We start from the raw sequence: 115343 nt of genomic DNA, 5'->3' as shown, positions 1-115343 counted from the left end.
CAATAAGGTGTTTTCACTATTCCTTGTCATGATTATATGTTTTTAATACCTGTAAATTGTATGGTCAGGTAGGTTTATAATTTATTTCTATGCCTCAAAATTATGACTAATAATCTATGATTAGAATGACCTGTATCAGTCTGTAAAAAAATAAAAAAGGATTCCAAATAATCAGATTGATATAGGTCATTTCGTATAGGTATTTGTACTATTATTTTAGCAATAGAATAGGCTATATCATTGCCAAGATTATAATATACATGAACTCTAAAGTAGAAGAATTAAAAGAAAAGCGCGTTTTATTAAAAGCTTTTCCTACAATTAAACAAATTGATAATGCTATAAAGCATATTTGCCAACTAAAGATTGATGGTATTCAAATTTCTGTATTAGGCAAACTAGAAGACGTTAATTTAGAGACCAATTTTGCAAATTATTGGACTGAATTAAAAACATATTGTAATGATGAATTACGACTAACTTCAAACTTTGGTGTAGTATCAACCCCTAAAATAGGGGCTGTTTTTATTGCAGGATTTTTGGCTCCTATGTTTTTACAAGAAATTAATGGAAAAAAAATAGGAGCAATGACTACAGGTCTTTATGGCATTTTAAGAGGTATAGGAGTCGCTGAAGAAAGTGTTATAGAGTACAAGAAATCAATAAAAGAAGGTAATTACTTACTTATAATTAGAGGAAATAAAAATGAATTACCTGTCGTGGAAGCTAATTTATAGCAATCTGCTTTATTAGGCAATTTTACGGTGTAATCTTTAATATCTATATAAAATTTTTTTCGCATTTATATTTGTTGCACACTCAAAGGTTTGTTTAATTATATTATTAATATTTAAAGTGTTTGCAATAGGTTTTAAGTTGGTTTTGTTGATGAGACCATATACTTCAAGTAAATCATCAACAACTATATTCTTTTGAGACTGATCTAGGTCAGTCACTTTAATATAAAGCATTTGTAAATTTGGGAAATAAAATTTTTCGAAATGGACAATTTAAAATATTATGAAAGTAAAAAGGAATTTGATGTATTTGTGGCAAGTACTTTTTCCGATTTAAAGAAGTACAAACAAGAAAACAAACAAGCAGATTTTAATAGCTTATTATTAACAGATTTATATGAAGTAAAACACTACATTATTAAAAGATTAAGTACCGCCTTAACCAAAGGAAATTTACCTCAAGGAAAATATAAAGCGGATGATTTTATTAATCGATTATTTATAGAAGTTTATGACCATATTGATGAGGTTGAAAGTGAGAAACAATTATATCCTTGGTTATTTAAAAAAGCCAATGACTTATTAGATGATAAAATTGACGAAGAAGAGTTTGATGATTTCTTTCTTAAAAATATTGATACTTACACGCAATCTGAGTGGGATGAAATGGAAGAAAAATTTAGTACAGATGGTGGTGGAGATTTATTGATGATTGAAGAATTAGATGATATGTCTTACAACCATAATGACTATACATTAAACCATGTATTTATAGAAGATGACGAAAAAGATTGGATTGAAAAGATTGACAGAGATTTAAGTGCTAAAGACATTGAAAATCAAATTGCATTAGTACTACATCATTTACCTTTAGAAATACGAACCGTTTTTCAATTGTCTACTTTTAAACACTTAGAGTTGTTTGAAATAGCTCAAATAAGAAACATAACTACAGAAGAGGTGAAATTACATTTAACTACTGCAAAAAAAGCACTTAAACTTAGTTTTATCAATAGATATCCTTTAAAATAAAAAATAGTTTTGTACGATGAACTACAAGGATTATTATAAAATATTAGGCTGTACTAAGAATACACATTTTTTTAAACGATTTTAAATTCTTTAAAAAAATTGTGTTTAATTATATAAAAATTTTAAAAAAGTAAAAATCTATTCATATAGATTTATTTGCAGAATGATATGGTTCTTGTAAAAAGGAATTGGTTAGAGTTATAACACCGCAGATATAAAATTAAAGTTACATAATAATTTAGAAACTACATACTATGGAATTATTATTATATTCTAGGAAATACAATGAAGCTGATGCTATTCATAATTTTAAGGATTTTTATAACAGTTTACAGATGACGCATTTGGCAAGTGATTTACTGGATAAAGGGCTGTCTCCAAAACAAATTTTAGAAGCAGTGGTTCTGGCTATAAAAATTGCAAATGCATCAGGTATTGAAACAAATGCTCATTTTATGCCTATTTTTAGTGGAATAAACCAAAGCATTGTACAAGATTGTAAACTCTCTCACCTGGGCTACGGTTTGGTACTTATGAATGCAAATGCAAACCTGCCTATTGTTGGTGAATTTCAAGTAGCTATTTTAAATACTTATCTAAATAACAGGACGATGTGAAAAGATGAAGTTTAATAGTTTATGATATCTAATTCATTTATTACTATCTACAGACCAGATGCTAAATATGATGCATTTTCTGCAGCTTTTTTCTAGGCAATAGAATTGTATTATGCCATTTAGTTTCACTAAACTTTTTGTTGTATCAATTATAATTGTGTTAGCTTTAAGATCTGTTACACTGACTCCTTGAACTTACAAATTATTTTATTTTTTTAAGATTTAATTGTTTTCTAAATTCATGTTATAAGTGCAAAATGAATATTAAAAACTATTTTAAAAAATTTGGATTTTTAAAAGCTGGGTTAGGATATTTATAAAACCCTTCACCAGTAGAAACACCCAATTTATTTTTATCGATATAGTGCTCTTTTAAGTAGGCTACGGTTTTTATTTTTAAAGGATCTTTAGTTTTGTTGGCTGCTATTTTATCAATATTATAGGCTGTTGTAATGCCAACAATGTCTAGAATAGCAAAAGGACCTAATGGAGCACCAGTTGCTTTCATCCAAGTTTTATCTATTGTTTCTGGCTTAGCAACTTCATTTACTAATAAAGCAGTTGCTGCATTTATTAATGGTACTAATAGTGAATTTAAAATATAACCAGGTTGCTCTTTATATAAAGGCAAAGGCAACATACCAATTGCTTTGGCAAAGTCAATAATATCATTAAAAATTTGGGGGTTGGTAGTCGCATGCCCCATAATTTCTGCTGTATTATGAATCCATACCGTATTGGCAAAATGTAAAGCTAAAAACTTAGAAGGTCTTCCGGTAGATTCTGCAAATTGACTAGGTAATAGTGTTGAAGAATTTGTTACAAAAACTGTTTTTTCTGGGGCTACTTTTGCTAGAGTTTTATAGAAATTTATTTTTATTGTAGGATTTTCTGGAACCGCTTCAATGAGTAAATCTGCATCTTTTACAGCTTCTGCTAAATTTGAAGTGTATTTTAAGTTTCGATGTGTTTTATCAATTTGTCGCTGCGTTGCTTTTAAGTCTTTTTTATAGGCTTCACCCAAATTGTTGAATTTGTTTTTTGCTTTCTCCAAATTTTCATCTGTGATGTCATAAACAGTTACACAAAATCCGTGAAATGCAGTTTGAAATGCAATTTGATAACCCAAAACTCCGCTTCCTGCTACAGTTATATTTTTATAGTTCATTTTTATATTTTTTTTGTTGATTTTTCACACAAACTTCTTCCTGATAAACTGAAGTATTCCATTCTAAATTTAAAACGGATTTTTTAGCAAGGTATGTATCACTAAAGTTGTCTTTAATTTTAACCATTAACAGTAACTATAAAAAACAGAGATTAAGAGATATCTAAAATTACTTAATCTCTGTTTTTTTTAAATTTCCAATTAAAAAAAACATCCTTTTTTCTAATCTTTTAAAGAACCAATTCGTTTTTTTGTTTTAATGCGTAGTTATCTTTTAAAGTCATTGTACTATCAAAATCATAGATATTTAGGACTCCTGTTTGTACTTCTACTTTTGAAATTTCTGAAGCAGGAATATTTAAAATTTGAGTCATTAATGCTCTAATAGAGTTTCCGTGAGCAGAAACAAGTACGGTATTCCCCTTTACTAATTCTGGTACAATAGCTTCAAAATAATATTCAACGGCTCTTTGTTTGGTGTCTTTTAAAGATTCCGTTAGTGGTAAATTAGAAGTATTGACTTTTTTGTATTTCGGGTCTAATTTTGGACATCTATCGTCATCTAATGATAATGCAGGTGCGGAAGCGCTATAGCCTCGTCTTACCTTCCAAAATAGGTCTTCGCCAACTTCTTTTCTTACTTCGTCCTTATTTCTTCCTTGCCAAGCACCATAATTTCGTTCATTTAGTTTCCAACTTTTAATGAAATCTATTTGCGTTAAATTAGCCGTTTCCAGAATAATTGAAGCAGTTTTAATAGCTCTTTTTAAATAAGATGAAAAGCAAATGTCTATAGCGATGTTTTTGTCTCTAATAAGTTCGCCTGCTATTTTTGCTTCTTCAATACCTTGATCTGCAAGGTCTATATCTGTCCATCCTGTAAATATGTTTTCTATATTCCAGATGCTTTTTCCGTGTCTTACTAGAATTAATTTTCCCATTATTACTTCATTTATAGATTGTTTCAATCTTTATTATCAATTCACAATACCTTTGCTTAGAGTATTCTGTAATTGATATAATTTTTCTTCTTATCTTTTTTACTTTTTTATTATTCTTTGTTTAGAAAATGTGTAATGGTTTACACCCTCAAAATTAGTTTGTAAAATTTGTGTGCATAATGATTTAAGTCAGTATGAAGAAAAAATGTTGCATTTATTTTAATAAATAAGAGATTAGAAAATAGTTAAAAATAAAAAGAAGAATCATAGGTTCTTTTTTGATCAACAACACTTTTATTAGTATCTATTTTAAAAAAGGACAACCCAATAATTCTTTTTAGGTTTTTACATATATTCTTCAAGAAATCTAAAAAAACCTTTTTTAAGTTGGGTGTAAATATGTCTTTGATTTTCCATTTTATTTCTAAACTCAACATGTTTTTTAGCTAATTGAGTATCTAAGGCATCTTTATTTGTCTTGCTTTGTGCTGCAATACGTGTTTCATGTTCTTCAATAATTTCTTGTAAATCTTCTATGACAGCTTCGTGAAGAACAAATTCATTTTGAAAATGTTCTAGTTTTGCAAGTACATCTTTATCTGTCCAACGAGATACGAGTTCACTTAATCTTCTGTTAAAAGATTTTAATTCATCTTCCCAAAAAGCAAGTTCTCGTTTCCAATTTATATGCTCAAAATGCATGTTTTCGTTATATAAAATTTTAGTTTTCATAATGTTGTTGTTTTAAAATTCTAGATTTCAAAGGTTGCATTTTAGTCAGAAATTCAAAATGATACAGGTCATTTTAAAGGTTTATTTAATTATTTTCTAGTGTTACAGTCTAAAATAATGAAAAACTAGTAGATTTAGAGCTTATTAGTTAAGCCCGTTTAGTGTATTTGCTAGACCAAGAAGGCTTTCACCATCTAGGTTTTATCCGAATAGCGTATCATAATGATTCGTTATGCATGTATTCCATATAATGCTATTTATTACGATTTATTGTTTAGCAATTGTTTCTATTTAAAGAATAGAATTTGGGCACGAATTATGCTATAGAGCTAGCTGTTCATTATAATTTAAATCTTAATAATATCCGTAGGTGTTTCAACCAAAATAGTAATATCGCCACGTATTGCTATAGGCTGTTTCATAATTTCGGGATTGTGTTGTATCATTTTAATCCAGTCGTCTGTAGTTAAATTATGATGCTTAAAACGTGAGGTGTAAGCAGGGTGTTCTTGATTAACCAAGTCCGCTACTTCTAAATGCAATCTATCTGCAAGTTCTACAATTTGAGTACCAGTAAGTTTGGTTTTTAAAATATCTATCTCTAGAATCTCTAATCCTTCTGCTTTAGCATAAACTAATGTTTGTTTTGCTCTAACAGATTTTGAACTATAGAATATGGTAATTTGTCTGTTTGATGTAGCTATTTCTCCCATGATATTAAATATTATTTTTTATTTTCTCTTCTTCTAAATAATGTTTTAATATTTGTTTCAAACTTTCTAAATAATCTTGCATCACTGTTTTATCCATGTAAGGATGTTTGCTTACAGGTAAAGTGATAGGGTTTTCATCTAAAGAACGATATAATTCTGGGTAATTCGTTTCAATATTAGTAGTTAGTTCTGTAATTTCCTGTAATATGTTCTGTGAATTTTTCATAATAAATATGTATTTTATGTGAACGTTTTACTCATCTTTCAAAACACCAATAGAATGTAATTTAGCAACTTTTCGATTAAGGAAATAGCCAAAACGAACACAGGTAATGTAGATAAGTCAAAGCCAATAAGGATAGAATATGTAACTGTTTTTATGCCAATTTATCGCGTTCGTTCTGTAATCTATCTTTTAAATCACTAAAAAAATATGCTACACATATTGGATTAAATCTTAAAATAATAAAAAAAGATACAGAGGATCTAACCATCAAGTTGTGCTAATAAAATATCAATATAATGCTACTTATATTTTATACAAATTTAGGGTTACCCTCTTTTTTGTAAAATGATGCAGGTCATTGTGTACGTTTTTAAATGGAAATAATTTTAAAATTCATAATAAAACGGCATCATTAAAAAAGGTGTTTTTTTAATAGTTTTAATATACAAACCCTTAATAAATACGATGCGTAGTTATTCACTATTTACAATAGTTTTACTGTGTCTTACCATTTTAATGGTAGATGTATTTGCCTTTTATTGGTTGCAATCTTTAACAAGTCTTATTGCTTCTTCAGCATTGGTTCTAACAGTAGATATTGCGTTTTGGGTATTTACAGTTGGGCTTATATCTGCCATATTAATACTAAAAGTAAGATTGAATGACATTAATCCGAAGAAAAAACAAATATGGGTATCTTCATTATATGGTTTAACGGTTTCCTCATTTATACCAAAACTTATTTTTGTAATTATAATAACAATTCTTTATACTACTAATGCTGTGTTTTCAGAAAAAGAATCCTTTTTAATAATTCCTATTGTTGGGTTATTTTCGGGGTTTTTGCCTTTTTTTATTATCATTTTTGGCATATTCAAAACAGTGTATCGATTTAAAACCTACAGGTTGAAGATAAAATTAGATTTGTTGCCAGAATCTTTTAATGGATTAAAAATTGTACAAATTTCAGACCTTCATTTGGGTAGTTTTAATTATCGTTACAGTATTTTAGATAGGGCTATTTGTATTATTAATAAATTAGAACCAGATTTAATAGTCTTTACCGGAGATTTGGTAAATAATTATGCTTGGGAATTGCGAGGTTGGGAAGCTGTTTTTAGTAGGCTAAAAGCCAATATAGGAAAGTTTGCTGTATTAGGAAACCATGATTATGGTGATTATAGCAGCTGGAAATCTGATGAAGTAAAACAAAAAAATTTTGAAGAGATAAAAGAATTTTATAAAAAAATAGGATTCAAGTTACTGCTTAACAAAGCTGAACTTATTTTTAAAGATTGTGAAGAAATAGCTGTTGTAGGTGTCGAAAATTGGGGTAACCCACCATTTAAACAATATGGAAATTTAAAACAAGCGCTGCATGATGTTTCTCATGTTCCCTTTAAAATACTGCTCTCTCATGATCCATCTCATTGGAGCGAAGAAGTTTTAGAGAAAACTGATGTTGCCTTAACCCTTTCTGGGCACACGCATGGTATGCAAGCAGGAATAAATTTAGGAGGTAGAAAGTGGAGTCCTAGCCAATATAAATTTAAACATTGGGCCGGATTGTATAAAAACAAAAAGCAGTACCTATATGTAAATCGTGGGTTAGGTTGGCTTGGTTTTCCGGGTAGAATAGGCATGAGGCCAGAAATTACGCTTATAGAGTTAGAACAACTTGTTTAATCTTTAAATTACTGTTCGTAAAATTTAAAGTTTCAGTAATTCAAAGTTCTTCAGAAATCAGTTAAGTCTTCTTAAGAATAAGATCGTTTCAGTAACTACCAATGATTTCTTTTTGGTATCAAAAATACCTTTAGAGAATATTTAAAATAGTGAATAATTTTATCAATTTGATGTTTAAAATATACGTCTAAATGTTTTAAATTATTTTTAGATGAGGGCGAAGTTTTTTATGAGTTTGATATTAAAACCTTGAATAGTTTTGAGAAGTAAAACTATTACGTACGTTGTTCTGTTACAGGTTTAATTAGTGACAATTATACCGTTGTTTTTATCAACCTTTATAAAGAAGTATAACTATAAAGAATCTAATTTAAAAGGGTGAAGTTAGGAGACTTATCTAGTGGTATCTTAATATAGAAAGATGCTTAAAAAAAAGAAGCATTTTATTTCTAACTCATTATAAATTCATTATTCAATTAAAATAAAAAAACTTTAGTATTTTTATGGCTTTATTAAACTTCTATATGCCAATGTTAAAAAAATATTGTTTCGCATTTTTGCTAACATTTTTTAGTACAATTAACTTTTTTTCTCAGGAAAATGAAATTGAGTATGCAAATAAAATTACTATTTCTGATGGTTTGGCACATAATGGAGTAACCTCTGTTTTAAAAGATAGTAATGGTTTTTTATGGATTGGTACCTACGGAGGCATCAATAAATATGATGGTTATAAATTAGTAACTTTTAAAAATACTATAGATAAAGATATTCTTACAAGTAACAGAATACGAGCTATTGCAGAAGATAGTAAAAAAAACTTATGGATTGGTACAGACCAAGGAATTACAATCTATAAGTATTCTCAAGAGAAATTTAAAAAACTATATTCTAATAAACTTGCAGGTAAAGATAACAACGGGCCAATTATAAGAAAGGTTTTTATAAATAAAAAGAACGATAAGGTATACTGTTTAACCGAGGGTAATGGGGTTTTTCTATTCGATGAAAATTATAAGTTTATAAATCAGTTTGTTCCATTAATGAAGGAATCTAACCATTTAAAATTTTATGATGTTTTAGAATTAAATAATGGAAATTTAGTTTTTGCTACTTCAAGTGGATTGTACTTATTTAACGTAGAAAATAATAGTTTTCAAAAATTATTATCATCAACAATAAACAGTGCTAATGCAATTATTAGAATCACCGATTCTCAATTATTAGTAAGTCTTGAAAACGGAATAGCTGTAGTAAATTATAATCAAAAAAGTAATCAATTTAATTTAGAAAATACCATACTTAAAGAGAATCAGTTTAATAGTTTAAGAATAGATGATAATGGAGATTTATGGTTAGGGACTCTAAATAAAGGAATCATAAAAATTAATGATGTAAAAGCGGTAATTGGCAGTAAAGATATCAATCATCTTAAAAAACATTATTTTAATGATAATACAGATAGACTTAGAATAAGTAGTATTATTTCTTCTTCAAATAATATTTGGGTTGGTACTTTTAATAAAGGTTTGTATGAATTCGATATTAAAGAAAACCCTTTTAAGAAGTATAATAAAGGGATGAATTATAAGTATGGTATTACTTCTAATTTTGTTACAAATATTTCTAGTTTAGATAGTATAAGAGCTTATGTTTCTGCTACTTTTGGTGGTATAGGGTTGTTTAATTCCGTTACTGGGAAATTTGAATCTTTGCCTTTTCATATACCTGAAAAACAATTTTTAAATGTTTCATCTGTTTTTGTTGATTCAAGAAAAGATACATGGTTAAAAATTACTGGGATTGGTTTTTTTAGAGTGAAAAAAGGAGAAAAAAAACTAGAAAAAATAGAGAATGACGTTTTAAGTAATACTCTAAATGATTCTTTTAGATCTTATTCAGAAGATAAATTTGGTAATATTTGGATTGGCACCTCTCTAGATGTTTTTAAAATAGCGCTTAATAAGTCTAGCGGTATTAAAAGTATAGAATCTCTTAACTCCAATCCTTTTTTTAATGCTAAAAAAATTGCATTAGCAAGATATGTATATTCAGATTATTTGAAAAATTATATTTGGATTGGCGCAGATTCTGATGGGTTGTTTAGAATAGAAAATAAAGAAAACACTCCTTTAAATAAGTTGAATATAAGCCAGTTTGTAAAAGATAAAAAGAATAAAAAATCTTTATCGAGCAATTTTGTTACTTCAATAGTAAGATTACCAAATAAAGAATTGTGGGTTGGTACAGAAAGTGGAGGTATCTGTAAAATTGAAGAAAAAGAAGGCGGTTTAGAATTTTTTCCATTCACAGAAAAAGAAGGACTCTCAAATAATGTAGTAAAAAGTATACAATATGATAATGATAATAGTTTATGGGTTTCTACAAATATTGGGTTAAATAAGTTCGATCTAAAAAGTAAAGTTTTTAGGAAATTTAATTTAGCAGATGGTTTACCCTTTGAAGACTTTTGGTTTTCTTCAGGTAAACTAGATAACGGAATGCTCTTTTTTTCTGGATTAGATGGTTTTTGCTATTTTAATCCTACTCAAATAAATGCTAAAGAAGAGCTTCCTAAAGTTTGGCTAGAAAATTTTAAATTATTTAACCAAAAAATTAATCCAGGAGATACAATTAGTAATCAAGTAATTCTAAGTAAAAAACTGTCGGATTTAAACACAATAGAACTAAATCATAACCAAAATGTTTTTTCTTTTGATATTGTAAGTTTACATTTTTCTAATCCTAAAAATCATTCATTAAGGTATAAATTATATCCAATTAATAAAGATTGGGTAGAAACTTCTTCAAATAATAACACTATAAATTATAGTGGTTTACAACCAGGAGAGTATGAGTTAAGTTATATGGCATCTAACTCATTAAATGAATGGACAGCTCCTAAAAAACTTAAAATTGTAATAGTTCCTCCTTTTTGGGAAACTAACACGGCCTATTTTATATATGTATTGTTAATTATAATAATACTCTATTTTATAATCTTTATTATAACTAAAATTCAATCTTTAAATCATAATGTTGCCATAGAAAAATTAGAAAAAGACAATGTTAAAGAATTAAACGAATCTAAATTGCGATTTTTTTCTAACATTTCTCATGAAATTAAAACGCCAATCACACTTATTTCTGGGCCTGTAGATGTCTTATTAGATAGGTATAAGAATAATCTTGATGTTTCCGAAAAGTTAGGTTTGGTGAAACGTCAAACAAAAAAAATTAAACAATTAGTAGATCAAGTTCATGATTTTAGAAGGGCTGAAGCTAATTTGTTAAAAATGAATTATTCGAGATTTAATTTTAATATCTTTTTACAAGAATTAGCCAATGATTTTATGTTTTTAGCAAATAAAGACCAAAAGAATTTTGAGCTAATTGCAAAAAATAAAAATATTATTGTTTCGGGAGATAAAAATAAAATAGAAAAAATTTGCAATAACTTAATTAATAATGCTTTTAAATATACCAAGGCAGGAGATGCTATTAAGATTGAATTTAGTTGTAATGAGAAAGACTTAATTGTTTCTGTATCAGATACAGGTATGGGAATAGATGAGGTAGATTTAGAACATGTTTTCGAAAGATTTTATCAGTCGGAATCTACACAAAAAGAACATATTGCAGGGTCTGGTATTGGTTTAGCTTTTTCAAAAAAATTAGTAGAAATGCATTATGGCTACATTAGTGCAACGAGCACGGTAAATGAAGGAACTACCATAAATTTTCAGTTACCAATTGTAAAACAACAAGTGGAAGAAGATGAAGTTTTAGATAAAAAAACAGTAGCACTACCAAAAGAAAAAGAAATAATAATAGACAAACAAATTCTAGATGAAGCAAATTTAACAAACGTAAATGTAAGTGCAGATTTTACGGAATCTTTAGTTTTTTACGCAGAAGATAATTTAGAAATGAGAACGTATGTTACGGGTATTTTGTCTAAATATTTTACTGTTAAGGCTTTTAGAGACGGACAAGAATGTTTAGATGCATTAGAAAATAATTGGCCAGATATTGTAATTAGTGATGTGCAAATGCCTAATGTAAACGGTTTAGATTTATGCATAAGTATTAAATCTGATTTAAAAACAAGTCATATACCAGTTATTTTATTAACAGCCTTAACAGATATAGAAGATCATGTTAGAGGTCTTAGAGATGGTGCAGATGCATATATAAAGAAACCTTTTAATGTACAACGTTTAATAACAAATATAGAAGCATTACTTAATAATAGAAAGCAATTAAGAGAAAGATATCAAGTTGGTATTCCGTTAACAAAAGAAAACAACAAGAATAATAGAAACGATAATGCTTTTTTAGAAAAGTTGTATAGTATAATGGAAGAGAATCTAGACAACCAAGATTTTGACATTAATACACTTGCTAAAGAATTGTATTTGAATAGAACACATTTCTATCAAAAAGTAAAAGTATTAACCAATCAAACTCCATTTGAGCTCATAAAAATGTATCGTTTAAAAAAGGCAGCACAATTTTTAGTACATCAAAAATTATCTGTAAATGAAGTGTTTTTAATGACAGGTTTTAAAAGTAGGACGCATTTTACCAAAATTTTTAAAGAAAAATACAACGTCTCTCCAAGTAAATATGCTGCGGAGAATGAAAATAAACTTTCTTAATAAATAATAAATTTAGTTATTTTAAAGTGTTGCCAATTAGTTGGTAACACTTTTTTTGTGCTTCTTTTAGATTTTACTGAAAACAACATTTTTTTTATTTTAAGAGACATAAGAACTTTATATGTTTAGTTACTTTGAGGACTAACAAATTAAATTCAGTTTATTATGATGAAAAAATTACTAAAAAAAGGTTTATTATTAACTTTTGCGTTATGTGCTTTTGCTGCAAATGCTCAGAAATATACATTTAGTTCAGGTTTAGAAGGATGGGATTTAGCTTATGGAGCAGCAGGTAGTAATTCTGGAACAGTAACTCATTCTGCTACTGAGGGGTTAAATGGAGATGGAGCTTTAGTACTTGCAAGAGAGAGTAATAATTCTAACTTTGGTCTAAATCCAGCAGGGATAGCTGCAAGTACAAAAAAGTTTATTAGAGTAAGATTTAAAAATGCAACTAAAGCTACACAATTTAGAATTCAAGGTGCTCAAGCAGCAGATAACTCTGACCCAAAAATTACAAGTACAATATTTAATATTACCGCTAATTCAACAGAGTATGTAACAATGTATTTAGACATGAGTACAGTTATTGGTTGGGATAATACAGTGGATAACTTAGATATTTTAATTAAAGCAAATTATGAATCTGGAGAAGGTAGTTTTTATTTAGATGAAATAGAGTTTTTAGATTCAGCACCAGATAATACGTATTCAGAGTTTATTTTAAACCCAAGTTTTGAAGGACCTACAGGAACTTCTCATTTAACAGGAGATAAAGATTTTGCAGTTAGAGATCTAACTTCTACACATAAGCATGATGGTGATCTAAGTTTTAGAACCACATATACCGCAGATGCAGAATCTACTCTTTGGGCATTTAGTAGTTATGAAAAAACATATACAAGTAAATTTCCCGTAGATTCAGATATTCAAGTAAAAATGTGGGTTAAATCTAGTAGAACAAGTGTTATCTCTATGTCTACAAGAGTGAAACTTACAAACGGAGGCGTAGATATAACTACAAAACCAATTGCAACAGTAACAACAACAAATACTTCTGGAGATTGGGAAGAATTAACTTTTAATTTAAAAAATGAAGAAGAATTCGACGGAATTACATTATGGTTTTCTTTAAATTATATGGATGGAGAAGCTACAAATTTAGTAAATGGAGATGTTGTGTATATAGATCAAATGACAGCTAGTATATCAGCAGCCACTGCAGGTGTAAAAGATAATTTATTAGAAGGTACAGCTGCATACCCAAATCCTGTTTCAGATATATTAAATGTAAAAAGTCCGATTGGAAGTAAAGTAAGTTTGTTTAATATTTTAGGAGCCAAAGTAAGATCGGCAATTAATAATTCAGACAAATTAGAACTATCTGTGTCAGATTTACCAAGAGGAGTTTATTTGCTAAAAATTAACTCAGAGAACAAATTAAAAGTAAGTAAGGTAATTCTTAAATAATTTTTTAATTATTAAGAGATAAAATAGGCCTCATATCTACTAAGAAGTTTGAGGTTTATTTTATATATGACCTATTAGAATACATTATAATTTTATTAATTTCTTTAAAAATGTTTATTACTCAATTATACAATTTTTGAGGTTGTTTATTAGGGGTTATTTTTACTTAAAAGGTAATAAAGAATATAATTAAGGTAATTTAGATTAATAATAAGGTAAGTTTTTAGAATTAAAAACAAAACTTCATGTTTAGTTTTACAACAATTAACAATTAAATCAAATTTAACAATTATGAAAAAAAGAATACTTAAGAAGTCATTCGTTTTACTTGCTATCTTAGGATTAGCTAGTTTTAATATGAATGGGCAAGAAACATTTAGCGGTGGTTTAAATGGTTGGAGCGTTGCGTATGGTAATGCTACACTAGTTAGTCATAACGCAACTGAAGGAGTTACAGGAGACGGTGCACTTGTGCTTACAAGAGCTAATAATAATTCTAATTTTGGTTTAAATCCTGCTGGTATAGATGCAGATACTAACAAGCGTATTAGAATCGTTTACAAAAATGAAACCTTTGGAACATCTTTTCGTGTTCAAGGAAGTCAAGATACTGGTAATGAAGTTCCTTTAAGATTGAGTCAAATTTCTTTCCCTATAGCTGCTGGTTCTGCTGGTAATGGTACTTGGCAAACAGCTATTATTGATATGTCTGATGCAACTAATTGGTCTGGAACAGTAGAAAACTTAGATATTTTAGTTAGAGCAAATTACGGAGCTACAGAAGGTTCTATTTATATAGATGAAATAGAATTTCTACCTGCAGCTGCTCCTGTTGTAACAATAGCATCTCATCCTGGTGTAAGTGGTGTAGATGATGGTTCTGTAATGAATTGGGAAGACACCACAACGTGGATTGATGGAGTTGTGCCTACAGCTTTAAACAACGTAATTATAAACGGTAAAGTAGTAGTTAATTCAGATGTAACTGTTGCAGACCTTACTTTAGTGGCTTCAGATAGTGGAACTCCTGGTGCTGACGCTCTTGTTGGTAGTCCGGTTTCTTTAAATGTAAAACCAGGAAGCTCTTTAACAGTAGATGGTGCTGCTATAACTAAGAATAATGTGTTTGCAGTTTCTAATGCTACTACTTCAGGGAGTTTAATTTTTAATGGAACTATTTCTGGACAGATACTATATTATAAATATGTTAATGCAACACCAAATAACGATTTAATTGCGTTTCCAACTGAAGAAAACGTTGGAAATGATGGTTCGTTTGATGGTTTTATGGATAATAGTGAAAATGATGCGAAGATATATAAGAACCCGGGAGATGATTCAGTAAGATTGTTTGGGCCTTTTGATAATGCTATTTCTGGAGGTAAGTTCGTAAATTATGATTCAGATATTCCTGGAGACCTAACAACAGCAGTATTGGCAGCTAAAGGATATAGAATTGCACGCGTTTCTGGAGGTACTCTTAGATTTAAGAAAAACTCTTTTAGTAATACTTCACCTTTAACAATTCCTCTTACAGATGAATCTGGTACAAATTCAACTTCTGGTGAGTGGAATTTAGTAGGTAATTCTTACCCAGCTTATATAAACTTTACATCTTTCTTTAACAGTAATAGTGGTCAGTTTGATGGCACAGGTGCTGTTTACGGTTATAATGGAGATGGTACATTTACAGAATATAACTTAGCAGCAAAACCAGTAGATGATAAAATTGCACCATTACAAGGTTTCTTTGTAAAGGTAAAAGCAGGTGGAGGTACATTAACATTAAATCCGGCTTGGAGAGAATCTGGTACGCAAGACGATTTTATTGCTGCAAAAACAGCTTCAAATAAAGCTTTGGCTAAAATAAATTTAAGTGATGGAACTAAAACGTATTCAACTAGAGTATATTTTATGGATAACACAACAAAAGGATTAGATAGGGGGTATGATGCTGGTGCCTTCTATGCGCAATCAAAAGGTCTTTTTACGCATTTTGTTGAAGGAAGTAATGCAGATGCTTTAGCAATACAAGCGTTACCTTATTTAGGTATGAATGACATATCTATTCCTTTAGAAATTAAAGCAACTGCAGGTACTAAATTGGTGTTAAGTATAGATGCTGTTAGTTCAACATTACCAAGTAATATTAATCTGTATCTAGAAGATTCTGTAAACAATACACTAACGTTATTAAACACTAGTGACTTTAAAATTACTGCAGATTCAGATTTAAAAGGTGTTGGTCGTTTTTACTTAAGATCTTCTGCATCTGTATTGTCTACAGAAACAGTTTCTTTAAATAAATTAGAAATATATACTGTTGATAAAGCTTTATCTATAAACGGTAGTTTACAAAATAATGCTAAAGTATCTGTTTTTGATATTCAAGGAAGAATGGTTATTACAAAAAAATTAGATGTAAGTATTACTTCTAATAGCCTTAATGTATCTAGTTTGAATACAGGGATATATGTAGTTAAGGTTTATAATGGGAAACAAACAGAAACTAAAAAAGTAATTATTAAATAATTGTTTAGAGCAACTGATTAACCTTTAAAATATATAAAATGAAAGAAACAAAACTAAATAAAGATAATATTACTCGTAAAGAAGCTCTTAGTAAAATAGGTAATTACGGTAAATATGCAGCTTTAACAGCATTAGGTACCTATATGATTTTAAATCCACAGAAAGCACAAGCTCAGTCACCTCCAAGTGATGTTAATCCTGCAGGTGGTTTCTAAGAGAAAGAAATATTGCTTATTATTTAAAAACCGTTACATATTTATGTAGCGGTTTTTATGCTTTAAAACCTTCATTTTACGTTCGCATACGTTAAATATATCTACAGATACAATTATACAAGTTTAAATCACTTACTTTATAGTAAGTTTAAAACTTACTATAAATGAATCAAAATATAAAAAAATATTTATTGGTGGTTACTGTGTTGTTCATCAGTTTTAACTGTTCCTCAAATAAAGTTCCTACAACTAAAAATAATAAAGCAATAGTAAATATAGAAACCGATTTCACCATTTTAAAAGTAAGAACAGCTATTGATAATGGAAGTTCTTATATTGTAGCAAGTAGTTACGAAGGTACTTTAATTGGTGTGTCTTACACCGGAAAAACACTTTGGAAAAACACGTTATCTGGTTATATGAATCATGATATTTGGATACGTGATTTAGATAATGATGGTACAGATGAAATATTAGCAGCAAATGCAGATGGTACTGTGTATTGTTTAGATTCAAAAGGACAATTATTGTGGAAGTTTAAAAAGAACAGTGCACCAATGTATGCCGTTACTGCCATTAAAAAAGACAATAACATGTATGTAGTTGCTGGTGGTTTAGATAAAAGTATCTATTATTTAGATACAAAAGGGAAACTTATAAAAGAGATTAAATCAGAAACATACTCCATCGAAAAATCAAGAAAAAGTAAGGGAGAGAGAGTTCCAGAAAAAAGTGAAAGTGCTGCTAATTTTATCAGAACTATTCAGAATAAAGATAACACAGAAACATTGGTGGTTTTAGGTACAAATAATCACATGAATGTTGTGGGAACTTTATACTTTTTTAAACCTTTAGAAGATTTACCTTTTAAGAAAACGCCTATTAAAGCAGGTAAAAATATAAAAGGTAAATTAAGAATTAGACCTATTGGAGATTTTAGAGTGGTTGACATCAATAATGATGGAAACAAAGAAATTATTTTAGGAGCCTCTGCACATGCTAATGATTTGTTAGTATCTACCTATAGTATTTTAAAAGATGAATTTAGTTTTAATAGGATAAAAAAAGTATCCTTTGGGTATGATATTGCGCATTCTGAAATTATTAAACAAAACGGAGAAAACACGTATCTAACAAGAGTAGGGAATCAAATACATTTATATAAAGCCAATTCTTTAGAAAAAGATGTAGAAAGATTGGTTGGTAAATATGCGTATAATGATTTATGGAAAGATCCTAAAACGAATAAAATAATTTTAGCAAGTGCACAAAGTGGAGGTAGCGAAATTCATATTATTGATACAAGTGTTAAAAGCTGGAAAAAAGAGTTCGAGAATTTAGAACCGAATGGAAAAATAGCTTCAATTTTAAAGAACACAAAGGCAATTAGAGAAGATTTAAAAAATTACACAAAACCTAGTTTTGAAAATAAATCGCAACGTGTTTATTTTATGACGGAAAAGGTGCCAAATAATTTATTAGGTTTAAAAAATAAGATTTCAAATAACTACGATTCTCCAATATTTTTGAATTCTATGTATTTAAGAAATGTAGAAAAATGGGATAGATCTAAAGTGACCAACGAGAAATATAAAAAATCTAGAGATAGAAGAAAAAAATATACTTTAACACAAAAGGAGTCTATAGATTTAATTACGAAAGGGTATGAAGGTGAACCAGGTATTGCTTATTGGGCAGGTCATGGTAACGATCCTTATATGTTTCAATTAGGTACTACAGAAGCTATTATTGATAAAGCAAATGGAAAAAAGACGGTTTTAATTTATCCGGAGATGGAGGATCATTCAGAAAATTTAACTTTTTTGGTAAATGATTTAGCGTATCCTTTAGCCGAATATGCAAAAGGTAAAAATACCACCATATTTTTAAGGTCTAAACATGTTTCTTGGTTGGGTAGTAATTATCAAAAACCTTGGGCAAGGTTAATGTCGGGCGAATTTGCAGATGTTTTTGTGCCTTCTATGGAAGAAACTACAGACAAATCTATGGAACTTAGTTTGGCAGGTAGAACGGGAATGTGGGCAAGTGGCGCGGTAAATTCTTGGGGAACACGCTCTGTTCCAGATAACACTTCTTTTGATAGAGCAAGACAATTAGGCTACCAAAGATTGCCAAATCATTTTTTAAGAATGTTAATTTTTCATACCTCAAACGGAGCGCAATTCATCAATAACTTTGCCGTAGATCAAGATTATTTAAGTGTCTATTGGGAGTTGATTGCAAAAGGAGCTTTGTATGTGCCAAAGAGAAACGAGATTTTAAGTTTTTCTCCGGTTCATGTAAGTATGAAAGCACCCGATCATCATTTTTTAGATGATGGATCTAACGTAAAATGGAATGTTTTTTATGATGAAGAATTTGAGAAAAACAATCCTTTTGTGATGAGTAGATTAAATGGTTCTTGGCCAGCTGCTCCGGTTACAGATTGGGATTTTTCTAGATATGCAGCAGGTGTAAAAGAAAGAAGATTAAATTTCTTGGCTCCTTACCAAAATGGATTGGTGATGATTACACCTCCACAAAATGGTGTTTTTGCAGATAAAAATGCACCAAGAGGTAAGTTGGTAGATCATTTACATCCATTGTATAAAAATATCATGAAAGAATATATTACGGATGGACGTAATTATTATTCAGCAGACGGAAAACAAACTTTTAAAGCAGATGAATACTACAAAGTAATAGAAAAAGACATAAAGGAAAGTGCTAAAAAGTTACCAATAACTGTTGGTGGTGATGTGGCTTGGGTAGTTGCACAAGTTTCTCCAAAACACCTAAGATTAACAATTTTAGATAACGGATATATCAATCCAGAACAAAGTACAGCAATTGTGAATTTTAATCACATCAAAATAAAAAAGTTGACAGATGTTTTGAGTAAAGAAGAATTTAAGGTAGAAAATTCACAGACAAAAATAAATATTCCTCTAGGTAGTTTTCGATTTATAGATGTAGAGTTAATTGAAGCGTTGTAGAAAGAAATTATTGACAGATACAAGAAATGTATCAGCAAAAACAAAGAGAACAGTAATCCTTAAGAACTTTACATAAGCATAATGGAGTACTCAAAAGAAGAGGGTTTGTTTTTTTAAATGATGATAATTATACCAGGTTGTGCAATACTCTTTGTGGTTATAAACAGATAACGATGCTAATTTTTATACGTTGTAGGAGGAACTTTAACAATACCTTTGGGTAATTTTTCTTTTGGTTGTGTTAAAATAGAGTTAGCAAAATTACCTTCAGAAATATACCTTGTGAAGGTTTTGGCAGGTGATGAATTTCTGATAAAAAATAATAATTAACTAAAATAGTTGTGTTTCTGCAAGGCTTCTAAAATCTTGTTAGTTAATGCAAAGAACATAAATTAACAAGGTTAAAAAAGAGAAACCTTTAAGATTTTAAATTATCTAAAATAAATTTAATATTCATATAAAAATGAAATCATACCTACCAAAATTACTATTTGTAATGATTGCAATAACCATTGTTGGTTGTTCAGACAAACAAAAAGAAGTAGCTCAGGTTACAAAGAGCAACCAACCAAACATTATTTTATTTGTTGCCGATGATCATGGAACAGATGCCATTGGTGCGTATGGAAATCCAGTGATTAAAACACCCAATTTAGATCAATTAGCAGCAGAAGGCGTAAAGTTTACAAACGCCTATTGTACTAGTGCAAGTTGTGCCGCAAGTAGATCTGTAATTTTATCAGGAAAATTTGGTCACGCAACAGGTTCTTATGGGCATGTGCACGATTACCATCATTTTAGTACCTATGATACGGAAACCTCTTTGCCAATCATTATGGAAAAAGCAGGTTATGAAACTGCAAGAATTGGTAAATACCACGTAGCTCCAGAAAAAGTGTATCACTTTAACCAGGTTTTAGAAGCAGATCCTAGAAATACCGTTGAAATGGCAGATGCCTGTGCAGATGTATTAAAATCTGACAAACCATTTTTCTTATATTTCTGTACAGATGATCCTCACAGAGGATATCCTTTTGAACCAGAACAATGGGATACGCCTAATAGTTTTGGAAATAAAAAAGAAGGCTATAAAGATGTAGAAACTGTAATTTATAATCCAAAAGATGTTCTAGTACCATCTTTTTTACCAGACACAAAACAAACAAGAGAAGAAATTGCGCAGTATTACCAAAGTATTTCTAGAATAGATCAAGGTTTCGGAAAATTGATGAAAATGTTACAAGCTACCGGTAAAGCAGACAATACCATTGTAATTTATATTTCTGATAACGGAATGGCTTTTCCAGGAGCAAAAACAACAGTTTATGAGCCAGGTATTAAGTTACCATGTATTATTAAAGATCCATTAAAAAATATAAAAGGGGCAACAAACAATGCCATGATTTCTTGGGTAGATTTAACGCCGACTATTTTAGATATGGCAAAAATTGATTACAAGAAAGAAGATTTTCATGGTAAGTCATTCAATTCAATTTTAGAAAAAACAAATCCAAAAGGTTGGGATGAAGTGTATGCATCGCACACATTTCATGAAATAACCATGTATTACCCAATGAGAGTGGTAAGAAATAAAAATTACAAATTAATTTGGAATATTGCTTGGCGATTAGAATATCCTTTCGCGTCTGATTTATGGGCATCTTCTACTTGGCAAAGTATTTACAGAAATGATATTGAAAACTTTGGACCAAGAAAAGTACAAGATTTTCTTTTTAGACCCGAGTTTGAATTGTACGATTTAGAGAAAGACCCAGATGAGTTAAATAATTTAGCAACAAATAAGGAATTCGAAAAAACGTTAGAATCGATGAAAATTAAGTTGAAAAAATTTCAGAAAGATACTTCAGATCCATGGATGATTATGTGGGGACATGATGCATCGTTACAAGGTACTGGAGTTAATTTATAAAATAAATACATGAAAAATACAATATTAAAAAGCATTACCATTTTAATTTTTATAATTACAATTGGTTGTAACGCTACAGAAATTATCAATATAAAACATGCCGAAGGAGATATGACTTTGGTAGTAAGAGAAGCCATTGAAGGAGCAAAAACCAAAGACATAAAATTAGTATTTGAAAAAGGAAATTACTTTTTTAAAACCGATTATGCCGTTGGTAAATTCATGTATATTACAAACCACGGAAATGGTTTTAAAAAAATAATTTTCAATTTTGAAGGATTTAATTCTGTAGAAATAGAAGGTAATAATTCAGAATTTATTTTTAGAGGTCAGACTTTACCATTTGTTTTTGATGGATTACATAAAGTTGATGTTAAAAATGTAACGATCGATTGGGACATTCCTTTTTCTTTTCAAGGTGATGTTACAGCAGTAAATGAAAAAGAACAATGGTATGAGTTAAAGCCATATACTAAAGGATTCTCTTGGAAACTTAGTAAAGGTAGAATTGAATTTCCAGGAATTAATCATTTTAACTTTACTTCTTTAGGGAGCTCTTTACCACATAATAAAGAAACAAAAGCGGTAGATTATGGCGCTTGGGACGCAAGCTTAGAGTCTAATTTTGTAGAAAAAAGACCGAATGGAATTTTACGTTTCTATAACAAAAATTTAAAACATTATCCAAGAGTGGGTTCCGTTTTACAATCTAAAGGAGATAAAAAAAATAATAGATATGCACCCGCTTTTTTAACCAAAAATTCTAAAGATATAAAGTTTAACAATGTTATTATTCATCATGCTTTAGGTATGGGGTTTTTGTTTGAAAGATCTGAAGATATTGAAATTTTAAATTCAGGAATTTATGTTAGAGAAGGCTCTGATAGAGTAATGTCTATTGTTGCAGATGCAACACATTTTGCAAACTGTAAAGGAGATATTTTAATAGAAGGTTGCCGTTTAGAAGGGATGTATGATGATGGTACAAATGTACATGGAACTTATGTTGCCGTGGATAAAATTTTAGACAAAAAGACAATTAGAATCGCTCTAAAACACGACCAACAAATGGGCTTTGAGTTTGCAGGAGTTAATGATGTAGTTTGGTTTATAAAACAACCAAATCCGCAAAGAGCAGAAACAAACACGGTAACTTCCGTAAAAGTACTTAATGATTATTTTACAGATTTAACTTTTAAAAGTGAAATTCCTACAGATTTAAAAGTAGGAGATATTTTAGAAAATAAAACGTGGAATCCTACATTTACAATGAGAAACAATGTAATTAGAGATCACCGAGCTAGAAATATCATCATTAAAACACCTAAAAAGATTGTTATTGAAGACAATGAATTATCATCAATGATGTCTTCTATTATGTTAAGAGGAGAAACTTTTTATTGGTTTGAGTCTGGTAATGTAGAAGAAGTAATTATTAGAAATAATAGATTTATAGATTGTGCTTATGCAGGTACGGAACATGCTATTTTAAAAGTGTCTCCAAGATTAGGGAAAACTTTTGATAGCACAATGACCTATGATAGAAATATCACTTTCGAGAACAATATAATTGAAACCTTTGGCAACAGAATCATTTGGGCAGATAGAGTAGATGGGTTAACAATTAAAGGAAATACCATTAAACAAACAACAACTTTTAAACCACAATTTCCGGATGCATATATGTTCGATTTAATGAATTGTAAGAACGTAGAAATTTCTAACAATTCTTATTTAGGAACCAATAAGAATATTTTAAAAGCGGATGAAGTTTCTAAAAAAGATTTAAAATTTAGTAATAATATAGGATTAAATAACTAAGTATGAAAATTATTCATTTTTTTGGATTATTATTTTTGTCAGTTGCCACTCTACAAGGACAAGATTTAGAAAAAGAAGCTATTTATAAAATTAAAACTTTAGAAGCATTAGTAAAAAAAGCGTCTAAAAAAGATATTGATGTTTTAAAGGAAAAAACAACCATTAGAACCGCAGAAGTCTTTTTAAAGTTCGCCAATTGGGATGAAAAGAATTTAGATAAAAACACCAAGCTTTTTAAATTGGTTCCTTCTTTTAAAAAGGAAGCATTAAAAATGGCAACGGGTTTAGCAGCATTCGAAAGAAGTGACATCAATTTAATGTTAGATAAATCGATTGCAGAAATTACCTCTTTAATTGAAGGTAAAACCTTTAGAAAAGCAAGTCCAAATGTAGATTGGACAAAAGTAAAAAGAGAAGAAGATCATTTGTCTTTTAAGAATCGACCTGTATTTTTAGCAGATTATACTTGGAAACCAGAGACGAAAGAGCTGACCGAATTTCATGGAGATTTAGATGGCTTTTTTCTAACGCCAACTTATGTTACTAAAGAAGATGGAACCATTAATAAAAGAATTTCGACGGATTTAAAAGAGAAGTCTAATGGCTCTTTAGGTTTTATTTTTATGAATCATAAAAGTGTACCTAAATGGGCTGAAGAAAAATATGGGCCTAATTTTTCTATGAGAGAAGATACCTATACAGGGTATGATATAGATAATCCTGGGGCTAGAGAATTACAAGCAAAATTAATAGGGAATGTTGTGCCAGAAATGGCAGGAAAAGAGTATTCTCAATTAGGATACATGTTATGTAATGAACCTCACTTTTTTACGTATACAGATGCTACCAAGAAAAAATTACCTTGGGCTTCTGGTGGTGTTTCACACTTTACGATTGAGAAATTTAAAGTTTGGTTATCAAAAAAACATCAAACTATTGCAAAGTTAAACAGTGTTTGGAATTCTAATTTTAAAGATTTTAATGCTGTTAAAATAGCAATCCCTATTGATATCAGTTTAAAAGGAACCCCAATTTGGTATGATTGGACAGCCTTTAATATGGACCGAGTTACAGATTGGTATACTTTCTTAAAAACAGAAGTAACTAAGTATGATGCAGACGCTAAAGTGCATTTAAAAATTATGCCTAGCCTTTGGACAGATAACAAAAGAGTACATGGCATTGATTTAGAAGCATTGACCGATTTAAGCGGTATTATTGGTAATGATTCTGGTGCAGCCCACAAATATACTTGGGGAAAACCTCATAAATGGGAAGAAGATTACGCTTTTGAATGGAGAGAATTGTGTATGGGATATGATTTTATGAAATCTGTAAGTCCTAATAAAATAAATTTTAATTCAGAATTACATTATTTATCAACCGTAAAATCTCGTGATTTATATTTAGACCCAAGTTATGCCAGAGCAACGTTTTGGTTGGCACATACTTTTGGGTTAGATGCAAGTCAGATTTGGTATTGGCCAAGAAATGCTGATGGTTCTATTTCTAAAAAAGCAATTAATAATAAAGGTTATGCAGGTACAAATACACAGCAGCCAAGAGTTACTAATGAAGTTGCTATGACTTTAATTGATTTGAATTCTTATTCAGAAGAAATTTTAGCTTTTCAAAGACAAAGAAAACCGGTTCGTATTTTCTATTCTAAAACATCTGCAATCAATAAAAAAGAACACATGGACGATCTTTATCGTTTGTATGAAAGTTTAAATTTTGAAGGAATTCCTTTAGGGTTTGTAACAGAAAATATCATCAAAAAACAAAACAATAAAAATTGGGATGTTATTACTGTTTACAATACTCCTTTTGTTACCAATGATGAATTAAAAGCATTGCAAACGTATTTAAATAATGGAGGAACTGTAATTCTTGATGACAAGAGTTTAGTGAAAAATGAATACGGAAAGAAACTGAATACATTAACGGAAGGAAAAGGAACTATTATTAAATTGAATTCCGTTGCCAAAATTAAAAACAACGTTTTATCAATCTTAAAAGAAAAAAATCTACTTTCTGATATCGCTATTGAAGAAACAAATTCAGTAAGTAAAAAAGGATGTACCTGGAAAGTAATTAAAAATGAAAAAGGCAATAATGTGTTGTCTGTTGTAAATGTTGGGAAGTCGGATGCTTCTTTAAAGATCTCGTTAAATGGAAGTGAAAATATTATTTGTAAAGATTTAATAAAAGGAATTTCAGTTTCAGCAACACCTACCTTAAAACCAAATGAGGTTTATTTTGTAGAAATAATTGCTAAAAAATAAGTATCAGAAAAGTGAACTCCTGCAAGGTTTTTTTTGACTTTGTTAGTGTTTATGAATACGAAAAAATCGAAAAAAAGAAATTGTAATATGGTAATACCTACAAGGTTTTTGAAACCTTGCAGGAAAAAAGATAAAAGGAACTTAAAAAATAACAATCCCTCAGGGTTTTTAAATCCTTGTAGGAAAGGATAAATAATTTTATGAAAACATCTAAATACTTATTAGTAGTAGTAATAACAGTATTTTTTTCTTGCAAATCGGCCTTAATATCTCAAGAAAAAAAGGAAGTACAAGTAGTGCTATTAGCAGGACAATCTAACATGGCAGGGGCTGCAAATTATGATGATTTAGATGCTTCTATTCAAAAGAGGATAGAAAAAGTAGCAGATAGAGTTTTTATCAGTCAGTCTAATACAGCACAAACACCTTTATCGTATTATAAAAATAAGCCGAGTAAAAAGTACGGTTTTACAAAACGTTTTGGTCCGGAGTTGTTAATAGGATTAACCTTGGCAGAAAAATATCCGAATAAAGAATTTTTGTTGATAAAACATGCCAAAGGAGGTACCGCTTTATATGGCGCTTGGAACCCAGAATGGACGATTGAAAAGGCAAGAGAAATTGAAAAAGGAGCCAAAAAACAAAGTTGGAATTTAGTACAACAACACATCGATTTAATTAACCAAAATTTAAACATTTTAAAAGATAAAGGAAAGTCTTATAAAGTTATAGGGATGGCTTGGATGCAAGGAGAAAATGATGCTACTTTAGAAAAAGCAGCAACTACTTATGCCGCGACTTTAGAAAAGTTAATAACGAAGTACAGAACTACTTTTAAAGTGAAAGACATGCCTTTGGTTTTCGGACAAATAAACTCTAGATATGGTGTTAAAAACGGAGCAAAAACGGTAAGGACCCAGATGGAAAAAGTTTCATCAGAAGTAAAAAATGTGCATTTAGTAAAAACAAGTACAGATACAAGTTGGTCTGATTTTCCTAAAAATTCAGATAATGTGCATTATAATGCAGAAGGTCAATTAAGATTAGGAACAAAATTTGCAAACGAATTAATAAAGATGATAAACTAATAGTATGAAAAAAATATTTTTAAGTTTTATTGTTTTTCTATTGATTTCTAGCACCGTTTTTTCGCAAGAAGAAATTCAGGTTGTATTGTTAGCAGGACAATCTAATATGGCAGGTAGAGGAATTACTGAAGAGCTAGATGCCGCTTTTATAAAAAGAATCCACGATGTTTCTGATAGAGTTTTTATAACCACCTCTGATGTAGAAAAAAGTAAACCGATTCCATTATCTACTTTAAAGAAAAGTTTTGGTCCAGAATTAATGGTAGGATTAACATTAGCAGAAGCAAACCCAAAGCAACATTATTTATTGATTAAAAAAGCAGTTGGAGGTACCTCTTTATATGGTGCTTGGAATACCGAGTGGACATTAGAAAAAGCAATGCTTGCAGAGCGAGGTAAAGTCAGGCAAAGCTTGCAATTATACAAGCAACATATAAAAAATATTAAAAGAACCCTTAATGATGTAAAGAAACAGGGCGAAAAATATAAAATTTTAGGTGTTTTATGGATGCAGGGAGAAAGTGATACGAATAAAGAAATTACAGCAACAAATTATCAAAGCAATCTTAAAAAATTAATAGCAGGTTATAGAAAAGAAGTACAAATAAATGACTTGCCTTTTGTAATAGGACAAGTAAATGTATTGCCAAGAAAATATAAAGAGGGTCCTGCACAAGTAAGAACTGCAATGTTAAATGTTGCCAATTCTGATGATAACATTGCTATTATTAAAACATCAACAGATGCTTCTTGGTTAGATTACCCGAAGCATTCAGACAATTTACATTACAATACAGTAGGGCAAAAAAGATTAGGAACGGCCTTTGCTAAAGAATTAATACAACTAATAAATAAATAACAAAATGAAAAAACAGTATTCTTATCTCGCATTTAGAATCTTATGTATTCTTATGTTAACAGCTACTTTCACTGCTTGCAGTCAAAAAGAGAAACCAACAAAACAAACAATAAAAAAACCGAATATTTTATGGGTGGTCGCGGAAGATTTATCCCCATTTATGGGCGTTTATGGAGATTCTATTAATAAAGGACACACACCAGTAATTGATAAATTAGCAGCGGAAGGTGTTTTGTTTAAAAGAGCGTATGCAACTGCACCCGTTTGTTCTGCAAGTAGATCTGCTTTTATAACAGGTGTTTATCAAACTACAACAGGTACACATAATCATAGGTCAAATAGATTTACAGAAAATGAGATTGTACCAGATAATCTTAAAATTAAATTGCCAGAAGGCATGAAAACCATTCCTGAATTGATGAAGGAAGCGGGGTATTTTACCTTTAATAGTGGTAAAGATGATTATAATTTTGATTATGATAGAAGAGCGATGTATGATACAGGTACCAAAGAAAATTACAAAGCAGGAATGAATGGATGGCAAGGAAATTTTGCTATTAATTACAAAACTGTAAAAGAGTATGTTTGGAACGCTAGAAAAGATAAAAATCAGCCTTGGTTTGGACAAGTAGAAATTATGGGTGGTAAAAGAGATTACAAATATGTAAGAGAAGGCGAAAAACTAGAAACTTATGACGTACCGATGCCTACTTATTTTCCAGATATAAAATCGCAAAGAGAAGCTTGGACGCAGCATTATAATGCCAATAGAGGATCTGACGTTACGTTAGAAAAAATTATAAAACAATTAAAAGCAGATGGTGAATATGAAAATACTATTATATTTTTCTTTTCAGACCATGGTAGTAATGCATCTTTAAGACACAAGCAATTTTGTTATGAGGGTGGTTTGTTAGTTCCTTTAATTATCAAAGGAAATAACCCTGCTTTAAAAGCTGGAACGGTAAGAAATGATTTGGTTTCTTTATTAGATGTTTCTGCAACTACATTAGCTTTAGGAGATGCTAAAATGCCATCTTATTTAGTAGGGCAAGATTTGTTTTCTAAAAAATATAAAGAAAAAGAATATGTAATAGGTGCAAGAGATAGATGCGATTATACGATTGATAGAATTAGAAGTGTCGTTTCTGAAGATTACAGATATATTCGTAATTATTTTCCGAATAGACCAATGTTACAAGCTAGTTATAGAGATAATAAAAAGATTGTAACCGATTTAAGAGAATTACATGAAGCAGGAAAATTAACCCCTTATCAAGATAAATTTTGGTTTGGAGTTCGCCCTACAGAAGAATTATATGATTTGAAAAAAGATCCAGATCAAATGAATAATTTAGCTTTAGACCCTACTTTTTCTAAAGTACTAAAAGAGCATAGAGATGTTTTAGAAAATTGGATAAAAGAAACTGGAGATAAAGGTCAGTTTCCTGAATCTGCAGCACAATTAAAAGCAACGTATGATATGTGGAAAGACAGACCAAGATTTAAAAATGCAAAAATAAATCCAGAATACGATCAATTTAAAAAATAGTTTTTTGAGAGAATAAGCTTTAAAAAGAAGTATTTAAAAGCGCAAAGGTTGCAAGGAAATTCTAGAGTAATTCTACAATTTTTTTGAAAACCTTTGCGTTTTTGTTGTTAAATGAAGTTTTAGCGACCATTAAATACATTTTATGAACTAATACATACAAGTTTTTTAATGTTTTTTGGTTTCTTCGTTAAAAATTAAATAATACACGTATGAAATTTAAGAACATAAAAAATGTATGTATTGTGGCTTTATTGCTAATTGCATTTTCAACTTTTAGCCAAGAAAATAAATCGAAGCCAAATGTATTATTCATTATGGTAGATGATTTAAATGATTGGGTTGGCGCATTTGGTGGAAATCCACAAACTAAAACACCAAATATAGATGCCTTAGCAAATAAGAGTACTATTTTTAAGAATGCATATTGTTCTGCACCTTTATGTAACCCATCAAGAACAAGTATCATGTCTGGGTACAGACCCTCTACAACAGGTGTGTATGGTAATTCAGAGCATTTTAGAGATGTAAAAGGTTTTGAAAATACGGTTACAATTCCTCAGTATTTTGAAAAATATGGATATAAAACTGCAGCAGCAGGAAAAATATTTCACAGTCCAAGAGGAAATGCTAAAAAACCAAAACCAGGAAGTGATCCAGGATCTTTTCAACAAGAAAGAAAAGGAGGTTTAGGAGGAACGTACCCAGAAGATAAAGACAAACACTCGCATGGTTTAGAGTTGAAAAAATACGGAGTTAAAGGTTCTTTCTTACGTTCTTTTGATTGGTTTCCTGTAGATGTAACTTTAGAAAATAATAACGATTATAAATCAGCAGATTATGCATCGAAATTTTTACAAGAAAAGCATGACAAACCCTTCTTTTTAGCTTGTGGAATTTTTAGACCACACTTACCTTGGTTTGCTCCAAAACAGTTTTTTGATATGTATAAATTAGAAGACATAAAACTACCAGTTACCTTAAAAAATGATTTAGATGATGTTGGTAGGATGGGACAAAATATGGCAAAAAGAGGCGTTCATAAATCTGTTGTAGAACATGGTAAATGGAAAGAAGCTGTAAGAGCTTATATGGCAAATATTTCTTTTGCGGATGCTTGTGTAGGTCATTTATTAGACGGGTTAAAAGAGAGTACATACGCAAAAAACACCATTATAGTTTTAATGGGAGATCATGGTTGGCATTTAGGAGAAAAAGAACATTGGTCTAAAAATGTTTTGTGGGAACGTTCTGCAAAAACACCTTTGTTAATCTTTGATCCAAGAGGTGACGGTAAACCTAAAGTAAGTACTTCTTTAATTTCTCTTTTAGATGTGTATCCAACGTTAGTTGAAATGGCAAACTTACCAGAAAATAAAGAGTTAGAAGGAAAAAGTATTTATGATATCGTAAAAAATCCAACAAAGGAAACGAAAGAATATGTATTGACTTCTAAAGACAAGGGACTACATTCTTTAAGAAGTAATGAGTACAGATATACGGTGTATCCTGATGGTTTTGAAGAATTGTATGACCATAGAATAGACCCGAATGAGTGGACAAATATTGCTAAAAGCCCTTCTAATAAGGAAGTTTTAAAGACGTTTAGAAAAGAGTTAAAAAGTATCCTAAAATAAAAGATTTACAATACCCATTAAGAATGAAAAAACAATTTTCCAATATTAGTTTTTTAGTAGCAATAGCTCTCTTTTTTGTTTCTTGTAGTACCTCTAAAAAAGAGGTTTCTAAAGTAACCAAAAAGCCAAATATTATTTTTGTTTTGGTGGATGATATGGGCTACGCAGATGTTGGTTTTAATGGTTCTACTTATTTTGAAACACCAAACATAGATGCGTTGGCAAAAGAAAGTTTGGTATTAGATAATGCCTATATGTATCCTACTTGTTCACCGTCTAGAACCGCAATTTTTACAGGAAAACAATCTTTTAGAACAGGTGTTTATACGGTGCCTGTTTTAGAAAAAGGAGACGATCAAGAAAATATTTTTTCGAGATGGACAGTTGGTAGAGAGCATCCTATATATGCAGAACCTTTGGCAAAAGCGGGGTATAAATCTATCCATTTAGGAAAATGGCATATTGTTGGTCCTTATCCGCAAGAAGAACTGGCAATGGAATATCCATTAAAAGAAAAATTAAAACAACCAGATGCAGGAGATTATTCTTGGGTTTCGAATCATAAAACAATAGAAGTTCAACAATATTATCCTGAAAAAAGAGGTTTCTTAAAAAATGTAGGAGGAAGTTTTAGAGGAGATCCAGCTTATGAAAAAGGAGGTTATAAAAGTGAGGCTGGTGGTTATTGGGCTCCGTTTAGCAATCCTTTTATCAAGAAAAAATCAACAGATAATTGGTTAACAGATCGTTTAACAGATGATGCAATCGAGTTTATGGGAGCACATAAAGAAGGGCCTTTTTTAATCAACTTAAATTTTTATGCGGTTCATAGACCTATAAAATATAGAAGTAAAGAATTGTATCAAAAATACTTTAACAAACCAGGTGATACTATTACAGGGCAAGGTTTGCATGATAAGAAAAAAAAGCATGAATATTTTGCAAGTTATGCCACTATGGTAGAGTCTGTAGACGATAATATAAAACGTATTGTAGACTATTTAGATGCGAATAATTTAAGAGAAAACACTATTATCATTTTTACATCAGACAACGGGTTTCATAGTATGGCAAGTGCCAATGATTTAATGCGTGGTGCAAAAGGATATATTTATGAAGGCGGAATTAAAGTGCCAATGTTTATCAATTGGCCAAATAAAGTTACACCTAGAAGAAGTGAGGTTGCTGTAAGTGGATTAGATGTTTTTCCAACTTTAATGAACTTAGCAAATGTTACTGATTTTAAAGGTACTTTAGATGGAAATTCTATGACTGATTTATTTCTTAAAGATGATAAAAAATTATCGGAAAGACCTTTGTTTTGGCATTTAGCAAGTCGTTATAAACACGGAACCTGTTCTGTAATTAGAAAAGGAGATTATAAGTTAATTCAGTTTTTGGCGGATGGTAAATTGGAGTTGTACAACTTAAAAGTAGATCCTAAAGAATCAAAAAACTTATCAACTATCGAATTAAAAACCACTCAGAATTTATTAAAAGAATTGGTTTCTTGGAGAAAAGAGAATAAAGTTCCGTTACCTCCAAATTCAATTCTTAAATTTTAAATAAAAAAGGAAAACGCGAGAAGAATAGTAAAACTCTTCTTACAGCTATTTTTATGTAAAATAGAATGCATTTGATTTTTATAAATTCACTATCAAAATTTATTTATAATGAAAAGAAGAGATTTTTTTAAAAAAGGAACAAAAGGTGTTTTAGCAGCGAGTTTATTTCCAATAATGGGAGATATTTCTGCGCAAACTTCTAATAGTAAAAACGGTTTGTTTAAGGAAGAAGAAACATTAAGGAAAACTTTAAAAAAAGATCCAATTCGAAAAAAAATAGTAAATGTAGATGTTGCTGTAATTGGAGGTGGAATGTCTGGTATTTCTGCGGCAGTCTCAGCAGCTAGAAATGGGGCAAAAGTAGTTTTAGTACAAGACAGACCTGTTTTAGGAGGAAATGCTTCTAGTGAAATGAGAGTTACAGTAAATGGGGTTCAAAGTTTATTGAATAAACACAAAATAGAAAGAGAAACGGGTATTGTAGAAGAACTTCTAATTGAAAACTGGCATTATAATCCGCAAGAATCTTATCCTGTTTGGGATCATGTTTTATATAATTATGTAGTTCGTGAAAAAAATCTAACATTATTGTTAAATACAACTGCGTTGGATGTAAATATGGATGGTAACAATATTAAATCTGTAGTTTGTCGACAATTAACAACAGAAACAGATTTTACAATAAATGCTCCTATTTTTTGTGATTGTTCTGGTGATGGTTTTGTAGCGGCAACAGCAGGAGCAGAATTTAGACAAGGAAGAGAAGGAAAAGCAGAATTTAATGAACAATATGCACCAGATGAACCAGATGGTTGGGTTATGGGAGATTGTTTTATGATGATTACAAAAGACATGGGAAGGCCAGTTCCTTTTTATGCACCAGAATATACAATTCCTTTCGATGCAGAAAAAGCATTTAAAGACAAGCATAGAAAAGTAAAACAATTAAAAGAAGGTTTTTGGTGGGTAGAATTAAGTAGCGATGTAGACATTATTGGCGAAAGAGATGAAATTCGTCATAAATTAATGGCACATTTTTACGGGGTTTGGGATCATATAAAAAATTCTGATGATTTCCCGGAAGCAGCCAATATTGCTTTAGATTGGGTAGGTTCTATTCCTGGTAGGAGAGAATCTAGAAGATTTATGGGAGATTATATTCTATCTGAGCCTGATATGTTAGGACTTCGTCATTTTGATGATGCCATTGCATTTGGTGGTTGGTCTTTAGATGAACATTGCCCTGGAGGAATTGAAAATTTAGAGGAACCTGCAAGTTATTTTCACTCAAGATTTAAAGATGTATACCAAGTTCCTTTTAGAAGTTTATATTCTAGAAATATTGATAACTTATTATTTGCTGGTAGAAACGTGAGTGTAACGCACATTGCACTTTCATCAACCAGAATTATTGGTACCTGCTCAATGATGGGACAAGCGGCAGGAACAGCAGCAGCAATGTGTGTTAAAAAAGGGGTGTCGCCAAGAAAATTATATCAAAATTATATAAATGATTTACAGGAGCAATTGTTAAGAGATGATTCTTATTTTCCTAATAGACCTGCAAAAGATCTAAATGATAAAGCAAGAACGGCAAGTTTAATTTTTGCTTCTTCAACAAGTTCTGGTGATGTAAAAAATTTAACAGATGGCGTTGGTAGAGATGAAGTTGATAAAATTCATCACTGGCAATCAGATGGTTTAAACGCAGACTTACAATTAGAATGGAACAAACCTCAAAGATTTACTAGTGTAGAAATGAAATTTGATACAAATCTGCAACGTAAAATTAATTTTCATAAAAATCCTAATAAGTATAGTGAACAATTACTGGTCGTTCCACCAGAATTGGTAAAAGATTTTACAGTAGAAGCAAGAATACAAGGAAGCTGGAAGGAAGTTGGTAAAAAAGAGTACAATATTACACGTTTGGTAAAAATTAATTTTGATGAAATAGCAGCAACTGCTATCCGTTTAAAATTGAAAAATACACACGGTAAGGAAAATATTAGAATGTACGAAGTACGTTGTTACTAAATTTTAAACGCAGAGGCGCAAAGGTTTCGAAAAATTCGCAAAGAATAAGGGCTTAAATCTTTGCGCACTTTGCGAAAACTTATTTTAAACTTTGCGGTTAAAACCATTAAACCAAAGAAAAACTATTAAGTCAAATACAGATACTTTATAAATGAAAATAAATTCACTTCTTACTTTAGTAGTAAGCTTTTTAGTTTCCATTCAATTATTCGCTTTTCAGTCTAATAATTTCTCAACAAAAACCAATAATATAAGAAATTCTGTTGTTGGAGAAATCAATAATGAGTCAATCCTTTTTGTATCTGAATTAAGCAAAAGTATCGCCGCTTATACTTTAGACGGAAAAGAATTGTGGCAATATAAAATAGATCAACCTTCAGTAATTTTTGAAATTCTTGCAGAAGACATCAATAATGATGGCAATGATGATATATTAGCAGTTGCTGGTAACGGAATTGTGTATTGCATTGATAGTAAAGGTTCTTTACTTTGGCAATTTACTCCAGATCATAAAGTACGTTTATCGGAAATTGCAGTGGTGAAAAATGAAGGTAAAATTCAAATTTTTGCTGGTGGAAATGATTATCTGTTGTATGAGTTAGATACAAACGGAAAACAAGTTGCATCAACCAAAATAGAAGGAGTTGTTAGAAAAATTGAGTCAGGTGTTTTTACCAATTCAGGGAAAGAATCACTTTTTGTAATGACCTATAGTAACGATAAATTTCGCTGGGATTTTATGGGGATTTTAGATGCAGATACAAAAGAAGTTGTAAAACAACTTAGCCCTAAAAAGAAAGAGGTAAAATCGCTTACGAAAGTAATGATTACAGATATTTCTATAGCAGATATTAACAATGATAAAAAAGATGATATATTATTTTTTGGAGATGCTAGCTTTAAACCTTTCTTTTCTGCTTTAGATGCAGATTTTAATGTTTTAGCACAATATGTTGGAAATCAAAAACAAGCGCAACGTTATGCGCATTCTCAAGGAAGCTTCTTACCAAGTAGAAACGAAATTATGTTTCAGCATGGAGGAATTTTAATTGTGCTAGATACTAAAGGAAAAGTAATACATATAGCAGGAGAAAGATATGGTAAAGGAGTTTATAGTGATTTTGTTTATGAACCTAAATCAAATCAATTAATTGCGGCAGGAACTGTAGATGGCGGTAATAATGTAGATTTTTATTATTTATCAAAAAATAGTTGGAGCAAAACTTCATACAAAAAGCAAGGTAGAATGCTTGAAGTAGAAAAAAACTTAGAAACATTATATGCGCAAGTTTTAGAGTATAAAACGCCAAATTATCAGAAAAAATCTGACAAAAGTTGGGTAATGATAACCAAAAATGGTGAAGATTCTAAGATTAAAAAATTACATGGAAATGATATAAAATTTGTCATACAAAAATCACCAAAAGAATCTACAGATAGAACCTATTTGGTTAACAAAATTGGTAAATCTGCATTAAAAAAAGACAAACGAGGTAAATATAAAGATTCTAGAGAGCAAATAGTTCAAATGGCAAGGGATTACGAAGCGGAAGGGCAACCTTTTACTTTTTGGGCAGGTCATGGAAACGACCCTTTTTATATTCAAATAGAAACTTTAGAGCAAGTTTTAGAAGTTGCCCCAACAACTTGTTACGGTTTTGTGTATGCAGAAATGGCTAATGTAGAGGATCCTAGAGTACAACTTTACGTGAAAGAATATTTACCAAGACTGGCAAAGGCGATTCGTAAAAATAACAGAGCAAAATTATATTTTAGATATAAAAACATGTTTTGGGCAGCAACATCACATTTACCGCTTTGGAAAGAGATGTTCTATTCTGGAAAGTATAGCGATATTTTAGCACCGGCCTCAGAAGATACTAGTAATAGAATTCAAGATTTAAATTTAGCGGGTAGAATAGGTATGAGAAATGGAGGTTATGTAAATGATTTTGCCATGCGCTTAATTGATGACAATCCAACAAGTTGGAGACCACTTTCTCCTGGAGGACAAAATTCTGTGTCTCCGTATTTAAGACAAGGCGTTATGATGGCTGCTTATGGCGCACGTTACGGAATCGTTTCTACTTCTGGTTTTGTAGAAGATCCAGGTCTTAATATCCTATTTGCTTTGATGAAATCTGGCGTGTTACCAATTGTAGAAAAAGAAGATATTTTGTCTATTGGCTCTTGGCATTTAATAAAAGACATAGATGCTGAATTGGTGCATACGGTAGATAATCATCATGATATAAAACAATACAAAAAAGACGATGACAATGCTGTTTTTTCTGTAGCACAAATGCATTGGGCAGGCACCAATATTCCTGAAACTGATTTTTCTAAAATAGCTTTAGGGGTAAATTATAGATGGTTAAATTATATGCCAGAAACTCCTTTTGGAATGGTACCAGTTGCGCCCATAGAATTTAAAAATGAGTTATTGAAAAAGAAGATTCCTTTTAGTATTAGTAATGGTAAAAAAGGGTTTTTTAAGGATCAATTTGTATCAGCAAAAGAATATGCTTCAGAATTGAAAAGCATTGTAGAAACGGGGGCAAAAGATTTACCAATTTTGGTAAAAGGAGCTGCTTGGTCTGCAATTAAAATTGATGAAAATCATACAAGAATTATTTTATTAGATCAAGGGTATATAGAACCACAAGACAGAGAAGTAACGATTACTTTTCAAAATAGGAATCCGAATTTTGTAGAAGATATTTTAAGTAAAGAAAATTTAAAAATTTCCAAAAACCAAATCAACTTAAAAGTGCCAGCAGGTTCTTTACGATTTATTGATGTAACTTATTAATGATGAAAACAGTAAAGTATCTTTAAAATTTTTTTTAACCAAAGCAACACTTAAATTTAAAATTTAGTAAAAAATGAAGCATAAAAATCTATTACTTGTATCCTTGATATTTGCAATCTCATTTATGAGCTGTAAAGGTCAAAAAACAGTTACAAATCAAGAAAAAAAAGAAGTTGTTTTAAACACAACTCAAAAACCAAATTTAATTATCATTCATACCGATGAACATAATTTTAGAACTATAAGTGCATATCAAAAATTACTGCCAGAAGCACAAGCTTTTGTTTGGGGAAAAGGGAATAATTCTAAAACCCCAAATATCGATAAACTGGCAGAAGAAGGAGCTATTGCAACGAGCTATTATTGTGCTTCGCCAGTTTGCACACCATCTCGCGCTTCTTTAATGACAGGTTTACATCCTGGATCTACGGGAGCCCCAAAAAACGGAATGCATATTCGAGAAGATATACCAACATTTGCTACCATTTTAAGAGACCAAGGTTATGCAACTTCTTATGTGGGTAAGTGGCATTTAGCAGGTGAAGAAAAATATGTTTTTGGCATTAAATATAAAGCAGGTTTTGATGATAATCGCTATATGATGAAAGGTGGTCATGCGCCTTATTTTAGTTTAACAAAAGATGGTGCTGTAATAACGGGTATTAATGAAAAAGTTGCCGCTAAATTACCAAAAGATGAAGTGATTCATTTAACAGATTTTTTTACAAATAAGGCCTTAGAAATTTTAGAACGTGATAAAAATAAACCTTTTGCATTAATGCTTTCTATTCCAGATCCGCATACGCCAGATTACGCAAAGCCTCCATACAACACTATGTATGAAGATTTAAAAATTGAAGCACCAAAAACTATGGATGCAAAATATACTGCTATAAAACCTAAATGGGCAAAAGATCAAAAAAACAATGAAGCTGCTGGAAAAAAATCATTTAAAAATGAAAAAAATGCGTTAAAACAGTATTTTGGAATGGTGAGTCATATTGATGATTCTGTAGGTAGAATTCTTCAGTTTTTAGAAGACAATAATCTTACAGAAAATACCATTGTAATCTTTACTTCAGATCATGGAGATATGTTTTTTGAACACAACAGACGTAACAAAGGGGTGCCTTATGAAGGTTCAGCAAGAATTCCGTTTTTAATTCGTTATCCAAAGAAAATACCTTCAGGCAAAGTGATCAATACCGCCTATACAAATGTAGATTTTACACCCACTATTTTAAGTTTGATGAATGTTAAAACAGCTGCAAAATTTCAAGGTTTAGATACTTCAGACGATTTTACAAACAATAAAAAAGAAGTAAATAGTGATAGAATTACCTATTTCGCCAAGTCTGGCGGATGGTGGGCTTCTGCAGTAAGTGATAGATATAAATTGGTCATCGATAAAAAAGAAAAACCATATTTATTCGATTTACAAAAAGATCCAGATGAGTTGATTAACTTTTACTACGATGCAGCATATGCAGGCATTGCAAAAATGATGCAAACAGAATTATTTAAGCAAATGAAGATGTATGATGAACCTGGTTTAAAGTTAAATCAGAAATATATTACGGAGTAATTAATTTTTTTAAGGTAAAATAGAGTAGGATTTGGATAAGATGTTTTTTAGCATTTAGACAAATCCTATTTATATTTATAGCATTACCAGTTTATTTTAAATTACAGGTTGTAAAGGCACAAAGACAAAAGTTTTTGTTATTATATTTGACTTTACCATTCAGTATTAATACTAATTTTTATGATGTATTTAAAGAATTCTATTGTTTTCTTATTGCTATTATTTTCTCAAATATCTTTTTCTCAAAATGATTGGGAAAACGAATTGATGTTTGAGCAAAACAAATTAAGAGCACGTGTGCCAAGTTATTCCTATACTAATCATGCAGATGCTTTAGAGGGAAATAGAGACAAATCTAGAACACAATCATTAAACGGAACCTGGAAATTTAACTATGTAGGGAAATCTAAAGACAGACCTACAGATTTTATCAAGAATGATTTTAATGGAGAAAATTGGAGTGATATTCCTGTGCCATCTAGTTGGGAATTACAAGGGTTTGGACAACCAATTTATACCAATATTATTTATCCTTTTACTCCGGATATAAAAAATGGAGGAAAAAGAAATTTCGGATATATGGGGCCTCATCCGCCACAATTTCCATTTATAGAAAAGTATAGAGACAATCCGGTTGGAAGTTATTATAGAGATTTTACAGTTCCAAAAGACTGGAAAGATCAATCTGTAATTTTACATTTTGGCGGCGTTTCGTCTGCATTTTATGTTTGGGTAAATGGTAAAAAAGTTGGGTACAGCCAAGGAAGTAGATTGGCAGCAGAATTCGATATTACTAAATATCTAGTTGAAGGAAAAAATAAAGTTGCCGTTCAGGTTTTTAGATGGAGTGACGGTAGTTATTTAGAAGACCAAGACATGTGGCGTTTAAGCGGAATTCACAGAGAGGTTTTATTAATGGCGCAACCAAAAGTTTCTTTAAATGACTTTTTTATTCGAACAAAGTTCGATGATACGTTAGAAGATGCCAAGATAGAAGTTCGTCCGCATGTATGGATGAAAGGAGATGAAGACAACTTAAAAGGTTGGACCATTTCTGCAGATTTATACGATGCTAATAATAAAAAGGTTTTACCAAAACCGATGTCTTGTGCTATTGAAGATGTCTTTTTTGAAAGATGGCCACAAAGAGACATTACAAAATTTGCATTTTTAGAAGCTAATATTAAAAGTCCACAAAAATGGTCTGTAGAAAATCCGTATTTGTACACGGTTGTTTTTGATGTAAAAGATGCATCAGGAAAAATTGTAGAATCTCGCAGTCAGAAAATTGGATTTAGACAAGTTGGTTTTAGTGCAGAAAACGAGTTACTTATCAACGGAAAACCGGTAAAAATAAAAGGTGTTAATCGTCATGATCATCATCCTGTTAGAGGAAAAGCATTAACCAGACAAGATTTAGAAGACGATGTAAAACTGTTAAAAAAATTCAATTTTAATGCCGTAAGAACTTCACATTATCCGAATGATCCATATTTCTATGATTTATGTGATAAATACGGAATTTATGTAATGGATGAAGCAAATATAGAAACCCATCATTTAGGAAGTTATGCGCCACAACAACCAAGTTTGGCAATTCCTATGTTAAGTAGAATTATGAGAATGGTGGATAGAGATAAAAATCATGCCTCTATAATTTCTTGGTCTATGGGAAATGAATCTGGAACAGGACCTGCTTTTGCGGCTGCTGCAGGTTGGATAAAAGATTACGATCCTTCACGTTTTATTCATTATGAAGGAGCGCAAGGAGATCCCACGAACCCTGCGTATAAAGAAGGAGAAGAAGGACAAAAAGTGTTTAGAGGACCTGCGCATGCAAACCCTACAGATCCAAAATATGTAGATGTTTTAAGTAGAATGTATCCAGAGATTTATCAGCTAAAAGCAATGTCTGAAAGTAAATATATAAACAGACCTATTATTATGTGTGAATATGCGCATGCCATGGGGAACTCCATTGGTGGATTGGGTGAATATTGGGATTTAATCAACTCGAAAAAGAATTTAATTGGAGGTTTTATTTGGGATATGATAGACCAAGGAATAGAAAAAACAGCTGATAATGGTGAAAAATTTTATGCCTATGGAGGTGATTTTGACGATTATCCGAATGCTGGAAACTTCTGTATTAACGGTGTTTTCTCTTCAGATAGAAAACCACATCCACATGCGTGGGAAGTAAAATATATTCAGCAACCCTTTAATTTTACTGCAATTGATGTAGCAAAAGGAAGTATTTTAGCAATTAATCATTTAAATGTTACTAATTTAAATAACTACGATGTAAAATGGATGTTGTCTGAAAACGGAAAAGAAATTCAATCTGGAATTTTACAAGATATTGATGTAAAACCAAGTTCATCATCAAAAATAAATATTCCATTTAAAGAGGTGAATTTTAAAGATGAAAATGAATATTGGTTAAAAATGTCTGTACAAGAAAAAGGAACTACCTTTTGGGCTACAAAAGGCTATGAAGTAGCGAATGAACAACTTTTAATCAAAGAAAAAACAGCCATTAAGACGTATCAGTCAGCATCAAAAGCAGCATTACAAGTTGTAGAAAATACTGCTGAAATTACTGTTTCAGGAAAAAAATATGCTGCAAAAGTATCAACAGAAACAGGCGCACTAATTTCATTTATCAAAAATGGAAAAGAGCAAATCTCTTCACCTTTAAAACCTAACTTTTTTAGACCACCAATAGACAACGATTTACGAGGTGCAAGTAGTAAAGATTTTAGAAAATCTAGAGGTTATTGGGAGTTTTTAAATGATAAATTAGAAATTAAATCTGTAAAAGTAATTGCAGAAAAGACCAATGAAGTTTCCGTTTTGGTGGAGAAATCATATAAAGACGAAGTAAAATTAAATATCAATTATCACTTTTTAAGTGATGGAAGAATTGTTGTGAAAATGGATTTAGATGCCAATAAAAACTTACCTGGTTTGGTGAAATTTGGTGTTACTTTAGGCATTCCGAATAGGTACAAAACCACCACTTTTTACGGAAAAGGACCTTGGGAAAATTACATAGATAGAAAACGAGGTACAGAAGTAGATGAATACATCTTTAAAACGGACGATTTATTTACAAATTATGTTTTTCCGCAAGAAAACGGAAACCGCTCTGATGTAAGATGGTTACAGCTTTCGGAAAACAGAAAGAATAGTTTAAAAATTGAAGGTGCATCAACATTCGGATTTTCAATTTGGCCATATTCGCCAGAAAATATTCAAAATGCAAAACATCCTTATGATTTAAAAAAACAAGGGTTTTATACTTTGAATTTGCACTTAATTCAAATGAGTGTAAATGGAACGCTGTCAGAAACATTGCCTAAATTTGTAATTCCATCAGGAAAATATGAGTTTGAGTTTATTTTGAATGCGAAAAATTAAAATGATGAAAAAATTATCTATTGTGTTTCTTTTCTTATTGGTATCAACAAACCTTGTTTCTCAATGGAAATATTCCAATGCAAAGAATATAAAAGATGATGTAGTTATAACTTATGATGTTGTTTATGATCGAGTTTTATCAGAAAAACAAAAAAAACTTTCTTATTTTAAAAAAGAAATCATTGTTATTTTTAATAAAGATAAATTATTAGAAAAACGTTATTCTAATAGTAAAAATTATGATTTTTCAACTTTATTAGATTATGATAAAGAACTTACTTATTCACTTGCACGTAGTTATACGACTAAAACAGGTATTATAAATAAGTTTAAAAACCCTGTAAAAGACGTCATTCTTCAAGAAGAGGAAATAGAAAATATTATAGGTATTCCTTGTCAAGTTTATGAGACAAAAATAAAAGGAGAGATTAGAAAAGTATACACAACCAAAAAGTTTGGGTTAAGATATATTAAACAGTTCAATGCACAGGGTTTTCTATTAAAATACACTGCAAATGATAAATATTTAGGACCTTATACGGTTACTGCTAAAAAAATATACTACACTAAATTGCCCGCAAAAACTTATAGTTTAGAAGGTTATACTATTAGAACTACAGAAGAACAGAAGCAATATGTAATTGATGCTAAAAAACATAGTAATGAAAGAAAAGAACAAGCGTTAGAGCGTTTAGGAGAGTTATCACCAAAGTATTCTGTGAGAAGTATTCAAGGAAATAAATTTAAAAGTAAAGACTTAATAGGAAAAGTAGTTGTGTTAAATTTTTGGTTTACAACGTGTCCGCCTTGTAAAAAGGAACTTCCACATTTAAATAAATTAAAAGAGAAATTTAAGGGAAAAGACGTTGTTTTTATAGCAATAGCTTTAGACGATGAATATAAAATAGATACGTTTTTAAAACGGAATCCTTTTAATTATGATATTGTAGAAGATGGGCGTTGGATTGCTGAAAAATTTGATGTAAAGGCATATCCATCCAACATAATTATTGATAAAAAAGGAAATTATCAGTTTTACAAAATAGGTTATAAATCAAACATAACAGAAGCGATGTCGTATACGATTGAAAAATACTTAAAAGATTAATTTTTTCAATATTTTTAAACCTATAAATACAATCTTTATACTCATAAATACAGTATAAATGCACATTGTGCTTAGGTTTACAGTAAGAAATTAAAATTTTATATTTATGAAAAACTTTTTTACTTTTATGTTAGTGCTAATTTTAGGATGTACTTCTTATGCACAAGAGCAAACCATAAATGTTGCAGATTATGGTATTAAGCCAGGGAAAGATGTTACGCTAGAAATTTATCAACTAATAAATTCTTTGAAAGGAAAGAAGGATATCACTTTGTTTTTTCCAAAAGGGCAATATGAGTTTTATCCAGAGAATGCTTTTGAAACTTATAGAGCAGTTACAAACCATGATAATAGTTTAAAGAAAATAGCTTTTCCAATTTTTAATTTCTATAATTTTACTTTAGATGGAAATGAATCTACGTTTATGTTTCACGGTAAAATTGTTCCAATAACTGTAGAAAGTTCTAGAAATACTGCATTAAAAAACTTTACAATAGACTGGGAGAAATCTTTTGTAAATGAATTAAGAGTAACTGAAAATAACAAAGAAGATAATTCTTTTATTGTTGATGTTGCAAATGAAAAATTTGGTTTCGAAGTTAAGAATAACCAAATATTATTTAATCATTACGATTGGCAAGATGAAATAGGACAAAATATTGCGTTTGATTCTAAGACGAAATCTCCTATTTGGCATACGAAAGATTATTACTTAAAACCAAAATCTTCTAAAACAGCAAAAATTGTTAAAATTGATAATAAGACTGCAAAGTTTACAAATTACACAAAAGTATCACCACCTGTAGGTACTGTTTTTGCAACGTACGGACAAAGTCCTGGAGAAAATAGATTTGTGCCTGCAATTCATTTATCAAACTCAAATGATAATGTTTTAAATAATATAACTGTATTAGCAGCAGGAGGAATGGCTTTAATAGCAGAAAGATGTGAAAATATTTCTTTAGACAAATTTGTAGTGACTTCTAGAGCAGATAGAACATTTTCTACAAGAGCAGATGCAACACATTTTTTAGGTTGTAAAGGAACTATAAAAGTAGAAAACTGTTTATTAGAACACATGTTAGATGATGGTATAAATGTACATGGAGCTTATGTAAAAGTAGAAAAATACATGGGTAACAATACTTTTTTATGCGAAACGAGCCATGTGCAACAATGGGGATTTATTTTCGGTGAAAAAGGAGATGAGGTAATGATTATGTCTAGAGAAACGATTCTACCAATTTTTAAAACTGAAATTAAAAAAGTAAAGGTTTTAAATGAAAGAAGAATGTTAATTACTGTTGCAGAAGTGCCTGCAACATTACCAGAAGGAAAACTTTCTTTAGAAAATCTTACTTGGTATCCGGATGTATACATGAATAAAAATGTAATTAGAGAAAATAGAGCCAGAAGTGCACTTATTACTACAAAAGGAAAAGTGGTGATTGAAAATAATTATTTTTCATCTCAAATGCATGGTATTTTAATTGAAGGAGATAATAATAAATGGTACGAATCTGGTGGTGTACAAGATATTACTATTAGAAACAATATATTTAATACCATTGGTTATGGAAATGGTGAGTCTTATCCATTATTAGCGTCCCCTTTATTTACAAAAGACCAAAGAATAGGGGCTAAAAAGTTTCATAGAAATATAGATTTTAGTAACAATATTATTAAAAGTTTTAATGGCCACTTAGTGGATGCTTTTTCTGTAAAAGGATTAAAAATTACTGGAAATATTATAGAGTTGAGTACTGATTATCCTACGGTATCTACTTTACCTGCAATACATTTAGATTATTGTGAAGATGTGTTAATTGAAAAAAATCAATTTAAAAATTTTAATTTTCCTATTAAGATAGAGGTGAAAGAAAATGCTACTTCTGTAAAAATAAAACGAAATAAAGGAGTAAAATAATTATAAAATTTAATTTATGAAAATCCAAAAAAACAGTTTTTTATCTTGGTGTTGCGTTTTTTTTATAAGTTTTTTATGTGCACAAAACCCAATTGATAGAGCGTTGCCTGCAGATAGTTATTTTTACAACCCTACAATAAATACTGCAAACCAGAAGAGTTTTCCTAACGGATCTAGTTCAACCGCAGCTTTACAGACTATGATAAATAATTTATCTAATGCTGGCGGAGGAGTTTTAACTATAAATGCGGGAACTTATACTTTAAATCAAATTCATATAAAAACAGGTGTTCATATTCGCGTTCATCCAGATGTAGTTTTTAAAACAACACCAATGAGTTCTTTATTTAGAGTTGGTTATGATAACAATTTTGAGAAGGTTACAAATTGGAGTTTTCAAAGTACAAATGGAGAGAAATTTACATTTGATTTTTCTGATATGCAACCAAATGATGATATAAGAGCATTTCAGTTGGGAAATACTGCTAATTTTAAATTAGCAGATTTTTTAGTTTTAGATAATTATACAAAATTTAACGCTGTTTCTTCGGGTGCAGTTGGTGCTACAAGTGCGCCGGCATTATTTTCTTCTTTTGGTATTATAGAAAATTTAGATATAAAGAAAGCACACTATGGTTATGGTTTAATTCAATGTCAGGTTGGGCAAGATATACTGTATAGAAATTTATCTGGCGAAGGAGGAGTCACCCTAAGATTTGAGTCTGGTTTTAGTGGTTTAGCAGATAGATATGTTACAGATAAAACGCCAATTATAAATAATATGTATGGTAGAAATATATCCTGTACAAATGGTGCACATGCAGTAATGTTGTCTCCACATACCATAACACAAGGTATGGTAGATGTTAGAGATATTACAGGAATTAGCTGTGAAGCGGCAGTGTCTATTAATTATGGTTTTTTGTCTTCGGATAAAGGACAAGTTGCACCAGACCATAGTTCAGGTACTTTTTCTGAAGCATCTGTAATTGCAAATGTTTCTGCAACTTATGGTGTAAATGCTCAGGTAAGAGCGGCACGTTTAAGGCACATTCCTTGTGCATTAAGAAACTACATCAGTTCAGGTAAAAATTTAGACGACGAATCTTATCAAGCGCCAGCTTTAGCACCTGTGTATTATTTGGCTTTAGAAGAGTATGTTTCTAAAGGGAGTCCGGCAGGAAGGTATAAAATTGTTTTAGAAAATGTAACGCATACTGGTTTTTCTGCAGAAGTTAGAGCAGATGGTTTAATTACCGATGGAGGAGAAAATGATTTTGAAGGTTGTGATATTGATGGAGATCCTATTTGGATTAATGGCGATGATAAAAACACCTCAAACCCATTGCAAACATCTACTGTAGCGGAAACTTTAAATATAAATGAATTTATTGATGGTGAAAATATTGTTATTTATCAACAAGAAAATTCAAGAATTTTAAATGTTAAAAGTAATTTTAGTGGAAGTATTCAGGTTTTTAATTTATTAGGACAATTGGTAAAAGAAGTACCTGTATTTAAGAACAACACTACAATTGATGCAACTGAGATGACTGAAAATATGTACATCATTCGTATAGAATCTGACAAAAAAAGAATCACGAAAAAAATAATAATTAAATAATTTTATAATGTATAAATTCAAAAATTCAAGTAGTTTATTCTTATTGTTTCTTGTTATGACTGCAGCTTTTTCCTGTAAAAATAAAGAGACAAAAAATGATACTGTAAAAGCAGCAACAGTATCTAAAAAGCCAAACATCGTGTTATTATTTGTTGATGATTGGGGATGGGCAGATGTTGGTTTCAGAAATTCTCTTTTCGAAACGCCAAACATCGATCAATTAAAAAAAGAAAGTTTAAATTTTAACAGAGCATACATTCCTACGCCTACTTGTAGCCCAAGTAGAGCGTCTATTTTAACAGGTAAAGAAGCGGTTCGTATGGAGATGGTTAGACATATTTCTGGAAATCCAGATAAAGAAAAATATAGTTATTGGCCAAAAGATCCGGTTCAAATGCCTTCTATTAATTATTTACCTTTAGAAGAAGTTACCTATGCAGAAAGGTTAAAAGAGTATGGTTATTACAATGCTTTTATAGGAAAATGGCATTTAGGACATCCTGCAAACTATCCAGGAAAACAAGGTTTTGATGAGGTGTATGCAACCACAAATGCTGGGCATCCAAAAAATTATTATTTTCCATTTTTTAAAGCAGAAGAAGACCCAAAAGGATTTTTAAAATCAGGTGTAAAAAAAGGCGACTATTTAACTGAGGTATTAACCAATCATGCAACAGAATTTATTAAAAATTACGATAAAAAAGATCCTTTTATGTTGTCATTTTGGTACTACACCGTTCATGGGCCTTCTATTGGTAGAAAAGATTTAATAAAAAAATACGAAGCCAAAGGAATGGAAGGTAGATATGCACAACATGGAGCCATGGTTGAGGTGTTAGACAATTCTGTAGGGCAAGTTAGAAAAGCATTAAAAGAGAAAGGAATTGCAGACAATACTATTATTATTTTAATTTCCGATCAAGGTGGTGCGTATTCTAATGCTCCTTTAAGTGGTGGTAAAAAAGGCGGTAATACTTTAGGTGAAGGTGGTTCTAGGGTTTTATTAACCATAGATTACCCAGGAGTTACAAAACCAGGAACGGAAACATCGATTCCTGTGCAATCTATAGATTTATACCCAACGATACTTGAAATTGCTTCTGGTAAAAAATGTGAAGATAATTGGATTCAAGGAGTAAGTTTAATGCCTATTTTAAAAGGAAAAACAATTGCAAAAAGACAATTGTATTTCTTTAGAAGTTATGAAGATCAATATGCGTCTGTAATAGATGGCGACTGGAAATTGGTGAAATATCACTCGGGAAAATTCCAATTATTTAATGTTACTAAAGATATTAGTGAACAAAATGATTTAATAGGAACTGGATTAGAAATTGAGCAAACTTTAAAAACAAATCTTTTAAACTGGGAGAAGGAAGCAGTGCCTACTTACTAGGATCAATTTTCTCTTATTAACAATATAAAAAAGGTAGTAATTTTAGTTTACTGCCTTTTTTTATTTTGGAACTTTCTTTGTTTCGTATGATTTAAAGAGGTTTTTAACGGAATTAACAAAAATTTATACCGAAATATTTTAATGTATTAAGTTGCTTTAAATCAGTTGTTTATTTGCTGTTTTTAGGTATATTTACTAAGAGACACATTTAATTTACTAAAATCTACAAAGAAACATAACAAAAACATCAACTTTAGGGTAGCCAAAAATGGCTACAAACGAATTCAAAAAAAAACAGATTTAATAATGAAAACAGTATAGATTTAAAATACCCAAACCCCAAACTTAATTTAAATATTAACGAATAAAAATCAACCCATGAAATTAAACTATTTATTAAAAAACAAAATATTAGCGTATAGCCTACTAAGCTTATTTGCAATATTGTTCTGTAGTTTTGATGCAAATGCACAAAAAATTACAGTTAAAGGAGTTATTACAGACCAATTTGGCACTCCTTTGCCAGGTGTAAGTATCTTAGAAAAAGGGTCAACAAACGGTATAACTACAAATTTTGATGGAGTTTATGCTATTTCCGTATCTGATAAAAGTTCTATTTTAACTTTTTCATATATAGGATATGCTACAAAAGAAGTTGTAGTAAATAACCAAACCAAAATAAATGTTGCTTTAGAAGAAGAGGTTGGTCAGTTAGATGAGATTGTTTTGGTAGGGTACGGTACTGTAAAAAAATCTGATGTAACAGGTTCTGTATCTTCTGTAAGCGCTAAAGAACTAACTCAAACTCAAACAACTTCTATTGCTCAAGCCATTCAAGGTAGAGCACCAGGAGTTTCAGTTACAAAAAGTTCTGGTCAACCAGGAGCTACACCAACGGTAAGAATTAGAGGTGTTGGTACGGTTAATAATGCAGATCCTTTGTATATAGTAGATGGGGTGCCAATTAATGATATTAGTAATATTAATATGGACGATGCTGAATCGATTCAAGTATTAAAAGATGCTTCTGCTACGGCAATTTATGGTTCTAGAGGTGCTAATGGAGTGGTGTTAGTTACCACAAAAGTAGGGAGTAAAAATAGATCTACTATTTCTTACAAAACCTATTCAGGTATTGAAAATAGAATTGATAATCTGGATGTAATGAATGCAGAGCAATGGGCAACTCTTTATAACGAAGGAAAAGTAAATGATGGAGCTACTCCAGAAGCTGCTTTTTCAGATCCATCATCATTAGAATCTTATAATTGGAAAGATGCTGTTTACAGAACAGGTACTATTGTAAGTCATCAATTATCTTTATCTGGTGGAGGAGAAAAAACATCTTATTATGTTTCTTTTGGTAAATTAAACCAAAAAGGAATTGTAACCAATACATCTTTTGATAGAACAAACTTTAGAGTAAATAGTACGTATCAAATAAAACCTAAAATTAAAGTGGGTCAAAATATACAGTATTCAAAATCAACCTCTAATTCTGTGGCTTCTTTTGGAGGTAATTCTAATAATAAAACAGCTTTTATTGGTTTTGTTGTAGACCCAGTTTCTCCAATATACAATACAGATGGTTCACCTGCAAGACCTCTATATTCTACAGAGATTAGAAACCCCGTGGGTTTAACACTGTATGAACAAACGCCTTTAACAAAAGAAAGTTTTTTAGGAAATGTTTTTGTTGAGGCTGATCTTATGAAAGGTTTAAAATTTAAATCTAATTATGGTTTAGAAGTTAATAATAGAAAGAGGGATAACTTTCAATCGGAATACTTCATCTCGGCAGAACAAAATAGACCAGAAAATATTTATAGTTTATTAAGATCAGAGAATAGAGTTAGCGTTTGGTCTAATACCTTAAGTTATAGCACTACAATTAAAGAAAAACATAGTATTAATGCCTTGTTAGGACATGAAACACAACAACTAGATTATAATAATGTTTTAGCCAGTAGAAGTGCTATTCCACAGGGAGTAGAGAACCCTACCTTGGGTTCAGGAGCTATAGATTCATCTACAAATTCTGGTACTATTTCTAGCTCATCATTATTGTCTTATTTTGGTAGACTAAATTATAATTATGATGATCGATATTTATTTACAGGTACTTACAGGATTGATGGTTCTTCTAGATTTGGAGATAATAACAGATTTGCTCAATTTCCGTCTTTAGCCTTAGCATGGAATATTCATAAAGAAAAGTTTTATAATATTGATGTAATTAATCAATTTAAATTCCGTGTTGGTTGGGGAGAAACAGGAAACCAAAACATACCTAATTCTGCAATATTTAGTACTTTAAGTACTAGTGAAAATTATTTATTAGGTAAAGATGAGTTAACGGTAGTTGGTTTAGCGCCATTAAGCCCTGGTAATCCAGATTTAAAATGGGAAACAACAACTACTTCAAACGTAGGTTTAGATTTAGGTTTGTTAAATAATGCACTTACATTTACTGCAGATTATTTTATAAAAACAACTTCTAATATGTTATTGGAATCTCCAATTTTACAGACTTCTGGTTACGAATCACCTCCAACAATAAATGCAGGAGAGATTGAAAATAAAGGACTAGAATTCTCATTAAATTATAAGAAAAGAATGAATGATTTTTTCTTTAGTGTGGGAGGTAATATTGCTTTTATAGACAATACAGTGCTTAGTTTAGCTACAAAAGGGAGTGTTATTAGTACAGGTGTTACTGGTAACGGTTATACAGGTATTAGTAGAACTGAGGCAGGTAAACCTATCGCTTCTTTTTACGGTTTAGAAGCAATTGGAATTTTTCAAAATCAAGATGAAATAGATAATAATGCTAGTTTAAATGGAAATAAACCTGGAGATGTTAGGTACAAGGATTTAAATGACGATGGTTCAATTAACGATGATGATAGAACTTTTATAGGTTCTCCATTACCAGATTTTACTTACGGAATTAATCTTGATATGACGTATAAACAATTTGACATGACCATGTTTTTTCAAGGAGTACAAGGAAATAAAATTTTTAATGCTACCTCATATTTATTAGACGGAAAGTTAGATTCTAATCTAAACACTGCATATTTAGGACGATGGACTGGGGAAGGTACTACTAATTCTATACCTAGAGCTACATTTGATGGGTTTGCTAATAATAGCAAGCAGTCTAGTAGATTTGTTGAAGATGGATCTTACTTAAGACTTAAAAATGTGCAAATAGGGTATAATTTTTCAAAAGACGTTTTAAGTAAAACGTTTATTTCAAAAGCTAGAATTTATGTAGCCGGTCAAAATTTATTTACCATAACAGACTATAGTGGATTAGATCCAGAACTTGGTGTAGATGAAACTCAAAACGATGGTAGTAGAACATCTTTAGATATAGGAATTGACAGAGGTAGATACCCTTCTACAAGATCATTTTCTTTAGGACTAGATATTAACTTTTAAAAAGCATTCATTATGAAATTATATAATAATATTAAGACATATATAAAGTACAGTTTACTATTTTTAGTAGTTGCAATGGTTTCTTGTTCAGAGAACTTAGATTCTAAATCTTTTGGAGAGCCCGTTTTAGAAGATTTTTATACCAATCCAGTCCAAGCAGAGCAAGCTTTAGTGGCGACATATTCTTCTTTAAGAGAGTTGTACGGTACTAATTTTTGGGCAGTAATGGGTACCGATATGGTTTTTGGAGAAATAGGTACAGATGACTTTATTAAAGGAGGACGTACTGCAGAAAATAATGCGCCATTATTTGAAAGAGACAAATGGGCAATTTCTACATCAAACCCTATAATGGCTCAATTATGGAAAGTGAGTTACAAAGGTATTTTATATGCTAATTTGGTGATTGAAAATGTGCCAAATATTACTTTTGATGATACCGAAAGAAAAAAGGAAATTTTAGCAGAAGCTCATTTTTTACGTGCTTTTTATTACTTAAAATTAGTAAATTCTTTTGGTGGAGTACCAATTATTGATAAACCTCTAAAACTAGGAGAATTCAATGTGCCAAGAGCCACAAAAGAGGATACATACATTTTTATAGAAGATGATTTAAAAATTGCAATTGCAGATTTACCTTCAAGATTAGATAGAGGTGTTAATTATACTGGGCGTGCAGATAAAGGAGCTGCTTTAGGAATGATGATGAGAGTGTCTCTATACCAAAATAAAATGAGCCAAGTAGAAACGTATGGAAATCAACTATTTGCTTTAGGTTTTGAATTAACACCAGATTATTCTACTATTTTTGAACCAGAAGGAGAGTGGAATTCTGGTTCTCTTTTTGAAATTAGCTTTCTTTCAGATGCAACTGCATCAGGTAGTGGAATACCGCAGCGTGTAAGTCCAAATAGTAATAAAGGAGGTGGTTTTGTGCAAGCAAGAGATGGTTTAAGAAATGAGTATGAGGCAAACGACCCTAGATTAGATGCTACCTTGTATTTTAGTGATGCTAGTTACGGTACCGATTGGTATGTAAGAAAGTACGCTTGGTATCCTTATACTAAATATAAAATACCAACAACAGCTAGAGCTAAAAATAGCTCTAATAATGTTCGTATTGTTAGACTTGCAGATGCGTATTTAATGTATGCAGAAGCTATTTATAGTACAAACCCATCAGAGGCAATTAAGTATGTTAACAAAGTTAGAGCTAGAGCTAGAGGAGCAGCATTACCTTCTGTACTTCCAGATTTAGCATCTACACTAACAGGACAACCTTTATTAGAGGCTATTTATCATGAAAGACGTGTAGAGTTGGCTGGAGAAGGTTTTCGTTTTTACGATTTAGTAAGAAGCGGAAGAGCAGGAACTTTATTAAGCCCTTATGGATTTGTAGAAGGCAAGCATGAGTTAATGCCAATACCTTTAGATCAAATAACCTTATCCGAAGGAGTTTTGGTACAAAATAATTATTAATTGAAAAATAGATTTCTTATCTGTTATTTTAAAATAAGGTTTTAGTCAGATTCCATATTTTTTTATAATAATAAAGAGAAATAACAATAGTAAAACCCCAAAACTTAATTTGAATATAAACGAATAAAAATCAACCCATGAATTTAAAATTTTTATTAAAAAACAAGATACTAGCATATAGTTTTTTAAGCTTATTTGCTATGTTGTTCTGTAATTTTGATGCCAATGCACAAAAAATAACAGTTAAAGGACTCGTAATGGACAGTGCAGATAATTCTCCAATACCCGGAGCTTCTGTTCTGGTAAAAGGAACTTCTAGAGGAACAACTACAGATTTTGATGGTAATTATAGTATTAGCGCAGAAATAGGAGAAACGTTGGTGTTTTCATACTTAGGTATGGATAAAAGAAATGTTAAAGTATTAAAGCCAAAACACAATGTTAAAATGACTTCTAATTCAGAGGAGTTAGAAGAGATTGTAGTGATTGGTTATGGAGCTGTTAAAAAGAAAGAATTAACAGGTTCTGTTGCTAGAGTAAAAGCAGAAGCAATAGAAAGTTTTGTAACACCAGATTTAGGTTCTGCACTTCAAGGGCAAATAGCTGGGGTAAATATAACTTCAAACTCAGGAGCACCTGGAGAATCATCTAGTATACAAATTAGAGGGATTACTTCATTAAGTGGAGGAAACACACCTTTATTTGTTGTAGATGGTATTCCACAATCTGGCGATCCTGGTTTAAGTACTAATGAAATTGAATCCATAGATATTTTAAAAGATGCAGCATCTACAGCTGTATATGGAACAAGAGGAGCTGCGGGTGTTATTTTAATAACTACAAAACAAGGTAAAGCAGGTGTTTCTAAAGTTTCATTTAATTACAGTTCTGGAGTTCAGGTTTTAGGTGATGGTATTTCATTAATGAATACAGAAGAGCAATTCTTTTATGAGACACAAAAGAAATTAAATTTCCCTGCCGCTAATTTTAATCCAGGGCCTAGTAAATCTGAATGGTTAAATAATGATACAGATTTTAACTCGCTAATTTTAAATAATGCAGCAGAAAGTAAATCGTATAGTTTAAACCTTTCTGGAGGCTCAAAAGGGTTTTCTTATAACGTTGTTGGAGGATTACTTGATATTGACGGAGCATTAATCAATTCTGGATTTAAAAGATACAATGGGCGTGCATCAGCCGCTTATACTTCAGATAATTGGAAAATTAATTCAAGTATTGCTTTTACAATTGAAGACAGAAATGTAACAAGTAATAATTTAATTACCACTACTATGCGTTACAAACCTTGGTTTCCAGAAGTAGAGACAGGTGCTACAACTTTCTATTCAGAAGAAGGGTCTAGTGGTGTAACAACACCAATAAACAACTATGCAACTGCAGCTTTAAGAAAAGACCGAAGAAAAACAGATAAAATTAATAGTAGTTTAAGTCTTACAAGAAAATTAACTGAAGACCTTAATTTTATTACAAGGTTAGGAGCTAATGTTACTAATTATGGGCAAAATACATTTAGTCCAAAATTTGAGTTAATAGATCTTGAGACTGGAAGTGTAACCGTAGACCCTAACTTAAGTGGTGTTTCTGCACAATCTTCTAGACAAACGCTATTAAGTTGGGATGGAAGTTTTAATTATAAGAAAAAATTTGGACACCACACTATATCTGCTTTAGCTTCAGTGGCATCAGAAAAAAGAACCTACGAAGTTTTTACCGCTCAAAAACTAGGAGTAGCAGATAACTCTGTAGAAGTTTTAGATGGTGCTCAGTTGTTTCCAGAAGCTATTTCTGGAGGTAACAATTATACAGGAACTACACTGAGTCTTATAGGACGATTACAATACAACTATAAAGGAAAATATTTAGTATCTGCATTAGTAAGACGAGATGGTTCTAGTCAATTTGGTAGCTCTAATAGATGGGCAAATTTCCCATCTGTATCAGCAGCATGGAATGTTTCTAGTGAAAATTTTTGGAAACCAATAAAGGGTACTGTTAATAATCTAAAATTAAGATTAAGTAGAGGTACTGTAGGTAATGATAATTTTGATAGATATTCTTTTCAATCAGGTATTTCCCAATTACGAGATTATATTTTTGATGAAGATGATAACAGTGTTACTTTTGGTTCTGCGGTTGTCGCTTATGCTAATCAGGATGTACAGTGGGAAACCTCAATATCTAAAAACATTGGTATAGATTTAGGGTTCTTTAAAAATAAATTAACTGTAACCGCAGATTACTACGTTACTAATAAAGAAGATATGCTTTTTAGTGTAACGTTACCTGGTTCTGCGGGTGTTGTAAGCTATAGCGACTCAGATGAAGTAGTTTTAAATATTGGTAATATGACCAATAAAGGATTGGAAATTGCTGCAAATTATAAATATAATATTGGAGAGAATAATTTGACTTTTTCTGGAACTTTTACAAGAAATAGAAATGAAGTTACTAAAATGGCTCCTGGAGTAACTAGAGTTAATAATGGTTCTGGTTATCTTTTACAATCTCCAGTAACTGTATTAGAAATTGGTAGAGAAGTTGGTGCTTTTTATTTACATGAAACTCAAGGTACAATTAAAAATGATGAAGAATTAGCGGCTTATAGATTATTAGTTCCTTCTGCAGAATTAGGAGATTTAAAATATACAGATCAATTAACTGTAGATACAAATAATGATGGTGTTGCAGATAAAGGAGATGGTGTTATAACAGATGCAGATAGGGTGTATTCTGGAAGCGGATTACCAGATTTTGAATATGGTTTTAATTTTGGATGGAGATATAAAGGCTTTGATTTTGGTATGAATTGGTACGGAACTGTTGGTGCCGAATTAATGAATGGTAATAAAGCAGATGCTTACGGAAGAGGGAGACATACTGATTTAATAAATATGTGGACTCCAGATAATTCAACTTCTAACATTCCTTTTCATAGAGATAGAGCTTTATTACATCCCAATTATAATGGAAATACAGATCTTTGGTTAGAAGATGGAGATTATTTAAGGCTAAAATTAGTTACTTTAGGATATACTTTTCCAAAAGAGCTATCTGAAAAAATGGGATTAAATAGTTTAAGAGTATTCTTATCTGGGCAAAATCTATTAACGATTACAGATTATACAGGTTTTGATCCAGAAGTTAATGGAGGAAATGTGGTAAGAAGAGGGCTTGATGTATCAAGATATCCTGTTGCAGCACTATATTCTTTAGGTGTAAAAGTTGATTTTTAATTCTAAAAACATTTATATTATGAAAAATTATTTAAACTATTTTATAGCGATTCTCATGATGACTGTTTCATTACAATCATGCGATAGCGAATCATATCTTACAGAAAACAACCCCAATGAAATATCAACAGACGTTTATTGGTCTACATTAACAGAATCAGAATCTAACCTAACTTCTGTATATGCAGCCATGTTAGACAGTTATGTTCTTAATACAACATACGATTTTTTTCGTACTGATATTGCGCACCCAGGGCAAAGAACAAACCCAACAGGTGCTTATCTAAATTGGTATCAAAACAGGTTATTTACAGACAATAATGTAGTTGGTAATACTTGGGATGCAAAATACCGTGTTATATGGCGTGCTAACCAAGTAATAGAAGGATTAAATGGAATGACTGCAGAATTAAAAGCAAAACAAGCTTGGACAGAACAAATGGCGCAAGCACGTTTTTTTAGAGGTTTAATGCATTTTTATTTACACTCAACTTTCAACGAAGGAAAAATTGTAATTAGAGATAAGGTTCCTGTTACTTTCGAAGATTTTAATAAACCATTATCTACCTCAGAAGAAGTAGTTACTTTTTTTAGAGAAGATTTAGAATATGCTTATGCTAATTTACCAGCTCAGTTTTCTAAAAAAACAAGAGTAGATGCAGGTACCGCTGCAACTATTTTAGGAACAAGTTATTTGTACCAAGGAAAATATGCAGAAGCAAAAGTATATTTTAATGATGTAATTACAAATGCAGATTATGGTTATGCATTAGTACAAGATGTTAATTTAATTCACACGTCAGCAGGAGATTATAATTCAGAATCCATTTTTGAAATTAATTATTCCGATGTTTTACAAATAGAAGATGATCGTTTTGATGAAGAAAGTTTTCAAAACAGATTGGCTAGATTCTGTGCTCCAACAGCTAAAAATGTAGAAACGGGTGCAACTATGGGAGGACAAGGAATCATCTTACCATCAGCTTGGTTAACCTATGGTTTATCTAATGAACCTATGGATATGACAGACACACGTAATATAGGTAGAACAATTCCATTAAGAGCGGCTCAAAGTATTGCCGTTGTTAATGATGAAGTGTCAAATTATTATGGATTTACAGCTCCACAAGTAAATGCATTTGCTAAAACACGGTTTTCTTATTTTAAAAAATATACAAATCATGATGTTGGACAAACTGAGGTTGAGACAGCAAATGATTCTTGGAGATCAGGTAGAAATATTATCGTAAATCGTTTATCTGGTGTTTACTTAATGCAAGCAGAATGTATGGCAAATACAGGAGATTTACCAGGGGCTATTGATTTAATTAATCAAATACGTAAACGTTGGGGATTGGTACAACTAGATATTAATGCAAGTTTAATAGACGGTACACCTTATACACAAACATCTCTTATGGAACATCTTATGTATAAAGAATATCCTTATGAATTAGGACTCGAAGGTTTCTCTACAAGATTAATAGATTTAAGAAGATGGGGAGTTGCTCAAGAAAGGTTTACAGATGTTAGTACTCAAATGTTTCATTTAGAAGATTATACGTATACTAAAACAAATGGTAAAACATCAAATAGAAAAGCAAGTTTACTAACTCCCGGACCCGGAAAGAGTGAATTTGTAGAATATGTAGATGCAGCCACAACATGGTCTAGCGCAACTGCAGGTTGGTTACCATTACCACAAAGTGAGATTTTAAATAATCAAAACGTTAATTAAAAACATAGAAAATATGAAAAAAATAATTTTTAGAACAATATTATTGTTAACGTTAACAATGATTGTAAGTTGTAATGATAATGAAGATTTAGACTCTTTTGAAGGGCTAACCAACTTTACTTGGTGGGTTTCACCTCCAACAATCGACTTTAATATTCCTGAGAAAACAATAGACCTAAATAAATATCTAGTTTTTAAAGATTTATCAAAAGGATATACTTCTCATAAATGGGAAATTAAATCTGGAGGAAAATTTATAAGTACCAATTTTGTAGAATCTGATACTATTTATACCGATAATTTAATTCCAGACGCTGGTACTATTTCAGAAGAATCATTAGTTGCAGTTGTGTTTCCAGAGGTTGGTATACATGAAATTCTATTAAGAAATACGTATAAAGACTCTGTTATTGGTTCTGTTAAAATGGATAATGAATGGGTGGCTGAGCAAGTATTTACTATTACAGTAGAAGAATAACTTAATTATAGTTTAAAAAACCACCTTAATTATGGTGGTTTTTTTAACTTTGGATATCAATAGAATTAAATCTAAAAATAGAATAATGAAAATAGTTAAATTAAAATTTTTATTAGTTTTTACGCTAGTTTTTGCAATTAGTTGTAAAAATAAACAGGAAAAGAAAGTAGCGAAAGAATCTGAAAAGAAACCAAATATTGTGGTTATTTATTTAGATGATTTAGGTTATGGAGATATTAGTGCATACGGAGCAACAGAATTACAAACTCCAAATATAGATGCCTTAGCTGCTGGCGGAATTAAATTTACAAACGGTTATGCTTCTTCTGCAACTTGTACTCCAAGTAGATATGCTTTATTAACAGGTACGTATCCTTGGCGTAATAAAGATGCAAAAATTTTACCAGGAACGGCACCTTTGTTAATTACTACTACACAACAGACGTTACCAAAAGTGCTAAGGAAACAAGGTTACCAAACAGCAATTGTAGGTAAATGGCATTTAGGTTTAGGAACTGGTCATGTAAACTGGAACGAAAGAATTACACCCGGACCAAACGAAGTTGGTTTTGATCAATCTTACATTTTTGCAGCAACTCAAGATAGAGTTCCAACAGTTTATATAGATAATGGTACCGTTGTAGGTTTAGAAAAAAATGACCCTATAGAAGTAGATTATAAGAATAATTTTAAGGGAGAACCTACTGCATTAACAAACCCAGAGATGACTACTATGAAATGGCATCACGGTCATAACAACAGTATTGTAAACGGAATTCCAAGAATTGGATATATGAAAGGTGGAGATAAGGCTAAGTGGAGTGATATTGATATTGCTGATAATTTCTTAGCGAGAGCTCAAAATTATGTAAAAACACATAAGGAAAAACCTTTCTTTTTGTATTACGCAATGAATGAGCCACACGTACCAAGAACTCCGCATCCTAGATTTGTAGGTAAATCTGGTATGGGACCAAGAGGTGATGTTATTTTAGAAGCAGATTATATGATTGGAGAATTCATGAAAACTTTAAAAGAAGAAGGAATTTTAGAGAACACATTAATCGTTTTTTCTAGTGATAATGGCCCGGTTTTAAATGATGGTTATTATGATGATGCTGTAGAGAAATTAGGTAAACATGATCCTAAAGGTGGATTAAGAGGAGGTAAATACAGTATTTTTGAAGCAGGAACAAGAGTCCCTTTTATTACATATTGGAAAGGAACCATTAAACCGGCAGTTTCAGATGCCATTGTTTGTCAAATGGATTTATTATCATCTTTAGCAACCTTAACAGGTACTACGGATACAACTACTGATAGTAAAGATATTTTAAATACGTTGTTAGGTAAATCTGATAAAGGTAGAGGTGATTTGATTTTAGAAGCTACAGGTAAAACGGCTCTAAGAAGTGGAGATTGGGTATATATACCAGCGTATAAAGGAAAAAATTTAAGAGAAAAAGTAGGCATTGAAGTAGGTAATTTTCCTTATGAACAATTATATAATGTAAAAGAAGATAAAGGAGAACAAAATAATTTAGCAAAATCTAATCCAGAAAAATTAACAGAAATGAAAGCTATTTTTGGTAAGTTAAGAGGCATAGATTATACAAAAGGAGTAAAAGAAGTTGAGTTTAGATAATTTAATAATTTTCTAGAACTATTTATTGTAAAAGTTTTTATTAATAACAATTGAAAAGGCATTTAGTATCTCTTAGAGTTGTTAAATGCCTTTTCTTTTTTAAATATATAAATGAAAAAACACCAATTAAATGTTTTAAATTATGAAGATTAAATTAATTTTATGGGTTGCACTTGTTTCTGCAATTGTAATTTCTTGTGCACAAGAAAAAACAAAAAAGGTTATAGGCAAACAGAAACAACCAAACATCATCTATATTTTAGCAGATGATATGGGGATTGGAGACATTGGTCCTTACGGGCAAACAAAAATTCATACGCCAAACCTAGATGCATTAGCTGCAAGAGGTATGACGTTTACGCAACATTATAGTGGTGCGGCAGTTTGTGCTCCATCTCGTTCTACTTTAATGACGGGTCAACATACAGGGCATACGCCAATTAGAGGGAATAAACAGTTGGTAGAAGATAAAGATGGTCAGGTGCCATTACCAAAAAATTCGGTAACTATTGCAGAAATTTTAAAAGACGCAGGTTATACAACAGGTATGTTTGGTAAATGGGGGCTAGGTTTTGATGAAGGAGATCCAAACAATCAAGGTTTTGATGAGTTTTATGGTTATAATGATCAAAAATTGGCACATCGTTATTATCCACCATATTTAAATCATAATCAAGAATTAGACTCTTTAGAAGGGAACGATTGGACACATAAAGTTACGTATTCTCCAGATAAAATTAGAGACCACAGACTTCAGTTTTTAGAAGATAATAAAGACAAACCATTTTTTGCATATATTCCTTTAGTATTGCCACATGTAGAACTTATTTCTCCAAACGATTCTATTTTTAAAATGTACGATGGTAAATTTAAAGAAACACCTTATACCGAAGACAATAAATATACCTCAGATTATGGGCCAAATATAGTAACTTATGAATATTCACCTTGTGATAAACCAAAAGCAACCTATGCTTCTATGGTAACAAGAATAGATGCGTATGTTGGTGAAATTATAGCAAAAGTAGAAGAGTTAGGTCTTACAGATAACACTATTATTATGTTTACAAGTGATAATGGACCTTCTCCTGAAGGAGGAACTAGCCCGGACTTTTTTGATAGTAATAGTAAGTTTAGAGGTTATAAAAGAGATTTGTATGAAGGCGGAATTAGAGCCCCATTTATAGCTGTTTGGCCACATAAAATTGCAGAAGGAAGCGTAACCGATCACGTTTCTGCTTTTTGGGATGTGTTGCCAACTTTAACGGAAATAACAAATACAAAAAATCCTAAAAATATTGATGGTATTTCTTTTTTACCAACACTATTAAACAAAGATGTTCAGAAAACACATGATCATTTATATTGGGAGTTTAATATTAAAGGAGGAAGAAAAGCAGTGAGAAAAGGAAATTGGAAAGGCGTTTGGAATAAGATGAACTTGAAAGGCGATAAGAAAGGTGCTTTTGAATTATATGATTTATCTAAAGATGTTTCTGAAACTACAGATATTGCAAGTTTACACCCAGAAATTGTAGCAGAATTAAAAGGATTAATGTTAAGTTCAAGAACTACATCAAAATATTTTCCTTTTAATTAAACCTTTAGGTATTCAAGTAGTCTAAAAAATATGTTTTCAACCAAAATAAATTTTAAAATAGGAGCATTGTTAATGTTCCTATTTTGTTTTTCAATAAGTATTCAGGGTCAATCATCAGGTATAAAAGGTGTAATTACAGATGAAACAAATGTTCCTTTAGAAATGGTGTCTGTAGCACTATTAAGCCCTAAAGACAACACCTTTTTAAGTTATACAACAACAGATGAAAAAGGAATGTTTTTACTAAATGATATTCCACAAGACACCATTGTTTTACAATTAGATTTATTGGGTTTTAAAACGTTTTCTAAAAAACTGATTTACAACAAAGAGTTAATCGATTTAAAAACCATTGTTTTAAAAGAAGACATCGGTCAATTAGATGAGATTGTTATTACGGCGGTTGTTCCTGTTCAAATTAAAAAAGACACGGTTAGTTTTAATGCAGATTCTTTTAAAGTTAATTTTGATGACAATATTGAAGGTTTATTAAATAAGCTTCCTGGTATTGAATTAGAAGAAGGAAAAATTGTAGCGCAAGGAACTACTGTTACTAAAATTTTTGTAGATGGAAAAGAATTTTTTGGTGGAGATCCATCCATCGTTTTAAAAAATATTTCTGCAGATGCAATTGCTAAAATCGAAGTAATCGATAAAAATAGTGATGAAGCAGAGCTTACAGGAGTTAATGATGGAAACAAAGAAGTTGTTATTAATTTCACCCTAAAAAAGTCGAAAAAAAATAGAGGTTTTGGTAAAGTTGCAGCCGGTTTAGGTTTAGATAATAGATATTTTAGTAATCTGAATTACAATCAATTTAATTCAAAATCTCAATTATCTGTTATTGGTAAGTTTAATAATATTAATGTTACAGGTTCTAATATTCAGGGGTTTTTACAAAATGCAGACGGAATTGCAGATGATTCAGATGATGACTCCGAAGATGATTTTATAAAGCCTCAAAAGAGTTTAAGTGGGTTTTTAAAAACAGGTGTTGCAGGTATCAATTATGGAAAAGAAATAAAGAAAAAAGAATCTTTTAATGTAGATTATTTTTATAACCTTTCAGAAAACAGAGGTATATCTAATACAAATAGAGTGTTTTTTTCTAATAAAAATAACTTTAATTATAAATCTGATAATAATTATTTTAACACTTCAGATAATCATAACTTAAATTTTAATTATGAGAATAAATCTAGTAAAACGAGTAGTTTAAGAATTAAGGGACGGTTTTATGCAGACAATAGAAAATCAGATTTAACTAGAGAGGGTTTGTATTTAGATACAAGTGATGTTTTGGTAACGACAAATACTAACATTTCCTCAAATTCGAATTTAAAGAAATTTGGAAATATAAATTTAAACTATTATCACAAATTACCAAAAGAAGGAAGAAGCTTTAGTACAAATTTTAATGCCGTTATTAATAACAGTCAAAAGAACAATAATCAGAATACTTTTATCGAAAGAAACCTTAATAAAACTAACCCTTCTACTACAAATTTTGAAATTTTAAGAGATGAAGATATCAATTCTGCCAATATTCTTGTAAGAATTAAGTATACAGAACCTCTTGGAGGAAATCACTATTTTAATACAGAAGCATCTTCGGAAATACTAACAGGTACAGAAAATACAAATCAAAATAGAAAAACCATTAAAACCACAACGGTAGAAGATTTTATAAACTATAATTATAAGTATTCAGAAAATAGTTTTAAAACTAAGTTTTCTCACAGTTATAATAAGCCTACCTTAAATGTGTCTTCGGGGTTAGAGTTCCAGACCTTAAATAGAAGTTTTGGAGAGGTTGATAAATTTCAATTTAAAAGAGAAGAACTCTATTTAAACCCGTATTTATTTTTTCAATACAAACCTAATAGAGGTCAGAAATTTAGATTTACCTATAGAAAATATGTAAAAGCACCAAGAGCAAATCAAACAAATCCTTTTTATAATGATATAAATCCGTATGCAATTTCTACAGGAAATCCTGATTTAAAAACAGAAAAAACAAATTCTTTTTTATTGTTGGCCAATGTGTACGATTTTAACTCATCTGTAAGTTTTAATGGTAAGTTGCAATATTTAAGTGCTACAGATGCTATTATTAGAAATGTAACCATAGATGACGATTATATTAGAACAGTAAGTTATCAAAATAGTGGTAAAAAAACACGTTTTAATGCGTTAGCAAATCTTACAAAGAAAGTTAATAGTTTAGGGTTGCGACTTAGCCTTAAAAGTAAATACTCTTACAATGCGGCAAATTCAATAGTAAACTACGAATTAAATAACGTAGCTTCTAAAGATTATTTAACAAGTTTATTAATTCAGAATAATAGTAAAAGGAAAGTAGATTTAAAAGCAGGGGCAACCTATATTTTAAATAACACCAGTTTTTCTATTGAGAAAGACTTAGATAGAAAGTTTACCACGCAAAAGTATTTTGGAATGGTAGATTTTGATATTTCTAAAAGACTAAACATTAATACACAATTTGATTACTTAGTATACACCGATAATAAATTTTTAATAAGACAAGAAATTCCTATTTGGAATGCTGCAATATCTTATTCTTTAAGCGCAAAGAATAATATTATTAAATTAGTTTTAATTGATCTTTTAGATAGAAATGTAGATGTTTATAGAAGAAGTACTCTAAATTATTTCGAAGAAACAAACTTGCAAAGTTTAGGTCGCTATGTGGTATTAAGTTATACTTATAAATTAAATACAGGTAACAAAAAGCCTAAGAAGCATAGAAGATAAGAGTAAAAAACTAGTTTCAATCACTTAATTTACTCTAAAATACATTTTTTGCATCTGTAAAAACATTTATTACTCTCTTTTTGTTCAAATTTACATGAAACTAAAAAGGGATTAATTAGTGTATAAATAATATGTATGAAAATATTAAGTTTTTTTTCAATTCTATTCTTAAGTTTAGCTGTATTTACAAGTTGTAATAATTCAGAAAATAAAGAAATTTATAAAGGCAAAAAACCAAACATTGTTTTCCTTTTAGCGGATGATATGGGATATGGTGAATTAGGTTCTTTCGGACAAAAAGAAATTAGAACGCCGTTTCTAGATTCTTTAGCTTCTGTAGGAAAACGTTTTACCGATTTTTATGCAGGTACTTCTGTTTGTTCGCCTTCTAGAGCTGTTTTAATGACAGGTTTACATACAGGACACGTAAATATTCGAGGAAATAAAGGAGATGTTAATGGGGTGTGGGATAGAGTTCCTTTAAAAAAGTCTGAAAAAACTATTGGAGAAATGTTACAAAGTGCAGGGTACCAAACAGCAATGATTGGTAAATGGCATTTAGGTGTGCCAGAAGATACTTCTACTTGGGCAAAAGGGCGTGGTTTTGATTATGCAGTGCAAGAACAATGGGGAAAAGATGTTAACGGAAAAGAGATTGATGAACGCGTACATTGGGTAAACAACAATCAAGATTCTATTTTTTACAATTATAATAAACACAAATGTTTAGATGAGTTTAGAACAAATTTTGCATTAGATTATTTAGATAAAAAATCTAGCGATAAACCTTTTTTCTTATACATGTCTTATAGAACACCGCATGCACATGAGTTTTTCTTAAGTAAAACAGATTTATATGCAGACAGAATAGAAGAATGGCCAGAGATTGAAAGACGTCATGCAGCAAGAATAACCATGTTAGATGCACAAATTAAAAGGTTGTTTCATAAATTAAAAGCGAGTGGCGAGTTAGAAAATACGTTAATTGTTTTTTCTAGTGATAATGGACCAACAAATGAAAATCATCATAGTTATAAATTCTTTAATAGTTCTGGAGATCTAAAAGGTTTTAAAAGAGATGTGTATGAAGGTGGAGTTAGAGTACCAATGATTAGTTATTGGAAAGGTAAAATTGCAGAAGGAACTACTACAAATCATCCAGCTACTTTTTATGATGTAATGCCAACTTTAGCCGAGGTTGCAGGTACAACATCGGCAAACAAAACAGACGGAATTTCATTTTTACCAGAGTTGTTAGGCAAAGACAATCAGCAAAAACACGATTTTTTATATTTCGAAATTCAAGAAGGAAAAGGAGTAGCAGGGTTTAAACAAGCCACTCGTTTTGGTAAATGGAAAGCAGTAAGAATGAGAGATAAATATCATACTGAATTATATAATTTATCCGTAGATTTATACGAAGAAAAAGATGTTTCTAAAGAACATCCAGAATTGGTAGAAAAAGCTAATAAAATTCTAAAAAGAGAAAGCGTAAAAAACCCACATTTTCCTTATTCTGGAGGGGTTTTTAAATAATTAAAAAATATTTTAACGTGTAATTGTTGAATTATTTAATTCCTCCTAATCAATTATACAGTTAAACTTTTAAACAATTACTCCTTAAAAACAAGTATACAAATAATAATATATGAAACCAATTAGATTAATCACCCTAACTACTTGTATTATTCTTACAATATCATCTTGTAAAAAAAATACAGAAAAAGTTGCTCAAAATGTTGTTAAAAAAGAACGTCCAAATATAATTTGGATCATGGCAGAAGATATGAGTACCGATTTAGAAACGTACGGAATGCCCAATGTAAAAACACCAAATTTAAACAAAATGGCATCAGAGGGAATCCGTTTTGATAATGCTTTTGTAACCAACCCAATTTGCTCTCCAAGTAGATCTGCCATGATGATTGGTACACATCAAGTTAAAACAAATTCGCAGAATCATAGAAGTAATAGAGATGTGCCTTTAGATACTCAATTTAAACCTTTTACAAAACTGTTAAGAGATGCTGGTTATACTACTATTTTAGGAAACCAATCTGTAATGAAAAAAGGGAGAAAAACAGATGTAAACTTTAAAAGTTCAAAAATTGGAGAATGGGATGGAAAAACCAAGTTTGGTTTGTTTGATAAATATGACACGTTTACAAAAGAAGATCAACCATTTTTTGCTCAAATTCAATTAACAGTTACACATAGAGGAGATTGGTGGAATGACGTAAGAGAAAAATCTGCACATCCTGTAGACCCAAATACGGTTACTTTGCCGCCTTATATGGCAGATGATCCTGCAATACGTTTAGATTGGGCTAAGTATTTAGACCAAATTGAATACATGGATAATGAGGTTGGAATGATCTTTAAAGAATTAGAAGATAAAGGAATGGCAGACAATACTGTTGTTATTTTTATAGGTGATAATGGGCGTTGTAACATTCGCGGAAAAGGGTATTTACAAGATACTGGTTTAAGAATTCCGTTTATTATCTATTATCCAAAACAATTTAAAGGAGGTCAGGTTAGAAAAGATGTGGTAAGTGCAACTGATATTACAGCTTCTATAGTAGATTTTGCAGGTATTGAGGTACCAAGTTATATGACTGGTCAGCCAATTTTTAATAAAAATTTCGATAGAAAATTTGCCTACGGAGCAAGAGATTTATGGGATGAGATTGAAGAAAAATCTAGAGCAGTTACTTCTGCAGAATGGGCTTATATTAGAAATGACATGCCAAATGTTCCTTATGATGCACATCAGGCGTATTTAGAGTTTTACAGACCTGCAGTGCAAGTTATGAGAAGATTATACAAAGAAGGAAAATTAAATGAAAATCAAAAACCATTTTTTGAGCCTACAAAACCAAAAGAAGAATTGTATAATTTAAAAGAAGACCCTAATGAACTTCATAATTTAGCGACCAATGTAAAATATAAAGATGTTTTAGAAAAATTACGAGCAGAAACGGTTCAGTTTGATACAGAAATGACTCCGGTAAGTAATACCTATCACCCAGTTCCTGTACCAGGGCAGCCTTTTGTAAAATGGTTTCAAAAAGAACACCCTAAAGCATATCAAGAAATGAAAGAAGGTGTAGAAGTTGGTTACAAAAAATATAGTACCGAATATAAAAAACACTTAAAAAGTAAATAAAAACTTTTCTGTAAAATTTACCAATTAACAACAAACACATGAAAATTAGTTTTAAAAATTTAATAAAATATTTCTTTTTGCTTTTTATTTCTGTTAATTTATCTTCTTGTAAAGAAGAAAATTACGAAGCAAAAATTAATTTTAATAATGGTTGGAAATTCACCAAATTAAAAGAAATAACAACTCCAGACGAAACTTTTAGTCAACCAAGTTTTGATACATCTTCTTGGAAAGATGTAAGTTTACCCCACACAACAAATATAGAACCACAAACGGTAAATGATCAATGGCAAGGAATTGCATGGTATAGAAAAAGTTTTAATGTACCTGTTAATCCATCTAAAAAGAAAGTGTTTTTAGAATTAGAAGCAGCTATGAATTTTTCTAAAATTTGGATAAACGGTTCATTGGTTTCAGAACATAATGGAGGGTATTTACCTGTAAAAGTAGATATTACCAAATTTGTAAACAAAGGAGATAATGTTGTTGCTATTAGATTAGACAATACAGATAATAAAATTACGGGTCCAAAACCTTTAAAGAGGTTAGATTTTAACATGTATGGAGGTTTGTACAGAAATGCGTGGTTATATATTTCAGAAAAAGTACATATTTCTGATGCCGTTTTAGCAAAAAAAGTAGCAGGAGGTGGCATTTTTATTACGTATCCAAAAGTATCTAAAGCTGTTTCTGAAGTAGCTGTAAAAACAAATGTTATTAATGAAGAAAAAACCGAGAAAGAAATTAAGGTTGTACAAAGTATTTTTTATGATGGAAAGTTGGTTAAAGAGCAAACATCAACCAAAAAAATAGCAGCAGCAAGTAATGTTGATATTAAGGAATTATTCTCTTTAAATGAGGCTAAATTATGGTCTCCAAAACACCCTAATTTATATCATTTAGAAACCAAAGTTTTTATTGGTGATAATGAAGTGGATGCTAAAACCACTCGTTTCGGAATTAGAGAATTTACTTTTGATAAAGAAAATCAATTGTACATCAACGGAGAAAAAACTTTTTTACGTGGTGTAAATCGTCATCAAGAATATCCTTTTGTTGGATACGCGCTGTCTGATAACGCACAATATAGAGATGCAAAAAAAATAAAAGAAGGCGGTTTTAATTATATTAGATTATCTCATTACCCACAATCACCAGCTTTTTTAGATGCTTGTGATGAATTAGGTTTGGTAGTTATTGATGCTATTATGGGGTGGCAATATTATGGTGATAATGATGCTTTTAGAGCATATTGTTACCGTTCTGCATCAGAATTAATTAGAAGAGATAGAAACAGACCATCAGTTATGGCTTGGGAGGTTTCTTTAAACGAAACGCAAATGCCTATTTTCTTTATGGAAGAATTAAATAGAATTGTACATGCAGAATATCCTGGAAAGAATGTGTATTCTTGTGGATGGATGGATGATGTGTATGATATTTATTTACAATCTCGTCAACATAGAATTTTACATCCTCATGTATTAAAAGACAAACCTTATTCGGTTTCTGAATACGGAGATTGGGAATATCATTCTAAAAATGGTGGTTTAAATCAAGATAAATTATCTAATGATTTAAGGGCAGAATTAAGCAGTCGACAACCAAGAGCTTTAGGAGAACAACGCTTATTAAACCAAACCTGTAATTTACAAGAATCTCACAATGATAATTTAAATACAGTCGCTTATTCTGATAGTTATTGGGTAATGTATGACTATAACAGAGGTTATCATAACGACATTGAATATTCTGGAATAATGGATATTTTTAGATTGCCGAAATTTGGATATTATTTTTACCAAAGTCAAAGAGATGTAGATGCTGGAAATGTATTAAAAATTGCAACTTATTGGAATGAAAAATCTCCTTTAGATGTAAAAGTATTTTCAAATGCAGCCGAAGTTCAATTATTTTTGAATGATAAATTAATTGCTGCTCAAAAACCAGATCAAAATAAAAACACCAATAAGTTAAATCATCCGCCATTTACTTTTAAAGTTCCTTCTTATGAAGCAGGAACTTTAAAAGCGGTAGGTTTTATAAACGGGAAACAAGTTTCTGAAGACATTGTTACCACAGCTAAAAAACCAACTAAATTAAAAATTTGGATAGATGAAAGTGGAAAAAAACCACAAGCAGGAGTAAATGATTTGGTGTTTTGTTACATTGCTGCCGTTGATGAAAACGGAACTATAGACCAAGATTATTCAGAAGAAATGAATGTTACTATAACCGGAGATTTAGAAATTATGAATCCGGATGTTATTAAAGCAGAAGCAGGTATTGCAACTGCACTAATTAGAATTGGTAAATCTTTAAACGGAACTGTTTCTGCAGAAGCTAAGAATTTAAAATCTGCTAATTATAATTTTTAAGAAATGTTCTTTTAGGTTTTAGTACTGATAATATCTAAAATATTTTCAATACAATTTATTAAAACATGGTATGTGTGTTCTTTCTGTTATAAAGAATACATATACCATGTTTTTTTGTAATTCAACATGAAATAAAAGAACCAGATTTCTTTTAAGGATAAATTATAATTATAAGAGGGTAATTTTAAATAAATGACTTAGGTTAATTTTATTTTTATTTGTAAAGACTAAGTTTCTATGCTTAGTTTTTATAAAAAAAATAAAAATGGTAAATAAAAACATCAAAAGATTCTTTTTTCTAAGTACACTTCTTTTACTTATATCCTGTGGTAATCTAAAAAATGCTACTAAAGGTGCTGATGTTAAAAATGAGACTAAAGTTTTCCCTTTTTCAGATCTTGATAATAAGGGGGATTGGGTTTTAAATACGGATGCTTCCGATGAGTTCGAATCAGATAAAATAGATGAAGATAAATGGTACATTGTAGGAAAGTTTAAAAACGGAAAACCTTTTTACAAACATCCAGACAACCCAAACAAAAAAGTTTGGAAAGGACGCGCGCCATCTCAGTTTTCTGGAAAAAATTATCGTTTAGAAGATGGTAAACTAATTTTAGAAACGCGTTGGGAACCAGATTTTCCATTTTCAGATGAAAAACAAAAACCTTGGGGTAAAAAAGAAGGAGAAGTTGCTCAATTCGAAAACCTAACAACAGCATGTTTTATTGGACGTAAGTTTTTTAAATACGGCTATATGGAAATTAAAAGTAAGGCAGCCGATGCAGAAATTACCAGTGCTTTTTGGGCGATAGGAAACAAAACAGAATTAGATATTTTTGAACAATTTGGAGACCATAGACAACCTAATAAAGAAGCAAATGGTAAAGATAGAGAGCTTTGGTGGTCTATACATGATTGGTCTAAAGAAGGAAAAGGAAAAAGCGTTTATACAGAGCATTTAGATTATGGTTTTAGAGTGGCAGACGATTTTCATGTATATGGAATTGAATGGAACGAAGATGGTCTTAAATTATATGTAGATGGTGTTTATAAAACTGGTGCAACTAAAGAACAAGTAGACGCGTATGCTAAAGAAAAAGGCTATCCAAATGGATGGGTTATGGATGGAGCTATTTCAATTTGGTTAGATCAAGAAACTTTTCCTTGGCATGGTGTGCCAGATAGTAAAGAAGATTTAGAATTGAATAGTCCTGAAGGTAAAAAAGAGGATGGAGTAGTAGACTATGAAATTGAGTATGTAAGAATTTGGCAAAAAAAATAAAATAAAAATAGCAGTAATTAACAATTAACATTAAATCAAATATCATGAAAAAAATCCTTTTAACATTAGTATTAGTAGTAGCATTTTCAACTACTTACGGACAAAACAAATACCAAGAAAGACAAAATAAGTACTTTGTGGAAGCAGCAGCAAAAGAATATAATTTAAATGATGCACAACAAAAAGAGCTTACAGAATTAAGAACAACTATGGTTGTAGCTTATGGAGAATCTCAAAAAGCAGCAAAAGCTGGTACAATTACCAAAGAAGAAAAGCAAGCTAAAAACGGTGAAGCGAGTAAAGCTTTTAACAGAGGCGTTATTAAATTAACAGGTAAAAATTATAAAGAATTGGCTCCGTTTTTTAAGAGAATGCGAGATGAACTTAAAAAAGTGAAATAAACATTTCTTTATTTGCATAGAAAAAGGTGTCTTCTAAAATTTAATTAATTTAGAAAACACCTTTTTTATTTTAAAAATAATTTAAATAAAATAACGTTCTTTTATCCATAATTTAAAAAATGAAAAAAACTTCAATCTTAGGGCTTATCCTTTGCTTTCTTGCCATAGCAATAAGTTGTACGGCTACACAAAGTAAAACAAAGTCTACCATTGCTAATAAGACTTCTAAAACAAAAACGATAAAAACACCAGCAAAGCCAAATATATTATTTATTCTTTGTGATGATTTAGGATACTCAGATGTTGGTTTTAATGGCTCTAAAGATATTATTACTCCGGCTTTAGATGCCTTGGCAGATAATGGTACCATTTTTACATCGGCTTATGTTGCGCACCCTTTTTGCGGTCCAAGTAGGGCTGCGTTAATGACAGGAAGATACCCTCATAAAATAGGAGCACAATTTAATTTACCACCAAATAGTGGTGAAACGATTAAAAAGGGAGTTTCATTAGAAGAAACTTTTATTAGTAAAGTATTAGATGATGCAGGTTATAATACAGGCGCTATAGGAAAATGGCATTTAGGGTCTAATCCAGAATTTCACCCAAATGTAAGAGGGTTTAATGATTTTTTTGGGTTTTTAGGAGGTGGTCATGATTATTTTCCAGAGCAATATAGAAAGGCTTACAAACAACAAGAAGCAAATGGCAGAAAACTAATTTGGGATTACTTGCACCCATTAGAACATAACGGAAAAGAATTACATGAAACCGAATATGTAACGGATGCTTTTTCTAGAGAAGCAATTCGTTTTGTTACCGATGCAGCTAAAAAGGAAGATCCTTTTTTCTTATACCTTGCTTATAATGCACCTCATACACCACTAGAAGCAAAAGAAGAAGATTTAAAACTATTTGCTCATATAAAAGATAAAAAAAGAAGAACGTATGCAGCAATGGTGTATGCGGTAGATAGAGGTGTAAAGAAAATTATAGAGACGTTAAAAGCTACGAATCAATTTGACAATACCTTAATTATTTTTATGAGTGATAATGGAGGGAAAACAACATCAGGCGCTAATAACTTTCCTTTAAAAGAGGGAAAAGGAAGTGTTTATGAAGGTGGTTTTAGAGTGCCTATGTTTATGCATTGGCCAAATGTGGTTCCAGCCGGTAAAAAATCAGACAATCCTATTGAAGCTATAGATTTTTACCCAACACTTGCAAGATTAGCAGATGCTAAAATTCCCGTCGGAAAAGAATTAGATGGTAAGAATATTTGGGATGATTTCTTATCAGGAAAAAATACACATGCAGATGAAAACATCTATGTGTTAAGACACAGAAACGGATTTAGTGATGTAGGTGTTAGAAAAAACCAATGGAAAGCTGTAAAAGCCTATAAACAGAAATGGAAGCTATTTAATATTGATCATGATATTTCTGAGGAAAATGATATAAGTAAATCTAATCCTGCAGTTTTAAAACAGATGGTTAATGAGGCTAGAAATTGGAGTAAATCTAATATTCAACCATTTTGGTGGCACGATGTAAAAACAGGTAAACATTGGAAAGAAGATGGAATGCCAAAATTTGATGTTACTTTTAAATTGGATTAAATTCTAAATTTAGTATTTCTAAAAATTATTAAAATCGCCCTAGGAATAAGTATTATTCTAGGGCGATTTTTTATGCAAATGTATGCTGTATTTTTAGTGTTCCTATATAGCCAAAGGAAGTCTCCTTTATTTTCCTTATTACAGGCCGAAATACAGTATTGGTTATATTAGATCTTTTATGTGTTAAAACAATAAAAACTTTTATAAACTAAAAGAATTGTAGGTGATAATTTAGGTAAAAAGAAGAATCGTTTTTTTAAATTAAGGGGAAATTTCACAGAAAAAACTAAACAAAAACATAACAAGTGGTTATTTTAGGTCATTGAGTGTAAAAACTTATACAATGAGTTGTATCTTGTAATAGCTTGTTTTATAGGAGGTGCCTTAAAATAACATAATTTTATATGAATTCATTAGGTAAACATATTTTGAAAAATAACTTAACAAAGGGTTTCTATATAACTACCTTGTTTGTGTTGTTAATGTTTGGTTCTTTATCTGCTCAAGAAAGCAAGGAACAATCAGTAAATAAACTTGAACAATATTCAGATAGTGATGCACAGGTTTTAGAAAATGAATATACTGCTTCTTTAAAAAAAGCAGATACTTTAGCAGCAATTCTAACGCTTCAAAAATTGGCACTACTATATGGTCATCAAGCAAGGCATAAAAAATCATATAACAAATTGTGGCAAGCCTTACTTCTTGCAGATGCTTCTAAAATGAAAATGTTAAAGGCTTTTATTTATAGAGATATTGGACGCCATTATAGTTATTACAAAAGAAAAACAAAAGCACTTAAATTTTTAAATTCTTCTTTAGATTTAAAAAAGGAGTTGGTGCAAAATAAGGAAATTAAGGATGAAGAGTTGGCGAACGCGTATTTGGCATTTGTAGCTACTTATAGAGAGTTAAATGATTTAAAATCGGCTAAGGTATATTTAGATAGTAGTGCTGTGTTTTTAAAGAATTCTACACAACTTAGAGATAAAACTTTTTATAGTTTTGAGTATGGTGTAATTTTAAATAGTGAAGGCAATTACGAAAAAGCACTAAAAGCATTTAGAGACTGTTTAAATTGGTTTTCTAAGAATTTACCGAGTTATAGGGTTTTAATTAATACGTATGTTGGAGACGTTTATAAAAATAAACAAGAGTATGCCAAGAGTGAAAATTCTTATTTAGAAGCCTTAGAATTGTCTAAAAGTTATAATGTTCACAAAGATTTTACACCATTAATATATGAAAGGTTGTCTGATTTATACCTTTTAAAAGGAAATAAGGATAAAGCATTTGCAAGTTTAAAAAGAGCCAAAGAATTAGACTATTTATATTTTGATAGTAGAAGTGCAACAAATCGGCCGCTTTTAGAAATACAAGATGAATTTTTAGAAGAGAAAAATAGACAAATAACAGCAAATAAAGAACAAAGGCTTCAACAATTAGAACAAGAAGAACAGGTGCTTTTTTTAGAGCGGATGTTACTTTTTGTTGCGGTGGTTGGTTTAATTTTATTTATCAACAATATACGGTCTAAACATAAAGCAGAAAAGAAAATACTAAGAAAGAAACGTGAGTTTGAAATTGAAAAAAATAAAGAAGTACTTGAGTTAAAAAATAAAGAGTTAGCAACTTCTGTAATTAAATTGATTGAGAAAGATGCTTTTATTGATCAGTTAAAAGAAAAGCTTTCTAATGGAAAAGGGGATATAAATAGACAAGAAGCCAAACAAATTATAAATTCTATTGCCGTAAATAATTTAGACAATTGGAGTGAGTTTGAAACAAGGTTTGTTGCTATTAATAAAAAGTTTTACACCAAATTAACAAAAAAATTTCCAGACTTAACAGCAAATGATCAAAGGCTATGTGCTTTAATTAAATTAAATTTTTCTAGTAAAGAAATAGCAAAATTATTAAACATGTCTAAAGAGAGTGTGCATACTACAAGAAGTAGGTTAAGAAAGAAATTAAAAATTTCTAGAGATGTAAATTTAAAAAATTTTATTGCAAGTATTTAAAATAAGAATGTAAATTAAAACACCAAATTATGAGATTAGTTTTAAAACAATCAGATACACTTCTAAATAAAAAGTTAAATGTTTCTAAGAGGGTTGTACCTTCTTTTGACGTTGCTTGGCATCATCATAAAGAGATTGAGTTGTTATATATTTCTCAAAGTAACGGAATTCGTTTTGTAGGTGATAATGTCTCTCCATTTTTTCCTGGAGACTTGGTTTTAGTAGGGTCTCATTTACCTCATTTATGGAGGAGTGATCCTTCTTATTATGAAATGAAAAGTAATAGAAGTGTAAAAACAATTGTAATAAAATTTACCAAAGATTTTTTAGGAAAGGATTTTTTTAAGAGAGAAGAGTTTTTTAAGTTAGAAAGATTGTTAGAAGCCTCTAAATTCGGACTCTCTTTTGATAAGGAAGTAAGTAGTCTTTTACATAAAGATTTAATGAGTTTACCAGATTTATCATCAACAGAACAACACATTGCTTTGTTGGGTGTTTTACATAAATTATCAACGGTAAAAGAGGAAAGTGTATCGGTGTTGTCTTCATCTGATATGAGGCAATCTATTACAGAAAGTTCAGAAAAAATAGATTTAGTGTTAAGGTTTATTTCAGATAATTATACCTCAAATCTAAGTTTAGAGGAAGTGTCAGGCGTAGCTTGTATGACTACAAATTCGTTCTGTAGATTTTTTAAAAAAATGACAAATAAATCTTTCACACAATTTTTAAATGAAATTAGAATTAGAAATGCTTCGCGAATTTTAATTCAAGAAAATTTATCGGTATCAGAAGTTTGTTACTTAGTAGGCTTTAATTCGATGACCTATTTTAACAAACAATTTAAACAAATTATGGGTACAACTCCCAAAACGTATAAGGTTGCTATTTATTAAAAATCAAGTTATTCTTATAATATGTGAATTCTAATTCTTTTTAGTTTTATATAGTTTACTTTCGAAAGAAAGGTGTTGGTAAAAAATATAAAATTAATTAAATTATTATATTTGTTTTGAGATGAAAAATTTGATAAAAGAAGCAAGTACCATATTTGTGAAAAAAGTAAATATAGAAATGAGGGTTGTTCCTTCTTTTAATGTGGCATGGCATTTTCATGAAGAATTTGAACTGGTGTACGTCACAAAAAGTAATGGTATGCGTTTTGTTGGAGATAGTGTTTCTCCTTTTTATCCTGGAGATTTAGTATTAGTAGGAGCTAATTTACCTCATTTATGGAGAAGTGATTCCTTTTATTATAATGAGGGAAATCCGGAGAATTCTAAACGCGTAAAAACTATCGTTACAAAATTTACCGAAGATTTTTTAGGAATTAATTTCTTTGAAGCTCCAGAATTTCAAAAAATAAATAAACTTTTAAAGGCATCTAAATATGGGCTGTTTTTTGGTGAAGAAGTAAGTATAGACTTACACGACCTTATCGTTAGTTTACCAAGTTTACCAAAAACAGAACAGTACATTAAATTGCTAGAAGTGCTCTATCAGTTATCTTTAGTTAAAGAAAAAGATAGGCTTGTTTTATCATCTTCAAATATGAGGCAATCTACCAAGGAAAGTCCAGAGAGGATAGACACTGTTTTAAGATATATTTCAGATAATTATTCTTCTAAAATGAATTTGAGTGATGTTGCAGATGTTGCCTGTATGACAACAAATTCTTTTTGTAGGTTCTTTAAGAAAACAACCAATAAATCATTTACTCAATTCTTAAACGAAATTAGAATAAGAAATGCTTCTAGAATTTTAATTCAACAAAAAATACCAATATCAGAAGTTTGTTATAGTGTTGGTTTTAATTCAATTACAAATTTTAATAAACAATTTAAACTTCTTGTGGGCTCCACTCCCAAAAAATTTAGAGAAGATATATTGTAAATTTAAGTACTTAAATTTCTCTTATTTTTAATAAAATACATATTTTACCTCTTATGAGATAGTTGTGTGTTAAAATTAGATAATTATTGTTAAAAAATTCATGTATATTTTACTTATATCAAAAAAATGTTATATTTGTTAATAATGAAGCTAGTCTTAAAAAAATCTGATACCCCTGTAAATAAAAAATTGGACATCTATACTAGAGATGTTCCTTGTTTAGATGCTGCATGGCATTATCATAAGGAATTCGAATTACTATATATTTCTCAAAGTAATGGTATTCGTTTTGTGGGAGATAGTGTAGCGCCTTTTTTTGCTGGAGATTTGGTTTTAGTTGGTTCTTATTTACCACATTTGTGGAGAAATGACCCTTCTTATTATGAAGAAGAAAGTACGCAACAAGTAAAAACGATTGTAAGCAAATTTACAGATGATTTTTTAGGGAATGATATTCTTCAAATGCCAGATTTTTATAATGTAAAAAAAATATTAGAAGAATGTAAGTTCGGGTTGTCTTTTGGGGAAAATGTAAGTAAGTTTTTACATAATGATATTATGTCTCTTCCAAGTTTATCATCAACAGAAAAACACATAAAAATTTTAAGTATTTTACATAAATTATCTTTAGTTGATAAAAAAGATAAAACAGTTCTATCATCCTCAGACATGAGGCAAACAACAACAACTGAAAGTTCTGAACGTATAGATACAGTCTTAAAATTTATATCAGATAATTACGCATCTAGTATAACTTTAGATGATATCTCTAATGTTGCCTGTATGACAACAAATTCGTTTTGTAGATTTTTTAAAAAGATGACCAATAAATCATTTACGCAATTTTTAAATGAAATTCGTATTCGTAATGCTTCAAGAATATTGGTGCAAGAAAACTTACCAGTTTCAGAAATCTGTTATATTGTTGGTTTTAATTCTATTACAAATTTTAATAAGCAGTTTAAACAGATAATGGGGGCTACTCCAAAAAAGTTTAGAGAAGCTATTTAACTATCTTTTTTTTCTTTTAACCTATTCACTTTCTAAGTTTTAAAAAAAGTTATTATTTTAATAATCCAGAAGTAACTATGATAATAAGTTGCTATTTGTGGTTAATATTAGCTTAATTCTGTGCTAAATTATCATGTAATTTTGAAGTCTAACTAAAAATTTACATGTATTTAACAAAACTACTTTTTTCTACGACATTTAAATATAGCATTACTTTCATAGTGGTCTCATTATGGAGTTTTATTATTAATGGACAAACACTTCCTTTTTCAGATCAACAAAATGCTGGTGATTGGGTTTTAAATACTGATATTTCAGATGAATTTGAAGCGGCTACAATAAACGAAGATCAATGGTTAATTCAGGGGAGAAATGGAGAGTATCAATCTAACTTTAAAGGGAGAGTGCCATCTCAGTTTTCTACAGATAACGCAATATTAGAAGACGGAAAGTTAAAAATTCTAACAAAATGGGAACCTAATTATCCGTTTATTAAAGATAATAATGGAAATCAATTAGGAGAATATAATGGAGTTGCTAAACCAATAACTACTGCTGCAGTTATTAGTAAAAAACAATTTCAATATGGATATATGGAAATTAAATCTAAAGCGGCAGCTGCAGAAGTAACAAGTGCTTTTTGGACTACAGGTCCAGGACAAGGAAAACCAGGTGGAGCGTCTGAATTAGATATGTTCGAAATGTTTGGTGGTCACAAAACAAATGACGCTTGGAAAAAAAGACTCAAGTTTAATATTATCAGTTGGGATCCAAATAATGCTATTAAACAAGCAGCAACTGCAGCAGGACAATCTGTAGGAACAACACACACAAGAAATATACAAGCAGCTAATAATACGGCAGACAATTTTCATGTGTATGGTTTTGAATGGACTGCAGATTATATAAAAGTATATATCGATGGGGTTTTGCATCCAGATGGTACCATCTTAAAATCTGTAATAACCAATAATGGAGCAGAACCAGATAGATGGGTAACAAATGTTCCTTACTGGGTTTGGTTCGATTCTGAAACTTTTCCTTGGTTAGGTTTGCCAGATGCATCAGATTTACAAACACCTTCAGAATTTCAAATTGAATACATTAGAGTTTGGCAAAAACAAGCCGGTGAAATTACAGTAACTGAAAGTTCTGATGCTATTGAAGGAAGTACCGATGGTACCTTTAAAGTTGCATTGTCTAACGGAGAAATTGCTACTCAAGATATTAACATTACGTATACAGTTGGTGGAAATGCTACTGAAGGTGCAGATTATACTTCGATACCAAGAACAGTAACCATAGCAAGCGGAACCAATTCATCTGAAATAGTTATTGATGCTAATGATGACGGAATTGATGAAGCTCCTGAAACTGTAACTATTACTTTACAGTCTTCTAGTTCTAAAACGGTAAATACAACCGAAGCAAGTATTACAATATCAGATTTTGTGGAATCTACAGTATTAACCGCAGGAGATATTGCAATATTAGGATGGAAATCTGGAACTGGTAAACTGGCATTTATGCTTTTAAAAGATATAACAGCAACCACTAAAATATCTATTTCTAATAGAACTTGGAGTAATTCATTAAATGAATTTTCTGGAGATTTTACTGTGGATGATATTTGGACATGGACCGCAGGAGCTGCTTATACTACTGGAGATATCTTTATGTTAGATTCAAACGGAGAAATGAAACAAGTTGTGGGTAATGCAGAAGTTGTTGTAGGAACAACGGCTCATGATTATACCGGAAAAGTAGCGCAAGCAAGTGATGGGGATTTTGATTTTTCTGTGAATGGTGAAGGAATCTTGATATTTCAGGCAGATCCTTTTGTATTGCCAACAAATGGAAACTCTACAGCGTGGATAACGGGTATAAATACTTCTCAAGGTTGGGGAGTTGGTGGAGGAAATTCTTATTGCGAATTACCAACTGCTTTAACAAATGGCGTAAATGCTAATAGTGTTGGAAATAAACAAGATTTTGGAGTCTATAAAGGCGCTTTATCAGGAACACCATCTCAATTAAGAGCAAGTATTAATAATACTAGTAATTGGATTTTTTCTGAAGATACAACATACAATCTATGGTCTTTTAACCAAACAGTAAGCAGTACATCTGGTGATATTGGTATCGCAGGTACTTTAAGTGTAGCAGAGCAATCTGCTTATAAATTCACTGTTTTTCCAAATCCGGTAAATGATGAACTCTCTATCAATTTTGGAGAAACACAGCATGCGTTAGAAATTGAGCTTTTTACAACCTTAGGGAAATCTGTAAAAAAGGTAAAAGAAAGTAATGTTCGTAATGCCAGCGTAGATGTTTCTAAGCTAGCATCAGGGATTTATTTTTTATCAATTAGATCAGAACAAACAAAACAAACTAAAAAAATCATTATTAAATAGAAATTATGAAGAACAATTATTTTAAAAGAGGTGTTTTACTTTTTGTATTACTTATTTCCTTAAGTAATTATGCACAAACCCAAGGAATAAAACCTAATATCATTGTAATTTTAGCAGACGATTTAGGCTATGGAGATGTTGGTTTTAATAGAGATGCAAGTTTTCCGGAAGATAGAGGAGTTATTCCAACACCAAATATAGATGCTTTAGCTAATAATGGAATTGTTTTAAAAAATGCGCATGTAGCCCATCCTTTTTGTGGGCCAAGTAGAGTTGCAATATTAACAGGTATGATGCCTCATAGAATTGGTGCACAATACAATTTACCTAACGATATTACATCAACATTAGGGGTGCCAACTAACGAAACTTATTTTTCTACAGTGTTAAAAAAAGCGAGCTATAATACAGCGGCATTTGGAAAATGGCACTTAGGTTTTCAAGATGGAAAATACCAACCATTAGACAGAGGTTTCGATTTTTTCTTTGGATTCTTAGGTGGAGGAAAAAATTACTTTGAAAGCGTTTATGAAGATGGTTTTTACAATAGATTAGGAGGCAGTAACCCTGTAACAAATGAATATCAAGATCCAATTTGGAGAGATAGAGGATATGTTGCTAGAGACGAATTTAGTAATGCTGAAAACGAGGATTACTTAACAGATTTATTAACGGATGAAGCAATTGCTTATGAAAAAAGAGTGAGTGCTTCTTCAGATCCGTATTTTATGTATTTAGCGTATAATGCGCCACATACACCATTACAAGCGCCAGAAGCAGAAATTGCTCAGTTTAAATTAGACAATCCTAATTTTGAAGACTTAATACGAAATAGCCCATATATTACAGAATCTACGCCTGTTAATAAATTAACGGATGCAGGTGAAAAGGCAGCTTTAATAGAAAAGTTTGTGCAAGCTCGTATCACGTATGCAACAATGGTAACAAATATGGATACCAATATTGGAAGGCTTATTACAGAGCTAAAAAAAGACATGAACAAATTTAACAATACGGTTATTATCTTTTTAAGTGATAATGGCGGATATACGCTTAGTAAAGGAGCTGTAAACTGGCCATTAGACCAAGGAAAAGGAAGTGTAAAAGAAGGAGGGCATAAAGTACCGATGTTTGTAAGTTGGCCAGCTAAAATTACGGGTGGAGGTCCTACGTATGATCATCAAATTAGTTCTTTAGATTTGTATCCAACGTTAGTTGGTTTAGCCGGAGAAACAATACCTGAAGGAAAAACAATTGATGGGGTAGATTTTATGGATAAAATAATTGCAGGGCAAGATGCAAGACCAGACGATGGTATATTGTTGATGAGACCTCAAAATGGGTTTCATAATGGAGGAATTGCTTATGATAAATGGAAAATAGTAAAAACTGCAAATGGTGGTAAATGGAATTTATTTGACATCTCTACAGATCCAGGTGAAACCACAAACGTAAGAAGTAGCGAGCCAAACGGAGAGCAAATTGTGCAAACTATTTTAGACAATGCAATTGCAAAAGTGGTAGATTTTAAAGATGTAAAACCAGCTTGGTATGATAATGATGGTGATGGTTCTGGTCATATACATAGTTTTCTTTGGGCTGATGGAACTTTGCCTGGATATGACAGGCTATTTGAAACTCCATTATTAAAACTAGAAGGAGAACTTAGTGAAATTACAATAGCTAAAACTACAGACGCTATAGAAGGTGGTGTTAATGGTGTATTTACAATTAGTTTACCAGAAGGCGTAAATGCTACCGAAAATATAGATATTACTTATACTGTAAGTGGAGTTGCAACTGAAGGAACAGACTATACAGCATTATCTGGTACAGCAACCATTGCTAATGGCACAAACGCTACGCAAATAATTATTGATGCTACACAAGATACGGAGAATGAAGTAAGTGAATCTGTTGTGATTACCTTAGCTTCAACATCCTTTGGTAGTGTTTTAACAACACCAGCCGAAATAACTATTTTTGATGTCATAGAATCTACGGTTTTAACAGCTGGAGATATTGCAATAGTAGGTTGGAAATCTGGAAAAGGGAAATTGGCATTTATGCTTTTAAAAGATATTAGTGCAACTACCAAATTGTCAATTTCTAATAGAACTTGGAGCAATACTGCCAATGGATTTACAGGAGATTATAGTGTAGATGATATTTTTACTTGGTCTCCTGGAGCTGCTTTTAGTATAGGTGATATATTTATATTAGATGATGATGGATTAGTTAAACATGTAACAAATAATACAGAAGAAGTTGCAGGCACAACATCTCATGATTATACAGGTAAGGTTGCAGAAACAAGTGATGGAGATTTTGATTTTTCTGTAAACGGAGAAGGAATCTTAATTTTTCAGGCAGATCCTTTTGCGCTTCCAGCGGATGCAAATTCAACTGCATGGATAACAGGGATAAATACTGCTCTAGGATGGGGTAATGGTGGTGGTAACTCTGCATGTCAATTACCAACTGCTTTAACTAATGGTGTAAATGCAAATAATGTTGGGGAAAAACATGATTTCGGAGTCTATACAGGTGCTTTATCTGGTACAGCTGCACAATTAAGAGCAAGTATTAATGATGTTAGTAATTGGTCTTTCTCTGAAGATACGGAATATAATTTATGGCGTTTTGATAAAACATCTAATAGTATTTCAGGAAACATTGGTACGGCAGGTACTTTAAGTACGTCAGATCAAATTTTTAAGAAGTTAAGTGTTTTTCCAAATCCTTCTGGAGATTATTTTTACGTAAACTATAGTGGAGTTCTAAATAAACTAGAAGTAGAAGTATATACGGCGTCAGGAAAATCAGTTAAAAAAGTAACAGAAACCAATGTCAATAATCCAAGAATAGATATTTCTAATTTAGCTTCCGGAATTTATATCTTAAAGATTAAGACGGACGAAAACTTTTTAATAAAAAAAATAATTAAATTATAAATAGTTACTTTTTTTATCTGAAAACTCGCAATTTTTATTGCGAGTTTTTTTATGAATAATTGTTACATTAATTTAAATTCATCAACATAAAATAAGTTTTCTGTGGGGGTTAATTTAATATATAATAAGGGTAAATTAGTATCATTAAGAGGTAAAAAACATAAAAATAGGGTGCATTTTTTTTGGAAATTTGAACTATGAATTAATTTATTATCAAATTCATACTATTTAATAATTCAAAAAACCCAAACAATTATGAGAAAAAAACTATTTTTTGATAATAGTTCTTATGCATCCTTAATAAAACAATTTAGGATAGTTGGACTATTACAAATTTGTTTAATTGCTTTTCCAATGTTTGCTAATGCAAGCTCTTTGGTAGCAAGTGAAAACAACGTAAATGACGTAAAGTTTCAGCAAAATATTACTGGAACAGTTTCAGACGAAAGTGGACCAATCCCAGGGGTTAGTGTTCAAGTAAAAGGAAGTAATACAGGTACGGTAACAGATTTTGATGGTAATTATTCTTTATCAGCAAAAGATGCAAATGCTATTTTAATATTTTCTTACATAGGTTACAAAACGCAAGAAGTACCTGTAAATGGTAAAGCGATGGTTAATGTAACAATGGTGGCTGATGTAGCAAATTTAGATGAGGTAGTTATTGTTGGTTATACTTCTAAAAAACGAGGAGAATTAACAGGTTCTGTAAGTACATTAAAAGCAGCAGAAATTGAAAACACTTCTAATAGAGAGGTTGCTAAATCTCTAGCGGGTAAGGTAACAGGTATTATTGTTTCAGATAGAGGAGGTTATCCTGGTTCTGATGGAGATGTTTCTCTATTAATTAGAGGACAATCTACACTTAATAATAATGCGCCTTTAATCTTAATAGATGGTGTGCAAACAGGTGTTGGAACATTTAATCAATTAGCGCCACAAGATATTGCTAATTTAAGTGTTTTAAAAGATGGAGCCGCAGCAATCTATGGTAATAGAGCAGCAAATGGTGTTATTATTGTAACTACTAAAAGAGGTACGTCTGGTAAGCCAAAAGTAAAGCTATCTACCTCTTATAGTGTTTCTTCATTTTCTGCATTTCCAGACTTAATGTCTTCAGCACAATATGCAGTTTATGAAAACGAAATTGCAGAAAGAAAAGGGCTAGCACTTCCTTATACGCAAACAGATATTGATAAGTATACGGAAGGCAATGATGCTAACTACCCAAGCACAAATTGGGCAGATTTAACATTTGCAAAATCAGCTCCAGAAACTAGAAATTCTATTTCTATTTCCGGTGGAAGTGAAAATGTAAAATACTTTGTAAGTGGAGATTTAATGAGTAGAGAAGGAATGTTTGCTTCTGGAGATTTAGATTTTAACCAAAGTCAATTGCGTTCTAATTTAGATATTAAATTAACAGATGATATAAAGTTAAGTGTAGATCTATCTGGTCGTTTTTCAGAAAACAAACAACCAGGTGTAAATGCAGGTTTTATTTACAAGCACATATATGCAAACTTACCTACAGAAGTAGGTGTTTATCCAAACGGTTTACCTGCTTGGGGAGGAGAAAATGGTGCAAATCCATTAGTAATGTCTAGCAATCAGTCTGGCTTTACAAAACAAAATAATAACGATTTAAGAGGTCGTTTTGCTATCGATTGGAAATTAGATAAAATAACAAAAGGCTTAAGCTTTAATAGTTATGTAGGGGTTAGAAAAATGAATTACGATCAGAAGTCATTTTATACTCCATGGACAATCTATAAACTAGACCAAACTAGTGGAGACTATAACCCAGAAACAGGTTTTTCTCAAGACGGGCAACAAAATATTTTAAGAGATACTTTTTGGAAGTTTGATGAAACATTAATCAATGCTACGCTTAGATACAATACAACAATTAATGATGTACATTCTATAAATGGTTTTATTGGTTACGAACAACAAACTTCAGAAACAAATAGTTTTTTTGCTCAGAGTGGTAATTTACCATCAAAAGATCTACCTTATTTATTTGCAGGAGATCCAAGTTCTCAACTTACAAACGGAACAGCAAGTGAAACAGCTTCTTTAAGTTATTTAGGTTCTTTATCTTACGATTATGATAAAAAGTACTTTTTAGATTTAACGTTACGTAGAGATGGTTCTAGTAGATTCAGTTCAGACAATAGGTTTGGTACTTTTTATAGTGTTGGAGGTTCTTGGGCTATAGGTAAAGAAAGCTTTTTAGAAAACGTTTCTTGGTTAAACGCACTTAATTTAAGAAGTAGTTATGCGGTAATGGGAAATGATAGAATAGCTGGGTTCCAGTATTTATCTCAATATTCTTATGGAGGTGATTTTAGTAACAATAATACCAATGTAAGACCAAATTATTATGCTTTTGGAGAAAATGGAGTAGTAGAAAATGGGTATAGAACCGGTGTTGCACCAAATCCTAATGTAACTTGGGAAACTGCTATTATGAAAAACTTTGCAGTAACATTTCAAATGTTTGACAGCAGATTATCTGGAGAAGTAAATTATTTTTATCAAAACAGAAAAGATATTTTAGTAGACAATGGTGGTGAAGTTCCAGAATTTACAGGAGTACAATTACCAGATGAAAATTTAGGACAAGTAGATAGTTATGGTGTAGAGGTTACTTTAGGTTGGGCAGATAAAATAGGAGAAGTAGGTTATAACCTAGGTTTTAATTTAACGCAAGCTAAAAACAAAGTTATTTATTTACCACAACCGGTAAACACTCCAGCTGCTTTAAGACAAGAAGGTATGCCAATTGGTTCTTATGTCGTAGCGCCAACAGCGGGGATTTTTAGGGATCAGGCACAAGTAGATGCAACTGCTGTTAAAAAAGCAGGAACGGTAGAAGGTGAACCAATTTATTTAGATACCAATGAAGATGGTAAAATAGATGATGGAGATTTTATAAGAATAAGTAGTTCTAACGTACCAGAAATACAATACGGTATTACGGGTGGGGTAAATTATAAAGATTTTAGCTTAAGTTTTTTATTACAAGGACAAGCGAAAGCAAAAGCATTAGTTTTTTTCGACCAAGACGGAGCTAAACCTAGTCATGTTTTTAATGACAGATGGACGCCAGATAATAGAAATTCTAGATACCCAAGAGCTTTTGGTTTAAATGATGAATACAGTAGTATTCAAAACGGACAACCAGACAATTTTATTGGAGCAGATTTGTGGTTACATGATGCTTCTTTCTTAAGATTAAAAGAAGTGGAATTAGCATATACAATAACAAAAGAAAAAGCAAAATTTGCAGATATTAGAGTATTTGCAAGAGGTTTTAACCTGTTAACAATGTTTTCAGATATTGAAAAGTTAGGTTTAGATCCAGAAGCTGCTGGGTATAATAACTTTAGAGGATCTACGTATCCTTCTTTAACGATGTACACATTTGGTTTAAATTTTACTTTTTAATATAAAAAATAGAAACAATGAAAAAAATAAAATTAATATATTTATTTGCAGCTATTGGGTTTTTCTCGATGACGAGTTGTGAAGATGTTTTAGATACAGATTCTTTAGGTTCTTACCCTAATGATTTAATTTTTAGTGACCCAACTCAATTAGAAAAGGTAGTTTATTCTGCTTATAATAGTACAAATGGATGGGCTTTAAACAAATCTATTTGGTGGGCTAGAAGATTTAATGTAGAAGTGGGGTCTTTTGAAGCGAAGTTTAATTTTAAAGATTTAGACAGGCTTAGACTTAGAGGAAATGGATGGACTGCTCTAAATCCGGGAGATTTTAATAATAAATGGAGAGATTATTTTCTTTTTATTAATGAAATTAATCAGTTTTTAGACAATGTAGATGAAAGTGAAGCCATGAAAACTGATGCAGATCAGGTAAATGTTTTAAAAGCAGAAATGAAGTTTTTAAGAGCTAATATTTATGCGAAGATGGTTAAAATGTTTGGGGGTTTACCAATTTTTGAAACTGCTTTTGGTTTAGGGTCAGAGTTTAATATTCCAAGAAACTCTTACGAAGAATGTGTTGCTTTTATAGTGAAAGAATTAGACGAGGCTGCAGCTGTTTTACCAGTTACAAGACCAGCGTCTGAATTTGGTAGAGCTACAAAATTAGCGGCATTAGCAGTTAAGTCTAGAACGTTATTATTTGCAGCTAGTAAATTACACGATCCAGCTACATTACCTAGTGGTCCTTTATATGATTACACAAAAGCAACAAAATGGAAAGATGCAGCAGATGCAGCAAAAGCTGTAATTGATTTAGTGGGTGCAAGAGATTTAATTGCTACGCCAGATGCAGCAGCATATCAAAAGCTATTTTTATCTGCAAATCAAGACATTCTTTTTGCAAGACCATACGGAGAAACTTTATATGATTTTGGTTTAGATGTTAACTCTTTACCAGATCAAACACAGTCGCCAAGTGGTTATGGTGGTTGGGCTTTATCTTCTCCTACACATAATTTTGCTTTAGAGTTTAATATGGCAGATGGTTCTAGTACAAGTGGTGCTACTTTTAATGCTGCAACGCCAAATGCAAATAGAGAAATGAGATATTATGCCGATTTAAACTACCAAGGAGCTAACTTTAGAGGAAGATCTGTAGATTATTCATTGTCAGATTCTATAGGGGTTGCACCTAATAGAGTACCGGCCTTTCCTCATGGATTGGATTCTTCAGAAGGATTAGGGAATGTTCGTCATTCTTCAAAAACGGGATACAACATTAGAAAATTTCAAGATGAGAGCCTTACGAGAGTCACAGATGTATCTGCAGGACGTCCATATATTTTATATCGTTTGGCAGAAGTGTACTTAAATTATGCAGAAGCACAAGCAGAATTAAATAATGATATAGAAGCAAAAATTTTCTTAAATAAAGTTTCTACACGAGCATTACAGCCTGAAATTACAGTAACGGGAGATGCTCTTAAAGAAGCGATAAAAAGAGAAAGACGTATAGAATTGGCTTTTGAAGGTCATAATTTTTGGGATGAAAGAAGATGGATGAATCCTGATAATTTAGGTTTCGATATTAAAGGATTAAAATGGAAAAAGGAGGTTAGTGGAGTTTTAACGCATACAGAATATACTGTTGTTACTAGACCTTGGTTTGATAAGGAATATTATTTACCAATTCCTAATCAGGAAATACAAAAAGCACCAGCATTAATTCAAAATGATGGATATTAAGACATGTTCTATTTTAATTAGAATTGTTTGAATTTGATTTGAGAAAATGCTGAAGATTAGTCTTCAGCATTTTTTATTAAACAGAAGTGTTATTTAAATTTGAAACGCTAAGGTAAAATAGGGTTAAGAGTTGGTAAATTTAAATAACAGCTTAGTTCTAAATTGTGCTTACTTTGTTTTCTAAGTAAATTATTGCGATAATAATTTATTTGGCAAACAATCAAACTTAATTATTATAACTAAATTATTATGAGTTCATATAAAAAGAATGCATTTACATACTCCATTATTGTAGCAATAGGGAGTTTTGTTTTTGGTTTAGATGCTGTATTAATATCGGGCGGTTTTAAATTCATTACGCAAGAGTTTAATTTAACAGCTTCACAAGTTGGTCTTATCGGTTCTGCTCCAGGTATTGGAGTACTAATAGCATTGCCATTAACTGCTTATTCTGCAAACAAAATAGGAAGAAAACTTACATTACAGATTATTGCTATATTTTATGTAGTCTCTGCAATTGGTTCTGCTTTAGCACCATCATTCTTAGCACTTTTTTGGTTTCGATTCTTAGGAGGCTTGGCCTTTAGTTCGGTTACGTTAGCATCAATGTACATTGGTGAGATTGCTCCAGTTGCGCAAAGAGGTAAATTAGTTTCTATGTTACAAATAAATATGGGAGTTGGTTTTACGCTAGCGTATTTAATTAACTATTGGATTTTACAACAAATGGGGTCTGATACGCAATGGGTAATTGATCTTAACCTTGCAGAAACAGGATGGCGTTGGATGTTGGGTATAGAGATAATTCCTGCAGTTATATGGTTATTATTACTTGCAATAATTCCAAAAAGTCCTGCTTGGTTAATTTACAAAGGTAGAATAGACGAAGCTAAAAAATCACTATCTAAAGTATATCCTGAAAATGAAGTTGATGGACAAATTCAACAAATGGTTGATAGTGTTGATGGTACAGAAGGTAGTAGGTCAACGATGGGGCAATTAAAAGAGATTTTTGGAAGTAAGATGAGAATCGTTTTAATTTTAGCGATGACATTGGCAATTGTACAACAATTTACAGGTATGAATGCAGTTATGATCTATGCTCCAACGATGTTTGAGCAATTAGGTTTAGGTACAGATGCCGCATTTTCTAGCACCATTTGGATTGGTGTAATTGGTTTGATTTCTACTTTAGTGTCATTAACCTTAATTGATAAATTTGGTCGTAGACCTTTAGTTATTGGAGGTTTAGTATTGATTATTATAAGTATATCTACAGTTTCTTATGGGTTTAAACAAGCTACATATACAGTAACTCCAGAGGCAATTGTTAAAATGAATAATATTCCGGAGATTGAAAAATTAAATGCGATTGTTGGAAAAGAATTTAATAGCGATATTGAATTCAAAAATTCTTTAAGTGATATTCTTGGAGTAGAATCTGCACGTGATAACTCGGGTTTAATATTTAAAGAAACTGCACACATGAATTCAATCTTAATACTATTAAGTATTTTAACTTTTATTGCAGCATTTAATTTCTCAATAGGACCAATTATGTGGGTGTTGCTTTCAGAAATTTTCCCAATTTCTAATCGAGGAGTGGCAATACCATTATTTGCATTAATTTCGAGTACCGTTAGTGCTTTGGTGCAGTTTTTATTCCCATTAGAAATGGAAATGTTTGGAGCTACCACAACTTTTATAATTTACGCAGGTATTGTACTTGTGGGCTTAATTATTTTATATAAATACCTTTTAGAAACCAAAGGACTTTCTTTAGAAGAAATTCAAACGAAGCTTCAAAGAAAATAATAAAAAAGGAAGTTAAATAACAACAATATTATAAATGAAATATCAAAAAATATATATAATCGCTTTTCTTTTAGGAACATTTACTTTTCTAAGTGTTGGATGTGAATCACCTAAGAAATCAACAGAAACAACGGTTGTAAAACAAAGTGTTCTACCTTTTTCTGATCAAGAAAATAAAGGGAATTGGGTTTTAAATGAAGAAATAAGTGATGAGTTTGAAGGAACAGAAATAGACACTACAAAGTGGTTTGTAGAAGGACAAAATGGAGATTATTATATATGGAAAGGACGAGCTCCTTCTCAATATGCGCCACACAATGTTGTCGTAGAAAACGGAAATTTAATTTTAAAAACGCAATGGGAACCAGATTATAATTTCGCTAAAGAAAGTTATGCTGATGGAGCTAATAAAGATACATACGGAATTCATGAAGGGAAACCTTTACCGGTAACAACAGCGGCAATTGTTAGTAAAAAGAGATTTTTAAACGGATATATGGAAATAAAATCGAAAGCACCACACGCAGCAATGACAGCAGCATTTTGGGCAATTGGTTTTGAACAAGAACTAGATATGTACGAGCAATTGGCAGTACCAAAAATAGCTCAAGAAGGTTCTATCGATAAGCATATGAATAGAACTGCAATTCATGATTGGAGTCCACCTTCAACGAGACCAACAAAAGCTTTTGGTTATGATGAAAACTTACCTTACGTAACTTCGGAAGGATTTCATGTCTATGGAGTAGAATGGGGAGAAGATTATTTAAATATTTATAGAGATGGTAAATTTATTCATGGTTTTACACAAGATGAATTAGGTACAGATTGGGTCTTAAATAATCCGATGGAAATATGGGTAGATTCAGAGATTTTTAAATGGTTAGGAGTTCCTCATAAAGAAGAATTACCAGCAACTTTTGAAGCTGAATATGTGAGAGTTTGGCAAAAAGAATCAGATAATTTATTGGCAAAAGACAGAGCCTTTTATGGTTTTGAAGGTCCTATTTTATTTGAAGAAAATCCAAAACCTTTAACAATGGTTCCAGAAGATGCAACTGCAAATGAGTATCAAAAATTTTGGCTTTTTAGTGAAGGTTCAGAGAAATACTTAAAAATTACAGAAGGACATTATGCAAATGGAGTAGAAGCATTACAGTTTTTTGGATATGGTAAAAATGATTCATTGAACGTAGCAAAAGTAGTCGCTAAAACACCAGAAGGTTCTTTAAAACTTCCTGCAGGAGATTATAATTTATCAATGAAAGTTTGGTTAGATCAAGGAAGGATTACAGATTCTATTCATGTTGCTTTAATGAATCCGAAAATGGAATTAACTTTTTCTGGTTTAAAAAAATTAGAAAGAAAACAATGGGTATCGGTAGCAAAGAAAGTTTCAAGAAAAGAAGCATCTGCAGTTAATGATGGAATGATCATAGAAATTAGAAAAGAAGATTTACCAGCAACAAAAGCGGCTAAATTATACATAGACGATATTGAGATTAAAAAAGTAAATTAAGAATCTGTTGTAAGGTTCAACTAATTCAATAAAAAATGAAAAAAAGTATTCTATTTATTTGTATGGCAATAGCATTGTCTAGTTGTGCGCAAAAAAAACCAAACATTGTTTTCATATTTTCTGATGATGCAGGGTATGCCGATTTTGGTTTTCAGGGAAGTAAAGTAATGAAAACGCCAAATTTAGATCAACTATCTAAAGAAGGAGCAAAATTTACAGAAGGTTATGTTACAGATGCAACGTGTGCACCTTCTAGAGCAGGGTTAATGACCGGTAAATATCAACAACGTTTTGGGTACGAAGAAATAAATGTACCTGGATACATGAGTAAAAACTCAAAGTATTTAGCAGATGATATGGGCTTGCCAGTAGATCAGGTAACCATGGCAGATTATTTAAAAAAATTAGGATATACAAGTGCTATGTATGGTAAATGGCATTTAGGTGATGCAGATCGTTTTCATCCTTTAAAAAGAGGTTTTGATGAGTTTTATGGTTTTAGAGGAGGCGATAGAAGTTATTTCGCTTATAAACAAGTTCCTAAAGGGCATTTAGACAAAAGAATGGAACGTGATTTTGGTAATTTCGAAGAACCAGAAGGATATGCTACAGATGTATTTGCAGACAAAGCAATCTCTTTTATCGAAAGAAATAAAGACAAACCTTTCTTTGTGTATTTAGCATTTAATGCGGTACATACGCCAATGGAAGCGACCCCAGAAGATTTAGCGAAATTTCCTAACTTAAACGGAAAACGTCAACAAGTAGCAGCAATGACTTTAGCTTTAGACCGTGCTTCTGGTAGAGTTTTAGAGAAGTTGAAAGAATTAGGTTTAGAGGATAACACAATTATTGTTTTTTCTAATGATAATGGAGGGCCAACAGATAAAAACGCTTCTTTAAATTTACCATTAAGTGGTACAAAATCGAATCACCTAGAAGGTGGTTTAAGAGTACCATATTTAATTAAATGGCCAGGTAAAATAAAAGCAGGTCAGGTGTACGATTACCCAGTAAGTACTTTAGATTTATTACCAACATTTTATGCTGCCGGTGGAGGAGATGTGGCAGATTTAAAAGATATAGATGGTGTTAATTTAGTTCCGTTTGTAAACGGAGAAAATAAAGCAAGACCTCACGAAGATTTATTTTGGAAAAAAGAAACACGTTCTGTATATAGACACAATGATTGGAAATTGATTCGTTTTCCGGATAGACCTGCAGAATTGTATGATATCTCTAAAGATATTGCAGAACAAAATGATTTGGCAACGAAAAATCCAGAACGATTGAGAAGTATGTATAAAAAATTGTTTCAATGGGAATTAACTTTAGAGCGCCCAATGTGGATGTTAAAAAGAAAGTTTGAAAAATATGACATTGATAGAATGGACCGTTATAGAACACCTGAATTAGTGAAAAAAGAAATGGAACATTATCAGAATAAATAACAAATTTCTAATTATTAAGAAAAAGAATAAATTAAAACCAACGAATAAATTAAATATAGAATGATACAATTTAAGAGGTATACTTTTATCGCATTATCCGGATTATTAACACTTGCTAGTGTAAGTTGTGCACAAAATAAAGCAACTGATAAAGTTAAAACAGAAATAACAACTCCAATGCCATTTTCTGATCAAGAAAATAAAGATGGTTGGGTGTTAAATGAAGAACTAAGTGATGAATTTAAGGGAACTGAAATAGATACAACAAGATGGTTTGTAGAGGGCTTAAATGATCAATATTATATTTGGAAAGGACGTGCTCCTTCTCAATTTGTTGCAAAAAATGTAATTGTAGAAGATGGTAAGTTAAAGCTAAGAACAGCTTGGGAACCAGATTATCCATTTATTAAAGAAAGCTATGGCGACGGAAATATGGGGACTTCTCAATATGGTATTTATAAAGACGGAACGCCAATGCCAGTTACCACAGCGGGTGTTTTAACGCACAAACGTTTTTTATATGGATATATGGAGGTGAAATCTAAAGTTGGTAATGCAGCAATTACAGGTGCATTTTGGGCAATTGGTCATGAGCAAGAACTAGATGTGTATGAGTTAATGGGGAATCCTAAAAATAAAGGAAACATTAGAGCAGATTCTTATTTAGCAACTGCACACGATTGGAGACCACCAGCACAAAGACCAACTAAAATATTTAATCATGATGAAAATTTAGACTTTAGAACAGCAGATGATTTTCATGTGTACGGAGCAGAATGGGGTGTAGATTATTTAAAATTATTTATTGATGGAAAATTAATTCGTCATTTTACACAAGATCAATTAGGGACTTCTTTTGTATTGAATAATCCGATGGAAATTTGGTTAGATTCAGAGATCTTCTTTTGGTTAGGGATGCCGCATAAAGAAGAGTTACCTGTAGATTTCGAAATTGAATATATGAGAGTTTGGCAAAAACCAACAGATAATTTGTTAGCTAAAGATGCTGCTTTTTATGGTTTTGAAGGGCCTATTTTGTTTGAAGAAAACGGAAGACCTTTAACCTTATTACCAGAAAGTTCTGTGCCAGATGAGTATCAGAAATTTTGGGATATCAATGAAGGTTCAGCTAAATATTTATCAATTGCTTACGGAGATTATTACCAAGGTGTAAATAGTTTAGAATTTTCTGGGTTTAGTAAAACGGAAAGTTTAGAAGTAGAAAAAGCAGTGGCTATGGCACCAGAAGGTTCATTAAAGTTAGCCGCTGGTGAGTATACAATTTCTGCAAAAGTTTGGTTAGATCAAGGAGTTATTGCAGATAAAATTCATGTTGTTTTACAAGATCCTGAGTTAGAAGTAACTTTTGGAGATCTTAGAAAACTTCCAAGACGTGAATGGATTACGGTAGAAAGTACTATTTCTAGAACAGTAGCATCCGGAGAAAAAGATGCCATTGCAATTGAAATCAGAAAAAAAGATTTACCTAAAACAAGAGCAGCAAAACTTTTGATAGACAATATTGTTATCAAGAAAAAATAATTAAAATCAATAGTAAGAAAACTTATTTTAAAAAATATATTTTATGAGTACTACTTCAAACCTTCATAAGAATGCAATTACAAACACATCAGAAAGTCCGTTTGTAAAGTTAAAGAGCATCAATTTTGGTGACTGTAAATGGAATACTGGCTTTTGGTCAGAAAAAGTAAAAACGGCAGAAGATAAGATGTTGCCTTATATGGGAGATCTTTTATGTGGAGATATTGGCCATGGTTTAAACAATTTTAAAATTGCAGCAGGTTTAAAAGAAGGAGAGCATAAAGGTTTTTACTGGCATGATGGAGATTTCTTTAAATTCATGGAAGCAAAAATGTATATCTATGCGCAAACTAAAAATGTTACTTTACTAAAAGAATTAGACGAGTATATAGATATTATTGGTCAAGCTCAAGAAGAAGATGGGTATATTCATACACATGTTCAAATTACGGAAGGTGTAGATCGTTTTGAAAACAGAAAGTATCATGAAATGTACAATTTCGGACATTTATTTATTGCTGCTTCTGTGCATTTTAGATTAACTGGGCAAAGCAACTTTTTAAATATTGCTGTTAAAATGGCAGATTTATTACATGCTTATTTTATGCCAGATACCAAGCATTACCAACGTTTTGGATTCAATCAAACCCAAATTATGGGCTTGGTAGAATTGTACAGAACTACAAGAGATAAAAAGTATTTAAAATTAGCAGAGAAATTTATCAACCGAAGAGGAACGTACGAAATTAAACACGATGATACTACAATTGGTTACCCTATTGGAGACATGGTGCAAGAAAGAACTCCTTTCAGAGAATCTGAAGAAGCGGTTGGTCACGCCGTTTTAGCCTTGTATTATTATGCAGGTGCAGCAGATGTATATGCAGAAACTGGTGAAAAAGCATTATTAACTTCTTTAGATAAATTATGGGAAAACATTACAGGCAAAAAAATGTATGTAACCGGAGCTGTTGGGCAAGCGCATTATGGAGCTTCTACTAGTTTAGACATGATTGAGGAAGGGTTTATAGATGCCTACATGATGCCAAATATGACGGCTTATAACGAAACTTGCGCAAATTTATGTAATGCAATGTTTAGTCATAGAATGATGGGGATTAATGGTGAATCTAGATATGCAGATATTATAGAATTGGTATTATATAACTCTGGTTTATCAGGAATTAGTATTGAAGGGAAAGATTATTTTTATTCGAATCCTTTAAGAATGGTAAACAATTCTAGAAATTATGATTCGCATGATGATGTAACAGAAAGTCCGGTAAGACAACCGTATTTAGAATGTTTCTGTTGTCCTCCAAACTTGGTAAGAACAATTTGTAAAACTTCTGGATGGGCGTATAACTTATCTGATAATGGTGTTTCTGTTGTTTTATTTGGTGGAAACAATTTAGAGACAAAAATGTTAGATGGTGCTCCTTTAAAATTATCTCAAGATACAGAATACCCTTGGAAAGGTTTGGTAAAAATAACTATTGATGAATGTAAAAGTGAAGCTTTTGATATTCAGGTTAGAATACCTAAATGGGCAGTTGGCAGTACTTTAAAAGTAAATGGAGAAGATGCAGGTGTTGCTGTAAATCCAGGGAATTTTGCAAACATCAATAGAACTTGGATAGCAGGAGATGTGATTGTTTTAGACATGCCAATGGAACCAACTTTTATTGAAGGTCATAATAGAATTGAAGAAGTAAGAAATCAATTAGCAGTAAAAAGAGGGCCGATTGTGTATACAATTGAAACTCCAGATTTACCAAAAGATACAGCTATTTTAGATGTGTATTTAAAAGGTGATGCTCCTTTAACAGCAGTTCATAAACCAGATTTTTTAGGTGGAGTTACGGTAATAGAAACAGAACTTTTACTAAGAGAAGGTAAAACGGATGAAATGTATCAAACAGTTACAAAACCCGTATTTAAGCCTTATAAAACGCAATTAGTGCCTTATTACGCTTGGAGTAATAGAGGGCAGGCAGAAATGACCGTGTTTATGCCTGTTGTTTGGTAAAATAACGTTCATTTAAATAAGTAAAGGAGCTTATTCATTTCAGTAAACTGAAAAGAATAAGCTCCTTTTTTTTTGTCAAAAATTATGGTAATATTGGTACATGATGAGGTATAATAAAGTAATTACTTTTCTTTTTTTATTCGGTTATTGAAGCCTGTAAACGGAATATAATTTGATTTTAAAAACCACATGAAATACAAAACTATGAGTAACATTAATTTCAGCATTAAAAATCTTTGGATACTTGGAGCAATAGCCTCTTTTATTGGTGTAAATTCTATAAATGCACAAAGCGATTCTTTTAAAGAAGTCTTTAAAGAATTTCCAAGGCAAGAAAAGAATTTAAGGAAATGGGATTCGCCTGTGGTCGCAGATTTAGACAAAGATGGGTATCCAGATTTGTTGATAAATGACCATGGTTATGCAATTCAGGTACAATGGAATAATAAAGGAAAGTTTGCAAAACCTTTTGATATCATCATGGGAGATTTACACGGAATTTCTGTGGGAGATTTTGATAAAGATGGAAATTTAGAAATAATTATGTCTCGAGGAGGAGGTTCTGGAAGTAACGCTAGAAATTCTAAAATATATAAAGTAAAAGGGAGAGAATTTATTCCGATGGCAGATTTTACAGAACCATTAGCTTTAATGCGCGGTAGAACAGTGAAATTTGTAGATTTAGATAATGATGGCGATTTAGATTTGTTAAATTTTGCGTTTCCTGATGGCGCAAAAAAAGGGGCAAGTGAAAACTATATTTATGAAAATAATGGTGCAGGAGAATTAATTTTACATTCAACTTTACCTGCAAGTAAAGTAAACGGACAAAAAACGTTGATTACAGATATTAATAATGATAACATTATTGATATTATTTTATATGGCGATAAAAACGTAATTGTATATCAAGGAAATGGTGATTTAACTTTTAAAGATGTTACTAAAAAAGTATTGTCTTACGATATTGATGAAGTAACTGCAATTGCAGAAATTGATTACGACAATGATGGTGATATGGATTTATATTTCACTAGAGGATTAGAATTTAAAAAAGGAGAATCATTTTATAATAAAGCAACGAAAGATTTAGGTTTTTATACAAAAAGGGGCGAATTAAAATTAGACGATTTTGTTTCTGGGGAAGTTTTACATATGGAAAATTTTCAGTCTCAATGGCCAAATAATGATACGTATTATATTGGTGAGGCTTCTTATGATTATGTTTTTGATGGAGAAACACATTCTGGAAAAGATATTAATTTAGTGATGAGTGATGCTTTAGGTTTTCCAGATAATCCTAATTACCAAGAGAAAAAAGGGTGGTATATTGGATATGTAGGTAATCAAAAATGGAGAATTGGTGGTTTTCTTTGGGCGCCAGCAACGGGTGTGGTGCATAACGTAAAAAACTATACAGAATCTAAACATCCAAAAGCAATCAATGATATTTTATTAGAAAACAAAGGATCTAAGTTTGTAGATGTTACTAAAAAAGCAAATGTGTTTTTAGAAGCACAAACAATGGCGGTTACTGTCGCAGATTATGACAACAATGGTTTTGATGATTTATTAGTAATTAGAAGAGGAGATTTGGTCTATGAAAACGAATCGATTTTGTATTTAAATAATGGTAAATCTGCTTTTAAAGCTAAAGAAGGACATCATATTATAACGAAAGATTTAGGAGGAATTGGAATGGCCGTAGAAAGTATCGATTATAATAAAGATGGGAAAGTAGATGTTGTAATTGGAGAAGAAAGAGGAAAATGGCATTTGTTTAAAAATGAAATGGCAGATAGTAATAAGTCATTAACTGTTGAGGTTAGAAACTCTAAAAAAGGAAATATTCCACCTTTAGGTGCTTTGGTAACAATTTCTTCTTGTGGAAATACGCAACAACAAAGAGTTGGTACTTCATCTTCTCAATATTCATTAAACCACAACACTTTTGTTCATTTTGGATTGGGAGATTGTAGCAAAAGCATTAAAGTAAAAGTGATGTATTCTAATGGTGAGGTTTTAGAACAAACCGTAAAAGCAAGCAATAAGGAGATTGTAATAGGGAAAAAATAATTTTTTTATTATATAGCAAAAGTTAAAATAAATAAGAATTCGTTAAATATCATTTTAAATTATTAGTAATTATGAAACAGATTTCAAATCAACTAAAATTATTATTCTTCGGAACTTTTATATCCATAATGGGCTGTACAGCACAAGAAGAAAGGCCTAATATTTTGTTCGTCTTGTGTGATGATCTTGGTTATAATGATGTTGGATTCAATGGATCTACAGATATTATTACACCAGAATTAGATAAATTAGCTAATGAAGGCATTACGTTTACTTCTGCTTATGTAGCACATCCTTTTTGTGGTCCGAGTAGAGCTTCTATATTAACAGGACGCTATCCTCAAGAAATGGGAACTGCTTTTAATTTGCATAGTAATTCTAGTATGAATGATGCTGACAATATGGGGATTCCTTTAAATGAAACCTATATGTCTAAAGTATTACAAGATGCTGGTTATTATACTAGTGCTTTTGGAAAATGGCATCTAGGAAGTGCTCCAAAATACCAACCTAACAAAAGGGGATTCGATAATTATTATGGATTCCTTGGAGGAGGGCATAATTATTTCCCAGAGAAATATCAGAAGGAATATCAGAAACAGTTAAAAGCAGGCAAAAAAGAAATTCGCGATTATATTCTTCCGCTAGACCATAACGGCAAAGAAGTTAAGGAAACAGAATATATTACCGATGCTTTAACTAGAGAGGCTATGAACGATATTCAATTAGCTTCCACTAAAAAAGATCCTTTCTTTATTTATTTAGCCTATAATGCGCCACATGTTCCTTTAGAAGCAAAAGCAGAAGATTTAAAGGTTTTTGCAAACATTAAAGATAAAGACAGAAGAACGTATGCGGCTATGGTGTATGCGGTAGATAGAGGAGTTGGGAAGATTGTGAAAAAGTTAAAAGAAACAAATCAGTATGACAATACGTTAATTGTGTTTTTAAGTGATAACGGTGGTAATTTTGATCACGGAGCTAATAATTATCCACTTAAAGGTTCTAAGGGTGATGCTTGGGAAGGCGGTTATAGAGTGCCAATGTTTATGCATTATCCTAAAAAATTAGGAAAAGGTTTAAAGTTTGATTTTCCTGTTTCTTCGTTAGATTTATATCCTACGTTTGTAAATTTAGCAAAAGGTAAAATTCCTAAAGACAAAATATTAGATGGTAAGGATATTATGGAAGCTGTAAAAAATAATACAGAACCGCATAAAGAAGACATGATTTACTGTTTAAGATATCGTCATGGTTATAGTGATGTTGGGGCAAGATTAGGCGATTGGAAAATTACACGAATGGGTAATGAACCTTGGAGATTAACAAATATTACTAAAGATATTGGAGAGAAGAAAAATTTAGGAGGTAGATATCCAGAACGTCTTAAAAAAATGGTGGCTGAAACTCAAAAATGGACAGAAGGTTTTGTGCAACCATTATGGTATTATTCAGCTAAGGATGAAGAATTATGGAAAGCCGGTAAAATGCCACAATACAACGAAACTTTTGAGGTAGATATGTTAACGGATTTGCCTACTAAAAAATAGACTAAATAAATAAGAGGTTGTATTTATATAGAAGTAATGAAACTGGTTAGATTTTGATGTCTCTCCAGTTTCATTTTTTTACGCAATCTGTGTCTTGCAACGTGTACGCTGCCTAAAGAAATTCCTAAAAGGTGTGCCATTTCTTTTCCCGAAAAGTTAAGTTTTATCAGAGCACAAAGCTTTCTGTCTGCTCTACTTAAATCGGGTACTTTTTCTTGTAAACGATCATAAAAACCCTTGTTAAGTTGATTAAATCTTCTATTAAAAGAATCCCATAAACTGGTAGAGCTTCTTTCGATCGTTTTTAAAATTATTTTTGATTTGTTTCCCGGATTTGCTTCTTTAATAAAATCGCTTAACTGTTTTATTACTTGTTCTTTTTCTATTAATTGAAGCGTGTTTGTGGTGAGTTCCTTATTCTTAACGTCTAATAATTCTTTAGAGTTTTGCTGCTTTTTTTCAAACTTTAAATTTTTAATTCTTTGTCTAACAATTAAGGTTAAAATAATTACTAAAAATAGGATGATAAACAGCGTAATTCTAAAATTAAGAAGGGCTTCTTTTTCTTTAGCCAATTCTAAGTTTTTAATATTTAATTGCTCTCTCTTTTTAATAAGTTCTTCTTTGTAATAGTTTTTAATGGTTAAAAAACCTTTGTTTTTTTCGTTTCTAGGGTTTAGTAAAGCGTTGCTAATGTCATTAGATTTTTTTTCATATTCATAGGCTAGTGCAAATAAATTTAGTTCTTTTAAAACTTCCGCATAGCGTGAGTATAAAAACGATTTATAAAAGGTTGTTTCTCCTAAATCGCCCTTTATTTTAGCGAATTTTTCAAAATAAAATTTGGCTTCATTAAGGTCTTTCTTTTTATGATAGATGATTGCAATTCTGCCATAAATAATTAGCAGAAACTTCTTGTCCTTGTTTTTTAATCCAGAATTTGGTGCACTATTTTCTAATTGCTGTGCTGCATTTTTTAGTAGTTTTAAGGCTTCATTTGGTGCATTATTCCACTCGCTAATGCTTGCTTTTTTTTCGTCAAGAAAAATAGAATAGATAGGAGGTAGTTTCGTTTTTTTTGAAAGAACAATACAACTATCAATATAAGATTGTAGGTTTTCTTTGTCCGCAATACGTTGATAATGTAAAACTAAATTATAATATGATTTGTAAATTTCTGATACGTCAATTTTGTGATGCTTATATAGTTTTCTATATAGTTGATGGGCTTTAATGAAATAGCTTTCAGATTCTTCATTTTGTTTATATAAATAGGTTAAAACACCTAATTCTTCATTGGCTTTTGCTATTAAAAGTGGGCTTTTATATTCTTCGGATATAAAAAGAGCTTCACCAGCAAAACTAAACGCTTCTAAGTAATTTAATTTAAATCTATTAAATCTACTTTGAGTAATAAGGGTGTTAATTAACAAAGTGCTGTCTTTTTTTATGAGCGCTTGTTTTTTTGTTTTAGTTAAAAAATTAGAAATAGAATCAAAAGGCATATTTAAAGGAATTATATGTTCTTCAAAATGAGTTTTTAATTGTTGTCCTTGTAAATACTGTAAAACACTAATGTTAAGTATAATTATAAGATAAAAACTTTTTTTTAAGTTGTTTAATGTTTTCATATACAGTATTATATATTGTTATTTTCAAATATAAAACAATTATTTATATTAAGTTGTTTTAATTAAAATAATAATGAATGTTAAGTTTTTGTAATTGATTTTTTAGCGTGATTTTTAATATGATTCCATAGTTTTGGTTAAAAATAAACTCACGAGTAATTACAAGTTTTTTAAGAATTTTTTTTACCATTTTTTTAGTAAGCTTCTTATTAAATGGTTTTGCTTAAAGTAAAAAAACAAATATTCTTCTAATTGTAGTAGATGATTTAAAAGATTATACTAGATTTTTAGGAGGACATTCACAAGTGAATATTCAAATTAAATAAAATGAAAAAACTACCTATTATCTTATTTTCTTTTTTGCTAATTATAGCGTGTAAGGAGTCTAAAGAGGCTCCGAAACAAATAGCAATTAACACAAGTAAAACAAATGTTTTAGATTTAGATAACAGTAAAGGAATTATTAATTATACCAACAGTCCGTATGTTAAATTAAAAAGTTTAAATATTGGCGATTGTGAATGGACAGATGGTTTTTGGGCCGATAAATTTAAAGTTGCGGAGGAAGTAATGGTGCCTTACATGGGGGAAGTTTTAAAAGGTGATGTTGGTCATGCTTTAAACAATTTTAAAATAGCGGCAGGACTAAAAGAAGGCAAGCATAAAGGGTTTAGTTGGCATGATGGTGATTTTTATAAATGGATGGAAGCTGCAACTTACATATATGCAATTAATAAGGATCCAAAAATTATTGAGGAGTTAGATGATTTAATTGAAATTATAGGAAAAGCACAACTAGAAAATGGGTATTTACAAACACAGATAACCACCAATAAAAATAGAAAACCATTTTCCGAAAGAAAGTATCATGAAATGTACAATAGTGGTCATTTATATATTGCTGCTTGTATTTATTATAGAGTTACTGGGAAAACTAATTTTTTAGATATCGCAATTAAAAACGCAAATAATTTATATGATGTTTTTCAACCTCAATCTGCAGAATTAGCACGTATGGGGTTTAATCAAGTCCAGATTATGGGATTGGTAGAGTTGTATAGAACCACAAAAGATAAAAAATATTTAGAGTTGGCAGAAATTTTCATCAATATGAGAGGGAAGTCGAAAGTAAAAACGCATCCATCAGTTAGATATAACAATATTGGTGATATGACACAAGAGAGAACTCCGTTAAGAGAAGAAGATGAGGCTGTTGGTCATGCTGTATTAGCCTTGTATTATTATGCAGGAGCAGCAGATGTGTATGCAGAAACTGGAGAAAAAGCTTTAATTGATGCCTTAGATAGAATTTGGGGGAATATTGTAGATAAAAAAATGTTTGTTACTGGAGCTTGCGGTCAAAAACATGATGGAGGTTCATCGAATAGAGATTTTGTACATGAAGCATTTACTATAGATTATGAAATGCACAATGCACATGCTTATAATGAAACCTGTGCAAACTTATGTAACGCCATGTTTAATTATAGAATGTTGAATATAAAAGGAGAGTCGAAGCATGCAGATGTTATGGAATTGGTTTTGTACAATAGTGCCCTTTCTGGTATCAGCTTAAAAGGAGATTCGTATTTCTATACAAATCCGCTAAGAAGAACTGCGAATCATAAAATGGGGGGTACAGATTATCCCGATAGAGTTGGATATATTCCTTGTTTTTGTTGTCCACCAAACTTAGTAAGAACCATTGCTAAATCTTCTGCTTGGGCTTATAGTTTATCAGAAAACGGAATTGCTACAAACTTATATGGAGCGAATAAATTGGATACAAAATTACGAGATGGATCTGTCGTAAAATTAAGACAAGAAACTCAATATCCTTGGGATGGAAACATAAAGATTACAATTGATGAATGCAAAAATGATGCTTTTGATGTACTATTAAGAATTCCAGATTGGGCAACTAGTTTTGAAATTTCTGTAAATGGAAAAACTCAAAATACAGCTGGAAAACCAGGGACTTTTGCAAATTTAAATAGACAGTGGAAAAAAGGAGATATCATTACTTTAAATCTTCCTATGGATATTAAATTGTTAGAAGGGAATCCATTAATAGAAGAAGTAAGAAATCAAGCAGCTATAAAAAGAGGTCCAGTTGTGTATTGCGTAGAAACGCCAGATTTACCAAAAGGAACTGATATTTTAGATGTGTATTTACCAATAAAATCAAAATTAACAGCAACTTATAAACCGGAATTATTAAATGGAGTTGCTACTATTTCAGGAAATATTAAAATTAGAAAAGATAAAAAAGAAGGAATGTACAGAACATTATCAAATCCAAAATTTGAGAATTATAATGTACAATTCGTACCTTATTTTGCCTGGTCGAATAGAGGTATTTCAGAAATGAGTGTTTGGTTGCCTTTGGCGATAGATTAAAATTATTCTGATCCTGCAAGATCTTATTTTAACCTTGTAGGTTTAGTAAATAAACTAATTTATTTTCAAATTTTATGCCTACAAGGTTTTTGAAACCATTCAGGATAAAAAAAACAACATTAATTAACAATATTAGAGCTGAGAATTAACAAAAATTCATTGATAACCAAAAAAAATATAAAATGTCTAGACTAATTTTAATACTGCTTTTGTGTCTTGGTAATGCTACTGTTTCCCAAGAGAAAACCAAATTTAACGATACACAGTTTGTAGATTTTCTTCAGAATTCCTTGAAAAAAGAGGTGGTAACTGATGCCGTTAGAAATTCTTTTTATAAAGAATCTAGAACATATTGGAAGGATCATAAATTAGATTATAATTTACATCCAGAAAAGTATAAAAAGGCGATGTCTTTGTTTCATAAGAATCAAGATAAATTTAGAAAAACTAGTAATACTATCAGCATAAAAAGGAACGATAGAATTGAAAAAGCAGTTGCTAATTTTCAGAATTTTGATGATAAGAATTCATTTCCAGAAAATTCAATTTTATTTGTTGGAAGTTCTAGTATTGCTGGTTGGAAAACGTCTATTTCATTTCCTGATTTTTCTGTTATTAACAGAGGAATTGGAGGTATGAATATGCATGAAATTATATTTCATTACAACGTACTTATAAAAAATTACAATCCTTCAATTATCGCTATTTATTGTGATATTGATATTGAGCAAGGAAAAGCGCCAGAAGAAGCTGTAGATGTGTTTAAGAAACTGGTAGAGAAGATTAAAGCTGATTTTCCTAAAACACCTATTTTACTACTTTCTATGAAACCTGTAATGGTAGATGATTTTATAGGGAAAGATATCCGTAAGAACAAAGCGATTACCAATACACAACTTTTAAATTTTAGTAAAAAAGAAAAAAATGTTCATTTTATCGATTTAGCTTCTCCGATGTTGCATGCAAATGGAACATTGAAAACTGATATTTTTATTCAGGATGGGATGCATTTAAATAAATTGGGATATGAAATCTGGAATCCAATAATGAGAAAAAAGATTTTAGAGTTAACAAATAAAGAGTAGAAGTACAAATATAAATAATCTTATAAAACATGAAACTAGTTTAATTTGTTTTGATTTTAACACTTGCTTTTGGTTGTAAATCTAAGTCAGAAATAGAAAAAGCAAATAAAAAAATGTTTTTTGAGAAAGCACCAGAAATTCGTGCTGAACTGCTTCGAAAAGCAAAAGCTGCAACTCCTCCTAGCTATACTGAAAACAATGTAACTAAACCTATTTTAAACCTAAACCTATTTCCAGAAGAGGGATTAACAGATCCTCATGTTTTGGTAGATAATAATAGAGTTTATCTTTTTGGAGGTCATGATGAAAGTTGGGAAACAGAAGATACTTGGAGAATGGATCGTTGGGAGATCCGTTCAACAAATAATTTAATTAATTAGAGAAAGGAAGGCGAAATTCTACCCATACAAACTTACATTGGCGATTTGCCAAATTGTTGGGCTGGAGATATTGTAAAAGTAGGGTTTAACTATTTTAATATTGATGTTAAATACCTAGGCAGTAGATGAGTTGTTTTAGGGAGATAAATAAATTTAAAGCTACCAGACATTGCAAATGTGTCTGGTACTGCTTCAGCTGAAAAAAATGACAACTTATCCAAGAAAAGATAATGTTAAAGGCTTTTCGCTTATAATTCCGAAATAAGAAGAAAGCAACAAAAACAAGAGTAAAAAGAAAAAGATTAAAGTGTGATTTTTCTTAATCCAAAACTAGATAGCAATCATCTATTTAAGAGTATATATTTCTTAAATCCAAATTAATGAAAAACTAGAAATTATGAATTACATTTTTAAGCACATCAGAATCCCAATAAAAGAATCAAAAAAATAATGAGACCAAAAAAAATAAGTCAATTATTATTTAACTTCAAGAATAAATAAAATTGATGTTGCCATTAGGTGGGTGAATCGTGAATTATCTAATTTAGAAGCTAAAGGATGTGCTTATTATCAAACACACTCCGGTATTTTACTTTTGTCAAGTATTTCTTTCCAAACTTTTAAAGCCAAACTTTCTGGTATATCTATATCATCAAAAGTAATTTTTTCACCTTCTTTTACCTCTTTTATAATAGTAGCATTAGCAATCAGTCCTATAGGAACATGAGACAGATTATTAACAATTTCAACAGCGGTGCCTCTTACATCAAAACTTCCGATGCCTTTTTGTATTTTATCTCCAACCTTTAAATCGCGTTTTGCAACAGCCGCTACACTAAATTTAGGTTTTTTACTATTGTTTAATAATACACCACCGCCTGTTAATACACGTTTAATTGTCTTAATTATTTCAAAATGACAAAGATGGTAGGTACGTTCTAAAACATAGTATGGCCCATCACCAAGTTTATAATATTTTAAAGAACCTTTTTGATCTTCATCATGTTCTACCATAAGAAAAACTCCTGCCGGTAATTTTGATGAAAGTAAGTAATCACTGACAGGATACCCTAGTTCTTTTGCCTTATCGGCAAGTATAGAGCCTCCTTCAAGCATATTATCATTAGAAAGTTTTACTAATCCTTCTTGTATTATTCCTGCACCTAAGCCATTGGCAACTAAAACCTGCTCAATTTCTACCTTTGTACCATCTGTAAATGATGTTACCATTTCAAGACTGAGGTTAGATTTATTTCCCCAATAGATCATATCTTTAAGTGTAGGTTTTTCATTTAAATAGCCTTTAATATTGGCATAAACCAATGGCTTGAATCCCATTTCAAGAGCCTCTTCATGAAGGATAGCTTGAACACCTGGTTGATCTCCCTCTGCTTCAGTCACTAATCCTTTATCAACAAAGTATGATCCTGTAGTTACGTGAAACTCAGAGTTCATAGTAACTACGGGTATAGAAGCTTTTAAAATCTTATCGATACTTTCAGTGGCATAAATAGCATCTCCACTACATTCAACAATTAAGTCTGAAGATTCTATGAGGTCTTCTAACGAATTTGTAAGAAAGCTATGTTGTGCAAAATCATTACGTTTACGGGCATCTGAACGTGTTAAAATACCAGAAATATCATAGTTTTTATTTTCTGCTAATAACTTTGCCAAACCACTTCCAATAAAGCCAGAACCAATAATACCTATTTTATGTTTTTTATTTAAACCAATATTTATAATTTTAAGATACTCTTTAAGAGACTCTCTCCAATAGGGTATTTGTATGTTAAAGTCTTTTTTAATTTTTTCTTTACTTAATACACTGTAATATGGACGTATTGCCGCATTAGGATATTGTTCTGCACTAATAGGATTGACTTTACATTTAATATTACTAAGTTCAAATATTGCTTTAACAAAATCATATTTAGAACAACTTCCTTCATTACTATAATTGTATATCGTTACAGATTTAGAGGGTTTTATATTTTGATTTAGTATAGTTAAGATGGTTATTGCTAGATCTCTTGCGTAAGTGGGAGTATTAAACTGATCACATACAATATCTAAAACTTTTTTGTTTTCCCCAAGCTTTAAAATTGTATTAACAAAGTTATTGCCAAAGCGATTATATAAACCGGAGGTACGTATAATGATTGAGTTTGCAGGGTTAATGCGTTTAATCTCATTTTCGCCAGCTAGTTTAGATTTGGCATATATATTTTTAGGACCAGTAGTATCTTCTTCATTAATAGGTCTAAATTTATTGTCTTCAAAAACAAAATCAGTAGAAAGGTGAATAAGTCTAATCCCTTTTTGGAATGACAATTCTGCCATATTTTTCACTGCTTCAGTATTGATTAAGTATGCAAGTTCAGGATTTTTTTCGGCATCATCAACAGCGGTATACGCTGCGCAATTGATAATAGTATCAATACTCTTAGATTCAATGTATTCTCTAAGTTCTTTTAAATTAGTGATATCTAGAGAATTTCTATTTGTAAAGTGGAAATTTGATTTAGTATAGTTACTTTCCTGTTTAGTTACAATTTCTAGTAATTCTTGGCCTAACCGCCCATCACTTCCTGTAATAAGAATGTTTTTAATTTTTCCCTCCTTCATTTTTTTCAATTTTAATTTAATAACATTTTTCTATTTCACTCACTTTAATAAATCTTACCTTAATCGACGAGGGAAACGATTAAAAAAGTATTTAAGAGATGAAGTGTTTTTTGTAAACTTAAAAATTTAGCAATATTTTTAAGTACACTTTGTTGATGTTGTGGGTAAAATATTCTAAGTATGTCAGAAGATAAATAAACATTGGGGAAATGATTATAATAGTATTTATGTTTGTACGAAGTATTTCATCTAAACATAAAAATCAGCAACTTTTTTACTTAAATTGTATTAATTCTACTAGCACATTTTTTCCAAATATAATAAAAGTTGGTTAATAATCAACTTTTTGTGAAATTAATTCAATTTTAAGAGATTTTATAGCTCTGAAAAATACCTTAAACATGCAGTTTGTAAATTAATTTAACAAATTAAATAGCATTTATATAATTGGTTAAATCTACCTCTATGATTAAGCTCATTTGTTTTTTAGGCGATGTCCTAGAATATGAACACTTCTAAAAGAAACCCCTAAAAGACGTACCATTTCTTTACCGTAAAAGTTAGGTTTTATCAACGCACAAACCTTTAAGTTGCCAGAAGTTAAATTGGGTGTTTTTCCCTGTAAACGTTTGTGAAAACCTATATTGAAAGAGGGGGAAAGGCTGTTAAAGGAGTTTCATAAACTTGTAGAACGATTATTTCCTGCTTTTAAAAGGACTTTTGTTCCAATATCTAAATTCGTTTTTAAGAAGATCCTTTAAGGTTTATATGATTTTTTTTAATTATTTGAAGTGTACTCATCGTAAGTTCTTTGTTTTTAACGATTAATAAATCTTGAGATTTTGTGTCGCTTTTTTTTGTTTTAAAGGTGTAGTTCGACTTCTAATCATAAACCCAATAAAGGTAATTGGTAGTAAGGCTATCACAAAAAATATTTAAAAACGAAAAAGCTCCGATGTTTTCTCTGATATTTCTAGGTTTTTAGCATTTAAGAAGGCTTTACCAACGGTATTAAAAGCATCTCCATATTAAAGATTTTTTCTATTGAGTGGACTTATAATAGTTAAACTTTCTAGCTCCTTAACAGTGTTTTTCTGTTTATAGAAGTGTCATCTTCTATTTTAAGAAGCGAAAAATTAATACTAAAGTTACTTTTAATAATTTGTGAAGTACTATTGTTAAGAAATGTAAATTGTTACGCCTGTAAGATAGTTAAAAATAAAAGTTAAGTTATAAATAAGGAAAATAATAAGTGTTTATGGTTTTTAAAACACTGTTAAACAAGTGTTTATTTTATTTTTTTTAGATGCTTTTTTTTATTTAAAATTAAGTTAATTATAATGATAAATACTACAATGTTAAGTTTTTGTAATCCTTTAAACTACTATTATTTCAAAAATGATATTTAAATTGCAGTACTAATTTATAATTTTATAATAATGAGAATCTATTTTTTAGCAGCTTTTAGCTTGCTCTTTTTTAGTTGCAATTCTTCACAAAAAGAATTGAATCAGAAAATTAAGAAAAGACCTAATATCCTATTTATCGGTATTGATGATTTACGTCCAGAATTGGGCTGTTACGGATCCGATATTGCTGTAAGTCCTAATTTAGATAAACTGGCTGGTGAAGGATTGTTGTTTGAAAATGCGTATTGTCAGCAATCTATTTGCGGACCATCTAGAGCTAGTTTGTTAACTGGGATTAGACCAGAAACAAGTGGTGTTTTTCATAATTACATCAAATTTAGAGACGTAAATCCAGATGTGGTTACCCTGCCGCAACTTTTTAAAAATAACGGTTATGAAACGGTGTATATGGGGAAGATTTTTCATCATGGAGATTTAGATGATGAGAAATCATGGAGCAGAAACCCAGCTTTAGATAGTATGCAAGGCATAAAAAAACCAGTAGGTTTTGCTTTAGAAAAGAACAATTTAGATCGTGTAAAAACACGAAAAGAAATGAATGCAAAATATGGAGCTGTAGCAAAATTTGGTTTGGCTTCTGGTGTTGCTTATGAATCTGCGGATGTTTCAGATAATACCTATGTAGATGGCTATAATACAGAATTAGCCATTGCAACCATGAAAGAAATGGCGGCTAAAAATGACAAACCTTTTTTCTTAGGATTAGGTTTTAATAAACCACATTTAAATTGGGTTTCACCAAAAAAGTATTGGGATTTATACGATAGAGAAAAAATAAAACTAGCTACCCAAACTGAAGGCCCAGAAAATGGAGCAACAATGGGGTTACATCCTTCTTTTGAATTACGTGTAAGAAGCGGAATTCCGAAGCAAGGACCTATTGATAAAGAATTAGCAATTACCTTAAAACATGCATATTTAGCATGTGTAAGTTATGTTGATGCTCAGATTGGTAAAATGATTGCGGCTTTAGAAAAAGAAGGCTTAAGAGAAAATACCATAATTATTGTTTGGAGTGATCATGGTTGGCATTTAGGTGATATGGGTATTTGGGGAAAAGCAACGAATTATGAAATAGCAACACGAGTTCCGTTATTAATTTGGACACCAGATATGCCAAAAGGAAGTCAAGGAAAAACCACAGATGCTTTGGTAGAATTGGTAGATATGTATCCTACGTTAGCAGAATTAGCAGGTTTAGAAATTCCAAAACATGTAGAAGGAACAAGTTTTACACCATTAATAGAAAACCCAAAAACACCTTGGAAAGAAGCTGCTTTTAGTCAGTTTCCTTCACCAGCATTAAGAGAATGGGGTGGCTTCCCAATACGACCAGCAATGAGAGAGACTTATTTTGGTCCGTTATTAAAAGAGGTTGAATCGAAAATTAAAAATCAACAAAAAGAAAAATGGGACAGAGATTTGTTTGAAAACAACTTAATGGGCTATGCCATGAGAACAGCTCAATACAGATTTATTGTTTGGAAAGACAGAGAACATAAAGATAAAGAACCTGTTTTTGTAGAGTTGTATGACCATCAAACAGATCCAACGGAAACAAAGAATATCGCTAATGAAAATCCAGCTTTAGTTGAAAAATTAATGATTCAATTTAATAAAGGTTGGCAAGGAAATATTCCAAAGAAATCTATTTAATATTTTAGAGGTGATGAAGATTTTCAAAGAAGACTAAAAATCTGCGCTAATCAGTGAAATCTGCGGGAGATATAATATTTGTATAAAAATTGTCCCTTGGATTTCATTGAATTATGCTGAAAAGCAAAAAATATATTGGTAAGAAATAATCCATAAAACAACATTAAAATGAAAAGAAGAGATTTTTTCAAAAAAGGAGCAACAGCTGCAATTGCAGTCGGCGCAATACCTATGATTGCAACGTCATGTGCAAGTACAAATGATATGGTGTATGATAGAGAAAATGATAAATGGTTTCATTTAGGAACGGGCAAAACAGGTGTAAATTCAAGAAAAAAAACAGATGGATACGATGTTGCTGTTATTGGTGGTGGAGCAGCGGGAATCTGTGCTGCAGTTGCTGCTGCAAGAAATGGTTCTAAAACGGTTTTAATTCAAGACAGACCCGTTTTAGGAGGAAATGCTTCTAGTGAAATGCGTGTGCATTTAAACGGAGTGAATAATATTAAGGGAAAAGCAGAAAGAGAAACAGGAATTATAGAAGAAATTTTATTGCACAATCGTTTTGAAAATGAGCAAGAATCTTTTCCTGTTTTCGATCATGTTTTATATGATTTTGTGGTGAGGGAGCCTAATATTACATTGATGTTAAATACCCAAGCGGTAGATGCGGTGATGGATGGAGATAAAATAAAATCTGCAATGTGTTGGCAAGCAACAACCGAAACCATGTTTACGATTAATGCGCCCATTTTTATTGATTGTTCTGGTGATGGATTGTTAGCTGCAACTTCTGGTGCAGAATACAGAACAGGTAGAGAAGGGAAAGCAGAATTTAATGAAAAATATGCACCAGATGAGCCAGATGGATGGCAAATGGGCGCAACTTTATTAATGTCTTCTAAAGATATGGGGAAACCTATGAAGTATTCTCCTCCTTCTTATGCTATTAAATACACGCATGAAGGTGCAAATAAAAGAAGAAAATTTGCTGGTTTTAGAGATGGTGTTTGGTGGATAGAAGTTGGGAGTGAAGATGATATTATTGCAGAAGCAGAAGTGAATAGACATAAATTAATGGGCTATTTACATGGTGTTTGGGATTATATTAAAAACTCGGGTAAGTTTCCTGAAGCAGAAAATTTAGCCTTAGATTGGGTAGGTTCTTTACCCGGAAGAAGAGAGTCTCGTCGTTTTGTTGGAGATTATATTCTGTCGGAAAAGGATATGACAGAACACAAGCATTTTGAAGATGCGATTGGTTTTGGGGGTTGGTCTTTAGATGAGCACAATCCTGGAGGGATAGAGAATATTTCTGAACCACCAAGTTATTTTCATTATCATTTTAAAGAAGTTTATCAGTTTCCTTTTAGAAGTTTGTATTCTAAAAATGTATCTAATTTACTATTTGCTGGTAGAAATGTGAGTCAGACGCATATTGCACTTTCATCGAGTAGAATTATGGCAACATGTGCTTTAGAAGGTCAGGCAGTTGGTACCGCAGCTACTATTTGTAATAAATACAATATAAACCCTAGAGAAGTCGCTAAGAAACATATAAAGGAATTACAAGAACAATTATTACGTGATGATGTTTTTATTCCGAAGAGAAATGCCAACGACCCAAAAGATTTGGCTAAAAAGGCAAGTACCATTTTTGGTTCATCTACTTCTTCTGGTGATGCTAAAAATTTAACAAACGGAATTTCGAGAGATATTTACGGAGAAATAAATCATTGGCAATCGGATGGACTTTCAGCAGAAATTCAAGCAGAATGGGAAGCTCCAGTTACATTATCATCCATAGAAATTAAATGCGATACCAATGTGAATCGTAATATTATGATGCGTAAAGACAGTAAAAATGACGATTTGTATGGGAATTCTGTACCTAAAGAAATGTTGAAAGCAGTAAGTTTTGAAGCAAGAGTGAATGGAAGTTGGATAGCCTTAGGTGCTATAACAGACAACAGAACGCGTTTGATTAAAATGAAGTTTAGCAGCGTAAAAACGACAGCTATTAGAGTAAAAATGACAGAAACTTATGGCGCTGAGAATGTAAAACTTTTTGAGTTGCGTTGTTATGCATAATAGACTGATAACTACTTTTGATTTACAGAAAATCACATAAATTAAAGAATATGAATCTATATTGATCTCCTAATATAGATTCATCCACATAAATGATACATTTTATAAAAATATATTTTTGGATACTCGTTCCACTTCTTTTGATAAGTGGTGCAGATATTCCTGTAGATCCCTATAAAACAATTCAACATAAAATAGAGATAACGCATCCGGGAGAAAAGGAGGCTGTAACTATTATTTTGAATCAAAATATAGATGAAAATGGACTTCCTATTTCCTATTATATGGATGTTCAATCTGTAATTTGTTTAGAAAAAGTTTGTAAAATTATTCCTGTTCGTATTTTTTGGAATGACATTGGCGAATATCAGAAATATGAGTTGGAAGAAGGAGCAACTTTAGAAAAGTATGAAGATGCTGTATTTGAATCTCAAGATTATCTAAAATTACAAACCATTTTAGCGAATGTAAACTCTCCTTTTAAAGATGTTTTTATAGATGAAATTTTAACTGTAGTTGATGAACATAGTGATGAGGATACAGATGCTGTTTCTGGAGCAACAGCTTTAGAGTTAGATGAAAAAGATACAGTTCCTGGTGCGGCTTTAACTTGTTTTACTTTATGGCATTGGGCAAATGGAGATGTTGTGCAGAAAATTAAAGAAATTACAGGAGAATCCGTTTCAGAGCAACAATTAAAAGTTTTTTTGGTTGATGAAAATCAAGCTTATTTTAAGATTGCTTTGCATGATTTAGAACGAAGAAAAAATTACACAGCGCCTTTTATTAAGGTCATAACCAAAAGAGTTTTAGAAGAAGAAACTTTATTAAAATCGACTTTTGCTTATATAGAGAAAGCGCCTGCAGATATTTATTTTTCAGCAGCAGAAGAGGTTTTTGTAAGGGGGAAAACGGCACAGCAGTTAGCG

The 115343-nt window shown here is 31.0% G+C and carries 68 protein-coding genes (2 of these 68 running past the window's edge); 60 read left to right on the top strand and 8 right to left on the bottom strand.

Annotation, left to right across the window (positions count from 1 at the left end; all coding sequences use genetic code 11):
- A protein-coding gene (locus MPF19_RS06225) for a YtxH domain-containing protein (RefSeq protein ID WP_249987270.1) crosses the window boundary here: on the bottom strand, positions 1–30 show its beginning. Its footprint begins 303 nt before the window's first position; only the first 30 of its 333 coding nucleotides appear in the window; the start codon lies at positions 28–30; the stop codon falls past the left edge of the window.
- A gap of 230 nt (positions 31–260) precedes the next feature.
- On the opposite strand from MPF19_RS06225, the gene MPF19_RS06220 reads away from it, so the two are divergent.
- From MPF19_RS06220 to MPF19_RS06210, 3 genes are all read left to right on the top strand, one after another.
- Complete coding sequence (locus MPF19_RS06220; RefSeq protein WP_249987268.1) at positions 261–737, top strand: hypothetical protein; 477 nt, start codon at positions 261–263, stop codon at positions 735–737.
- Positions 738–1001: 264 nt separating this feature from the next.
- Entirely contained in the window at positions 1002–1769 is a 768-nt protein-coding gene (locus MPF19_RS06215) for a sigma-70 family RNA polymerase sigma factor (protein WP_249987267.1), read from the top strand.
- A gap of 254 nt (positions 1770–2023) precedes the next feature.
- Positions 2024–2386 (top strand): hypothetical protein, encoded by a 363-nt coding sequence (locus MPF19_RS06210; RefSeq protein ID WP_249987265.1) that lies wholly within the window; start codon positions 2024–2026, stop codon positions 2384–2386.
- A 271-nt stretch (positions 2387–2657) separates the two neighbouring features.
- Here MPF19_RS06210 and MPF19_RS06205 read toward each other — a convergent pair whose 3' ends face one another.
- The 5 genes from MPF19_RS06205 to MPF19_RS06185 all read right to left on the bottom strand — a co-directional run bounded on the left by MPF19_RS06205 (position 2658) and on the right by MPF19_RS06185 (position 6166).
- Complete coding sequence (locus tag MPF19_RS06205) at positions 2658–3554, bottom strand: 3-hydroxyacyl-CoA dehydrogenase (protein WP_249987263.1); 897 nt, start codon at positions 3552–3554, stop codon at positions 2658–2660.
- 230 nt (positions 3555–3784) lie between these two features.
- Positions 3785–4495 (bottom strand): 2,3-bisphosphoglycerate-dependent phosphoglycerate mutase, encoded by a 711-nt coding sequence (locus MPF19_RS06200; RefSeq protein WP_249987262.1) that lies wholly within the window; start codon positions 4493–4495, stop codon positions 3785–3787.
- Positions 4496–4840: 345 nt separating this feature from the next.
- The gene (locus tag MPF19_RS06195; protein WP_249987260.1) at positions 4841–5227 is read right to left on the bottom strand and encodes a hypothetical protein; all 387 of its coding nucleotides are present in this window, start codon (positions 5225–5227) and stop codon (positions 4841–4843) included.
- Positions 5228–5574: 347 nt separating this feature from the next.
- Positions 5575–5940, bottom strand: a complete 366-nt coding sequence (locus MPF19_RS06190; RefSeq protein WP_203393523.1) for an arsenate reductase family protein — start codon at positions 5938–5940, stop codon at positions 5575–5577.
- 4 nt (positions 5941–5944) lie between these two features.
- Complete coding sequence (locus MPF19_RS06185; protein ID WP_203393522.1) at positions 5945–6166, bottom strand: hypothetical protein; 222 nt, start codon at positions 6164–6166, stop codon at positions 5945–5947.
- 465 nt (positions 6167–6631) lie between these two features.
- Between MPF19_RS06185 and MPF19_RS06180 the strand changes: the two genes are divergently transcribed.
- From MPF19_RS06180 to MPF19_RS05930, 51 genes are all read left to right on the top strand, one after another.
- A complete protein-coding gene (locus MPF19_RS06180; protein ID WP_249987259.1) occupies positions 6632–7852 on the top strand; it encodes a metallophosphoesterase in 1221 nt (406 codons plus the stop codon).
- A gap of 503 nt (positions 7853–8355) precedes the next feature.
- On the top strand, positions 8356–12513 hold the full coding sequence (locus MPF19_RS06175; RefSeq protein ID WP_249987258.1) for a hybrid sensor histidine kinase/response regulator transcription factor: 4158 nt from the start codon (positions 8356–8358) through the stop codon (positions 12511–12513).
- A 165-nt stretch (positions 12514–12678) separates the two neighbouring features.
- Positions 12679–13983 (top strand): T9SS type A sorting domain-containing protein, encoded by a 1305-nt coding sequence (locus MPF19_RS06170; RefSeq protein ID WP_249987256.1) that lies wholly within the window; start codon positions 12679–12681, stop codon positions 13981–13983.
- Positions 13984–14274: 291 nt separating this feature from the next.
- Positions 14275–16515 carry a T9SS type A sorting domain-containing protein gene (locus tag MPF19_RS06165; RefSeq protein ID WP_249987255.1) on the top strand — a complete coding sequence of 747 codons (2241 nt, stop codon included), beginning with the start codon at positions 14275–14277 and terminating at the stop codon, positions 16513–16515.
- Between the two features lie 38 nt (positions 16516–16553).
- Positions 16554–16730, top strand: coding sequence for a hypothetical protein (locus MPF19_RS06160; protein ID WP_203393519.1), 177 nt, complete (start codon positions 16554–16556; stop codon positions 16728–16730).
- A gap of 164 nt (positions 16731–16894) precedes the next feature.
- A complete protein-coding gene (locus MPF19_RS06155) occupies positions 16895–19726 on the top strand; it encodes a hypothetical protein (RefSeq protein WP_249987254.1) in 2832 nt (943 codons plus the stop codon).
- Positions 19727–20189: 463 nt separating this feature from the next.
- The gene (locus tag MPF19_RS06150; protein ID WP_249987253.1) at positions 20190–21656 is read left to right on the top strand and encodes a sulfatase family protein; all 1467 of its coding nucleotides are present in this window, start codon (positions 20190–20192) and stop codon (positions 21654–21656) included.
- A gap of 9 nt (positions 21657–21665) precedes the next feature.
- Positions 21666–23477 carry an alpha-1,3-galactosidase-related protein gene (locus MPF19_RS06145; protein WP_249987251.1) on the top strand — a complete coding sequence of 604 codons (1812 nt, stop codon included), beginning with the start codon at positions 21666–21668 and terminating at the stop codon, positions 23475–23477.
- Positions 23478–23479: 2 nt separating this feature from the next.
- Positions 23480–25762, top strand: coding sequence for an alpha-amylase family protein (locus MPF19_RS06140; RefSeq protein WP_249987249.1), 2283 nt, complete (start codon positions 23480–23482; stop codon positions 25760–25762).
- Between the two features lie 200 nt (positions 25763–25962).
- Positions 25963–26850, top strand: a complete 888-nt coding sequence (locus tag MPF19_RS06135) for a sialate O-acetylesterase (RefSeq protein WP_249987248.1) — start codon at positions 25963–25965, stop codon at positions 26848–26850.
- A gap of 4 nt (positions 26851–26854) precedes the next feature.
- Positions 26855–27709 carry a sialate O-acetylesterase gene (locus MPF19_RS06130; protein ID WP_249987247.1) on the top strand — a complete coding sequence of 285 codons (855 nt, stop codon included), beginning with the start codon at positions 26855–26857 and terminating at the stop codon, positions 27707–27709.
- A 4-nt stretch (positions 27710–27713) separates the two neighbouring features.
- Complete coding sequence (locus tag MPF19_RS06125) at positions 27714–29261, top strand: sulfatase family protein (RefSeq protein WP_249987245.1); 1548 nt, start codon at positions 27714–27716, stop codon at positions 29259–29261.
- A 209-nt stretch (positions 29262–29470) separates the two neighbouring features.
- Positions 29471–30895 carry a sulfatase gene (locus MPF19_RS06120; RefSeq protein ID WP_249987244.1) on the top strand — a complete coding sequence of 475 codons (1425 nt, stop codon included), beginning with the start codon at positions 29471–29473 and terminating at the stop codon, positions 30893–30895.
- Between the two features lie 23 nt (positions 30896–30918).
- Entirely contained in the window at positions 30919–32460 is a 1542-nt protein-coding gene (locus tag MPF19_RS06115) for a sulfatase (protein WP_249987243.1), read from the top strand.
- Positions 32461–32568: 108 nt separating this feature from the next.
- Positions 32569–34497: an FAD-dependent oxidoreductase gene (locus MPF19_RS06110; protein ID WP_249987242.1), complete on the top strand. Its 1929-nt coding sequence runs from the start codon at positions 32569–32571 to the stop codon at positions 34495–34497.
- A gap of 151 nt (positions 34498–34648) precedes the next feature.
- Positions 34649–37309, top strand: coding sequence for a hypothetical protein (locus MPF19_RS06105; RefSeq protein ID WP_249987241.1), 2661 nt, complete (start codon positions 34649–34651; stop codon positions 37307–37309).
- Between the two features lie 73 nt (positions 37310–37382).
- On the top strand, positions 37383–38894 hold the full coding sequence (locus MPF19_RS06100) for a sulfatase family protein (protein WP_249987239.1): 1512 nt from the start codon (positions 37383–37385) through the stop codon (positions 38892–38894).
- A gap of 180 nt (positions 38895–39074) precedes the next feature.
- Complete coding sequence (locus MPF19_RS06095; RefSeq protein ID WP_249987237.1) at positions 39075–42317, top strand: glycoside hydrolase family 2 TIM barrel-domain containing protein; 3243 nt, start codon at positions 39075–39077, stop codon at positions 42315–42317.
- Positions 42318–42321: 4 nt separating this feature from the next.
- Complete coding sequence (locus MPF19_RS06090; protein ID WP_249987235.1) at positions 42322–43425, top strand: TlpA family protein disulfide reductase; 1104 nt, start codon at positions 42322–42324, stop codon at positions 43423–43425.
- 106 nt (positions 43426–43531) lie between these two features.
- Entirely contained in the window at positions 43532–45352 is a 1821-nt protein-coding gene (locus MPF19_RS06085) for an alpha-1,3-galactosidase-related protein (protein ID WP_249987234.1), read from the top strand.
- Positions 45353–45368: 16 nt separating this feature from the next.
- Positions 45369–46976 carry a T9SS type A sorting domain-containing protein gene (locus MPF19_RS06080; protein WP_249987233.1) on the top strand — a complete coding sequence of 536 codons (1608 nt, stop codon included), beginning with the start codon at positions 45369–45371 and terminating at the stop codon, positions 46974–46976.
- A gap of 7 nt (positions 46977–46983) precedes the next feature.
- Positions 46984–48372, top strand: a complete 1389-nt coding sequence (locus MPF19_RS06075) for a sulfatase (protein ID WP_249987231.1) — start codon at positions 46984–46986, stop codon at positions 48370–48372.
- A gap of 378 nt (positions 48373–48750) precedes the next feature.
- Positions 48751–51819, top strand: a complete 3069-nt coding sequence (locus tag MPF19_RS06070) for a SusC/RagA family TonB-linked outer membrane protein (protein ID WP_249987229.1) — start codon at positions 48751–48753, stop codon at positions 51817–51819.
- 12 nt (positions 51820–51831) lie between these two features.
- Positions 51832–53298, top strand: coding sequence for a RagB/SusD family nutrient uptake outer membrane protein (locus MPF19_RS06065; protein WP_249987227.1), 1467 nt, complete (start codon positions 51832–51834; stop codon positions 53296–53298).
- Positions 53299–53435: 137 nt separating this feature from the next.
- Positions 53436–56552: a SusC/RagA family TonB-linked outer membrane protein gene (locus MPF19_RS06060; RefSeq protein ID WP_249987226.1), complete on the top strand. Its 3117-nt coding sequence runs from the start codon at positions 53436–53438 to the stop codon at positions 56550–56552.
- Positions 56553–56571: 19 nt separating this feature from the next.
- The gene (locus MPF19_RS06055) at positions 56572–58290 is read left to right on the top strand and encodes a RagB/SusD family nutrient uptake outer membrane protein (protein ID WP_249987224.1); all 1719 of its coding nucleotides are present in this window, start codon (positions 56572–56574) and stop codon (positions 58288–58290) included.
- A gap of 13 nt (positions 58291–58303) precedes the next feature.
- Positions 58304–58768, top strand: coding sequence for a hypothetical protein (locus tag MPF19_RS06050; protein WP_203393501.1), 465 nt, complete (start codon positions 58304–58306; stop codon positions 58766–58768).
- 85 nt (positions 58769–58853) lie between these two features.
- A complete protein-coding gene (locus MPF19_RS06045; RefSeq protein WP_249987222.1) occupies positions 58854–60413 on the top strand; it encodes a sulfatase family protein in 1560 nt (519 codons plus the stop codon).
- Between the two features lie 142 nt (positions 60414–60555).
- Entirely contained in the window at positions 60556–62013 is a 1458-nt protein-coding gene (locus MPF19_RS06040) for an arylsulfatase (protein ID WP_249987221.1), read from the top strand.
- Between the two features lie 30 nt (positions 62014–62043).
- A complete protein-coding gene (locus MPF19_RS06035; protein WP_249987219.1) occupies positions 62044–64788 on the top strand; it encodes an outer membrane beta-barrel protein in 2745 nt (914 codons plus the stop codon).
- A 135-nt stretch (positions 64789–64923) separates the two neighbouring features.
- A complete protein-coding gene (locus tag MPF19_RS06030; protein WP_249987218.1) occupies positions 64924–66324 on the top strand; it encodes a sulfatase-like hydrolase/transferase in 1401 nt (466 codons plus the stop codon).
- Between the two features lie 112 nt (positions 66325–66436).
- Entirely contained in the window at positions 66437–67957 is a 1521-nt protein-coding gene (locus tag MPF19_RS06025) for a sulfatase family protein (RefSeq protein WP_249987216.1), read from the top strand.
- A 38-nt stretch (positions 67958–67995) separates the two neighbouring features.
- The gene (locus MPF19_RS06020) at positions 67996–70335 is read left to right on the top strand and encodes a glycoside hydrolase family 2 protein (protein ID WP_249987214.1); all 2340 of its coding nucleotides are present in this window, start codon (positions 67996–67998) and stop codon (positions 70333–70335) included.
- Positions 70336–70600: 265 nt separating this feature from the next.
- Entirely contained in the window at positions 70601–71617 is a 1017-nt protein-coding gene (locus tag MPF19_RS06015) for a family 16 glycosylhydrolase (RefSeq protein WP_249987213.1), read from the top strand.
- Positions 71618–71661: 44 nt separating this feature from the next.
- Positions 71662–72018, top strand: coding sequence for a hypothetical protein (locus MPF19_RS06010; RefSeq protein ID WP_249987212.1), 357 nt, complete (start codon positions 71662–71664; stop codon positions 72016–72018).
- A gap of 119 nt (positions 72019–72137) precedes the next feature.
- Positions 72138–73637, top strand: coding sequence for a sulfatase family protein (locus MPF19_RS06005; RefSeq protein ID WP_249987211.1), 1500 nt, complete (start codon positions 72138–72140; stop codon positions 73635–73637).
- Between the two features lie 404 nt (positions 73638–74041).
- Positions 74042–75658: a tetratricopeptide repeat protein gene (locus MPF19_RS06000; protein ID WP_249987210.1), complete on the top strand. Its 1617-nt coding sequence runs from the start codon at positions 74042–74044 to the stop codon at positions 75656–75658.
- Between the two features lie 29 nt (positions 75659–75687).
- Positions 75688–76554 carry an AraC family transcriptional regulator gene (locus MPF19_RS05995; protein ID WP_249987208.1) on the top strand — a complete coding sequence of 289 codons (867 nt, stop codon included), beginning with the start codon at positions 75688–75690 and terminating at the stop codon, positions 76552–76554.
- Between the two features lie 121 nt (positions 76555–76675).
- Positions 76676–77551 (top strand): AraC family transcriptional regulator, encoded by an 876-nt coding sequence (locus MPF19_RS05990; RefSeq protein ID WP_249987205.1) that lies wholly within the window; start codon positions 76676–76678, stop codon positions 77549–77551.
- Between the two features lie 144 nt (positions 77552–77695).
- Entirely contained in the window at positions 77696–78562 is an 867-nt protein-coding gene (locus tag MPF19_RS05985) for an AraC family transcriptional regulator (RefSeq protein WP_249987204.1), read from the top strand.
- A gap of 164 nt (positions 78563–78726) precedes the next feature.
- Complete coding sequence (locus tag MPF19_RS05980; RefSeq protein WP_249987203.1) at positions 78727–80976, top strand: T9SS type A sorting domain-containing protein; 2250 nt, start codon at positions 78727–78729, stop codon at positions 80974–80976.
- A gap of 5 nt (positions 80977–80981) precedes the next feature.
- Positions 80982–83930, top strand: a complete 2949-nt coding sequence (locus MPF19_RS05975) for a sulfatase-like hydrolase/transferase (RefSeq protein ID WP_249987202.1) — start codon at positions 80982–80984, stop codon at positions 83928–83930.
- A gap of 255 nt (positions 83931–84185) precedes the next feature.
- Positions 84186–87383, top strand: coding sequence for a SusC/RagA family TonB-linked outer membrane protein (locus MPF19_RS05970; protein WP_249987200.1), 3198 nt, complete (start codon positions 84186–84188; stop codon positions 87381–87383).
- Between the two features lie 17 nt (positions 87384–87400).
- Entirely contained in the window at positions 87401–89131 is a 1731-nt protein-coding gene (locus MPF19_RS05965; protein WP_249987199.1) for a RagB/SusD family nutrient uptake outer membrane protein, read from the top strand.
- Between the two features lie 249 nt (positions 89132–89380).
- On the top strand, positions 89381–90946 hold the full coding sequence (locus tag MPF19_RS05960) for an MFS transporter (protein ID WP_249987197.1): 1566 nt from the start codon (positions 89381–89383) through the stop codon (positions 90944–90946).
- Between the two features lie 34 nt (positions 90947–90980).
- A complete protein-coding gene (locus MPF19_RS05955; RefSeq protein WP_249987196.1) occupies positions 90981–92465 on the top strand; it encodes a family 16 glycosylhydrolase in 1485 nt (494 codons plus the stop codon).
- A 35-nt stretch (positions 92466–92500) separates the two neighbouring features.
- Positions 92501–93916 (top strand): sulfatase, encoded by a 1416-nt coding sequence (locus tag MPF19_RS05950; RefSeq protein WP_203393480.1) that lies wholly within the window; start codon positions 92501–92503, stop codon positions 93914–93916.
- A gap of 60 nt (positions 93917–93976) precedes the next feature.
- Positions 93977–95458: a family 16 glycosylhydrolase gene (locus tag MPF19_RS05945; protein ID WP_203393479.1), complete on the top strand. Its 1482-nt coding sequence runs from the start codon at positions 93977–93979 to the stop codon at positions 95456–95458.
- A gap of 43 nt (positions 95459–95501) precedes the next feature.
- Positions 95502–97487 carry a glycoside hydrolase family 127 protein gene (locus MPF19_RS05940; RefSeq protein ID WP_249987194.1) on the top strand — a complete coding sequence of 662 codons (1986 nt, stop codon included), beginning with the start codon at positions 95502–95504 and terminating at the stop codon, positions 97485–97487.
- A 189-nt stretch (positions 97488–97676) separates the two neighbouring features.
- Entirely contained in the window at positions 97677–99563 is a 1887-nt protein-coding gene (locus MPF19_RS05935) for a CRTAC1 family protein (RefSeq protein ID WP_249987192.1), read from the top strand.
- Positions 99564–99634: 71 nt separating this feature from the next.
- Positions 99635–101113 carry a sulfatase-like hydrolase/transferase gene (locus tag MPF19_RS05930; protein WP_249987191.1) on the top strand — a complete coding sequence of 493 codons (1479 nt, stop codon included), beginning with the start codon at positions 99635–99637 and terminating at the stop codon, positions 101111–101113.
- A gap of 23 nt (positions 101114–101136) precedes the next feature.
- Here the strand turns inward: MPF19_RS05930 and MPF19_RS05925 are convergent, their stop codons facing one another.
- Positions 101137–102744, bottom strand: coding sequence for a helix-turn-helix transcriptional regulator (locus MPF19_RS05925; RefSeq protein WP_249987190.1), 1608 nt, complete (start codon positions 102742–102744; stop codon positions 101137–101139).
- 327 nt (positions 102745–103071) lie between these two features.
- Between MPF19_RS05925 and MPF19_RS05920 the strand changes: the two genes are divergently transcribed.
- From MPF19_RS05920 to MPF19_RS05910, 3 genes are all read left to right on the top strand, one after another.
- Positions 103072–105144: a glycoside hydrolase family 127 protein gene (locus MPF19_RS05920; protein WP_249987189.1), complete on the top strand. Its 2073-nt coding sequence runs from the start codon at positions 103072–103074 to the stop codon at positions 105142–105144.
- Positions 105145–105326: 182 nt separating this feature from the next.
- A complete protein-coding gene (locus MPF19_RS05915) occupies positions 105327–106229 on the top strand; it encodes a GDSL-type esterase/lipase family protein (RefSeq protein ID WP_249987188.1) in 903 nt (300 codons plus the stop codon).
- A gap of 50 nt (positions 106230–106279) precedes the next feature.
- Positions 106280–106609 (top strand): hypothetical protein, encoded by a 330-nt coding sequence (locus MPF19_RS05910; protein WP_249987187.1) that lies wholly within the window; start codon positions 106280–106282, stop codon positions 106607–106609.
- A 570-nt stretch (positions 106610–107179) separates the two neighbouring features.
- Here MPF19_RS05910 and rfbD read toward each other — a convergent pair.
- Positions 107180–109237, bottom strand: a complete 2058-nt coding sequence (gene rfbD, locus MPF19_RS05905) for a dTDP-4-dehydrorhamnose reductase (protein ID WP_249987186.1) — start codon at positions 109235–109237, stop codon at positions 107180–107182.
- A 1439-nt stretch (positions 109238–110676) separates the two neighbouring features.
- Between rfbD and MPF19_RS05900 the strand changes: the two genes are divergently transcribed.
- The 3 genes from MPF19_RS05900 to MPF19_RS05890 form a co-directional block, all read left to right on the top strand.
- Entirely contained in the window at positions 110677–112323 is a 1647-nt protein-coding gene (locus tag MPF19_RS05900) for a sulfatase (RefSeq protein ID WP_249987185.1), read from the top strand.
- Between the two features lie 168 nt (positions 112324–112491).
- On the top strand, positions 112492–114414 hold the full coding sequence (locus MPF19_RS05895) for an FAD-dependent oxidoreductase (RefSeq protein ID WP_249987183.1): 1923 nt from the start codon (positions 112492–112494) through the stop codon (positions 114412–114414).
- 92 nt (positions 114415–114506) lie between these two features.
- Positions 114507–115343: the 5' portion of a hypothetical protein gene (locus MPF19_RS05890; RefSeq protein ID WP_249987182.1), read on the top strand. 291 nt of this gene lie beyond the right edge of the window; 837 of the gene's 1128 nt are visible here — the first part of the coding sequence; the start codon lies at positions 114507–114509; the stop codon falls past the right edge of the window.

The organism is Polaribacter sp. Z014 (genome assembly GCF_023555435.1).
Lineage (GTDB): Bacteria > Bacteroidota > Bacteroidia > Flavobacteriales > Flavobacteriaceae > Polaribacter.
Note: the sequence above shows the minus strand (reverse complement) of the source record. Positions and strands in the feature narration are given on the sequence as shown.

Excerpts from the sequence above, each read along its gene's own strand:
- MPF19_RS06220 (WP_249987268.1), top strand. The coding sequence starts at position 261 with ATGAACTCTAAAGTAGAAGAATTAAAAGAAAAGCGCGTTTTATTAAAA.
- MPF19_RS06215 (WP_249987267.1), top strand. The coding sequence starts at position 1,002 with ATGGACAATTTAAAATATTATGAAAGTAAAAAGGAATTTGATGTATTT.
- MPF19_RS06210 (WP_249987265.1), top strand. The coding sequence starts at position 2,024 with ATGGAATTATTATTATATTCTAGGAAATACAATGAAGCTGATGCTATT.
- MPF19_RS06205 (WP_249987263.1), bottom strand. The coding sequence starts at position 3,554 with ATGAACTATAAAAATATAACTGTAGCAGGAAGCGGAGTTTTGGGTTAT.
- MPF19_RS06200 (WP_249987262.1), bottom strand. The coding sequence starts at position 4,495 with ATGGGAAAATTAATTCTAGTAAGACACGGAAAAAGCATCTGGAATATA.
- MPF19_RS06195 (WP_249987260.1), bottom strand. The coding sequence starts at position 5,227 with ATGAAAACTAAAATTTTATATAACGAAAACATGCATTTTGAGCATATA.
- MPF19_RS06190 (WP_203393523.1), bottom strand. The coding sequence starts at position 5,940 with ATGGGAGAAATAGCTACATCAAACAGACAAATTACCATATTCTATAGT.
- MPF19_RS06185 (WP_203393522.1), bottom strand. The coding sequence starts at position 6,166 with ATGAAAAATTCACAGAACATATTACAGGAAATTACAGAACTAACTACT.
- MPF19_RS06180 (WP_249987259.1), top strand. The coding sequence starts at position 6,632 with ATGCGTAGTTATTCACTATTTACAATAGTTTTACTGTGTCTTACCATT.
- MPF19_RS06175 (WP_249987258.1), top strand. The coding sequence starts at position 8,356 with ATGGCTTTATTAAACTTCTATATGCCAATGTTAAAAAAATATTGTTTC.
- MPF19_RS06170 (WP_249987256.1), top strand. The coding sequence starts at position 12,679 with ATGATGAAAAAATTACTAAAAAAAGGTTTATTATTAACTTTTGCGTTA.
- MPF19_RS06165 (WP_249987255.1), top strand. The coding sequence starts at position 14,275 with ATGAAAAAAAGAATACTTAAGAAGTCATTCGTTTTACTTGCTATCTTA.
- MPF19_RS06160 (WP_203393519.1), top strand. The coding sequence starts at position 16,554 with ATGAAAGAAACAAAACTAAATAAAGATAATATTACTCGTAAAGAAGCT.
- MPF19_RS06155 (WP_249987254.1), top strand. The coding sequence starts at position 16,895 with ATGAATCAAAATATAAAAAAATATTTATTGGTGGTTACTGTGTTGTTC.
- MPF19_RS06150 (WP_249987253.1), top strand. The coding sequence starts at position 20,190 with ATGAAATCATACCTACCAAAATTACTATTTGTAATGATTGCAATAACC.
- MPF19_RS06145 (WP_249987251.1), top strand. The coding sequence starts at position 21,666 with ATGAAAAATACAATATTAAAAAGCATTACCATTTTAATTTTTATAATT.
- MPF19_RS06140 (WP_249987249.1), top strand. The coding sequence starts at position 23,480 with ATGAAAATTATTCATTTTTTTGGATTATTATTTTTGTCAGTTGCCACT.
- MPF19_RS06135 (WP_249987248.1), top strand. The coding sequence starts at position 25,963 with ATGAAAACATCTAAATACTTATTAGTAGTAGTAATAACAGTATTTTTT.
- MPF19_RS06130 (WP_249987247.1), top strand. The coding sequence starts at position 26,855 with ATGAAAAAAATATTTTTAAGTTTTATTGTTTTTCTATTGATTTCTAGC.
- MPF19_RS06125 (WP_249987245.1), top strand. The coding sequence starts at position 27,714 with ATGAAAAAACAGTATTCTTATCTCGCATTTAGAATCTTATGTATTCTT.
- MPF19_RS06120 (WP_249987244.1), top strand. The coding sequence starts at position 29,471 with ATGAAATTTAAGAACATAAAAAATGTATGTATTGTGGCTTTATTGCTA.
- MPF19_RS06115 (WP_249987243.1), top strand. The coding sequence starts at position 30,919 with ATGAAAAAACAATTTTCCAATATTAGTTTTTTAGTAGCAATAGCTCTC.
- MPF19_RS06110 (WP_249987242.1), top strand. The coding sequence starts at position 32,569 with ATGAAAAGAAGAGATTTTTTTAAAAAAGGAACAAAAGGTGTTTTAGCA.
- MPF19_RS06105 (WP_249987241.1), top strand. The coding sequence starts at position 34,649 with ATGAAAATAAATTCACTTCTTACTTTAGTAGTAAGCTTTTTAGTTTCC.
- MPF19_RS06100 (WP_249987239.1), top strand. The coding sequence starts at position 37,383 with ATGAAGCATAAAAATCTATTACTTGTATCCTTGATATTTGCAATCTCA.
- MPF19_RS06095 (WP_249987237.1), top strand. The coding sequence starts at position 39,075 with ATGATGTATTTAAAGAATTCTATTGTTTTCTTATTGCTATTATTTTCT.
- MPF19_RS06090 (WP_249987235.1), top strand. The coding sequence starts at position 42,322 with ATGAAAAAATTATCTATTGTGTTTCTTTTCTTATTGGTATCAACAAAC.
- MPF19_RS06085 (WP_249987234.1), top strand. The coding sequence starts at position 43,532 with ATGAAAAACTTTTTTACTTTTATGTTAGTGCTAATTTTAGGATGTACT.
- MPF19_RS06080 (WP_249987233.1), top strand. The coding sequence starts at position 45,369 with ATGAAAATCCAAAAAAACAGTTTTTTATCTTGGTGTTGCGTTTTTTTT.
- MPF19_RS06075 (WP_249987231.1), top strand. The coding sequence starts at position 46,984 with ATGTATAAATTCAAAAATTCAAGTAGTTTATTCTTATTGTTTCTTGTT.
- MPF19_RS06070 (WP_249987229.1), top strand. The coding sequence starts at position 48,751 with ATGAAATTAAACTATTTATTAAAAAACAAAATATTAGCGTATAGCCTA.
- MPF19_RS06065 (WP_249987227.1), top strand. The coding sequence starts at position 51,832 with ATGAAATTATATAATAATATTAAGACATATATAAAGTACAGTTTACTA.
- MPF19_RS06060 (WP_249987226.1), top strand. The coding sequence starts at position 53,436 with ATGAATTTAAAATTTTTATTAAAAAACAAGATACTAGCATATAGTTTT.
- MPF19_RS06055 (WP_249987224.1), top strand. The coding sequence starts at position 56,572 with ATGAAAAATTATTTAAACTATTTTATAGCGATTCTCATGATGACTGTT.
- MPF19_RS06050 (WP_203393501.1), top strand. The coding sequence starts at position 58,304 with ATGAAAAAAATAATTTTTAGAACAATATTATTGTTAACGTTAACAATG.
- MPF19_RS06045 (WP_249987222.1), top strand. The coding sequence starts at position 58,854 with ATGAAAATAGTTAAATTAAAATTTTTATTAGTTTTTACGCTAGTTTTT.
- MPF19_RS06040 (WP_249987221.1), top strand. The coding sequence starts at position 60,556 with ATGAAGATTAAATTAATTTTATGGGTTGCACTTGTTTCTGCAATTGTA.
- MPF19_RS06035 (WP_249987219.1), top strand. The coding sequence starts at position 62,044 with ATGTTTTCAACCAAAATAAATTTTAAAATAGGAGCATTGTTAATGTTC.
- MPF19_RS06030 (WP_249987218.1), top strand. The coding sequence starts at position 64,924 with ATGAAAATATTAAGTTTTTTTTCAATTCTATTCTTAAGTTTAGCTGTA.
- MPF19_RS06025 (WP_249987216.1), top strand. The coding sequence starts at position 66,437 with ATGAAACCAATTAGATTAATCACCCTAACTACTTGTATTATTCTTACA.
- MPF19_RS06020 (WP_249987214.1), top strand. The coding sequence starts at position 67,996 with ATGAAAATTAGTTTTAAAAATTTAATAAAATATTTCTTTTTGCTTTTT.
- MPF19_RS06015 (WP_249987213.1), top strand. The coding sequence starts at position 70,601 with ATGGTAAATAAAAACATCAAAAGATTCTTTTTTCTAAGTACACTTCTT.
- MPF19_RS06010 (WP_249987212.1), top strand. The coding sequence starts at position 71,662 with ATGAAAAAAATCCTTTTAACATTAGTATTAGTAGTAGCATTTTCAACT.
- MPF19_RS06005 (WP_249987211.1), top strand. The coding sequence starts at position 72,138 with ATGAAAAAAACTTCAATCTTAGGGCTTATCCTTTGCTTTCTTGCCATA.
- MPF19_RS06000 (WP_249987210.1), top strand. The coding sequence starts at position 74,042 with ATGAATTCATTAGGTAAACATATTTTGAAAAATAACTTAACAAAGGGT.
- MPF19_RS05995 (WP_249987208.1), top strand. The coding sequence starts at position 75,688 with ATGAGATTAGTTTTAAAACAATCAGATACACTTCTAAATAAAAAGTTA.
- MPF19_RS05990 (WP_249987205.1), top strand. The coding sequence starts at position 76,676 with ATGAAAAATTTGATAAAAGAAGCAAGTACCATATTTGTGAAAAAAGTA.
- MPF19_RS05985 (WP_249987204.1), top strand. The coding sequence starts at position 77,696 with ATGAAGCTAGTCTTAAAAAAATCTGATACCCCTGTAAATAAAAAATTG.
- MPF19_RS05980 (WP_249987203.1), top strand. The coding sequence starts at position 78,727 with ATGTATTTAACAAAACTACTTTTTTCTACGACATTTAAATATAGCATT.
- MPF19_RS05975 (WP_249987202.1), top strand. The coding sequence starts at position 80,982 with ATGAAGAACAATTATTTTAAAAGAGGTGTTTTACTTTTTGTATTACTT.
- MPF19_RS05970 (WP_249987200.1), top strand. The coding sequence starts at position 84,186 with ATGAGAAAAAAACTATTTTTTGATAATAGTTCTTATGCATCCTTAATA.
- MPF19_RS05965 (WP_249987199.1), top strand. The coding sequence starts at position 87,401 with ATGAAAAAAATAAAATTAATATATTTATTTGCAGCTATTGGGTTTTTC.
- MPF19_RS05960 (WP_249987197.1), top strand. The coding sequence starts at position 89,381 with ATGAGTTCATATAAAAAGAATGCATTTACATACTCCATTATTGTAGCA.
- MPF19_RS05955 (WP_249987196.1), top strand. The coding sequence starts at position 90,981 with ATGAAATATCAAAAAATATATATAATCGCTTTTCTTTTAGGAACATTT.
- MPF19_RS05950 (WP_203393480.1), top strand. The coding sequence starts at position 92,501 with ATGAAAAAAAGTATTCTATTTATTTGTATGGCAATAGCATTGTCTAGT.
- MPF19_RS05945 (WP_203393479.1), top strand. The coding sequence starts at position 93,977 with ATGATACAATTTAAGAGGTATACTTTTATCGCATTATCCGGATTATTA.
- MPF19_RS05940 (WP_249987194.1), top strand. The coding sequence starts at position 95,502 with ATGAGTACTACTTCAAACCTTCATAAGAATGCAATTACAAACACATCA.
- MPF19_RS05935 (WP_249987192.1), top strand. The coding sequence starts at position 97,677 with ATGAAATACAAAACTATGAGTAACATTAATTTCAGCATTAAAAATCTT.
- MPF19_RS05930 (WP_249987191.1), top strand. The coding sequence starts at position 99,635 with ATGAAACAGATTTCAAATCAACTAAAATTATTATTCTTCGGAACTTTT.
- MPF19_RS05925 (WP_249987190.1), bottom strand. The coding sequence starts at position 102,744 with ATGAAAACATTAAACAACTTAAAAAAAAGTTTTTATCTTATAATTATA.
- MPF19_RS05920 (WP_249987189.1), top strand. The coding sequence starts at position 103,072 with ATGAAAAAACTACCTATTATCTTATTTTCTTTTTTGCTAATTATAGCG.
- MPF19_RS05915 (WP_249987188.1), top strand. The coding sequence starts at position 105,327 with ATGTCTAGACTAATTTTAATACTGCTTTTGTGTCTTGGTAATGCTACT.
- rfbD (WP_249987186.1), bottom strand. The coding sequence starts at position 109,237 with ATGAAGGAGGGAAAAATTAAAAACATTCTTATTACAGGAAGTGATGGG.
- MPF19_RS05900 (WP_249987185.1), top strand. The coding sequence starts at position 110,677 with ATGAGAATCTATTTTTTAGCAGCTTTTAGCTTGCTCTTTTTTAGTTGC.
- MPF19_RS05895 (WP_249987183.1), top strand. The coding sequence starts at position 112,492 with ATGAAAAGAAGAGATTTTTTCAAAAAAGGAGCAACAGCTGCAATTGCA.